This window comes from Bartonella sp. A05, from assembly GCF_026930145.1.
Taxonomy (GTDB): domain Bacteria; phylum Pseudomonadota; class Alphaproteobacteria; order Rhizobiales; family Rhizobiaceae; genus Bartonella.
In genome coordinates, this window is sequence record NZ_JANHOJ010000001.1 from 288,358 (window position 1) to 403,700 (window position 115,343).

Below are 115,343 nucleotides of genomic sequence, written 5' to 3' on the forward strand. Positions count from 1 at the left end.
GAAGCGCAATCAAGGAGAAACGTGCCGCTCTTTTATCAGAAGCACTACGACCCGCCTCCACAACACATCTATGGGCACAAATTATACGCAATGATTATGAAAACCTTTGTGCAGATTGGTCGCTGATTGAAGCCATGAATGAACGCGAAGAAGCTTTAGCAATTTCTGTTGCTTTACGCAATGCCATTAAAGAACCCCAAAAAACAGCAGCTCTTATAACCAATGACCGCAATTTAGCACGCCGTGTCGCAGCTGAATTGCAGCGTTTCGGAATTGAAGCGAATGATTCAGGTGGAATACCCCTTGCACAAACATTGCCCTCAACCCTTTTACGACTCATTTTAGAGAATGTGTTTACGACCGGCGACCCAATCGCTTTTCTTTCCCTTCTTAAACATCCCCTCACAACACTCGAACAAAATCGCCATCAATTGCGTGAGATGGCAGAAAATTTTGAATTATTTGTTCTTAGAGGCAGTACAGGTCGTATCACTCTTTGCGAATGTGATCAATTTCTTGAAACATGGATAAAAACACGTGTCTATAATAATTCTGATGACGATGCCCTTAATCTGCAAAAAAGCGAGGAAGCACGCCTGCTTTGTCGCCTTTTAGTGCAAGCAGTTGAACCATTAACATCCCTAATGAAACAGGATAGAGAATACACCATTAATGAAGTCGCCATAGCAACTGTTGAGGTTTTTGAAAATTTTGGACGGGATGACGATAATTCTCTTGCACATCTTTATCAAGATGAAGCAGGAAAAGCTTTAGCAACTTTTTTGCATGAACTGATTAGCGATCAATCAGGATTAAAATTTCGTCTTTGCGAATGGCCAGCTATGTTTTCAGCGCTCATAGCAACCCGTTCTGTGACGCCTTCCCCTGGTGGACATCCGCGTTTATTTATCTGGGGAACTTTGGAATCGCGCCTTCAAACAGTCGATACTGTCATCATCGGTGGTCTTAATGAAGGAACATGGCCGATCACAACCCGTAATGATGCTTTTTTATCGCGGCCAATGAAAATGATCTTAACACTTGACCCCCCAGAACAGCGCATAGGTCTTTCTGCACATGATTTCCAATGGGCCATGGGAATGAATAAAGTGATAATGAGCCGAGCCAAACGGGTTGATAACGCTCCTTCCATTCCTTCACGCTGGCTCCAACGTTTAGAAACAGTCGTAGGCAAACAGGTTTGGGAGCAAATCTGTGCACGAGGAGCAACATTGCTTCATTGGGCAAAAATGCTTGATCACACAGACATGACTACCTTTGCAGAACGACCCTGCCCTGTTCCACCACTTGATATGCGCCCACGCCACTTTTCAGTCACTGAAATAGAAACGCTGCGATATGACCCTTATGCCATTTATGCGAAAAAAATTTTGCGTCTCAAACCGCTTAAAGCACTCATCCATGACCCCAGCATTATTGAACGTGGTATACTCTATCACGCTATTATGGCTGCCTTTAGCACCCAAATAGAAAATCCAAATACTACAAACGCATTAGAAAAGTTACGAACCATTGGACGCACAGAATTTGATAAATTAAACTTGCCTGCTGATGTAGAAACAATCTGGTGGTCAGACTTTGAAAATCTTGCGCCCTGTATTATCACGTGGGAACAAAGTCTTGGATCGAGAAAACGGTACGCTGAAGTGATGTCTCAAAAAACGCCTATAGGCACAACAGGCATCACTCTTTCAGGGCGTGCCGATCGTATTGATATTTTACCAGATAAAATGGCTGAAATTATTGATTTTAAAACCGGTACGCCTCCTTCATCTGAAATGGTTCGCACATTATTATTTCCACAATTGGCACTGGAAACAGCTTTGTTCATGCAAGGAGCTTTTGTTGATTTTAAAGATCTTACGCCCTTAAATTTATTTTACATCCACCTAAAAGGAAGAGAAGAAATCAAACCTCAATCAGTTCTTTCAGGTAAAAATGCAAATCAGATAAGCGCCGTTTCTCTTGGTGAAGAAGCCTGGAAACGTCTTATTGCATTAATGGAATATTATCAGAACCCACAGCAAGGCTATCTTTCACATTCAGTTCCTTCACATAAAGAGTATGAAGGTGATTATGACCACCTGGCGCGATTATTAGAATGGTCCAGTGGTTTCGATAAAGAAGGTTAATCATGACTATTGTTTCTATTCCCGAAGCAGCCCTTGATGCACAAGCAAAAGCCACACACCCAACAAAAAGTGTGTGGGTTGCTGCAAATGCAGGATCCGGAAAAACCCATGTTTTAAGTGAACGCGTCATCCGCTTACTGTTAAATGGCACCCCTCCAGCACGCATTTTATGCCTGACCTATACCAAAGCAGCTGCTGCTGTCATGCAATCACGCATTTTTCGTACACTTTCAAACTGGAACGAACTTGATGATGCACAGCTCCAAACAGTTTTATCGCGCCTTGAAAAAAAACCAGCCACAGAACAAAAACTTACTTATGCGCGGCAACTCTTTGCCCGTGCTCTCGAAACACCAGGTGGCCTCAAAATCCAAACCATTCATGCATTTTGTGAATCTTTATTGCATCAATTTCCACTGGAAGCCAATATTGCAGGTCATTTTGAACTCTTAGATGATATAAACAGAAAAAAATTATTACAGCAAGCGCGTTGTCAACTTTTAACAAAGAGTGAAGCAAAACCGGCTTTAAAACAGCTCCTAAAAATTATCAGCGAAAAGACATTCAATGAATTACTGCAGGAAGCTGTCACAAAACAGCATAAACTTTCTGATTTTCTATCATCTATTCTGTCTAAAGGTGGAGAAGAACAGTTACGTACATTCTTTAATTTAGCACCGGATGAAACAGACCAACTGCTGCTGACAAAAATTAAACAGACTGCTTTGCTCTCTCCTAACATATTCGAGCATTATAAAATCTACAGTAACAAACGCGCAACAAAGACAATCGCGCAATTTTCACAGTTAGCTGTTACTTCTTCCGATGACACCAATATCATTCATCTTGCTTCAAAAATTTATCTTACAACCAGTGATAAACCACGTAACTTTTCACATTTATTTTCCAAAGAATCAAAAGAATCAAATGACATGTGGCTTCTTAAAGAGCTTGAAGACAAACAAAGCCAACTCTTGGTTCTTTTAGACAAATACCGATGCGCAAAACTTGTCAAACTCAATATGGCTGCTTTTCAGCTTTGTGCTCTGTATCTTCAAATCTACGCGGATTTAAAAAAAGCCAATGGTTTGCTAGACTTTGACGACCTCATTGAACGCACACTACACTTATTGCAATGTAAAGGCGCAGGTCAGTGGGTGCAGTATAAACTTGATCGTGGTATTGATCATATTTTACTTGATGAAGCACAAGATACCAATCCTGAACAGTGGCAGATTATTCAACTTTTAGCGCAAGAATTTTTCACAGGCAACAGTCAACGAACCAATATAAGAACTATTTTTGCTGTTGGTGATGAAAAGCAGTCTGTCTATTCCTTTCAAAACGCTGCTCCAGAAAATTTTGCTGCAAATGGCCAAATACTTCAAAAGCAGATACAACAAGTGAACCAGACATTTGAAAAAGTACAGCTGAATTATTCTTTTCGTTCTACTGCTGATGTCTTAAAAAGTGTTGATCTTGTCTTTGAAACACCAGAAAATTACAAAGGTCTTTCAGCAGAAAATGTGAAAACGGTGCACGAACCTATTCGTGTTCACAGCCCGGGTGAAGTCATTTTATGGGATGCCATTTCCAAAGAAAAAAACGAACTTCCTGATGATTGGCACTTAGCCGTTGACCATTTGGATACACCTGCAACGCGTTTGGCAGAAAAAATTGCCGACACCATTGCCAACTGGTTACAAAAAGGAGAAATGCTCCCTGCAAAAGGGCGTTTACTACGCGCCAGTGATATCATGGTTTTGGTTCGTAAGCGAGATCACTTCATACCTGCTCTTTCCCGTGCTCTGAAACTGCGCAATGTTCCCGTAGCTGGTGCCGACCGCTTACAGCTTACCAGCCATATCAGTGTCCGCGATTTGATGGCACTTGCGCATTTTGTCTTGCAGCCACAAGATGACCTTTCTCTTGCCTGTGTTTTAAAAAGTCCAATTTTTGCACTAAGCGAAGATGAACTTTACCAGATTGCAGCACAACGCACAGGATCCCTTTGGCAAAGTCTCTGCACCCACGCCTCATCGCATGCGGTTTTTAAAGATGCCTTTGAAAAATTAAGAAAATACCGCTCTTTAGTTGATAAAATGCCGGTTTTTGAGTTTTATAGCCATATTCTCAATACTGATAAAGGACGACAAAAAATCCTTTCCCGTTTAGGATCTGAAGCGAATGAGGTCCTTGATGCTTTTATGGATTACACACTTGCTATTCAAAAAACCGGTTTACCGGGATTACAAGCTTTTTTAGAAATACTAAATGAAAGAAAGCCTGAAATCAAACGTGAACTTGATCAACACCATGAAGAAGTGCGCATTATGACTGTTCATGCAGCCAAAGGCCTGGAAGCAGCCGTGGTTTTTCTGGTTGATTCAGGCAGCGCAATCTGGCACAATACACATCATACACCACAATTACTTAAATTTCCCTTGGGTGATAAACACGCTTTTATCTGGCGTCCAAACAAAAAATTCGACACAAAACTCTCTGACAAAGCAATTTCACATTTAAAAGAGCGTGCAGAAGAAGAATATAAGCGCCTTCTTTATGTGGGAATGACACGTGCTGAAGACCGATTGATTGTGTGCGGTTATAAAAATGAAAAAGAAAATCCTAATACATGGCTCCAATTAGTGAAAAAAGCCCTCACACCCCATGCTGTAACTATACAAGACCCTGCAGACGATATTGCAGTTTGGCGTTATTCGATCACACCACCTCTCTCTATTTCAACAAATGAGGAAATACCCTGTGAATCTGGCCAAGAGCTCCCACCTTTGCCTGCTTTTTTTCATCACAAAGTGCCTGTAGAACCAACGCTACCAAAACCTTTGAGGCCTTCTGTTTCTAGTCTTACCATTGATGCCGAAACAGAACTTTTCTTCAATAAAAAGCAACTGAGCATCTCACCTGTTTTAGGAGAAAAAGATCCCCACAAAACTTTTCCCATTGAATACGGGAATCTGGTTCACCGATTATTGCAATATCTCCCCAATTGTGCTCCTGAAAATCGTCGAGAGTATGCACGGCGCTATCTCAATGCTAAGGCTGCTCACTGGCATGAAACCCAAAGAGAAGATGCACTCCATCATGTTTTGGGAATCTTAGACAATCCACAGCTGAAACTATTGTTTTCTAACCTTTCACGAGCTGAAGTATCCTTAATGGGTATTGTCAAAATCCGTGGCAAAGAACAATCGATTTCTGGTCAAATTGACCGTTTAGTTATCACCCAAAACAGTATTATTTTTGCCGATTTTAAAACAGGAATCCCACCAACAAACGAAACCGATATTGCTCCACAATATTTGTTACAAATGGCTCTTTATCAAAAATTGCTACAAACTATTCACCCTGACAAAGATATCCAAGCTCTTTTGATTTATAGCAAAGACGCAAAGATCTTTACACTTGCGCCTGAAAAACTCGATGCACTTCTTAATAAAATTGCTTCATAAAGGAGAAAACTCTTTCCCAAAGAGTCCACGACCACTTATTTTTGCAACTATTTGACATCAATCACAATTAGACTAATGTAAAGAGATATACCAGTATATTAAAGTGGATATAAAGGATAAATTAATGACATGTATAAAAATTGATAAGAGCAATTTCGAAAATGAAGTTCTAGCCTCTTCTATCCCTGTCGTTGTTGATTTTTGGGCAGAATGGTGCGGACCATGCAAAATGATTGCACCGATACTTGATGAAATTTCAGTAGAAATGAAAAACCAAGTTAAAATTGCTAAAATTAACATTGATGAAAATCCTGAACTGGCCACTCAATATGGAGTTCGTTCGATTCCCACTTTATTAATGTTCAAAAATGGAAATGTTGCATCCAATATGGTTGGTGCAACCACTAAGGGGCGTCTTTCTGAATGGATTAAAGATGGTCTTATTTAAATCTGCTGTTTTCATAACAAATTCCTATAACAAAAAAGGAGCTCTTTTAAGCTCCTTTTTTTGATCTTTTTAGATGTATTTTGCCCATAACAAATATCTATTTAGTCAGAACGTATCTGGTAATCCTTAAAGGTTGCAAATTTTATTTTCGGAACCCGTTCTGCTTCATAATTTAAGAAAAAATGATTCTCTGCTAGAAAGACCGGATCACCATCTAAATCATAAGCGATAGCAGAGCGATGATTCGTGAGAAAATTTTGGAGCTCCTCTTTACTCTCTGAAGAAATCCATCGACATACGTTAAAGCGTGCTGGTTCAAAGTTCACCGGCAAAGAATATTCCACTTTAAGTCTCTCTTTTAAAACATCAATTTGCAAAGCACCAATCACACCAATAAGAGCAGGTGAGCCATCATCGGGGATAAATAATTGTACGACTCCCTCCTCGGCCATTTGCTGCAAAGCTTCTTTAAGCTTTTTTGCCTTCATGGGGTCACCCAAACAAACACGACGCAAAATTTCCGGCGCAAAATTTGGCACACCTTTAAAGAGAATATCTTCTCCTTCCGTCAAGGTATCTCCAATACGCAAAGTTCCATGATTGGGAATACCCACTATATCACCGGCATAAGCTTGATCGGCAATTTGGCGTGAACGAGCAAAGAAAAATTGTGGCGCCGAAAGTGTCATTGATTTTCCAGTTCGAACCAATTTTGTTTTCATTCCACGTTCAAGCGTTCCTGAACACACCCGCAAAAATGCAATACGGTCACGATGGTTTGGATCCATATTGGCTTGAATTTTAAACACAAACCCTGTCATTTTTTGTTCAGTAGCTATCACATTGCGTTGATCTGCCACCTGATCGCGAGGTCTTGGCCCAAAATCAACCAAGGCATTAATCAAATCACGAACACCAAAATTGCGTAAAGCTGAACCAAAATAAACCGGCGTCATATGTCCTTCACGAAAAGCCTGAAGATCAAAATTCTTGCAAACATTGCGGGCAAGTTCCACTCCTTCAATAAAAGACGTACGCTGATTTTCGGGAAGAAAATTTGCTACCTCATCAGGACCAGAAACCGTCCGTGCGGTTATCTCATCGTCTTTTTGACGAAAACGATTATGATGAAGATCAAAGGTGCCAACAAAATCTTTACCCGCACCGATAGGCCACGTAATTGGTGCAGTATCAAGGGCAAGTTTTTCTTCAATTTCATCTAAAATTTCCAATGGATCACACGCCTCACGATCCATTTTGTTAACAAAAGTGAGAATAGGAATATCCCGCATTCGGCACACTTCAAATAATTTCAGTGTTCTAGGCTCAATCCCACGCGCACCATCCAGCACCATAATAGCACTGTCAACAGCCGTAAGAGTGCGATATGTATCATCTGCAAAATCTTCATGACCTGGAGTATCTAACAAATTAAAGATATGATTTTCATACTCAAATGTCATTACCGATGTCACAACCGAAATACCGCGATCACGTTCAATATTCATCCAATCAGAACGGGTTTGAATACGATCTTTTTTTGCCTTCACCTCACCAGCAAGCTGAATAGCACCACCAAACAATAAAAGCTTTTCTGTCAGCGTTGTCTTTCCTGCATCAGGGTGAGCAATGATTGCAAATGTACGTCGCCGCTTTACTTCCTGCGTTCTATCTTCCATCATTCTCCCCCACAGGTCGAGCAAGTACTTCAGCAATCAGTGCACGCATTTCATTAATTCCATACAGTGCTATAAAAGACCCTAATCGAGGTCCTCGTTCTTGTCCTAAAAGCACTTCATAAAGCATTTGAAAAAAAGCATTTGAAACACCCGGTCCCCCCTCAGGGCTTTTTTTACTGTGATCTTGATAGCGTTCCATTAAACGTGCAACATCAAGAAGCGCGTTTTGTATCGTATTTCCGTCAGCAGTTTCCGGTAGACTGGCTAATTGTGCATCTATTTTTACCAATGTTGAGCGCTCACTGTCATCAGGATTTCGAAATCTTTTGTTTGGTTGAACAAAAACATCAAAATATTTAATGGCAAATTCCACTAACCGATCTAACATTGGGTGAGTTTGCACAGTGACTCCTTTAGCATAACGAGAAATAAATCCCCAAAGAACCTCTTTATTCTCAGCATTGGAAGCACTTACCAAATTCAGTAACATAGCAAAGGATACAGGCAAATCAATCTGTGGAGGACAACCATTATGAATATGCCATACAGGATTATTAAGCTGCTCTTTCAACTGCTGACGACCATAAGCTGAAAGGTGAGCATAATACTCATCAACGGCTTTTGGAATGACGTCAAAATAAAGCCGTTTCGCCGTTTTAGGCTTTAAAAACATATAGAGTGCTAAGCTCTCTGTCGGTGCATAGGTTAACCACTCATCAATGCTCAAACCATTTCCTTTGGATTTAGAAATTTTCTGACCCTTATCATCCAAAAAGAGTTCATAATTAAACCCTTCGGGTGGATTACCATCAAGTGTTTTACAGATTTTAGAAGAGAGGGTTACTGAATCGATCAGATCTTTTCCTGCCATTTCATAATCAACACCGAGTGCTTTCCAGCGCATTGCCCAATCTACCTTCCACTGGCACTTAACTTTTCCACCCGTAATCTCTGTTTCAATGGTTTCGCCCGTTTCAGGCTCAATATAGGTAACAGTACCTTTTTTAACATTACGAGCAATCATGGGTACCTGTAATACTTTTCCAGAAATAGGAGAAATAGGCAAAAAGAGTGAATAAGTTGCCCGCCGTTCTTCACCTAATGTTGGTAGAATAATGTCCATAACCTTGTCATAACAGGCAAGTATTTCTAAAAGCGTTTCATCAAAACAGCCAGAATTATAATAATCAGCAGCACTAGCAAATTCATAATCGAAACCAAAACGATCAAGAAAAGCACACAAACGTGCATTATTAGCAGCTCCAAAGGAAGAGTAACCATCCCCAAAAGGATCTGGCACACGATTGAGCGGTTGCCCAAGATAACACTCCATTTTTTCACGGTCAGGGACATTATCAGGAACTTTGCGTAAACCATCCATATCATCAGAAAAACAAAGAAGTTTCGTTTTTACTTTGTTCTCAGTTAAAATATGAAATGCATGGCGAACCATGGTTGTGCGTGCTACTTCCCCGAAGGTACCAATATGCGGTAAACCAGAAGGCCCATAACCGGTTTCAAATAAAACACTCTCTGGATAACCCGTTTTCTCATAACGTTTTATAATCTTGCGCGCCTCTTCAAATGGCCAAGCTTTCGATTGAACAGCTGCATCTATTAATTCGGGCGTAAGGCCGAGAGTGTCACACTGATTACGCATCATTATTTTATCCTAACATTAAACTCTTTAACGATATGCTGTATGATTCTTAAACTTATTCGTCAATAATAGCAGGCGAAAAGCTAAAAAAAATTCTTATCCCAAGCTTGTCATTATCAATACCTGACCTATTATTTTTGTTACAATCTTTCTTACTCGTATATAAACAAAGTACAAATATTATGAATCGTAATTTACTTTTTTTAATTATTGGTGTTTTAGTTGCCATTATCCTAGGCTTTTCTTATTATACTTATCAGCAAGAAAATAAATCTTCTGGAATTGAATTAAAGATAAATAAATAGCGTATCTATCTGTACAAACACATTAAAACAACATCAAATTAAGCGTTTTACATAAGGGTTATTTTCAGCATTTTCTTGCAATAGATCAGTGTACGCTTTTGCAATGTTTTTACGTTCCAGTTAAACTATAATAAATCAGTTTTGCAAACGCAGCATTAATTCATCTTTCAAATAAGATACACTACAAGCTATCAAAATTAGTTTCTTACCCAACCACTATCTCATCAATAGTGCTAAATTTTACACCCATAAAGTGATTTTCCCGTTAAACCTAACCGGCTAATACCCATGCACATATCATTTAATCGAAAAAGCAACGCAGACAAAAATGCTTTTTTCTCCATTAAGGGAAACAGCATCGTTTTTGTTTAAAGAAAATAGTGCTTCTTAAACGCTGTATAACCAAACCAAGCGTTAACAAAAACATTCTCCGACCTTCCTGAATTGGTTGCAGCTATTGCTACAAGTCGAAGACAATCTTTGCAATACAAAATACAGATACCATCTATCCAATTGCACGATCACCGAAAATCTTTCATAAGATTGCGCATATGCACATATTCAAGAACGTCAACAGTGGCAACACAAAACCCCGCACAAATGCTTTGTAAAAATTGTTCATATCGATTTTAATAACCCAGCATTTCTGTTTTACGATGACAGATTCAATGCTTCTCCTCGACTGAAGATTATAATATTAGCATCCGATTTTATTCTACAATCATATTAAGAATAATTGGTGTTTTAGCCTCTCTTAAACAAATTTCTTAACATATTTCCATTTTATTATTCTAAGCGTATATTTTTCTTTTACTTTCAAGTAGAAACCATGTAAACAGCGCGAAAAAATTCCTCATATTAAAAATTATAAAGCAAAATACAAAATATATGTAAGAGGTATAAATGATGGTAACCTCTTTTCAAATGTGAAAGATACTTATATGTCGTTTTTACCTGAATGGCCTATCATGGTACAATTTGCCTCAACAGCATTAATTGTGGCGCTTATTCCGGGACCTGATATCATGCTGTCAGTGGAGCGGACTATTGCACAAAACAAAACAGCTGGCATTGTATGCGCTTTAGGGAGTGCGACGGGTTTCGCCATCCAAGTTATTGCAGTAACTATTGGCTTATCAGCGCTCATTATGGCCTCACCAAACGCTTTTTTTCTCCTTAAGATTACTGGTGCAGTTTATCTTTTATGGCTTGCCTTTCAAACATTGCGTAAACACTCAGCATTTTCTTTAGAACAGGCATTTCAAAATCACAAAAGTCTTACACGCAACTACTTTACTGGCATTGGAATCAATATCACAAATCCTAAAAGTATCCTCTTTAATATGACTTTCTTACCGCAATTTATCAATGCTAATGATCCTATGGCTACACAAAAATTGCTTGTTTTAGGGTTCTCTTATATCCCTATCTCTCTACCTATTACAATTTTCATGGTTTTTATGGCTCACAAATTGTCCATACGCCTTAAGCAAAACCCTTTATACATGCGTATCCTTAATTGGGTTATCGCAGGCGTTTTTACCAGCTTTGCCTTACGCTTACTTATCACAAGAACTTCTTAAATTGAATTCATTCAGCCAATAATATTTTCTAATCGCAAACGTTCAGACTTGTGTAAACGCTTTGAAGCAGATTTGAGCTGTCCACATGCAGCCAAAATGTCGCGTCCACGTGGCATTCGAATGGGGGAAGCATAACCGGCTTGATTAACGACATCAGCAAAACGTTCAATCTGCTCCCAATCAGAACATTGATAACGGCTCCCCGGCCATGGATTAAAAGGAATCAAATTAATCTTGGCAGGAATACCTTTAAGCAACTGAACCAACTGCCTAGCATCATCCAAACTGTCATTCACATCTTTTAGCATAACATATTCAAAGGTAATACGTTTAGCATTAGAAAGACCAGGATATCTACGACAAGCATCCATTAACATAGCAAGTGGATATTTTTTATTGATAGGCACCAAAATGTTTCGCAATGCATCATGCACAGCATGGAGTGAAATCGCCAACATGACTCCAATTTCTTCTCCAGTTTTTATAATTTCAGGAACTACTCCACTAGTGGAAAGGGTAATGCGTCGTTTCGACAAAGAAAGTCCATTCCCATCGGAAGCAATTAATAAAGCTTTTTTGACTGCTTCAAAATTATAGAGTGGTTCACCCATACCCATCATAACAATATTGGTAATTTTGCGCCCTGTCACGGAGACACTTGCATCATTAGATGCATCTCCAACAGGAAAATCACCCAAACGATCACGCGCCAACAATAATTGCGCCAAAATTTCTTCAGCCGTCAAATTACGAACAAGCGTTTGCGTTCCCGTATGGCAAAAAGAACAGGTTAATGTACATCCTACTTGAGATGAAATGCATAAAGTACCCCGCCCCTCTTCAGGGATGTATACTGTTTCAACTTCCACAGGCTTTCCAGCCCCACGTGCAGGAAAACGCAAAAGCCATTTACGCGTACCATCTTCTGATATCTGTTCTTCAACGATTTCCGGACGCGCAATAGAAAAATGCTCTTTGAGCATTTCTCGCATTGGTTTAGCAATATTCAACATTTCATCAAAATGCGAAACGCCACGCACATAAAGCCAATGCCAAAGCTGGCGTACACGCATACGCGTTTGACGCTCTGGCACACCGACTGCTCTTAAAGCATGAATCATTTCATCATGTAACAAACCAATCAAAGACAGCTTAGGGCTATCCTGTACTATAGCACCACATTTTTTGAGTGCTTGGCATACACCCATTGATTTAACATCATATGAAACGGCCATTGTTTTCCAGTTCGATAGCTACGTAAAATTATCATTACCTTAATGGCATTTTTGCGCAGCATTCAATGCAGCAGTTACCCCTTTTAAGGAATAGGTATAGGTCGTATAGGTTTCTCGCTTTGAAATAGCCTTCACCGTCATGTGCATACCTGAACGCATAGCAGAAACAAACCGTTGTTCCAGCTTTGGAGAAGATAGCCAAGCTGATGAATCCTTTGTAAAAAATTCAAAATCTTCATCCCCAATGATCACAGTAACTTTTGACCCTTCTTTAAGTGTATAGCCAGCCAAGAATTGTGGTTCAAACAAAACAGGCGAATTAGAGTGCTTGGTAACCAAAAAGAAATTATCACCATGCTTAACGGTTGTTGGGAGTTCACTCAAAGGCATTGATAATACATAGCAAATTGTATTTCCTGATGATTTATAAGAATAAACGCCCCAAGCATCGAATTGCTGCAAACGGCTTGGTACTTGCGCTTGTACAGCTCCACAAGCAACCATAACCACCATAGATGCAACAACAAAAACCTCTTTAAACATTTTCATTCAGCTCACTTCTTTTCATAATGATTTTTTCAATGGTTTTAAAATAATTCTTCCGTTTAATTGTTGTCTTTATTAAATATTACTAAAACATGAATTTTCTATTCATCAACCAGATTTTTGATTTTATTCTGCCAATTTTGTTTTTGTACACAAAACATAACCCTACCCCACATACATGAAAAGCATATTTCTATTCATTCAAAACAAGAACATAAAAACACGATATGACTCTTCTATATTTTAATTTCAAACAAATAAAATGAGTACACATTAAATCGTCAAGAAAAAACCATATAACCATACTGCAAGCAAGAAAATTATCATGAAATACTGAAAAAATATATTCCTTGCACACAACGTAAACTTCAAAAGCCTTTCCTTTCACAAACAAAAATTCATGAATACTCAGAACACTATTAAAAAACCGCTTATGACCACATTGGGAATGAAAACGACCATCTTTTTAACTATCTACTGTCAAAAAAACATTCAAACAAAATGTTTCGCACAACCTCTTACACATAATCGTGTTAGTTGAAACGCGCATCGCAATTTCTATACACCGAACAAGTCTAGGCAAATCTCATCGAACAAAATAAAATCAGTAATCCTGGATGAAAAAATAAATACAACTAGAAACGATCAGTCGTGTATTTACTCTTTTGTTTTTGGCCCCATTGCAAACATCATTTACTACCCTTCTTAGGCTGCATTTAACGCTGAATGCTGAATTAACAAAGCATAAAGCGCATGGGCATCACGTGTATTGCGCAATTTTTGAACAACATCAGAACAACGAAAAACACGTGCAATTTGTGATAAAGCCTTCAAGTGATCTACACCGGCATGCTCAGGTGCCAAAAGTAGAAAAACAAGATCAATCGGCTCATCATCAAGAGTTTCAAAATAAACTGGATGTTCAAGGCGAGCAAAAATACCAATAATTTTGTCAATCTCAGGAAGTTTTCCGTGAGGAATCGCAATACCACTTCCCACACCCGTGGATCCTAACTTTTCACGTTGTAAAATGGTATCAAAAACCACACGCTCATCAAGGCCTGTCAGATCGGCTGCTTTTTCCGCTAGAATTTTCAAAACTTGTTTTTTCGAATTTGCTTTAAGCTCCGGAATAATGGCTTCCGGTGCAATTAAATCACTTAAATCCATGCTTTATTTTCCTTTTACTCACCCAAATGCTCATCCACGAATTAACAAAGGACTCGGCATAAATTTCTGTTGATCGTTTGCATCATAAAATACGTATTCACTTTCTAATTGATACAAGTGATGAATCAATCCATCCAATAATTACCTTAACTCAGTAGTAAATAATATTCAGCTTATAATTAGCAACATTGGAAAAAACAAAAACGATTTCATCAGTAAAGCCAAACTCTACAACAGTGTCAATAACAATCATTATCTGTAAATTCATCAATCTCTCAGTCACAAGGACTGGTATATTTTTTCCATAAACCTATCCCATTTGCAAAAATTAACCCCATAACGTGATACACATATCTGACTAAATAGCATTTTCACTTTAGATTATTATTTGCCACCTAAAGCACCTGCGTAAACGCATTTCAGACGTTAAAACTTCTGCATTAAAACCGCTCATCTTAATACGGTGTTCGCAACAGCGCGCATACGCTTTTGATTGCACAACACACTCAAAAGAATAATGGAAATCGCATTTGATAACCAAAATACAAGTACATTACGCTACTAACAAAATATTTGAGAATATCATCACTGATATATCGGCCGTTTGATACGAAGCAAAAACCTTATCGATATCTAATATGCCTCCAAACTCATCACAACCCCATTTATCACTCATCATAAAGCTAATCCCACAATGTCTTCCCCGCTCAATTAAAAGTAACCTGAACCAATAAAAAAACCATCGTGACAATGCCTTCTTTTAATCAGCATAAAACTACTACGCTTCTGTGTTGTGATTGTAAAAGAAATTTTGGCAAAAATAAGAATCTTTAACAATGAACTGATGAATATGACTATCATACATGACTGAACTAAAAACCATTATTCTTTCTCTCTTCAATCAAGAAACTCCATCACGAAAATTTTATAAATCACCACGTTTTCTGTTTCATTTAAATGCCTTAACGATGTCATCATAACACCAAACCAGTACTAATGATAATTCTAGTCGCATAATGAATCTGTATATTTGTAACACTTGATATTAGGAAGCAGAATGAAGTTTCATTGATCTTCATGAGATAAATCTGTATAGCTTGTGGAATTGATGTTACACTAACAGCAGTGGCTTTCTTTAAGCTCAAATAGCTTTCCTATAATGATCTGAGAAGTTAAAGAGAAAGTTGATTTCCCAAATAAATTCTGCGTACATCAGAGTTATTAATATTATCATAAACTCCCCTTGAACATTGAAAAACCTGTCTTTGTTTATTTATTAAGTGTCTCAACTGTAATATTTTATAACTCAATAACCCCAGAAACGCACAGGGCTTTGAAATGCTTTTTCCCTTTTAGCCAATAAAACTTTTAAGCCTTCTAATTTTAGGTTTATCATTGCTTGTTTTATTATTCTCCACTCTTCATTAAGGCATCAAAAAAGCAGGAATGAACAGGAACGAAAATGTAAATCAGCAAAAAACAAATGCCCATAATTTAATGTAGAGAAGGATAAAAAAACCTCCACTAAGTGAACTTAAAAAACTACATAATACGTATTTTTAAATTTTGTATATTGCAATCTGACTTTTCTTGGTTTTATTTTACTTTCACTGATTTATATATTGTAACGTGCATGCGTATAATGCACAATTTGAAGGACAATCTTTTTTATGAGAAAGAGAGGCTATTTTGGTTAAATCAGAACTTGTGCAAATTATTACCCGTCAAAATCCGCATCTTTTTCAGCGTGATGTTGAAAATATTGTCAATGCTATTTTTGAAGAAATTTCAACAGCTCTTGCCAATGGCAATCGTGTTGAGCTTCGCGGTTTCGGAGCTTTTTCTGTTAAAAGCCGTTCAGCTCGTAACGGACGCAATCCGCGAACAGGTGAAGCCATTGCGGTTGAAGAAAAATGGGTTCCTTTTTTCAAAACCGGAAAAGATTTACGTAATCGATTGAATCAGTGAATAAACTTATGACAACCAAGCGTATCCTCTTAGCAATATTGTTGGTTCCTCTTACCATTTTTTTGATCGCTTTTATCTTAGCAAACCGTCAATCAGTTACATTAACAATTGATCCTTTTCAAACCAGTTCTGAACATTTCACCTATCAAGCTCCTTTATTTGTTTGGCTTTTTATTTTTTTAGGCCTTGGTATTTTATTGAGCAGCATTATCCATTGGCTTGCACAATATCACTCTCGCAAAGCTCTTAAAAAGAACAAAGCTGAACTTGAAAAATTAAAAATATTAATAGCTAAAAAACTTGATATAACAGAACTTTAAGACAATTTTGTTCTTATTGTGTTCGATAGCAAATTTAAAGTCCTCTTTTCCTTTTTCTCTATACATGCTTTAATAAAGGTTAGATTTCTGCACTATACGGAAATTTAACAACCCTTTCGAATAACCCTCCTTTACAACGCGGGTATCATGACGCTGAATATGTCTACAAAATGCTTTCAATTGCACCCTAGCGGTCTATACCCGAAAGAAACACTGCCTCTTATTTTAGAAACAAAAGCCAGCACCGATTATGCCTTAATTGATTCTGGCAATGGGCGGAAATTAGAGCGTTATGGCTCTTACCGCATTATTCGACCAGAAGGTCAGGCACTATGGAAACCAGCCTTATCACAAGAGAAATGGGCTAATATTGATGCCATTTTCACAGGAAACCGAGATGAAGAAGGTGTTGGCCGCTGGTATTTTCCAAAAAAACAGCTTGAAGAAACATGGCCACTTTCTTGGAATGGTCTCCCCTTTCTCGGACGCTTCACTTCCTTTCGTCACGTGGGTGTTTTTCCTGAACAAGATGCTCATTGGCGTTCAATAGAAGAACAAATTACAAAAGCTAAACGTCCTATTAAATTGCTCAATCTTTTTGGTTATACAGGCATTGCCTCTTTGATTGCTGCACGTGCTGGGGCGGATGTTACTCATGTTGACGCTTCTAAAAAAGCTATCATCTGGGCAAAAGCCAATCAGACAAAAGCAGGATTATCAGATCGTTCCATTCGTTGGATCTGCGACGATGCAGTCAAATTTGTCAAACGCGAACTACGCCGTCAAAAAACTTATGATATGATTCTTCTTGATCCCCCAGCTTATGGACGTGGACCTCATGGCGAAATTTGGCAACTTTTCGATCACTTACCAAAAATGATCACAAATTGTCGAAGGCTTTTATCTAACAAACCACTCGCTGTCGTGCTTACGGCTTATTCTATTCGCATTTCTTTTTATGCACTTCATACTTTAATGCGCGATGAATTTATAAATCTCGGAGGTACAATTGAATCAGGAGAACTCATCTTGCGTGAAGAAACTGCTGGACGCGCTTTATCCACTTCTCTTTTTAGCCGTTGGATTGCTTAAACATGTGTACACAAAAAACCGGTAAAGTCAAAGAAATTACCTCCCTTAGCAATCCTATCATTAAAGACCTTAAAGCGCTTAATCAAAAGAAGAACCGTAATCGAGAAAGCGTCTTTATGGCAGAAGGGCTTAAATTGGTCATTGATGCTTTAAATTCTGGCTGGACAATTCAAACACTCATTTTTTCTAAAAATGGACTTGGTAATGTAGCCATTGAAAACACTGCTGCACGCACTGTGGCCAGTGGTGGTCTTGTCATTAAAACTTCACAAAAAATTATGGAATCCATAACTCGCCGTGATAACCCGCAAACGGTTGTTGGCGTTTTCAAACAACAATGGCACCCTATCGAAACAATAAAAGAACTGACTGAAAATATCTATATCGCCCTTGATCGCGTGCGCGATCCAGGAAACCTTGGCACAATTATTCGCACTGCTGATGCAGTCGGAGCCAAAGGTGTTATTTTGATCGGCGAAACAACAGATCCTTTTTCACCCGAAACAGTACGTGCAACAATGGGATCAATTTTTTCTGTACCATTGTACCGCCTTGATGAAAACGCCTTTTTAAATTGGTCTACACACTTCAAAGGCATAATTGTTGGTACGCATCTTAAAAGCTCTGTCGATTATCGCACAATAGATTTTAAAAGTAGCTCTATTATACTTTTGATGGGCAACGAACAACAGGGGTTACCAGATGTTCTTGCAAATCGCTGTGATCAACTCGTCCGTATTCCGCAAAGTGGACGCGCTGATTCACTTAATTTGGCAGTAGCTACAGCTATCATGCTGTATGAAATCCGTCGCTCCCATTTAACACTTGAACCGTGCGAGGCGAAAAAATGATACGCAAATCTCTGTCTTTTCTTCTTCTGGGTTTGTGCATTATAATAGGACTTGATCAAGCGATAAAATATTGGGTTATGCATACCATACCACTCGAAACAGAAATTTCCCTTCTGCCCTTTGTTTCTCTTTATCATGTACATAATTCCGGTATTGCATTTTCGTTTCTTTCTTCTTTCCATTATATGGGAATCATCGCACTTACATTAATCATTATCCTTTTTCTTCTATATTTATGGAAAAATACCAAACACACTAAAATTTTATCGCGCTTTGGTATTGTTCTTATCATTGGTGGAGCACTCGGGAATCTCATTGACCGTATCCGTTTCCACTATGTCATTGATTATATATTATTTTACATTGATGGCGTCTTTTCTTTTGCTATTTTTAATCTTGCTGACGCTTCTATTACGTTTGGTACCATTGCTATTATGGCCGACGAATTGTATATCTTGATTAAAGGAAGACGCCGCCTTAAAAATATCTTTTCTGAATCTGAATAAGAGCATTGTTTACTCCGTAAACATTCAAGCTCTTTTGCTGCACAAGTACAGACAAAGACTCTATCTTCCCTTTTGTTTTCATTCAAAAAATGCATACTAAAAAAATTTTTAGGACGAAAGTTTAAAAATTTTTTTCGTTTCTCCCTAAAATTTTTATACCTTTATATTTTTCTTTCTTTTAAACTGTGAATGAAACGATAATGAACCCACCATAAAAATTTCTATGATAACCTTCACCTCTCATTGTATCATACGAGTGATTAACTTATTGTCAAAATACAATATTCCCGCTTGATCAGGCAACAGAACATACACTCAAATTAATTTATCTCTTATTTTGTCATATCACGCTAAAAATACGAACTCTCATACAGAACTCTAATACATTTGACGTAATCACCAACATCTTACCTAAAGACAAAACTCATATCCTTATATTGCTCTTTAATACTCTTCTCTGCATTCAGGCACAACACTTAAGGAACACTGTTGTTGTTGACTTGACTTCAAAAAAAAACTACATTTTTCCTCTCTTTTATTTTTATTTCCAGATTATTAAAGCATAGCGCTTCTTTTTCCGTCTCTCTACATGATAAAAATGACAAAAGAAGGGAGAGCAATGAATAAAAAAAAACAGCATCAAGATTTTTTAAATGCAGACTGTGATCCTTCTTTGCTCAGTTCGCGCATTTTTGCGCCTTTGTTTTGGTGCCAATTCTTTTCTGCTTTTAATAATAATTTTATCAAAGAAACTCTAATTTTTCTTATTGTCACATGTAGTACTTTAGAATATCAATCAAGCCTTATCAGCTTAGCAAGTGGTGTTTTTTCGCTTCCTTATCTTTTATTTTCTGCAACTGGTGGTCAGCTAGCTGATCGCTATGATAAAGCAGCTGTTGCGCGCTTCATTCAATTTTCAACTCTCTTTATTGCTTTGGCAACATCGATTTCTCTCCTCTTATCGTCGATCACTTTGCTTATGATATGCTTGTTCCTTCTTGGTTCTTCTGCAGCACTTTTTGGACCCATTAAGTATGCTATATTACCCGATCACATGGCAAAATCTCACTTACCACGTGCCAATGCGTGGATAGAAGCTGCAACTTTTGTTGCTATTTTATCAGGAACATTATGGGCAAGCATTAGTTTTAATTTTCAAAACAAATTACAAATTATTCCAGCTATTGTTATAATTGTCTTAGCTGTAATTTCATGGGTTATAAGCTATTTTATGCCCAAAAATATTCCCGCACATCCCAACCTTGTTGTTGACCATAACATTATACGTGCCACAATCTCCATCCTTAAATACTGCGTTCAAAAAAAACATTTATTGGTCGTCAGTCTCATAATTTCTTGGTTTTGGTTTATAGGAGCTGCATTCTTATCAATCATCCCAATACTGACTGCTTTTCTCAATTTTTTACCCTATGGAAACATTACGTTTTTGATATTTTTTTCCTTTTTTGCTGCCATTGGTGCTGGAATAGCAGCGTGGCTTTCAGCGGGGCGAATAGTCTTAGTGCTATCGGTTATAGGAACTTTTGTTTTAGGGATTGTTTGTATTGACTTAGGCATCGTTATAAAAAATCTTAGTCCCAAATTACAAGTTAGAACATTCGTCGATTTTTTCTCTCATGCGCAATTATTGCATATTCTGGTTGATTTTGCTCTGATCGCAACTTTTGCTTCCTTGCTTGTTGTTCCTGGATTTGCTGCATTGCAGGCTTGGGCTAACCCCAAACAGCGCGCGCGTGTTATTGCTGCTAATAATATCATTAATGCTGCAATGATCGTTGTAGGAATGGGTATTGTTACTTTTATTCAATATCTTGGCGCTCCACTCTATACAGTAATTCTTATGCTTGGTGCTTCTTCCTTAATCACTGCAATTGCTATGCTAAAATATTTACCCACTTCTGCTTTACGCGATTTTATTTTTATTCTTTTTCGCATATTTTTTCGTTTAGAGATCAAGGGTATAGAAAATTTTTCCAAAGCAGGAAAAGCACCTATTTTCATTTTTAATCATGTATCATTCCTTGATGGCTTTCTGGCATTTGCTGTTTGTGATACAACAAATATGCGTAATCCAGCTTTTGCCATTTGTGCTGATATTACAAAATTTTGGTGGTTTCGTCTCTTCCAGAAATACATCAATTTTTTTCCTATAGACCCTACACACCCATTAGCAACCCGTGATTTTATACGTACCATAACACAAGGGATACCGCTTGTTATTTTTCCAGAAGGACGTATCACCATTACAGGATCCCTTATGAAAGTTTACGACGGCACTGCTATGGTTGCTGATAAAACAGGAGCAAAAATTGTTCCCATTAAAATTGATGGTCTCGAACGCACTTTTTTTTCACGTCTTTCTAACACTCACACACGTCGCAAACTTTTTCCTAAAGTGTGTATTACCATCACTGAACCCATCAAATTAAATATTCATGCAAATATCAAAAGTCGTGCTCGCCGCCAAGCTGCTGGAGATGAACTATATCGCATTATGTCTGATCTTGTTTTTTCAACTTCAAATAAAAACAGTACGCTTTTTAATGAACTTGTTAAAGCTGCCCGCAATAATGGAATGCGCACAAAAGCCATTGAAGATCCTCTCACAGGTTCCATGAGTTATGGGCTTATGCTCTCAAAGATTCGCGTTTTAGCTAAAAAATTAGCTGCCCTTACCCAAAAAGAAACAACTGTTGGAATGTTGCTACCGAATGCTAATAGCACAGCCTTAACCTTTTTTGCTTTACAATCAGCGGGAAAAGTACCAGCTATATTGGACTTTTCTGCTAATTCTTCAGTTTTGCTTTTAAAAACTAAAGCCTCTAAAGTACGCACGATTATCACGACACATACTTTTTTACGCCAAGAAAACTTAGAAGAAACAGCCGATATTTTAAAAAATTCAGGAATGCATTTCATTTATCTTGATGATCTGAAAAAAAATATTTCTAAATTTGATCAACTTATGGCTTTTTGCATGCGTTGCAAACCAATTATACAAAATAACGCGCAAGATTGGGCTGTTATTCTCTTTACTTCTAATTCAGAGAATGTGCCTAAAGGTGTCGTTCTCACCCACGCAAATATACTCTCCAATGCAGCGCAAGTAGCTGCACGTGTTGATTTTAACAAATCCGATAAAATTTTTAATGTTGTGCCTATATTTCATTCTTTTGGCCTAACGATGGGAACTATTTTACCTTTAGTTTATGGCGTTCCAATCTATTTCTATCCCTCTCCTCTGCATTATAATATTATTCCTGAAATAATTTATAATTCAAATGCAACCATTATTTTAGGTACAGATACTTTTCTGAATAACTATGCCCGCAATGCACATCCTTACGATTTACATTCTATCCGCTATTGTTTTTCCAGTATAGAACCTATCACCGTTGCAACACGCACTCTAATGATGGAAAAATTTGGCATTCGAATTTTAGAAGGTTATAGCGTCACTGAAGCCTCTTCCATTCTAGCACTCAATACACCCATGTATAATAAAAACGGAACAGTTGGAAAATTAATGCCAAGTTTAATATCACGGCTTGAATCAGTGGAAAATATAGAAAAAGGAGGATGCCTTTACATTAAAGGCCCCAACATCATGGCAGGTTATCTAACAGTTGAACAACCTGGTGTACTTTTATCATCACTAGATGGATGGCATAATACTGGAGATATTATTGATATTGATGCAGAAGGGTTTATCACTATCTTAAAATACTCCAAACATCTTACGAACATTAATTGATGAAATTCAGCTTGATAGTACATTAGGCTATAATTGTTATTGATGTCTCTCAGTAGATAAAAGCTTAGTATTTATCAGAGAAGATAAAACTCCTAACCAAGCGAATTTTTTAACATTTTCTCACAAATCAGATATCCCTGAAAGAATGATCCCCCATTCTGGATTTATCCAAATTTAAATTGCCTATCTTAGCTATGACCAAATAGACTTATCCAACCTTACAAAAAAATTACTCAAAAAACTCAATGTTTTTTAACTAAAATCGACCATTTCATTACTAATTTGTAAGATTTCTTCTTGATAAAAGTATCTTGTAATTTTTAAATAAATCCCCATAATAAGGGGGCGTATGTTGGAATTTTTACAATAACGCGTACAATTTTTGTATTCGCTAGATCGAGGCTTATACAATTCATTAAAAAGAAAGAATGAATGTTTTGTCACAAATTCTAGCGTAATATAAGCGAAGGAACTTTGTATTATGGCTAATTTAAAAGATTTACGTTCGGCGTCTGTTTCTCATGCCGATGCATCAATTGATCAGGGATTGCGCAGCTATATGCTGGGCGTTTACAATACAATGGCTATTGGTTTGCTTATTACAGCTGCTGCCGCTTATGTGATTTCATCGTTAGCCATTACAACCGATATGAATCAAGCAGCTGCTCAAATGAATGGGAGTGTTTACTTAACATCATTCGGAGTAACATTTTATACGTCACCATTCTCTTATATTGTTATGTTTGCACCACTTGTAGCTGTGTTATTTCTGAGTTTCAAAATCAATACACTCAGTACAAGTGCCGCACGTAGCCTCTTTTTTGGTTATGCTACCCTTGTGGGGCTTTCACTGTCATCAATTATTCTGCGTTATACACCAGAGAGTATTGTGCAGACATTTGTCATTACTTCCGCAGCTTTTGGCTCTCTTTCTCTTTACGGTTACACAACAAATCGTGACCTCACAGCTATGGGTTCATTCTTGTTTATGGGCTTAATTGGGTTAGTACTTTCCACAATTGTTAATATTTTTCTCGCATCGAGTGCCTTGCAATTTGCTATTTCAGTCATTGGCGTTATAATCTTTGCCGGTTTGACAGCTTATGATACGCAAACAATTAAATTGATGTATTATGAAGGTGATGCAAATGATGCCCGTGGTCGTAAAATTATTATGGGTGCGTTGAACCTTTATCTTGATTTTATCAATATGTTTGTTTTTTTGTTGCAGTTTCTTGGTTCGAACCGCGATTAATAAAAATAGTTATTTCTTTATTAAAAAGCCTTGTTTCTTTCAAGAAGCAGGGCTTTTTCATTTTTAACACAAATCTTGCCCTTTAATCCTTCAACACCATATTCAAAGGAAACAAAAATAAGCAAAACAAAATGATCAAAAAGCCTAATAAACAAAATTTCAGCTTGCCCACCGCACTTATCAAAAAAAAATTCCGCAGTCCTCTATTCAATACCATCCAGAAGTGCTCTTCTAATCATCAAGCAAACACCACCAACAGCAACAATAGCTATGACCTTGTTGTTGCTTCTTATAATGTACATAAATGTGTTGGTATTGACAAAGTTTTTAATCCTACCCGCATTGTACGTGTCATTGCGGAATTGCAAGTTGATATTCTTGCTCTTCAAGAAGCAGATAAACGTTTTGGTGACCGCATTGGCTTAATTGATCTTCAGCATTTAAAAGAAGAAACAAACCTGATTCCTGTGCCCCTTAACGCTATGTCGCCTAATGGTCATGGCTGGCATGGAAACGCCCTATTTTTGCGTCATGGTGGATGTGTACATGACATCTCGCAAATTACCTTGCCCGGTATTGAGCCACGTGGCGCCGTTATTACAGAATTAGAAATGAATGCAGGTCTTATTCGTATTATTGCTGCTCATTTTGGCTTATTGCGACATTCTCGTAATCAGCAAGTTAAAATGCTTCTTACACTTTTACAAAAACGTCCCCTTATGCCCACACTTCTCATTGGTGACCTCAATGAATGGCGCACAGGAAAAGGTTCATCTTTAAATTATTTTTCGCCCTATTTTGATATAAACTCTGAAACTGTGCCAAGCTTTCCTTCTCGTTTTCCCTTTCTAGCTCTTGATAGAATTTTTGCTTTTCCCCATCAATTGGTAACAAAAATTGAAAATCATTATTCACCACTGGCACGTATTGCCTCAGATCATTTACCAATCAAAGCTTATCTTGACCATGCCAGCGCAATTACCGTTCTTGAGAATACAATAAATGAAAAAAGTTAATGCGCTTCATCCCAGTTTTGAGCGGACATTACTTTTACTTCAAGAGGCACAGACAAAGATAATACTGGCATTGTAGCATTTTCCATAACCTTTTTAACAAGAGCTGTAGTTTCTTCACACTCAGCTTTTGGTACCTCAAAAATAAGTTCATCATGTACTTGCAGCAACATTTTTGCTGAAAGTTTTTCTTTTTCCAAAGCATCTTCCATTTTAATCATAGCACGGCGAATAATGTCTGCTGCTGACCCCTGAATTGGTGCATTGATAGCAGCCCGTTCATTAAGGGCACGAACTTGCGGATTAGACGTTTTTATTTCAGGATAATGGATACGGCGTCCAAAAATGGTTTCTACATATCCATGCTGGCGTGCAAATATTTTTGTCGTTTCCATATAATCTTTAATTCCAGGAAATCTTTTAAAATAAAGCTGAATGTAACAGCCTGCTTCTTTGCGTGAAATACCCAATTGATTTGCTAATCCAAAAGCTGAAATACCGTAAATAATCCCAAAATTAATCGCTTTTGCACGCCGGCGTATATCTGAAGACATCCCTTCTATTGCAACTCCAAACATTTGTGATGCGGTTATAGCATGAATATCCTGACCTTGTGAAAATGCTTCTTTTAACGCAGTTATATTGGCAATATGAGCAAGAATACGCAATTCAATCTGGCTATAATCAGCCGACAACAATAGATGATCTTCTGGAGCAATAAAGGCTGTTCGAATTTTACGCCCTTCAGCAGTCCGCACTGGAATATTCTGTAAATTAGGTTCAGATGATGATAAACGCCCCGTTGATGTTGTTGCTAAAGAATAACTCGTATGAACACGCCCTGTTGTGGGCAAAATGTGAGAGGGCAAAGCATCTGCATAGGTAGATTTTAGTTTTGCCAATTGACGCCAATCTATAATTTTACGTGGCAAAATATGCCCTTCAACAGCCAACTCTTCTAAAGTTTGTGCGGAAGTTGACCACTGACCACTTTTTGTCTTCACACCACCAGGCAAACCCATTCTATCAAAAAGAATATCACCTAATTGTTTTGGCGAAGCAATGTTAAATTTTTCACCAACGAGCTGATAAATTTCTTCTTCCAGAGAAAAAGCTGCCTGTTCTAATTCACCCGAAATACGTGATAGAATTTGCCGGTCAACAAGAATCCCACGTTCTTCCATTCTTGCAAGAACTTCTACGAGTGGTTTATCAAGGCGTTCATAAATTTTTGTCATTCCCTGTGCCACAAGCTGTTGTTTCAAGACTTTCCACAAACGAAATGTTATATCAGCATCCTCCGCGGCATAAAGAGTCGCCTGTTTCAAATCCACCTGTGCAAAAGAAGAAATTTTTTTTCCATTATACATTAAATCTTTATAAGAAATTGGTTTATGTCCAAGCCAGCGTTCAGATAAAGCATCCATGCCATGTGTTAAATCTCCAGCTTCTAAAGCATATGACAAAAGCATTGTATCATCAAAAGAGCGTATCACAATATCGTATTGCTTCATCACCAACCAATCATATTTCATATTCTGGCCAATTTTTAATACCGCTGGATTTTCTAATATCGGCTTTAAAAGCGCCAAAGCCTTTTGTGTCTCAATCTGTCCAACAATACGCCCATTTCCTAAAAGATCGCTCTCTCCATCAATATGCTCAAGTGGTATATAGGCTGCTTTTTCTGGCTGTAATGCCAAAGAAAAACCAACAAGCTTTGCTTGCATAGGATTAAGTGAAGTTGTTTCAGTATCAAAAGCAAAATAACCTTGTTCCTGTGCTTCAGACAACCAATCTTTCAAAAGGTCTTCATCAAGGATAGTTTTATAAGAATCTTGGATAACTTTTTGAGAGAGAGCTTGATCTCTACGTTTTTGCGCCAAAACCTGTGGGGAGTTTTCAGAAAAACTATGAGGTGATACTGAATCGGTTTTCTCAATATCGAAATCAATCCTCTCTATATTTTCTGCCCACTTGATATCTATATCAAGTGCATCAATAGCTGCTGCATCACATGAGGTTACCTCTGCCACACGGCGTGTAAGTGTCGTAAATTCCATAGCTTTCAGAAAAGCAATTAAACGGGGGCCATCTTGTGGTTCTAAAACCAAATGACTTAAATCATTATCTATTGGTACATCTGTTTTAAGTTTGACCAACTCACGAAAGATTTTTACTTCTTCACTATAAACTTGAATATTCTCACGTCTTTTTGTTTGCTTAATTTCTGCAACGTTCTGCAATAAAAGATCAAGAGAACCAAATTGATCCAATAATTGTGCTGCAGTTTTAGGGCCAATACCTGGAACCCCCGGTATATTATCGGTTGGATCTCCAGTTAAAGCTTGTAAATCAACCATTTTTTCAGGTGCTACACCCCATTTTTCGATGACCTCAGAAACACCAATATACTTATTTTTCATACCATCATATAAAGACACATGCGTATTCACCAATTGCATTAAATCTTTATCAGAAGAAATAATGGTTGTTTTTGCTCCAGCCTGCGTTGCCAATTGTGCATAGGTAGCAATTAAATCATCTGCCTCAAATCCATTTTTTTCGATACAAGGCAAATTAAAAGCTTTTGTTGCCTGTCGGATCAAAGCAAATTGAGGAACAAGATCTTCAGGTGGTGCCTCTCGATTGGCTTTATATTGAGGATAAATTTGCTTACGAAATGTATCGGATGAATGATCGAAAATAACAGCAAAGTGTGTTGGAACCACACCAGAATTGGTGTTACGGGCATCACAGAGCAATTTCCATAACATATTACAAAAACCAGCAACAGCTCCCACAGGAAGCCCGTCCTTTTTGCGCTTTAAGGGAGGAAGAGCATGGTAAGCACGAAAAACGTAGCCTGATCCATCAACCAAAAAAAGATGATCTTGTGTTTTCATGACAATTTTATATCTCCATTTAAACCCGAAGAAAATTTACTTTTAATATTTTTTCAATTTTATTCTAAAATTGATCATTTTGCCTTTAAAAAGACATTTTTTTATTTTTAAACTGCTGGCGTTGTTACGATTTATATCTCGTACCTTAAGGCTTTTCTTTGCTGTTACAGGATATAATAGCTTTCATTTTGCTCCTCCTATGATAGCTGAGGTGCGATGTAACGACAGGGTCGTTGTGGTGTTCCCCTCCCCACAGCGGCCATATTTTTTTATATGTTTGTTGTCTACTTTCGATTTTCTTTAGTAATTTTTTCAAAAAAAACAATAAAATCTTTATTGAGAAACTTTGAAGCGATTCCATAAAGCTTTTTCGCCTATCTTTTTAATCAAATCAGCATGCATGCTTTTTTCTTGTGCGCTTAATCTTGAAGGTAGTGCTTGTGGACGAATCTTGGCTTTATATAGAACATCTTTGTCATTTTTGATCCCCACAACATCAATATTCTTTCCCTCATGAAAACCAAATGTGCCCTGCTTTCCACCAATTAATTCAATATAAACATCCGCAAGAATCTCTGCATCAAGAAGAGCACCATGAAGGACACGATGACTATTATCAATTCCAAAACGCTTACATAAAACATCAAGAGAATTCGGCCCCATAGGATATTTACGCCGCGCCAGAGCCAATGTATCAAGAATATTATCAACACCGATAAGTGGCTTATTCACTCGCCCTAATTCAGCATTAAGAAAACCAACGTCAAAACTTGCATTATGAGCAATCATCGTTGCACCATCGATAAACTCTAAAAAAGAATCAGCAATCTCACTAAATTTTTTTTCATCTTTTAAGCGTTCGTTGGTTAATCCATGAATAGCGACAACTTCATCAGGAATAATAACTCCTTGTGGATTCAAATAAACGTGAAATCGGCGCTCTGTCAGGTAACGATCAATCATTTCTATACAGCCAATTTCGATTATGCGATCACTGTCTTTATCTAAACCCGTCGTTTCAATATCAAAAATAATTTCACGCATTGCTTTAATTCTTTACAGAAATATCCTTTAGCAAACTCTCTATCACATCAAAAACCTGTTGACGCGTATTCTCTAGAGATTTTCCTGTATCAATAATAAAATCAGCATATTCCCGTTTTTTTTCATCGGATATTTGCTTTGCATTGATTATTGCAAATTTTTCTTCGTTCATATTCTGACGACTCATTACACGCTTTTTTTGTATTTCCGAAGGTGCAGATACAACAACTATACTATCTACGCGATTTTCAGCTTTTGTTTCAAAAAGAAGTGGAATATCAAGAACAACTATTTTTTTTTTCTGTTGACGTGCCTTATCAATAAATTCTTTTTCTTTTTCTTGTACCAAGGGATGAATCATTTTTTCTAATGTTTGTAATTTCTCACAATTATTGACCACAATTTTAGAAAGTTTTATCCGATTAACTTGGCCATTTTCAACAACGCCAGGAAAAGTACGCGCTATAAGAGACAAAGTTGGCTCATTCCTGTAAAGTTTGTGTACAATCTCATCGGCGCTAAAAACCGGAATACCCGCTTGTTTAAAAAAACCAGCAGCTGTTGATTTTCCCATAGCTATTGATCCAGTTAGCCCTATGATTTTCATATTCTATCTTCACTCATATTTTCTAAAATTTCCGATCGCAACGCCTTTGTCACAACAGGCTTTATTCCAAACCATCGTTCAAAACCGGGAACAGCCTGATGCAAAAGCATACCAAGACCATCAACTATTTTTAAACCCTGAGCTTTTGCTTGACGTAAAAAAGGCGTCATTAATGGAGTATAAACAATATCTGTAACCACTGCTGTTGATTTGGCTTTATGAAAATCACAAAAAAAAGGTTTGTTTTCTTTATCATTAAAATTTGTCATACCTACAGAGGTTGCATTAACAATAAAATCAGCCTGACGAAGTATTATATCAGCATTATGCCAATCATGGACTTTAATAGGTTTTCCAAAATATTCAGCCAAATCATCTGCATGTTTTCTTGTACGATTAAGCAAATAAATACGCTTAAACCCACGTTTTTTTAAAACATATAGGATAGCGCGTGCACTACCACCTGCACCAAAAACAAGAGCTATCTCCCCAACCCAACCAGGAGCAAATTCATCAAGATTAGCAGCAAAACCATAGACATCACTGTTTGTGGCACAAAGCCTATCCCCTTCAAACCACAATGTATTAGCAGCACCAATAATTGTCGCTATCTCATCTTTGTATGTTGCTAAACGAAAAGCCTCTTGCTTGTATGGTAAAGTAACATTACCTCCACAAAAATTTCTTTTTTTTAGAGAGAAAAAAAAACGGCTAAATTCTTCGGGTCTTATATCTTTAGCACTATATTCACCCTGTAAATTATACTGTTTAAGCCAAAAATTATGAATTTTCGGCGATTTTGAATGGTTAATCGGATGACCAACAACAAAAACACGCGGACACGTTTCTTTTTTGTAATTTATTGTCAGATCAGCCATCAATAACACCTAAATGACGTAATTTTATTAATAAAGGCAGCAACGGCAAACCAACAATAGTAAAAAAATCCCCTTCGATTTTCTCAAAAAGATGGATTCCCTCTCCTTCAATTTGGTATACTCCCACACTCTTTAGTACATCAATTCCCACACGCGCTAAATATCGTTCGATAAACTCTGATGAAAGGGAACGTACTGTCATATAAGCACTAAAAACTTCAACCCAAATCTCCTGACCATTTTGAAATAAAGCAACCGCACTATGAAGAGAATGCATCTTCCCTGATAAAATACGTAAACGTTGATGTGCTTCTCTATTATCTGCAACTTTATGTAAAATCTGCCCTTCCAAATCAAGTACCTGATCACAACCAATTACAAATGCATTCGGAAAACGAGAAGAAACATTTTTTGCTTTAGAACTTGCTAAAAAAGAACTAAGTTCTTTAGGCGTTTTTGTTTCTGCCTTTTCTTCCTCTTTCCGTTCATCAAAAGACGCACCTTCTACGTAAAAGTTTAAACCAGCTTTCCTCAATAATTGAGCACGATAGGGACTAAGAGATGCTAATATTAATGTTTTTTCACTCATGTTTATTGTATCATTTTCCTTCACGAAATCGTGATAAAAGTTCAAACACCGCTGCAGCATTTTCTTCAATAGAGCGCCTCGTAACATCAATAATAGGCCAACCAAAACGCTCACAGATGCGTTTTGTATAAATTAATTCTTCAGCTATACTGATGCGATCGGTATAACTTTCAGTAATAAAATCGTCTCCCAAATCTCGATTTTGGCGAATATGTGAAATTCGTTCAGCCGAAGCAATTAAGCCAATAATCAAAGTATTTTTTGCTTCCAAAAGCTCTTTTGGTAAATCAATTCCTGGAATAAGAGGCACATTAGCAGTTTTTACTCCACGATTTGCTAAATAAATACTCGTTGGCGTTTTAGAAGTTCTTGAAATCCCAACAAGAATTACATCTGCATCCAATAAACTATTGGTGGATTGTCCATCATCATGTTCTATTGTGAAATCTAATGCTTCAATGCGGCGAAAATAGTCTGCATTAAGATCATGTTGAGCACTAACACGTAAATTTGTCAGCATTCCAAGGTAAGACTGAAAAACATTCAAAACAGGATCCAGTATATCAACACAGGGGATACCTATTTTTACACATGTTCTATTAAGAAGTTGTTTAATTTTTTTATCAATAATTGTGTAAAGAACAATACCCGGCTCTTGTTGAATTTCATTAAGAACTTTCTGCAACTGCATCTTATTACGAATCATCGGATAAATATGTTCTATCGCATGAAACATCGCGTATTGCGCTGCTACGGCTCTTCCAGCAGAAATTAATGTTTCTCCTGTTGCATCAGAAATCATATGTAGGTGAAAAGATTTTTTTTCTTTTGTCACAGGAATTTTAACTCCTTGTTAATAGATGTGTATATAGTCTCATCATTTTTTATAAAACTTTGTTTCAGGAAAAACTTTCTATTATTATGCACAAATTAGATAATTACGCTTAGAGAATTTACTTTACAAAAAAAGAATGAGTATAATAGCTTAAGCTACGCTTGTTATTATTCTTTTTTTTTGTTTCTTTGTGGAAAAAATTGGGGATAAATAAAGTATAAATAATAATCCACACTAAACACAGATTTTAATAAAAAGAATCCTCATTTTCTAAAAATAATTATAAAAAAAACTGGAAAAATTTTATGTATAAATAATTTTATTTAATTTATGCTTAAAATCATTAGAAAAATAAATTACATTCTCTAATGTATAACGCTATAAATAAATATTTCGTAAATTATTTCTTTTTAAGAATAGCAGTATTTCGCGAGATTACTAAAACACATACAAAAATAATATTGTAAGAGTTATGCTTGCAGTTTGAAAGAGTTAAGTGTATACTAAATCTTCTTACAGGGGTGTTCTATCCTCTACACCATTCTATGAATTAATTGATTTTTTCAGAAATAATTTCCCATTCAAATCAAAGAGCGTATTTCATGCAGAAAATGAAACTACAGGAACTCAAAAGTAAGAACCCAGTTGAACTTGTCTCTTTTGCTGAAACACTAGAAGTTGAGAATGCTTCTTTGATGCGCAAACAAGAATTGATGTTTGCTATTTTGAAAAAACTTGCTTTGCAAGATGTTGAAATTATTGGGGAAGGCGTTGTTGAAGTTTTGCAGGATGGATTTGGTTTTTTAAGATCTGCTAACGCAAATTACCTTCCTGGTCCTGATGATATTTATCTCTCTCCTGCACAAATCCAATCTTTTTCTTTGAAAACAGGAGATACCGTTGAAGGTCCTATACGTGGTCCTAAAGAAGGAGAACGTTATTTTGCTCTTCTTAAAATTAATACAATTAATTATGAAGATCCTGAAAAAATTCGTTACAAAATTCACTTTGATAATCTTACTCCACTTTACTCAAATGAACGTTTTCAAATGGAAATACAAAATCCTACAGATAGGGATATGTCATCGCGGGTGATTGATTTAATATCCCCCTTAGGAAAAGGTCAACGAGGATTAATTGTAGCTCCTCCTCGAACAGGAAAAACAGTTTTATTACAGAATATTGCTCATTCTATTACTACTAATCACCCTGAGTGTTACTTGATTGTTCTTTTAATTGATGAACGCCCAGAGGAAGTAACGGATATGCAGCGGTCAGTAAAAGGAGAGGTGGTTTCTTCTACCTTTGATGAGCCAGCAATACGTCATGTGCAAGTCGCTGAAATGGTTATTGAAAAAGCTAAACGCTTAGTTGAATATGGACGTGATGTTGTTATTCTTCTTGATTCAATTACGCGTCTTGGGCGAGCATATAATACAGTTGTTCCTTCATCAGGTAAAGTTTTAACAGGTGGGGTTGATGCAAATGCTCTTCAGCGTCCAAAACGCTTTTTTGGTGCAGCGCGTAATATTGAAGAAGGTGGATCTCTAACCATCATTGCAACAGCTTTGATTGACACGGGTAGCCGTATGGATGAGGTTATCTTTGAAGAATTTAAAGGAACGGGTAATTCAGAAATTGTTCTTGATCGTAAAGTTGCTGATAAACGTATTTTCCCAGCTATGGATATTTTAAAGTCAGGAACGCGTAAAGAAGATCTTTTAGTTGCGCGTCAAGACTTGCATAAGATTTTCGTGCTTCGTCGTATTTTGGCACCCATGAGTGTGACGGATGCAATCGAGTTTTTAATTGATAAATTAAAACAAACAAAAAATAATAGTGAATTTTTTGATTCAATGAATACGTAGCATCATTAAGTTTTTTTAAATTAGGATTAGTCCTGTGGATACAATCTTTGCTGTTTCAAGTGGGTTGTTGCCTTCAGGGGTTGCTGTTATCCGACTATCTGGCCCTCATGTTGTTGATATTGTTAAGACGCTTTGCGGTTGTTTACCAAAGGCTCGGTTTATGCACTATGGGGATCTTACTGCCCGTGATGGTAGTTTTTTGGATTCTGCTTTAACTGTTTTTTTTCCTGGTCCTTATAGCTTTACAGGTGAGGATTGCGCGGAATTTCATCTGCATGGAGGTAAAGCTGTCGTTAATCGTTTTCTTGATGAATTGGCTTTATTTACTGGATGTCGTATTGCAGAGGCAGGTGAGTTTTCACGTCGGGCATTTGCTGAGGGAAAATTAGATCTGGTTCAAGCAGAAGGTCTTGCTGATTTAATAGAAGCAGAAACAGAAAGTCAGCGACGTTTAGCAGTTATGGGTACAAGTGGTACTTTAACAAAGCTTTATCGCGATTGGCGTCATAAACTTATGACGGCGCGTGCTTTGATTGAAGCAGAATTGGATTTTTCTGATGAAGCTGATATTCCCGGTTCTGTATCTGATAAAGTTTGGCAAAATATGGAAGAACTTTGCCATTCACTTCGTAAACACATTGCTGAGGGAGAGCGTGCAAGTGTTTTACGTGATGGGATAAAAATTGTTATTGCGGGTGCTCCAAATTCTGGAAAATCAAGTATTATTAATCGTCTAGCTGGTCGTTCTGTTGCTATTGTAACAGAAGAAGCGGGAACAACACGTGATGCTTTAGAAATAAGATTAGTATTTGGTGGTTTACCTGTTTTTTTAACAGATACGGCTGGTTTTAGAGAAACAGAAAATAAAATTGAACAATTGGGTATAGAAACTGCAAAACAGTGTGTTAAGGATGCTGATTTAGTCATTTTGGTTAATGATATGAACAATCCTCAAAAGATTGATTTACCTGAAACATCAGCTGAAATATGGAATGTTGGTAATAAACTTGATCTTTATGAGGGGGATGGAGCGCATTGGTTTATACAATTTTCTGCGTTAAGTGGCTTAAATTTTGATCATTTTATAAAAGAAATAGAAACATTTTGTTTACGCCGTGTTTCTGAAATTGGAAATGTTGTTCCGGCACGAAAAAGGCAACTTCAGTTATTAAAAGAAGCTGTTAAAGAAATTGATGATTCAGTGAAATATGTTTCTCTTGATTTAAGTTTGCGTGCAGAACATCTTCGTCGTGCAAGTGATGCACTTGGACGAATTACAGGTGATATTGACGTTGAAGATTTGCTTGATGTTATTTTTTCACAATTTTGTATTGGTAAATAATGATTCACGTGAAACATTGATTATTTATCATAGACAGAGTGATAGGATTGTGTATTTTATATATCCTATTTCATACAATATTTCAGAATGGTTATGTAAAGGATGAATCAAATGCAATCATATGATGTCATCGTTATAGGAGGTGGCCATGCTGGCTGTGAAGCTGCTTCTGCTTCAGCACGTACAGGAGCACGTACAGTTCTTGTTACATATCAAATATCAGCTCTTGGAACTATGTCATGTAACCCTGCAATTGGTGGACTTGGAAAAGGGCATTTGGTTCGAGAAATAGATGCTTTAGATGGTCTTATGGGAAGAGCAGCAGATGCTGCAGGAATTCAATTCCGGCTTCTTAATAGACGTAAAGGACCAGCAGTAAGAGGACCGCGTACACAAGCTGATCGGCAATTGTATAAAAAAGAAATACAAAAGCTTCTAAAAGAACAAGATAATTTAATTTTTATCGAAGATGAAGTACTTGATCTGATTGTTAAAGATGGTCGTGTTTCAGGTGTATTGTTGAAAAAACAAGGGAGTATCTTTTCGGGAGCTGTAGTTTTAACGACAGGTACGTTTTTACGTGGTCTTATTCATATTGGTGATAAAACGTGGTCTGCTGGGCGTATGGGTGAACAAGCAAGTATACAACTTGCTGAACGCTTAAAAAGTTATGATATTAATCTTGGACGATTAAAAACGGGGACTCCCGCTCGTCTTAGTAAAAAAACAATTTGTTGGGATAAACTTCCAAAACAAAAAGCAGATGAAAATCCTGTAACTTTTTCTTTGTTAACTGAAAAAATAGAACAGCCTCAAATTGAATGTGCAATAACACGGACAAATGAAAAAACACATCAAATTATTCGTGAAAATATTTATCAATCTGCTTTATATTCTGGGGCTATTGAAGGATTAGGACCGCGTTATTGTCCTTCAATTGAAGATAAAATTATTAAATTTGGTGAACGTGATGGTCATCAGATTTTTTTAGAACCAGAAGGATTGGAGGATGATACTGTTTATCCAAATGGTATTTCTACTTCTCTTCCTGAAGATGTACAAGTTTCTTTCTTAAAAACGATTGAAGGGTTGGAAAATGTAGAGGTTTTACAACCGGGTTATGCTATTGAATACGATTTTATTAATCCACAACAATTGAGAAAAACCTTAGAATTACGATCTTTACCGGGATTATTTTTAGCAGGCCAAATTAATGGGACAACAGGATATGAAGAGGCGGCAGCACAAGGTCTTTTGGCTGGTTTAAATGCTGCACGTCAAGTAGGTGGCTTAGAAGAAATTATTTTAAGTCGTTCTTCAGCCTATATCGGTGTTATGATCGATGATTTAGTATTACGTGGGGTTTCTGAACCTTATCGGATGTTTACATCTCGAGCTGAATTTCGTTTATCTTTACGTGCTGATAATGCTGACGCTCGTTTAACACCTTTGGCACAACAATGGGGTATCGTAAGTAATGCCCGTTGGGTTTGTTATCAAAATAAACAACAACGTCTTGATCAAGCACGATCACTGTGTAAAGAGCTTTTTTTATCTCCTAATGAAGCATCGCGTTATGGATTGCAAATAAATCGTGATGGAATTCGACGTTCAGCTTATGATCTTTTGGCCTATCCGCATATGAGTGTTGAACATCTTTCTTCTTTTTGGCCACAATTGCAATCAATTGATACACGAACAGTCGAGGCTTTAGAAATCGAAGCGCAATATGCAGTTTATTTAGAAAGACAAGCGCAGGATATTGCAGCGCTTCAGCGAGATGAACGTTTAGAAATTCCTTCTTCTCTTGATATTCAAGAAATTTCTGGTCTTTCTAATGAATTAAAAGCAAAAATTCAAAAAATATCACCACGTTCAATTGCTGATGCTCAAAAAATAGATGGTATGACACCAGCAGCATTATCATTAATTATTACATATATTCAACGGCAACGACGTGAGAAGGCTAAATCAGTTTAATGGTTATTTCTATGGAACAAAAATATCAGGAACTTTTAAAAATAGTTCCTTCTGTTTCACGTGAAACTATGGAAAATTTAATACAGTTTGAATCTCTTGTCCTTCAATGGAATGCACATATTAATTTGATATCCTCTGCAACAATACCAATCTTATGGACACGCCATATTTTAGATTCTGCACAGATTTATCCTTTGCATAGTCAATTTTTACATTGGTGTGATCTTGGATCAGGAGGAGGATTTCCTGCAATTGTTATTGCTATTTTTCTGAAAGAAAAAAAAGAAGGGCATATTGATTTGGTTGAAAGTAATGGAAAAAAAACAGCTTTTTTACGAACGGTCATTGCTCAACTTAATCTTCCAGCAACCGTTCATCATTGTAGAATCGAAGATGTTTATCAAAAAATAAATGTACCAGATGTTATAACAGCACGAGGTCTTGCTCCATTGGATACTATTTTACAGCTTATATTTCCTTGGGTAACACAAAAAACAATTGCTCTTTTGCAAAAAGGTCGGGATTACGCTATAGAAATAAAAAAAGCCTCTGCTCATTGGCAATTTAATCTGTTAAAACATCAAAGTAAAATCGATAAAAACTCGGTTATTTTAGAAATTTCTCATGTTCAATCATGTAAAGGGTAAAGCAAGATGAGCGAAACAAGAATTATCGCGATTGCAAACCAAAAAGGTGGGGTGGGTAAAACAACAACAGCAATTAATCTTGCAACAGCTTTGGCTGCTATTGGTGAAAATGTTCTTATTATGGATATTGATCCACAAGGTAATGCAAGTACTGGACTGGGAATTGATCGAAATGATCGTCCTTTATCATCTTATGATGTTTTGGTTTCTAGAGTTTCTGTCGCAGAAGCTGCTTTGGAAACAGCAGTACCTAATCTACATGTTGTTCCTTCTACACTTGATCTTTTAGGTGTTGAAATGGAAATAGCTTCATCGCAAGATCGTATTAAACGGTTGCGTAAATCCCTCTGTAATGATCCAAAGATAGATAAAAAATTTAGTTACGTTCTGATAGATTGCCCTCCTTCACTTAATCTTTTGACATTAAATGCTATGGGAGCGGCAGACTCTGTTTTGGTGCCAATGCAATGTGAGTTTTTAGCACTTGAAGGTTTGAGTCAATTGCTTGAAACAGTAAAGCAAGTACGGTCTGTTCTTAATCCATCTTTAGAGATTCAAGGGATTGTTTTAACAATGTACGATAGCCGTAATAATCTTGCAAATCAAGTTGTTGAAGATGTGCGTTCTTTTATGGGAGAAAAAGTTTATCGTACTGTTATTCCACGGAATGTACGTGTGTCTGAAGCTCCTTCTTTTGGGAAGCCGGTGTTGCTTTATGATCTTAAATGTGCAGGCAGTCAAGCCTACTTACGGTTGGCATCAGAAGTTATTCAACGAGAAAAACAAGCACGAGCGGCAGCTTAGAAAGTGCAAAAAAATAATTGTTAAAAACACAGCCAAAGAGCAAAATTATGAGCGACGATCAATCTAAAAAAAGACTGGGACGTGGGTTAGCTGCATTGATTGGAGATGTAGACTTAGGTATTTCTCCTGTAGATTTATCCAATTTTGGTAAGTCTACAGCTGAACAAAATGTAGTTTCTATAGATTCTGGACAATTTGTGTCTATTGAATTTATTTCACGTAATCCCCATAATCCAAGGCGCCATTTTACTGATTTAGAACTTGATAGTTTAGCTCAATCAATTCTACAACATGGTGTTGTTCAACCTATTATTGTGAGACCTTCACGTGATCATCCTAATAGATTTGAAATAATTGCTGGTGAAAGGCGATGGCGTGCAGCGCAGCGAGCAAATCTAAAACATTTGCCAATTATTATTCGTGATGTAGATGATAAAACAGCTTTAGAATTAGCAATTGTTGAAAATGTTCAGCGTGCAGATCTTAATCCTATTGAAGAAGGAATGGGATATGAAATGTTGCTCAATGAATATGGTTATACACAAGTAGATTTAGCAAAAATTGTTGGAAAAAGTCGAAGCCATGTTACAAATACTCTTCGCTTATTAAAACTTCCACCAAATGTACAACAGTTTTTAATTGATGGTAAACTTTCAGCTGGTCATGCACGTTGTCTTATTACAGTTGATGATCCACAAAGTTTAGCAGAAAAAATTATTGAAGAAGGGCTTTCTGTACGTCAAGCTGAAAAGCTTGCTCATGAGCAGATAAATCCGAAAAATAAAAGGCAAGCCTTAACGGAAAAAAACACTGAAACAAAATCTTTAGAAAAGTTACTTTCTGATTTTATCGGAATGAAAGTGACTATTCGGCATAGTAAAAAGGGTGGTGATTTAAAAATTCGTTATTCTTCATTGGATCAGTTGGATGATATTTGTAGACGTTTGCAAAGTTAATCATCTAACAAAGCACAAATTCTATTGATATATTTTTGTCTAAATTTGAAATTGCTTTGAGATATGGCAAGTTTTCCGTAAAACAAAGTATCTTTATCTTCAAGAGGTGATACTGCTGCTAATGTTGCTTGAAGTGCTGTGACGCAAACTAATCCTTTGGTATGAGATTATGCTTTTTCAAAATGCTACTAAGCAGTGGTCGACCAGATATAGAAGTAATGAGTCCTTCAATACTATTATCGTTTCCTGTGTTAGGCGCTTCTGGTTTTGAAGGTAAGTGTTCAATATCTTTTTTAATTTTTTCCATTTTTACAAGAAAATCTTCTGTTAAAGGATAATTTGCAACGATATTTGGATTATCGAGTGAATCTAGGATTAAAATAATCATCCATATTTTTTGTTATTGATTTTTGAGTGGATATTACAAAAATAAACGCAATGAAAATTTTAATAGGGTATAAAATTATCTTTTCTTTTTCGAATTTCAGCAAAAACTTCTTCATCCGTTTTATTTTCCATAGCAAGATTTTTTCGCAAAACGCTATTATCCCAACGAAGAAAAGGATTTGTAGCTTTTTCTTGCCCTAATGTTGTCGGTAAAGTCATAGCATTTTTTGCGCGTAGCAAGAAAACTTCTTCTACTCTCTGGTGAAGTTTTTGATTGTATGGATCAATTGTCAATGCAAAAAGAGCATTGGTTTTGGTATATTCATGGCCACAGTAAAGGAGCGTTTCATCGGGAAGCTGACGAAGCTTTTTTAAAGAATTAAGCATTTGTGCCGGCGTTCCTTCAAAAAGACGTCCACAGCCGAGAGAAAAAAGTGTATCGCCAGCAAATAGGAGATTTGCATGAGAAAAGTAATAGGATAACGCTCCTAGTGTGTGACCAGGTGTTGAGAGAGCTGAAAGAATATGTGTGCCAAAGCAAACATTTTCTTCAGGTTGGAGTGTCTGGTCAAGAAGAGAAATTTTTTTTCTTTCTGCTTCTGGTCCAATAATTGTAGCTTTATAAACCTGTTTTAATTCTTCTAATGCTTCCACATGGTCATAATGATGATGCGTTACAAAAATAGTTTGCAGCGTCCAATTACGCCGCTTTAATGCATCATGGATAGCTTTACTCTCCGGTGCATCAATTGCAGCTGTATAACCGCTTTTTTCATCATGAATGAGTACACCGAAATTATCTTGTCTACAGATAAATTGTTCAATTAACACGTATTTTCTCCATGAATAATGCGTGTAATAAATTGATAAAACAGATCTATTGTGGTGAATGCATTGTATTTAAGAACTAGATTTATCCTTTTTTATCAAGGGATCGTTTGAATGTTTGATGATGATAGGCATTTGCGTTAGCATAAATAGAACTGTTATGGGCATAACACCGAATACTTTAAAACTCGTCCAGAAATTATCATCAAAATTACGCCAAATTATTTCATTTAAAGTAGCAAGAAAAACAAAGAAAAACGCCCAGCGATAAGTCAGTTTTTTCCACCCCAAATCATCAAGTTTTAAGGTTGAATCAAGAGCATAGCGCAATAGTGGTTTTTTAAACAGAAGACCTCCAAAGAGAATAAGAGCAAATAAGCCATTAATGATTGTTGGTTTCATTTTTATAAATGTATCATTATGTAGCCAAAGAGTCAAAAATCCAAAAACAAGGACGAACAGTCCTGAGATAAGCGGCATTATAGGAATTTTACGCGTAAGAATCCACGATAGGCATAACGCAATTGTGATTGCCACCATAAAAATAGCAGTTGCAGGGAAAATAGGTTTATCGAAGTTTTTAAAAACTTCAATATTGTTTATCAGCCATTGACCTTTATAATTTGCAAGAAAAAAGACGACTAATGGTCCCATTTCTAAGAAAAATTTAAGCGTTTGTGAAGGAGAATTTTTTTGATTGTTATTGGTATTTTTCAAATCGGAACTGTTATGTGAATTTGGATCAAAGAAAGATTGTTTCATGCGTGTTTTCCTGCAATAGCTTCGGCAAAATCAGAAGCAGAAAAAGGCTCGAGATCCTCAATATTCTCTCCTATGCCGATAAAATAAACGGGTAATTTGTATTTTGCCGCAATGGCAACAAGAATCCCACCCCGTGCAGTACCATCGAGCTTTGTCATAACTAAACCATTAACCTTGGCAACATTACGGAAAATATCTACTTGGTTGAGTGTATTTTGTCCAGTTGTTGCATCAAGCGTTTGAAGAACTGTATGAGGTGCTTGAGGACTGTGTTTTTTTAGAACGCGAATAATTTTTGCTAATTCGTCCATTAGTTCAGTTTTGTTTTGTAAACGCCCAGCTGTATCAATGATTAAAACATCACTATTTTCCTTTTTGGCTTTTTCATAAGCATCGAAAGCTAGGCTTGCTGCATCTGCACCAAGTTTGCTTGAAACAACAGAAGCTCCTGTGCGTTCACCCCAAATATGTAATTGCTCAATAGCAGCGGCGCGAAACGTATCGCCAGCAGCAAGTGTAATTTTTAATCTTCCCTCAGTGAGTTTAGCTGCTAGTTTTCCAATGGTTGTTGTTTTTCCAGTACCATTGACACCCACCAGCAAAATGACATGAGGTTTATGGTTTAGATCAAGTTCCAATGGAATTGCAACAGGTTCGAGAATTTTTTTGATTTCGTCAGCGACAATAGTACGGACATCATCTGAAGATAGATTCTTTCCATAACGACTGGAAGCTAAGCTATTGGTAATATATGTAGCTGTTTCTACGCCAAGATCAGCTTGAATAAGAATATCTTCTAATTCTTGCAAGGTTTCGTCATCAAGTTTTTTTTTGGCGAAGAGGGTACCTATTGAATCGCCTAATTGTTGTGAAGAAAGAGATAATCCTTTTTTAAGTCGCTCAAACCATGTTCCTTTTTTCTGTTCAACTGAATATACAGATAAAGGCTCTTCAACTTTTTTTTCACTAATCTTATCAGTGACGATTATTTTGTTGAAAGATTGTTCGGGAGGTAGGGTATTTTCATTGTCTTTTATAGATATTGTCGTTTGCGTTTTCTTTTGCTCCTGCTTTTCTTTTTCGAGATCTATAGAGGACTGATGATTTTGTATTGCATCATCTTTGTGTTGATTTTTTTCTGCTATATTGGCTTCATCAGAAGCAGAAATTTGTTTTTGTTTGGTTGTTTGTTCTTTAGACTTATTAAAAGAAAGCATTTTTTTGATAAAAGATTTTGTCATAAGAACTTTCCTACTTAGGCTGCATTCGATTCAGGGTGTTCAGCAATTAATTTATTGCCATCATGATCAATAATAAGAGCTTTAACAATTGTTCCAGCTTTAGCACCTTTAATGTGTGTAAGAGTATAATCTTCTGTTCGCCCAATCCCATCTTTTTCAACAAGGATTGTTTGTTGACTGTTTTGTAAATGAGCGAGATGTTTTTGATAAGCTTTTTCGCCTGCTTTACGTAATTTTTCTGCTCGAATTTTAACTGTTTTACGGTTGATTTGTGGCATGCGGGCAGCAGGTGTTCCTTTCCTTGGACTGAAGGGAAAGACGTGGAGATGTGTTAAACCACAGTCATCGATCAAATTTAAACTGTTCTGAAACATCTCTTCTGTTTCGGTTGGAAAACCTGCAATCAAGTCAGCACCATAAACCATTGTGGGACGTTTAGCACGTAAATCTTGACAGAACTGAATTGCATGTTCGCGTAGATGCCGTCGTTTCATTCTTTTTAAAATCATATTATCGCCTGCTTGTAAGGATAAATGTAAATGAGGCATTATTCTTTCTTCATAGGCTAAGAGATCTATTAATTCTTGGTCAGCTTCAATAGAATCGATGGATGAAAGACGTAATCGTGGCAAGTCAGGAACATGATTTAAAATGGTTGAGACTAATTTTCCTAAGGTGGCTTTTCCAGGTAGATCGGGTCCATAGCTTGTGAGATCAACACCTGTCAAAACGATTTCTTGAATACCATTGCCTATGAGCTGTTTAATTTGTTCAATGACGGCGCCCATGGGAACTGAACGTGATGGACCACGGCCGTAAGGAATAATACAGAATGTGCAGCTGTGATCACATCCATTTTGTACTTGAACGAAGGCGCGTGTGCGCCCTTCCATTGCATTAACCATATGTGGAGCAATTTTGTGCACTTCCATAATGTTATTAACACGTAACTTTTCATCATGATTAATGCCAAAATCAGGGAGTTGGCGGTAGGAATGGGCATGAAGTTTTTCTTCATTGCCTAAAACCAGATCGACTTCTGTCATAATAGCAAAATTGTTTGCTTCTGTTTGTGCAGCGCATCCCGTGACAATAATGCGTGCATAAGGATTTTCGCGTCTCGCTTTTCGGATAGCTTGTTTTGCTTGTCGCACGGCTTCGGCAGTGACAGCGCAGGTATTAAAGATGATTGCACCATCTTTGAGATCACCAAGACCAGAAGAGTTGCTTTCTTTTCGTATAATTTCCGATTCATAGCTATTGAGTCGACAACCAAAAGTTACAATTTCTACAGCCATTAAAGGTGATCCTTTTTGTAAGCCCCTGTTAACGGGTTCAAAAAACCACTAAATTCATATTCTGCTTCGCCTGTCATGACAATATGATTGTCTTCTCGATAAAGAATAGAAAGAGCTCCTCCCGGTAAATTTACCTCAATATTGCGTTTTGTTAATCCACGTCGATAGGCCGCCACAACGCTAGCGCAAGCAGCACTACCGCATGCTTTTGTTAATCCAGCTCCACGCTCCCATGTTCGTAAAGTTAAGCTTTTCTGTGATGTTACGTAAGCAAGTGAAATATTACACCGTTCTGGAAAAAGTGGATCATATTCGAGTTTTGGTCCATATTTTTCTAATGGGATATTTTGGATACTGCTATCAACAAAAAAAATAGCGTGGAGATTGCCAACAGATACAAGAGAAGCATCTTTTAGAGGACCAGCAGTAATTTCTACGTGATTAGTGTCGGATATTTCACGTGAAACAGGCATATCTTTTGCATTAAGATATGGGCATCCCATATCCACAGAGATAAGACCATTGGCTTGACGTTTACCTTCAATAATTCCAGCAGGTGTTTCTAATCGAAATTTTTCACCGAGATTGTGATTTGCAAGCCATTCAATGACGCAACGGGTCCCATTGCCACAAGCTTTTGCCATTGAACCATCAGCATTCCATATTGCAATACGGAAATGAGTTTCGTTTTGGGTTGGTGGATGAATAGCCATGATTTGATCAAAATGCATTTGAGTATCTGCCGCTAAAGAAAAGATTGCTTGCTGTGTAATATCACATGCGCTTTTGCGCATATCAGCGACAATGATTTGATTTCCAAGACCGTTCATTTTACTGAATGGCGTTTTCATAAAATTTCTCTATAGTTTAGTAATGGTTAATAGAGTATATATGACTGAAAATCTTACAAATTACCAGTATTTGATAAAGATAATTGGGGGCAAAATGCATTATGGTTTTAAATAAGAATTTCTCATTTTTTTGTTTATTAATTTATCTTTGTAAATAAAACTATACAATACTAAGAATATTTATTGATTTTTTGAGTAAGTCTATTTTAAGCTTGTTCATTATCATAAGAGAGAGTAAAGATAATGACATTTTCAAAAACTTCATTTTTTGTTGCAATATCGGTTGTGGCCGTCCTGAGTGGATGTGCGAAATTACGGTTTTGGGAGAGTGATAGCGCCGACACAAATAATAGTGTTAATGTAAGGCCTAGTTCCACCATAAAACGTAGCAGTGACGAGGCAATGGTTTATTATCCTGTTCAGCAATCGTCTGTACCTGAAATGGTGTCTGATTTTTCGGCGTCTGAAGAGGAAGATTCTAGCGGTTATGAACAAATGGGTAATCTTCCATTGCCAAGTAATGCAATTGAGTTATTGCCTGCAAGCATTGCTGGAGTGTGGAATCTTTCTATGAACGGCAGACAGTGCCGAATTGCAACGCCACAAACAAAATTTGGACGAGGATATCGTGCTGGTCCTTTAAATTGTTCAGGAATAATTTCTCGGATTAAATCGTGGAATGTTAAGGGGAAAAAATTATATTTTTATGATGATACTGGGCGTGTTGTCGTTACTCTTTTTTCTTTCCAAGTAGATCGTTTTGAAGGGTATACGTTTGATAATAAGCCTGTTATTTTAAGTCGTTAAATCACTTTAACCCTTTGATAGAAATGAAATATATATGCATGGATATGCGTATAAAATGTTACTTTTAGTGAAAATGGTTTGAAAAAGGGACGTTTGATGGTTTTTGTTTCAACCCACTATAAGGAACTTGTTTCCAAAGGAGAAATCAGTTTAGATTTATCTCAATTGGTTTTAACAGAATATTTTGATCGTTTATTGCAAGATATTTCAGCACGAAATATTTCTCGTCCTCAGTCGTTTTGGCATCTTTTTAGAAGAAAAAAACGAGTTTATTCGCCTGTTTCAAAACAAGATGCCAGTGGTGATTTTTGTCAGGGTTTGTATATTTATGGTGAAGTAGGACGAGGAAAGACTATGTTAATGGATTTGTTTTTCTCTTGTTTGCCGCAGGAGAGTAAAAAGCGCGTCCATTTTAATGATTTTATGGCCGATGTGCATGAGCGTATTAATACGCATCGTCAATCACTTAAATACACAAAAACTAAACAAAATGATCCTATTTTAATGGTTGCAGAAGATCTTGCGCGAGAAGCACAAGTACTTTGTTTTGATGAATTTAGTGTAACAGATATTGCGGATGCCATGATACTTGGTCGCCTTGTGGCCACTTTATTTAATCATGGGGTTATTTTTGTTGCTACTTCAAATGTTGCTCCTGATAATCTTTATCATAATGGTTTGAATCGAGAACTCTTTTTGCCTTTTATTCAAGTTTTAAAAGCGCATGTTCGTATTATTAACCTTGATGCAAAAACAGATTATCGTCTTGAAAAATCAAATCCTCAACGTGTGTATACAACATCATTGGGGGTGGAGGCAAAAGAAAACATGGACCATGCGTGGGCGTTGGTGCTGCAAGATCAGAAAGAAGAGTCTGATGATATCTCTGTGAGAGGACGTATTATTCATATTCCACGGTCGGGTGCGGGTTGTGTGCGCTTTGATTATCAAGACCTTTGTACAAAACCTTTGGCTGTTGCTGAATATCTAGCGTTAGGAGAGCGTTACCATACGTTTTTTATTGATAACGTTCCGGTAATGGATGATGCGCACCGTAATGAAACTAAGCGGTTTATTTTGCTCGTTGATGTTCTTTATGAGCGTCACGCAAGATTGTTTATGTCTGCGGCAGCAAATATTGAAGAGTTATACAAGGGGCATTCGCAAACAACAGAAACCTTTGAGTTTCAAAGAACACAATCGCGTCTTTTTGAAATGCAAAGCCAAGAGTATCTGAATATTTGGGAAGAACGGTTTTGTGAGAAAAAGTGATTGTTACTGTCCCTTTGTGTAAACCGCTAAAACAATAACGCTCTGATTTAAAAGTATTGCAATAATTCTATTGCACTTTTTTTAAATTCATCTTATCGATACAATGTAATGGGTTTCTAAGAACTAATTTCTATGAGGAGTTTTGCTTCGGAGAAAAGAATTTTGCAAACTTCATATCATTCTATTTTTGATGATTAAGAATAGAATTAGATTTTAAGGGAAATATCCAGCAGATTTTTGCTAAGCATTCTAGACCAAATTATAAGAAGTTAGGGAAAGATAAAATGGCACGAAAAAAAATAGCTCTTATTGGTTCAGGTATGATTGGTGGTACTTTAGCACATATTATTGGGCTGAAAGAACTGGGTGATGTTGTATTATTTGATGTCGCGGAGGGAATGCCACAGGGTAAAGCTCTTGATATTGCTGAGTCTTCTCCGGTTAACGGTTTTGATGTCAATTTTGTGGGCACGAATGCTTATGAGGTCATAGAGGGAGCTGACGTTGTTATTGTAACAGCAGGTGTTGCACGTAAGCCTGGTATGAGCCGTGATGATCTTTTGGGTATTAATTTAAAAGTTATGGAACAGGTTGGTGCGGGGATTAAAAAATATGCATCTTCAGCATTTGTTATCTGTATTACCAATCCTCTTGATGCGATGGTTTGGGCATTGCAAAAATTTTCAGGTCTTCCAACACAAAAAGTTGTTGGTATGGCCGGTGTTCTTGATTCAGCGCGTTTTCGTTATTTTTTATCTGAAGAATTGGGTGTTTCTGTTAAAGACGTGACAGCGTTTGTTTTAGGAGGGCATGGCGATACAATGGTGCCCTTGATTCGTTATTCAACGGTTGGGGGTATTTCTTTGCCCGATCTTGTAAAAATGGGCTGGACCACACAGGAAAAACTTGATCAAATCATTCAGCGTACACGTGATGGTGGTGCGGAAATTGTGAGTTTGTTAAAAACAGGTTCTGCTTTTTATGCACCAGCGGCTTCTGCGGTCTCTATGGCTGAAGCTTATTTAAAAGACACTAAGCGTATAGTTCCTGTTGCTGCTTATCTTTCAGGTGAGTATGGGGTTAATGATATGTATGTTGGTGTTCCCGTTATTATTGGTGCTGGTGGTGTTGAACGAGTGATTGAAATTGAACTAAATCAAGACGAGAAGAGCGCTTTTGAACAATCTGTAAACGCAGTGCAGAAGCTTTGTAAGGCTTGCGTCGCTATTGCACCTAATCTCAAATAAATTAAGCTGAGTTATGTGAGTTGAGAGCAGAATATCTAAAGTGTTATGAATATCTGAGAGTCAATTTTTGTTTATACAAAGAAGAAGGACAAGTAAATGAATATCCATGAATATCAGGCTAAGCGTCTGCTTCATGAATATGGTGCACCGATTGCAAATGGTGTTGCTGTTTATTCTGTAGAGCAGGCTGAAAAATGGGCAAAGAAATTGCCTGGTCCACTTTATGTGGTAAAAAGCCAGATTCACGCTGGTGGACGCGGTAAAGGAAAGTTTAAAGAGCTTGATCCTGATGCAAAGGGTGGTGTTCGTCTTGCGAAATCAGTTGAAGAAGTTGTTGCCAATGTGAAAGAAATGCTTGGTAAAACTCTGGTAACGAAGCAAACTGGTCCAGAAGGTAAACAGGTTAACCGTCTTTATATTGAAGATGGTGCTGATATTGAGCGGGAGCTTTATCTTTCGCTTTTGGTTGATCGTGCTGTTGGTCGTGTTTCTTTCGTTGTTTCAACGGAAGGTGGTATGGATATTGAAACGGTTGCTGAAGAAACACCGGAAAAAATACTAACTCTTTCGATAGATTCTACGCAGGGTGTGACTTCTGACGATTGCGTAAAGCTTTGTGATGCGTTGAAATTGCGTGATAGTGCACGGGAAGATGGTGAAAAGCTTTTTCCAATACTTTATAAAGCTTTTTGCGAAAAGGATATGAGTCTTCTTGAGATTAATCCGCTTATTGTGATGAAAAATGGCCGTTTGCGTGTTCTTGATGCAAAAGTTTCTTTTGATAACAATGCTCTGTTCCGTCATCCAGACATTTTGGAATTACGTGACATTTCAGAAGAAGATCCAAAAGAAATTGAAGCTTCAAAGCATGATCTTGCTTATGTAGCTCTTGATGGTACAATTGGCTGTATGGTGAATGGTGCTGGCCTTGCAATGGCAACGATGGATATCATCAAACTTTATGGAGCTGAACCAGCAAATTTTCTTGATGTTGGCGGTGGTGCTTCAAAAGAGAAGGTGGCTTCTGCTTTTAAGATTATTACGGCTGATCGGAATGTTAAAGGTATTTTGGTCAATATTTTTGGTGGGATTATGCGCTGTGATGTTATCGCTGAAGGTGTGATTGCTGCTGTTAAGGAAGTTGGTTTAAAGGTTCCTTTGGTTGTTCGTCTTGAAGGTACTAATGTTGAGAAAGGTAAAGAGATTATCAGTAACAGTGGTTTAAATGTTATTTCCGCTGATGATTTGGATGATGCTGCTCGGAAAATTGTTGCAGCAGTGAAGGGAGCCTAGTCTATGTCGATTCTTGTTAATAAGGATACAAAAGTTCTGGTTCAGGGGCTTACGGGGAAAACAGGAACGTTTCATACAGAACAGGCGCTTGCTTATCATGGCACGCAAATGGTTGGTGGTATTCACCCCAAAAAGGGGGGAGAAACTTGGGAAGGTTCAAAAGGTGAAACGCTTCCTATTTTTGCGAGTGTTATGGAGGGTAAAGAAAAAACAGGAGCAAATGCTTCCGTTATTTATGTTCCTCCTGCGGGGGCTGCAGAAGCCATTATAGAAGCTATTGACGCTGAAATTGGTTTAATTGTCTGTATTACGGAAGGTATACCGGTTATGGATATGGTTCGGGTTAAAACCAAGTTAGAGCGGTCGAAATCACGCTTAATTGGACCTAATTGTCCAGGTATTCTTACACCTGATGAGTGTAAAATTGGGATTATGCCGGGTTCTATTTTTAGAAAGGGTTCTGTCGGGGTTGTTTCGCGGTCGGGGACATTGACTTACGAGGCTGTTTTTCAAACGAGTTGTGAAGGTTTTGGGCAAACAACCGCTATTGGTATCGGTGGAGATCCTGTTAAGGGCACTGAATTTATTGATGTTCTGGAAATGTTTTTGGCTGATGATGAAACCAAATCTATTGTTATGATTGGTGAAATTGGTGGTTCTGCTGAAGAAGAGGCAGCACAGTTTCTTAAGGATGAAGCGAAGAAAGGACGCAAAAAACCGATGGTTGGTTTTATTGCTGGTCGTACAGCTCCTCCGGGACGTACAATGGGTCATGCTGGTGCAGTGATTTCTGGTGGTAAAGGTGGTGCAGAAGATAAAATTGCTGCAATGGAGTCTGCTGGAATTCGTGTTTCTCCTTCACCATCACAGATGGGTAAAACTTTGGTTGAGGTTTTGAAGGGTTAGAGAAAAATTTTTTAGATGGGTATGTTTGTTCATTTAGATGAAACATTGATAATGAAGAAATAAAAGCTTTTTTGTAATTTTTCAGCTCTTAATTTGGATGGGGCAGGGATGTATAAGGAGACGGAACAGATGTTCCGGAAATGTGTATGGCAAGGCAGGATGAGGTGAATAATCTTTTTGCACAAACGTCATTTCTATATGGTGGAAATGCGGATTATATAGATCAACTTTATGCCGAATATGAAAAGAATCCAGCCAATGTGGATCCGCAATGGCATGCTTTTTTTGAAACTTTTCAAGATAATAAAGAAGATGTTTTCAAAAATGCTGAAGGAGCAACGTGGCAATGTAAGCATTGGCCTTTAAAGGCAAATGGTGAACTGGTTTCTGCTTTAGATGGTGATTGGTCTGCTCTCGAAAAGCATCTTGGTGATAAATTGAAAGAAAAAGCAGCAATGAGTGCTGCACAAAAAGGCACAGCTTCTAGCCAACGGGATATTATTCAAGCAACGCGCGATTCTGTTCATGCGTTTATGATGATCCGCGCTTTTCGAACACGTGGGCATCTTCGTGCGCAACTTGATCCACTTCAATTGGCGGAAAAACTAGAAGATTATAAAGAATTATCTCCGGAAGCTTATGGTTTTAGTCCTGCTGATTATGAGCGTCCAATTTTTATTGATAATGCTTTAGGGTTGGAATATGCAACTATTCCGCAAATGCTTGAAATTCTCAACCGTACTTATTGTTCGACAATTGGTGTGGAATATATGCATATTTCTGATCCTGCTCAAAAAGCATGGCTTCAGGAACGTATTGAAGGTTCCGATAAGCAGACTGCTTTCACATTAAAAGACAAAAAAGCCATCCTTAATAAGCTTATTGAGGCAGAAGGTTTTGAGCAATTTCTTGATACAAAGTATAAAGGCACAAAGCGTTTTGGTCTTGATGGCGGTGAGGCACTTATTCCTGCTCTTGAACAGATTATTCGGCATGGTTGCGCTTTGGGTGTGCAGGAAATTGTTTTTGGAATGGCTCATCGTGGTCGTTTAAATGTTCTCTCGCAAATTCTTGAGAAACCACATCGCGCTATTTTTCATGAATTTAAAGGTGGTTCTTATAAGCCTGATGATGTGGAGGGATCTGGTGATGTAAAGTATCATTTGGGTACTTCGGCTGATCGTGATTGTGATGGTAAAAAGATTCATTTATCGCTTTTACCCAATCCATCTCATCTTGAAATCGTTGATCCGGTTGTTATTGGAAAGACACGTGCTAAGCAAGATCAGCTTGTTGGTCCCGTGCGCACTGAAGTTATACCATTAAGTGAGCGTTCAAAAGTCATGCCACTGTTAATTCACGGTGATGCAGCTTTTTCAGGTCAAGGCGTTATTCAGGAAACTTTTGGGCTTTCAGATTTGAAAGGCTATCGGGTTGCAGGATCTATTCATGTGATTATCAACAATCAGATTGGATTTACAACTGATCCACGCTTTTCACGCTCTTCACCATATCCATCGGATGTAGCAAAAATGATTGATGCGCCGATTTTTCATGTGAATGGTGATGATCCTGAAGCCGTCGTTTTTGTAGCAAAGGTGGCTGCAGAATTTCGACAAATTTTCCATAAGCCGGTGGTTATAGATATGTTCTGTTATCGCCGTTATGGGCATAATGAGGGCGATGAACCTTCTTTCACACAACCGCTTATGTATCGAGCGATCCGTAGCCATAAAACGACTCTTCAAATTTATGGTGACAAGTTGGTGGCAGAAGGAGTGGTTGAATCAAAAGATATTGAGCAACAAAAGAAAGAGTGGCGCGATAAGCTTGAAGGTGAATTTGAAGCAAGTGCTTCTTATAAGCCGAATAAAGCTGATTGGCTTGATGGGAGTTGGACAGGTCTTCAAGCTGCTAGTGATTCAGACGAGCAACCTTGTGGTGTTACAGGTGTTGGGTTGCAAACTTTACGGGAAATTGGACAAAAGCTTGTCGAAATACCGTCAGATTTTTATGTTCATAAAACGATTCAGCGTTTTTTAAGGAACCGCGCTAAAATGTTCGAAACCGGTGAAGGAATTGATTGGGCCACTGCTGAAGCTTTGGCTTTCGGTTCGCTTTGTTTAGAGGGGGCACCAATTCGCCTGTCTGGTGAAGATGTTGAGCGTGGAACGTTTTCGCAGCGTCATTCAGTTCTTTATGATCAAGAGAATGAAGCGCGTTATATTCCTTTGAATAATTTGAAAAAGGGGCAAGCTATCTATGAAGTTGTGAATTCTATGCTTTCTGAAGAAGCTGTTCTTGGTTTCGAGTACGGATATTCGCTTGCTGAACCGCGTGGTTTAACGATTTGGGAAGCACAATTTGGTGATTTCTCTAATGGTGCACAGGTTATTTTTGATCAATTTATTTCATCGGCAGAGCGTAAGTGGCTTCGCATGTCAGGTCTTGTGTGTCTGTTGCCTCATGGTTTTGAGGGGCAGGGGCCAGAGCACTCATCGGCGCGTTTAGAACGTTTTCTTCAATTATGTGCAGAAGATAATATGCAAGTTGCAAATTGCACTACACCTGCGAATTATTTTCACATTTTGCGTAGACAGATTAGGCGTGACTTCCGTAAACCGTTGATTTTAATGACGCCAAAATCACTTTTGCGTCATAAGAGGGCTGTTTCTTCTTTAAGTGAAATGGGGCCGGAAACAAATTTTCACCGTTTATTGCTTGATGATGCAGAGCGTTTCAAAGATGCTGCGATCAAATTGCAAAAAGATAATAAAATTCGTCGTGTCGTTCTTTGTACAGGTAAGGTTTATTACGACCTTTATGAAGAGCGTGAAAAAAGAGGAATTGATGACGTTTATTTATTACGTGTTGAACAGCTTTATCCTTTCCCAGCGAAAGCTTTAGTGAATATGTTGGCGCGCTTCTTGCAGGCGGAAATTGTTTGGTGCCAAGAAGAGCCTAAAAACATGGGGGCGTGGTCGTTTATTGAGCCTTATTTGGAATGGGTTTTAACGCATATTAAAGCGCAATATTCGCGTGCACGTTATGCGGGGCGTCCTGCAAGTGCATCGCCGGCTACTGGATTGATGGTAAAACATCTTGAACAACTTTCTGCGTTTCTTGAAGATGCTTTAGGTTTTTAACTCGTTATTACTTTGATTGTGTGGAAAAAATATTATGGCTACTGAAATCCGTGTTCCTACTTTGGGTGAGTCGGTTACTGAGGCGACAATTGGCAAATGGTTTAAACATCTTGGTGAAACTGTGTCTATGGATGAACCCTTAGTTGAATTAGAGACTGATAAGGTAACAGTTGAAGTTCCTTCACCTGTTGCGGGAAAACTATCTGAGATCATCGCTAAAGAAGGTGATACAGTTGAAGTGAATGCACTCTTAGGTTTGGTTGAATCCGGTGTAGCAGGGGTTGCTTCATCCTCTTCGCCTGCTGTTGCACCAACACCTGTGGTTGTATCTGGATCAAGCCTTTCTTCTTCGGACAATTCGATGCCTCCTGCGCCTTCAGCGGCAAAATTGATGGCTGAAAATAATATCGCAAAAGGCGATGTTACAGGTTCTGGAAAGCGTGAACAGATTCTCAAAGGAGATGTTCTGGATGTATTAGCACAAGGGGTAAAAGCGCCTGCAGCAGCAGTTTCTTCAGTTACACCTGTTGATGCAATGCGTGAAGAGCGTGTTCGTATGACGAAATTGCGTCAAACAATTGCTCGACGCCTTAAGGATGCACAAAATACAGCTGCGATGTTAACCACGTTTAATGAGGTTGATATGTCTGCGGTGATGGATTTGCGTAAGCGCTACAAAGATGTTTTTGAAAAGAAACATGGTGTTAAGCTCGGCTTTATGGGCTTTTTTACCAAAGCTGTTTGCCATGCATTAAAAGAACTTCCTGCGGTTAATGCGGAAATTGATGGAACAGATATTGTTTATAAAAATTATGTTAATGCTGGAATTGCTGTCGGAACAGATAAGGGGCTTGTTGTTCCGGTGGTTCGTGATGCAGACCAAATGTCGATTGCAGAGATTGAAAAAGAGATTGGTCGTTTAGGGCGTCTCGCTCGTGATGGGAAATTGGCGGTTTCTGATATGCAAGGCGGAACATTTACCATTACCAATGGTGGTGTTTATGGATCGTTAATGTCGACACCAATTTTAAATGCACCGCAGTCTGGTATTTTGGGTATGCATGCGATTAAAGAACGCGCAATGGTTGTTGGAGGTCAGGTTGTGATCCGTCCAATGATGTATTTAGCACTTTCTTATGATCACCGTATTGTAGATGGGCAAGAGGCTGTGACTTTCCTCGTGCGTGTTAAAGAAAGTTTAGAAGATCCGGAACGTCTTGTTCTTGATTTGTAAAAGCATCGTTTTCAAGATGAAAGGAAAGACATATGTCTTATGATGTTGTTGTAATCGGGGCGGGTCCAGGCGGTTATGTAGCAGCGATAAAAGCAGCGCAATTGGGTCTTAAAACTGCAATCATTGAGAAACGTGCGACGTTGGGTGGCACATGTCTCAATGTTGGTTGTATTCCTTCTAAAGCGTTATTACATGCCTCAGAAGTATTTGCTGAAACACAACATGGTTTTGAAGCGCTTGGTATTTCTATTGCTAAGCCTAAACTTAATCTTGAACAAATGATGATGCACAAGAAAGCTGTGGTAGCAGCAAATACAAGCGGCATTTCTTTTTTGATGAAAAAAAATAAAATTGACACTTTTGAAGGCATGGCAAAAATTTTAGGCGCGGGTCAAATTGAAGTTGTGTCTAAAGATAGTGGCAAACAGACGGTTGCATCGAAGAATATTATTATTGCTACTGGCTCAGATGTTGCAGGTATTCCGGGTGTGGATGTTGACATTGATGAAAAGGTTATCCTGTCTTCCACAGGAGCACTCGCGCTTGAAAAAGTACCAACGCGGATGGTTGTGATTGGTGCTGGTGTTATTGGTTCAGAGCTTGGTTCTGTGTGGAGTCGCTTGGGAGCTAAAGTTACAATTGTTGAGTTTCTTGATAAAGTGTTAGGGACAATGGATGGGGAAGTTTCCCGGCAGTTTCAGAAACTTATGGAAAAGCAAGGAATTGAATATAAGCTTGGCGCAAAGGTAACGGCTGTTACTAAGTCTGGTAAAGAGGCTCAGGTGGCTTTTGAATCGGTTAAAGGTGGTACAGCTGAAAGTTTAGAAGCTGATGTTGTTTTGATTGCTACCGGACGTTCTCCGTATACAGAGGGTTTGGGTTTGGTAGAAGCTGGTGTTCAGGTGGATGAACGCGGTTTTATTACAACAGATGCGCATTGGCAAACCAACATTCCAGGAATTTATGCGATTGGTGATGTCATCAAAGGACCCATGTTAGCGCATAAGGCTGAAGAAGAAGGTGTTGCGGTAGCTGAAATTTTGGCTGGTCAAAAAGGCCATGTTAATTTTGATGTCATTCCAAGTGTTGTTTATACGCAGCCGGAAATCGCAAGTGTGGGCAAGACAGAGGAAGAGCTTAAAGCTGCTGGAATTGATTATAATATTGGCAAGTTTCCTTTCATGGCAAATGGGCGTGCTCGTGCGATGCAAAAGAGCGATGGGTTTGTTAAAATACTCGCTGATAAAAAGACGGATCGAGTTTTAGGTGGTCATATTCTTGGATTTGGCGCTGGTGAAATGATCCATGAAATTGCGGTTTTAATGGAGTTTGGTGGTTCATCAGAAGATTTAGGCCGTTGTTGTCATGCACATCCTACCTTATCAGAAGCTGTGCGAGAAGCTGCTTTAGCGACATTTGCGAAACCGCTTCATATCTAGGAGCTTTTTAGGGGGGCTTCATTGTATCTTTTAAAAGAGGTGCAAAAGTGTTGCTGTGGGCTTATATATTAAAAAAAACCACCTTTTTTATAAGGTGGTTTTTGTACATTTTCAGAATGTAATCAATGGGTTAAAACTCTAATTTTTTATCCTCTTGTTGTTCTCTGATATAGGTTGAAAGACCCATATGGTCGAGACACTGAAGAAAAGGCAGTGGGGGTAATTCTTCTACATTGACCATTGTTTTAATATCCCATGTGCCATTAGAAATAAGAACAGCAGCAGCAGCAGCAGGGACACCAGCTGTATAAGAAATTCCTTGTGCACCAGTTTCATTAAAAGCTTGTTTGTGATCTGCTATATTATAAATAAAGACTTCTCTTGGAGAGCCATCTTTTGTACCTTGAACACGATTTCCGATACAAGTTTTTCCTGTATAGTTTGGTGCCAAAGAGGCTGGATCTGGTAAAACGGCTTTCACAACTTTTAAAGGAACAACTTCTTGCCCTTCTGCTGTTTTTATAGGCTGTTCGGATAAGAGTCCAAGATTTTTCAGAACAGTAAAAACAGTGATATACCGTTCACCAAATCCCATCCAAAAACGAATGTTTGGGACATCAAGATTTTTAGATAATGAATGGATTTCATCATGTCCTGTCATATAGGCTTTTTGTTTGCCTACAACGGGAAGATCCCATTCATGGCTGATTTCGAACATTTGGTTAGAGACCCATTCTTTATTTTGCCATGACCATACTTGCCCTGTAAATTCTCGAAAGTTAATTTCTGGATCAAAGTTTGTGGCAAACCAACGTCCATGGCTTCCAGCGTTAATATCGATAATATCAATATCGGTGATTGTATCGAAATAATTATCGCGCGCCAATGCTGCATAAGCATTAACAACACCAGGGTCAAAACCTGCCCCTAAAATAGCTGTTATACCGGCTTTTTCGCATTCTTGGCGACGGGGCCACTCATAATTTCCATACCAAGGGGGGGTTTCACAAATTTTTAACGGATCTTCATGAATAGCGGTATCAATATAAGCGCATTTTGTTTCAATACAGGCTGAAAGGACAGACATATTAAGAAAGGCGGAGCCAACATTGATGACAATTTCGCATTTTGTTTTTTGGATCAACTTTATAGTTTCTTCCACATTCATAGCGTTAAGTGCATGGCTTTTGAGAACGCCTTCTACTTTCATTGCTTTTTTGTCTTTAATGGAAGTAATGATTGCTTCACATTTTTTAAGTGTTCGTGAAGCGATATGAATTTCACCGAGAATATCGTTGTTTTGGGCGCATTTATGCGCGACGACTTGCGCAACACCTCCAGCACCAATAATGAGAACATTTTTCTTCATTGTAGGGTCATCTCCTTTTCATATTGCTGCATCATGGCATTTTTCCTATTATTTTGATTATGAAAGGCTATTTTGATAGTCGTTATAATCGAATTGGCGTTGAAGTATTAATGTTCCATCACATTCTTTGATAACAATGGAAGGCATTGTAACACCATTGAACCAATTTTTCTTGACCATTGTATAGCCTGCGGCGTCTTGAAAAGACAATCTGTCTCCTATTTTAAGCGGCTTAGGGAATTGAAATGTTCCGAAAATATCACCTGCAAGGCAGGATTTTCCACAAACCATAATTTCATATGGTCCTTGATTTGGTTCTAATTTTGCATTTTCTCGATAAATTAAAAGATCAAGCATATGTGCTTCGATTGAGCTATCAACGATAGCGAGGTTTTTTTCGTTATATAATGTGTCAAGAACGCTCACTTCTAATGTGGTGCTTTTTGTGATAGCAGCTTCTCCTGGTTCAAGAAAAACAGTTACATTATGGGTTTGAGAAAAACGTTTTAAGCGCTCAGCGAAGTGCTCTAAAGGATAATTTGCAGCAGTAAAATGAATTCCTCCGCCAAGACTAACCCAGTTGACCGCGGCGAAGAGTTCTGAAAATTTCTCTTCGATGTGGCTTAACATTCGGTCAAAAAGATAAAAATCAGCATTTTCACAATTATTGTGGATCATTAACCCATTGATTAAGGGCAAAATTTCTTTAATAGCGCTTTGATCTGTTTCGCCTAGACGGCTAAAGGGGCGGGCAGGATTAGCAAGATCAAAATTTGATGCGCTGATCCTGGGGTTTAATCTTAAGCCTCGCTCAATGGTTTTTGTAGAATGCGCAAAACGTTGAAGCTGTTGAATTGAATTAAAAATGATTTTATCTGCATAACCACACGCTTCATCAATTTCATGATCTGCCCAAGCAACAGAATAGGCATGGGTTTCTTTGCCAAATTTTTCTCTTCCTAAACGTAGTTCATAAAGGGATGAAGATGTGGTGCCATCCATGTACTCAGACATGACATCAAAAAGACTCCATGTAGCAAAGCATTTCAAAGCAAGTAAAATTTTGGCTCCCGACATTTCTCTCAAGCGAGCAATAACGTCCATATTCTTTATGAGTTTAGATTTATCTATAAGATAATAGGGAGTCCTAATCATTGTTATTTAATCTCTTTTGAAGGATCTTATTGTTCATATGAACGTTTAGTACATATAGCAACAGAATGTCTCAAGGAAAAAAGAGTTATAAAACGAAAATCTGTTTTCTTTGAGCAGTAAAAAGACGTTCTGAACATTCGTTTTGTTTTCGCTTTATTTGAGATTTATATTATGCGTACTATTCGAAATTTATGTTATGTTTTGGTTGTGCTATCCATTGGAAATATTTTCATGATAACAACCAATCTTGCTAATTCGGCGCTAAAAAATGGTGCTGAGACAATGGTGGTTCATCGGTCTTCTATTCAAGAAGACAGGGTTCCTTTGATGGTTACAGGACGTAAAGAAATTAATGGTTTTAAAGGATACCGTCATTATCGGCGTGGTTATCGCAAATATAGCGATAATTGGTGGTATCCTGAGGCGGCATTTGTTGTGTTTGAAGATTTAGATACAAAACACGATCCATTAAAGGCAACATCTACCCCAAAAGAGGCGCTTTTGATTTCTTCTTTCAAGAGAAAAGAGCCATGGATGTTCAAGGAGCATATTGATTCTTGTGTAGCTCGTTATCGCTCTTACAATAGAAATGATAATAGTTATCAGCCTTTTGATGGACCACGCAAACAATGCCTTTCTCGTGTTTTTAAAGGGTAAAGGGTGTTCAATAAAAACCATTTTACGACATTTTTGCCGTTTTTTCTCATGAAACAGTTGATTTATGAGAATTTTCGATATTTTTAAGTTTGATTAAATCTTATATAGTAACAGTGTAAAATGAAGGGTAGCGATATAATATTGCACCTATTTATTGTGATTTTTTGACAACAAAATACATAAAATTGGGTGGAGTTTATAGAATGACAATATGGGGGGCAACGTTGATATTGCTGGTTTTGCTTCCCTTTTGCGGTAGTGTTGTAATAGGTTTTTTTCGTTCAACAGCCAAAAATAATGAAGCATGGTTTGCTGGAGTAATTGCGCTTTTTAGTCTTCTTTTTACGATTGCACTTTATCCAGTGGTTCGTGGAAACCGCGTAGTACGTTTAGATATTCCTTGGCTTCCAGAATGGGGGGTTAATTTAACCTTGCATATGGATGGTTTATCGTGGCTTTTTTGTCTTTTAATTACAGGAATTGGGCTGCTTGTTGTTGTTTATGCACGCTACTATATGAATCCCGCAGATCCAGTTCCACGTTTTTTTTCCTTTTTTCTGGCCTTTATGGGATCCATGTTAGGAATAGTTTTATCAGGAAATCTGGTCTTTTTAGTCATTTTCTGGGAGTTAACTAGCGTTTTTTCCTTTTTATTGATCGGTTATTGGTACCATAATGCAAGTGCGCGTGATGGAGCGCGTATGGCTTTAACAATCACAGGTTTTGGTGGTTTCGCACTTCTTATCGGGGTTTTGCTGATTGGCTACATTGTTGGTAGTTTTGATTTAGATAAGGTATTGCAGTCTGGGGATTTAATTCGGTCGAGTCCCCTTTATGTGCTCGTGTTGATTTGTATTTTATTGGGGGGGATAACAAAGAGTGCACAATTTCCATTTCATTTTTGGTTGCCTAATGCAATGGCTGCTCCAACTCCAGTATCAGCTTATTTGCATTCGGCAACGATGGTGAAAGCAGGGTTATTTTTGCTTGTGCGATTGTGGCCTGTTTTATCAGGAACAGAAGCTTGGTTTTGGCTGGTGGGTTTTTCAGGACTCACAACACTGCTTCTTGGCGCTTTCTTTTCAATGTTTCAGCAAGATTTAAAAGGTCTTCTTGCATATTCAACTATTAGTCATCTTGGCTTAATTACAACACTTTTAAGTCTTGGAAGCCAATTTGCATGTGTTGCAGCAATCTTTCATATGGCTAATCATGCGACTTTTAAAGCGTCTTTATTTATGGCTGCGGGCATTATTGACCATGAAACGGGCACACGTGATATGCGTAAGCTGACAGGTCTTTTTCGCTATATGCCTATTACAGGGACGCTGGCTTTGGTTGCAAGTGCAGCTATGGCAGGTGTTCCTTTGCTAAATGGTTTTTTATCAAAAGAGATGTTTTTTGCTGAAGCCGTTGAAACCCATATGGAATCATGGCTGGATTGGATTGCACCTTATGTGGCAACGCTTGCTAGCCTTTTTAGTGTAACCTATTCTATACGCTTTATACATGGTGTTTTTTTTGGACAAAAGCCTACCGATTTACCCAAAATACCGCATGAACCACCACATTTTATGCGTTTTCCAATAGAATTGTTGGTTTTTGTTTGTTTGGCGGTGGGTATTTTTCCTAATTTCACAATAGGACCCATTTTGGATAATGCGGTGGTGGCTGTTTTGGGAGAAATAACGTATTCTTATAATTTGGCCGTTTGGCATGGTTTTAATACCCCATTAATTATGAGTTTTGTTGCTTTATCAGGAGGGGGAGTGCTTTATATTTTGGGGCATCGTTATTTCCTATCTTGTGAGGACGGACTGCCATTTTTTCGTCATTTAAACAGACAACGTATTTTTGAACGATTTCTCGTGATTATTTCTTGGAAATTTGCTCGTACTGCAGAATCTTGTTTGTCAACGCGCCGATTGCAAGTCCAGTTGCATTGGATGTTGTTGGTGTGCTTTGCATTTGTTGGTCTTTTACTGTGGTGCGATGGTTTGATTTCAGCTGGTTCATTGCCGCTTTTTCCACTTGATTTTCCCTTTATTGTTTTTTGGTTGATTGGGGGAGGCTGTGCATTTTTGGTCGCTTGGCAAGCAAAGTTTCATCGTCTTGCATCGTTAATGTTGTTGGGAGGCGCTGGTTTGATGACTTGTGCTACATTTTTATGGCTTTCTGCCCCTGATTTGGCGGTGACACAATTGGTTGTTGAAGTTGTGACAACTGTTCTTTTGCTTCTTGGTTTGAGATGGTTGCCTAAACGTGTACATGATTATACTCCGCAGCCTGTCGGTTTTTTTATACGCTGTCGTCGTGTTCGTGATTTTATCATAGCGCTTTTGGGTGGTGCTGGTATGGCATGGTTATCATTTGCAGTCATGACACGTCCACAAGGAAGTACTATTTCTGATTTTTTTCTGACGCATGCGTATTCTGACGCTGGTGGTCGCAATGTTGTGAATGTTTTGTTGGTCGACTTCCGTGGATTTGATACGATGGGCGAAATTGTGGTTTTGGGTGTTGTTGCGCTTACTGTTTTTGCGCTTTTACGGCGTTTTCGACCAGCTCCTGAAAGTATTGATGCACCTTCGCAACAACGTATTCAAACGGCTTTTGATATGGAACATCCCGATCGTGAAGTCGGAGATACTGTATCGGATTATTTAGCTATTCCTGCTATGATTATGCATTGGCTTTTTCCAGTTATTATCGCTTTTGCGATTTATTTATTGATACGTGGGCATGATTCTGCAGGAGGTGGATTTGCCGGTGGAATTACTTTGGCGATAGGGTTTATTTTACAATATCTTGCAACCAATATTCGCTGGGTGGAAAATCGTTTACGGGTTTTACCTCTGCTTTGGATTGGCTTCGGCTTATTGTTGTCAGTGGCAACTGGTATAGGTTCTTGGTTTTTCGGATTTCCTTTTTTAACATCATTTTTTCAATATATTGATCTTCCGTGGATTGGAAAAACTCCTGTGGCATCTGCCTTTTTATTTGATTTGGGTGTATTTTCTCTGGTTTTGGGAGCTACCGTTCTAATTTTGATTGCGATGGCGCATCAATCTATCCGCCGCTATCGAATCGGTAAAAAAAATGTTGCGCAAGAGAAGGAAAATTAATGGAAGTTGTACTTTCTTTAGGTATCGGTGTTCTTATTGGATCGGGCATTTGGCTTCTTTTGCGTCCGAGAACTTTTCAGATTATTCTCGGTTTGTCGTTGATCTCTTACGGTGTCAATCTTTTTATATTCTCAATGGGTAGGCCTCGTAGCAATGCAGTTCCTATCGTGGATCCTTCCATTGTGATTAATCCAGATCATTATGCCGATCCTCTGCCACAGGCTTTGGTTTTGACAGCGATTGTCATTGGTTTTGCAACAACAGCCTTATTCTTGGTTATTCTTTTGGTTTCACGTGGTTTGACAGGTTCAGATCATGTTGATGGACGTGAGAGGTAAAATGATGGAATCTTGGACGCATCATTTACTTATTTTGCCTATTATTTTGCCATTAGTCATTGGAGCAGCTCTTCTTTTTTATGATGAACGTCGTTCAAAACTTAAATCACTGATTAGCCTCTCTTCTACAAGCTTATTGGTTGTTATTTCTGTTCTATTGCTGCTGCGCGCTCTTGAAGTGGCTCCAGCTTCAGATGTTTATCGACTTGGTAATTGGCCTTCTCCTTTTAGCATTGTTTTAGTTCTTGATCGCTTAAGCGCTATGATGCTTTTGCTTTCAAGTTTATTGACTGCTGCTGCATTGGTTTTCTCTCAAGCTTACTGGTATAAAGCTGGACCTCATTTTCAGTCATTGATGCAGTTCTTAATGGTGGGAATAAATGGCTCTTTTTTGACAGGCGATTTGTTCAATTTGTTCGTATTTTTTGAAATTATGTTAACAGCCTCTTATGGGCTTGCTTTGCATGGTTCAGGTCCTCCACGTGTGCGTGCAGGTATGCATTATGTGGTGATTAATCTTGTTGCGTCGTCATTTTTCTTAATTGGTGCATCCCTCATTTATGGGGTGGTCGGCACACTTGATATGGCTGATTTAGCGGTCAAAATAAAATACATAGATTCTAAGGATATTGTTTTATTTAAAGTGGGTGCAGTACTTTTAGGTATCGTTTTTTTGCTCAAAGCTGGTATGTGGCCACTCAGTTTTTGGTTAATGCCCACTTATAGTGCAGCAGCAGCACCCGTTGGTGCGTCTTTTGCAATTTTGAGTAAGGTAGGCATTTACGTTATTTTACGTTTAACACTGCTATGTTGTAGCTCTGAGAGTGGGGCTTTAGCCGATTTTGGTCATATTGTTTTGTTTTATGGTGGACTTGCGACCTGGATTTTTGGTTTTATTGGAGTCTTGGCGAGCCAAGTTTTAGGACGTTTGGCGTCTTATTGTATTCTTGTCTCTTCTGGTACATTGTTAGCAGCTATTGGAATAGGCAATGCAGCGTTGATTACAGGCGTACTTTTTTACATTGTTTCTTCGACTTTAGCGCTTGGAGCTTTTTTTCTCTTGGTTGAATTGGTAGAGCGTATTCAAGATACAGCTGAAAATGTTCTGGCTGTGACCATGGAAGTGTATGGTGATGATGAAGAAGAGACAGAAGATGAAGTTGGTACTTATCTGCCAGTAACTTTAGCGATTCTTGGGGGATGTTTTGGAATTTGTGCAATTTTGATTATTGGGTTACCGCCTTCTTCCGTTTTTGTTGCGAAATTTATGATGCTTGCGGCAGTTTTGACTCCTAAAGAAAATGGTTTGTCTTCTTTTATGCCAATTTTACAGGATTGGCTTTTTGTGATTTGTGTCATCATTTCTGGTTTTTCAGCTTTGATTGCATTGACGCGTATAGGTATTCGAACTTTTTGGATATCACTTGAAGATAAGATTCCACGCGTGCAAGCAATCGAATTTGCACCTGTTTTGGCTCTTCTCTCTCTGTGTTTTATTGTGACAATTATGGCTGGTCCTGTTGGACAATATATGTCTGACACTGTTAAGACTTTATACGATCCTCACAACTATATTAATAGCGTCTTAACCGATGATTTTTTAAAAAGTACGGAGAGAAATTGATGAATCGTTTTTTTCCTTATCCTTTTTTAAGTGGTTTGATTGTTGTTATGTGGCTGCTCTTAAGCAGTTTCAGTTTGGGCCAATTGTTTTTAGGGATTATGATTGCTTTATTTTGTGGTTGGATTGTGCGGCTGCTTGAGCTGGAAAAAATCACTATTAAAAATTGGAGTGCGGTTTTTCGGTTATTCTTTCGCGTGTTTATCGATTCTATAGTTTCAAATGTTGCGGTTGCTTACTTTACTTTAACAAAAAGGCGTAAAGGGCAGCGGTCTGGCTTTATTGTTGTACCGCTTTTGCTTGAGAGTCGCACGGCTTTAGCTATTTTAGCATGCATTTTGTCGGTTACTCCAGGGACTATTTGGGTTGTATATAATAGCAAAAATAAAGAGCTTCTGATTCATGTATTAAATTTAACGGATGAAGATGATTATCAACAATTGATTAAGCAACGATATGAGAAATTGCTTTTGGAGATTTTCTAATGAGTATGGTTATCCTTTATTGGGGAATTTTTCTCTCACAGATTTTTTTAAGTTTAGCAATGATTTTAGCGTTATTTCGCTTAATTCGTGGTCCAAGGGCGCAAGATCGCGTCGTTGGTTTGGACTCTCTCTATATAACGGCTATTCTTTTGTTTCTCACATTTGATATTCGTTCAGGAACAAGCACTTATTTTGAAGCTGCGCTCATTATTAGCCTTTTGGGTTCTATCTCGAGTGTTGCTTTGGCAAAATTTTTGATGCGTGGAGAAATTATTGAATGAAAGAAGATGTTTCTCTTTGGATTGCGATTGTTATTACTGTTTTTTTAGTATTGGGATCCAGTTTGGCGCTGATTGGAACAATAGGGCTCATACGTTTTTCCAATTTTTATGAGCGTTTACATATGCCTTCATTGGGTGCAAACTGGGGCGTTGGCAGCATTCTTATTGCTTCATTTCTTTATTCAACGTTTGTGGATCATTCTTTTGCTTTTCATAATATCTTATTGATGATTTTTTTGCTTATGACAGTACCGGTAACTTCTATGTTGCTGTCACAGGCAGCGGCTTATCGAGATCATTTAGAAGATAAATCGGAAAAGCCGCTGACTCTTTTGTTGCATAATATGGAAGAAAAATCACAAGATTAAGACCTGTACAACTTAGTATATTAATCCCTTCTATTCTAAGAAAGAATAAAGCTCTCTCTTGAGAATGAGACTTCAATGCTCATTTCTCCTTCGATTGTGATATTAGCTCGTACCCAGTTCTCTGCTTAGTCTGCCAACAAAAAGCTGGCACAGATATTCATGGAAACTTAAAAGAACGGATCCACAAAATAACCCCTTGTAAACAAAAAGAAGCATTTTCCTTATTTTTAAAAGGATGAGACTATCTGTTTAAAACAATAAGGTTGTGTCTTTACTGCAGTGGATAGGGTTTTCTTCCTTGGGATCGTTAATAAGGTCATAAAGCGTAACGTCGTCTTTGTCCATCCACCAAATATATTGGGCTCCTGCGTATTTTGCTCCTGAAGCGGCAAGGACATTAGCGCCGATGACGCGTTCATTTTTCCATGTGAAATCAACCAATGAAATAGCATCGGCATTAAGATAGGTTGCTGTAACTTTTTCTTTAGTTTTTCCTGTGTCGCATAGATAGGCGATTGCTTGTGACGTTGGTTTTATCTCGTTTGGCATTTCAATGACTAAAGGGTCAGCAAAAGCACCGATTGTACTGATAGGGAGGAGGCTCAGAGCGGTGAAAAATCGTAAAATAAGTAGGTTCTTTTTCATGATATTTCCTTATGATGCAAAATAACAACTTCGATGGATATAGTGGCGTCTACGGCAGGATTCGAACCTGCGACTCCAGGATTCATACCACTTCGATTTTCATCGCCAGCCTTATCAATGTAGGCTGTTCGTGGTCTGGACTGTCTCTTCACCTTGAAGCTTAGGCTTTTTAGGCGCTGCCCGTACAGTCTCTACACCTTTCTCTCAGTTTAATTCTACATTTTCCCCGCTTTGTAAAGAGAGACTTGGCTCGGGATTGGCATATAGTTTCCCATGAAGCTTTCCCCGAATTTGAGCAGATCCACTTTGAAGATTTCTCCTCAAGCGCCCAATTTTAGGAATCCTGTGCTCTATCCTACTGAGCTACGCAGACACTATCACATCCATCCTTTTAGCGAAAGTATAAAAGTTAATCAATCATATAAGTATTCGTCAACAAATATTAATCAATGTGTTTTGACTAATTTTTGTTTCAGAAAGGTTAAAACGGTATCTGGTGCAATGTTTTTCGCTATGAATGCTTGACCGAGTCCACGCGTTAGAATGAAGGTTAAGTTATTTTGCGAAATTTTTTTATCTTGGACAATAAAGGCCATGAGTTTTTCAGCATTTGGCAGTTCGCCTGGGATGTCTTGTAACTGTGTAGGCAAGCCAACAGCTTTGAGATGTGCTTCGATGCGTTGTGTTAGTATGGGATTTGTTAAATTGAGTTGTACAGAGAATTGATGAGCTAAAACCATCCCTATAGCGACAGCTTCACCATGGATTAAACGATTTGAATCATAGGCGGTTGCTGCTTCAAGAATATGTCCAAATGTATGGCCAAGATTTAGTAATGCGCGTTCTCCAGTTTCATATTCATCGCGGGCTACAACATCAGCTTTGAATTGACATGCGCGAGTAATTGCTTCTATTCGAGTGGGGCTGTTTGAAAAAATTTCTTGCCAGTTTTTTTCAAGCCATTCAAAAAAATGAGGCTGGTTAATGAGGCCGTATTTGACCATTTCTGCATAGCCAGCGCGAAATTCACGCAAGGGTAATGTATCAAGAACACAAGTATCAGCAATAACGCATTGGGGCTGATAAAATGCACCAATAAGATTTTTACCATATCGGCTATTGATCCCAGTTTTTCCACCAATAGACGAATCAATTTGTGCGAGAAGTGTTGTGGGCATCTGAATGAAGCGCATACCTCTGCGTATCATGCTGGCGGCAAATCCTCCTAGATCGCCAATGACACCGCCACCAAAAGCAATAACGCTATCGCCTCTTTCCAAACGAGCGGAAAGAATTTTATCGATTATAGCTTGTAGTGTTGAGAAAGATTTTGATTGTTCTCCTGCTTCCACGATAATTGGGATGTTCTGTATTTTATGGTGTGTTAGTTCTGTTTGCAATGCACCTAAATGGAGAGAAGCAACATTTTTGTCCGTGATAATAGCGAGACGTTTCTGATGAAGACTCTTGTGGTTCAAATAATGCTTCATTTGTGTTGCAGCTTGTGCAATGAGACCTGAGCCAATAACAACATTATAAGAACGCTTATCGAGTTTGACAGCAACGGTTCTTGTCTGCATGCACATTATTCCTATCGTTGATTTCTGTGTACAAGTAGCGTTGTACAGACCGTACGACATCTCGCGCTACTGCATGATAGCATTTCTTTTGACTATTAATCATTAGATTTGCTTTTGCATAGATAGGGTAGCGTTGTTCCATAAGCTTTTGCATGGTTTCTTTAGGAGATTCTGTTTGAAGCAATGGTCGCGTTAAGCGTCGTGAAACGCGTTCTATGAGTACATTAATGTCTGCTTTGAGCCATATGGATATACCATTTTTCTGAATAGTTTTGCGAATGTCTTCGTTCATATAGGCGCCTCCACCTGTCGCCAGAACGATAGGGCCCTTTTTAATGAGATTTGTAATTACACGTCGTTCAACAGCACGAAATTCCGATTCACCATAAATTTCAAAAATCTCATTGATTGTCATTTGTGCCGCTTTTTCAATTTCTTGATCGGAATCATAAAAAGGTAAATGTAGGATGGTGGCGACGCGTTTTCCAATAACTGTTTTGCCTGCTCCCATAAGACCAACGAACACGAGTGTGTGTTGGTTAAGGCGCGATAATCGCTGTTTTTTTACGTGTGTCATTGGGATATTATGAGAACGATTATTTTTCATGATTTTATTTCGACATTTATTTTCCTTAAAGTCAATTCCTGTTAATCTTTGTACGGCATGATAGGAGATAAAGTGTTTTTTTTAGTAGTTTAGTGTCTTATGCCAACATTAACCCGACTTTTATTGATCATTTTTATTTTTATTGCCATTATTTTCAGTATTATGGTAGCCCTTGTTATTTGGGTTGAGCCGATAACAGCGGAAATGCATATCGATGTTCCTCTCGATTCATTGAATGCGCCTTCAAAAAAGGACTAATAAAATGATAGATCATTTTCTTGAAATGATGAGTGCTGAGCGAGGGGCATCTGTCCATACACTGGCAGCCTACAAACATGATTTGCAATGGGCACAAGATGCATTATCTTCATGCTCTATTTCGCTTTTTTCAGCACAAAAAGAGGATTTGATCAATCTTTTGGCGCTGATGCATGATGCAGGGTTCGCTCCAACTTCGCAAGCACGTCGTTTATCGACGTTGCGTCAGTTTTATCAATTTCTTTACGCTGAAGGATTGAGAACAGACGATCCTTCTGCTGATATCGATGCGCCGCGTCAAGGGCGCTCTTTGCCGAAAATCATGAGTGAAGATGCAGTGCAGAAAGTGCTTGATCGTGCTGAGTTGGAAGCAAAACAGGCAGATTATGGCTCCAAGAATCATCTCCGCGCATTGCGTCTTCAGGTGCTGATTGAAGTGCTTTATGCAACGGGGTTGCGTATTAGTGAATTGGTAGGTCTTCCGGTTCGAGCGGTACGGGGAAAGGAAAAGTTTATTTTGGTTCGTGGTAAGGGGGGAAAAGAGCGGATGGTTCTTTTATCAGAAAAAGCGCACGAAGTCCTTTCTCAGTGGTTGGTCTTGCGGGATCAAGGAAGAGATGCCGCAAGTCCTTACCTTTTTCCCGCTTGCTCATCGACAGGATATGTTGCTCGCCAATTTGTAGCGCGGGGATTAAAAGATCTCGCTACAAGAGCAGGGATAAGAAGTGACAGTTTTTCCCCCCATGTGTTGCGTCACGCTTTTGCTAGTCATCTTTTGCAAAATGGTGCTAATTTACGTGCGGTTCAACAGTTGTTAGGTCATTGTGACATTTCTACCACCCAGATTTATACACATGTGCTAGAAGCTGGACTTTACCGTTTGGTCAATGAACATCACCCGCTTGTCGATTAGCAAAAGACCAAGGAGAGAGTGTGACATTTTGAAAATATTTCTATATGTGTATAAGTTACATAAAATATGTATCAGTTATACAAAAAAAGTTGGGTTCTATGTATAATTATCTTGATTTTGAAAAACCAGTTGCAAATCTTGATGTGCAAATTCTTGAATTGAAAAAAATGGCTCAGGAAAAGGGAAGCCTTGATATGAGCGAGGAGATTGCGCGTCTTGAAATGCGTTCTCAAACAGCTTTGCGGGATATTTATAAAAAATTATCACCGTGGCAAAAAACACAAGTAGCACGCCATCCTGATCGGCCGCATTTTATGGATTATTCAGCGCAATTATTAAGTGATGTTACACCTTTGGCAGGTGATCGCAAATTTGCTGAAGATGAGGCTATACAAGCTGGTTTCGCGCGCTTTGAGGGTGAGGCGATTGCTTATATAGGCCAAGAAAAAGGCCACGATACGAAAACGCGTTTGCGTTATAATTTTGGATCTGCTCGTCCTGAAGGGTATCGCAAAGCTGTACGCATCATGGAAATGGCTGATCGTTTTGGTTTGCCATTGCTTACTTTTGTGGATACAGCAGGTGCTTATCCGGGTGTAAGCGCTGAAGAACGTGGGCAAGCAGAAGCAATCGCTCAGTCGACAGCCGCAACTTTGCGCCTACGGGTTCCTGTTATTTCAATCATTCTTGGAGAAGGAGGTTCTGGGGGGGCGATAGCAATCGCTGCGGCTAATAAAGTTTATATGTTGGAGCATTCGATCTATTCGGTTATTTCACCAGAAGGTGCGGCTTCTATTTTATGGCGCGATTCAACCCGTGCGAAAGATGCAGCAACCAATATGCGCATCACCGCTCAAGATCTTTATCAGCTAAAAATTATTGATGGCATTATTCCTGAGCCTGTGGGAGGAGCACATCGAGGAAAGGAGGCTGTGATTGAAGCAGCGGGTCATATGATCTCGGCTGCTTTAAAAGCTATGATTGATAAAGATGGTGAAACCATTAAAAAAGAACGTTGGGAAAAATATCTTCAGATTGGCCGTTCTTTGATGTGATATGGTTTGTGCGGTAGCTTTGTGGGTTGGAGTTTTTATGAAATTAAATCGTTTCTTATTGGCATTTCTTTTGTTGGCAACTGGAATGCTGGCAGCGTGTCAGGAAAGGCTACCAGCCTCTATTCGTGCTAAGGTTGAGCAACGATTGCCTAAAGAAATTGAAGATCGAATGGTTGCACATAATGTCGATCAATATGCACCAATTATGATGCGGTTTTTTAAGAAAGAAAATTATGCTGAAGTTTGGAAGCAGTCTCGTACAGGGCGATTTATCCTTATGGCACGTTATGATATTTGCAAGTGGTCAGGTAAGCTTGGGCCTAAATATAAGGAAGGAGATCTCCAAGCGCCAGAAGGCTTTTATACCATTAGTGCAAATCAAATGAATCCTTATTCGAAACATTATCTTTCTTTTAATATAGGTTTTCCTAACCTTTATGATCAAGCACATGGCCGCACAGGGAGCTATCTTATGGTGCATGGTGGCTGCTCTTCTGCAGGCTGTTATTCAATGAGTGATAGAAATATGGCACAGATTTATGCCTTTGCACGGGATGCTTTTAGAGGGGGGCAAAGAGAGTTTCAATTGCAGTCTTTTCCCTTTCGTATGACCAATGCTAACATGGCGCGCCATCGTGAGAATCCTCATTATCAATTCTGGACAATCCTTAAAGAAGGCTATGATCTCTTTGAGGTGGAGCGTATGCCTCCCAAAGTTGATGTTTATGCAAAACGCTATGTTTTCAATCGAATTAGCAATGAACCTTTAATTTCTATGGCGCCATAAATGCGATTTTTATCGTAAGAAGTGCTGCTTTGTCTTTCATAAAATACTATTGGCGTACGTTAGAGTTATGCGATAAAGGGGGAGTATATGATTAAAGGTAACGATTTATAAAATTGTAAGGGATATTAAAATTTCATTCCCGGAATGGCTAAGGGATTAGCCAAAAGAGCTGTTTTGTCTGCGGTATCTATGGCTGGTTTATTTAAAAAAATGTCGAACAGTTTTTGAACCATTTCTTTTTCAATACCGTCTGCAATGATGACAAAGCGCGTTTGTGTGATCCCGCTTGGCCATGCTGGAAGCCTTACTGGTGGGTGGAATAGTGTCTGTATGCCATGCAGAACGAGCGGACAATGTGGATTATCATGCAATGCAATGATTGCTTTTATGCGTAATAATTTTTCACCATAAAGATTTTTTAGATGATCTAGAAAAGCTTCTAAAGTGGCATAATGAATCGGTTCATCACACTCTAATGAAAAAGCACGAATAGTTTTATGATGAGAATGATCATGTGGAATAATGGTTAACCATTTTTTTAGCTGTGAATTTTCTCCTTTTTCGTTCCACAATGTTTTATTCATTAACATATTTGCACAGCATTGCTTTGAATGGGCATTGATGATTTCTGCTGTAGGATTAAGTGTTTTGAGAGTGCTGATAAGAGTATCTAAAAGAATTTTTGAGTCACTTAGGTCGGTTTTTGTGAGGATAATTTTATCAGCAAAAGCAATTTGTTTTTGTGCTTCAGAATATTTTTCCAAGATGGCAGGTGCGCTCAATGTATCAAATGTTGTAATAACAGTATCAATGGCTAAAGCCTGTTTTAAGATAGGGTGACTCAAAAGCGCTTGTAAAATAAGAGCAGGATCGGCTAACCCTGTTGTCTCAATGATAATGCGGTTTAGTTTTTTGAGATGCCCTGTTTGGATACAATCAACCAAATTTGTTATTGTATCGATTAAATCACTGCGCAAAGTACAGCATAAACAGCCATTTGCCAATTCGATGATTCCTTCTGTAGCTTTCTCAACCAGAAGGTGATCGATACTGACTTCACCGAATTCATTAATGATAACAGCACTATCCGTCAAAAAAGGATCCTGTAATAGATGGTTCAGTAAGGTTGTTTTACCAGAACCTAAAAAACCTGTAATGAGGGTGACAGGAATGCGCGTTGCGTTTCTCTTCATCATAACTGTTGTTTGCCTGTTTTATATCATAGATAAATAGGCTGGCCGTTTAAGCGGAATAGGGATTTTTCGTGGTATTTTTCCCTTCATTTGATGTGTCTGTGGTGTGGAAATGAGTCTGACGGGTAAAGGAATAATAGAAGAAGGCAAATCAGTGATTAAGGGCGAGGTAAGAATAATATTTCCTTCTTCATCGTAGTTATCCATACGCATTTTTATAGCTTCGGGACTACATATTTGTTGCCACATATCGGTTACGCGTTGCGTTTTAGTGCCATAAGGCTCTAATGTTGCTAATGTTGATTGTGGCGATCCTTTGCGCGAAAAGCTTGTATCAAGCAGTTGTGCGGCTTTTTCTTCTCTTGCTTTGACGTCTTGTGATCCTAAAATGACGGCGATAATCGTGCGTTTATTGCGGGTTGCCGAGGCAACAAGATTGAAGCCAGAGGCACAAATAAAACCAGTTTTCATACCATCTATTCCGTCAAAACGACCAATGAGATTGTTTGAATTCGGTTCGATTTTTCGGCCGTCACCAAAATCAATGGCTGGAATAGAAAAATAATGAGCATATTGGGGAAATTCTCGACGAATTTGAACCGCTAAAAGAGCCATATCGCGTGCTGTGGTGTAATTGTTTGGATCTGGTAGTCCACTTGCATTTGCAAAATGGGTTCCAAACATTCCTAATCGTTGGGCATGGGCATTCATTCGTTTTACAAAAGCTTCCTGTGAACCGGCAACAGCTTCACTTATAGCAATAGCTAAATCATTGGTAGATTTAACCAAAGTTATGCTTAAGGCTGTTTCTAGTGTCAGAATGGAACCAGCTTTATATCCCGAATTATAGGTAGGAGCGTTGGCTGCATTTTTGCTGATGATGATATGTTGTTGGGGTGAAATTTCTTCTGTGCTCATAGAGCGAAAAATGACATAAGCGGTCATTAATTTTGTTAAAGAGGCGGGATACCAGCGTTCAAACGCTTGGTTATGTTCTAAAATTCGCCCAGTTTCAGCGTCAACGGAGATAAAGGGATGAGCAAAAGCCAAGGTATTTACTATACCCAAGATGCAAGATAAAAAGAATTTATAGAACAGTTGACGCATAAAATGAATCCAATCATTTCTCAGTTTGAGTAATTTATAATGACTTTAATGTAAAACATAAAAATTTTTAGTGCGTCAAATGAAGAATTGGCAATTTAATCACGCACTGGTCCATCCCAATGGTGACCAAGCGCTTGAAGCCTTTGAACAGCTGAGGGTGGCATAGGTGGGGGCATAGGGTCTTTGGCGGCTAATAAGAGCAATTCATCACAGGCTTTTTCTGTTGTTTGGATGAGCTGGTTTTGGAAATCGTGTTTGCTTAAGTTTGCTTCTATGGGAGGAAGAATACGGACACGGATTTTACCTGGATAGCGACAAAAATTATTGCGTGGCCAATATAAACCAGCATTGTGGGCAATGGGAACAACTTGAAGTTTTAGTTCATTATAGAGAGCAAGAATACCCGGTTTATAATCTGGTTCTTGGCCAGGTTGTCTCCGTGTGCCTTCGGGGAAAATTAGGATTTGCCGTCCTTCTTTTGCTTTTTGTTTTGCATTTTGAATAATGGTTTTAAGGGCTTTAATAGGTGTTGTTCGGTTAATCGGAATAATTTGTGTTTTTGCCATATACCAACCAAAGAAGGGGATCCACATCAGCTCGCGTTTTATAACGAGAACGGGATCGTCGAAATAGGGCACAAGACTAAAAGTTTCCCATGCGGATTGATGTTTTGGAGCAAGAATACAGGCACCTTTTGGTAAATTTTCTATACCTTCAATTTCATAATCTGTACCGGCAATGTGTTTTTGTAAAAACAGTGTGACACGTGCCCAAGTTTTAGGAACAATCCATGCTTTTTTGCGTGGCATTAGAAAATAGAATGGTGCATAAAGAATCATTTGCAAAAAAGTTGTTGTATAAAAAGCGAACGTAAAGAGAAGAGAACGAAGGATAAGCACTATATTTTTCCATTTTTATCTGTAAGGAGGCTCTGTATATAATGCACTTTATATCAGAAAGCATCTTTATTTATATTTTTTCAGGTTTTTGATCTATTTTTCTTATGACAGCTAGACTGCAAGTCGGTTTAAAGATTTATCCAAAATAAAGATTGGTAACAGCTGTTGTTGTATAAACATACAGGGTGTATAGTGCTTTCAAGATGTGATATGTCTTTTTTATACAGATTAAATTGCTTATTCATATTTTAGCTCAAATCTTTGTGATCTTAGGTATAGAGATGTTTAAAGGCTCTCGTTTCATAATCATTAAGGATTATGGTGGGACAGTACCATTTTGACTGTGATTATAGCATTACTGCTAACAAGCTTTCGGTTAACGCAGCAAAAGAATGAAAACATATCAGGAGCATTTTAGCTATTTCAAGTGTTTTTCAGGTGCAGAGAGTGTGCAATACAGTTACTGTTTCAAAAAATGCTTGTTCCAACTATAATCAATAAAAGTATTCTTCTTTAAAAAGATAATTTCTTTAAGATTAATTCTATATCGTTAAAGTAAATCTGCATAAAAACTACATGGAGCGGGCGATGGGATTCGAACCCACGACCCCAACCTTGGCAAGGTTGTGCTCTACCCCTGAGCTACACCCGCTCACTAAACTGAAACACATTTCAATTCAACTTTTGTCTGTATGACGTAGGCTGACTTGAATTGCAACAAAAAAAATAATATTTCAACGAGATTTATTTTTCAATGTTTAAGAATGGAAATAAAGATTGATTTTAAGTGTACTCTTTAATAGATTATCTTCCTTGTTGTTATGATTAATGAGGGCAAAATAGCAATGTTTAGGATAGTAAGTATGTGCATTGCTGTTATGGCTATTGTAGCAATGAATAATTTCGCAAAAGCAGCAGATCAAGTTAAAGTAGCAATTACACAAATCGTTGCACATTCTGCTTTGGATACGATCCGTAAGGGAATAGAAGATGTATTGTCTGAAAATGGTTATAAAAATGGTGAAAATTTAAAATTAACCTTTTTCTCAGCACAGGGCAATATTTCTACTGCAACGCAGATTGCACGTAAATTTGCTGGTGACAAACCAGATGTAATTGTTGCAATTAGTACACCTTCGGCGCAGACAGTATTGGCAGCAACCAAAAAAATCCCCATTGTTTTTTCTGCTATTTCTGATCCTATAGGAGCAAAATTGGTATCTTCTCTTATCAAGCCGGGCGGTAATGTAACCGGGGTTTCTGATCATCCGGATATTGCAGAAAATCTTAGACTTTTGCAGGAAGTAAAACCAGATTTGAAAAGAATTGGCTATCTTTATAATGCATCTGAGGCTAATTCTGTTGTAACACTCAAGGTATTAAAGGATTTAGCAAATCAAGCTGGAATTGAAGTTATTCCTTCATCAGCGTCCAAATCTTCCGATGTTCAGGCGGCAACACGGGCTTTAATCGATAAGGTGGAGATTATTTTTGTCCCCGCTGACAATACAATTATTTCTGTTTTAGAAGGAGCAACAAAAGTTACACATGAAACAAATACTCCTGTATTTGCTGTTGATTCTAACGCTATTGGACGAGGCTCTTTTATGACGCAGGGCGTAGATTATTATAAAATGGGAATTGATACTGGAAAGTTGGTTTTGCGTATTTTAAAAGGTGAAAAGCCAGGTGATATTGATATTGTACAGGCCGATAATAAGGATATTCTGATTGATATGCAGGTGGCCAAAAAGGCTGGTGTTATGATACCACAAGCAATTTTTGAGCGTGCGATAAAAGTTATCCAATAAGATTTCTTTAACAAGGTAAAGTGCATTGAGTTTTTGTGTAGGTGGTATCTGAATGACAGTATTTGCTTTTTCTGGTGCTATAGAATTAGGCCTTATTTACGCATTCGTTGCTATTGGGGTTTATCTTTCGTTTCGTGTTTTGAATTTTCCTGATTTAACTGTCGATGGTTCGTTTCTTCTTGGGGCGTGCGTTTGTGGTGTTTTAATCCTTTTGGGTTTTAATGCGTGGGTTGCTATGCTGTGCGCTTTTAGTGCAGGAATGGCGGCGGGCTTATTAACAGCTTTGTTAAATTTGCAGTTTGGTATTTTAAATCTTTTGGCTTCAATTCTAACGATGTCGGCACTTTATACGGTCAATTTGCGTATTATGGGGATTATGGGAGGGTCAAATGTTAATTTGGCGCTTGCTGATACGGCTTTAACGCCTTTTTACGGTTTGTTTAGTTTGCCTGACATATTTGTGCGTCCTCTTTTTGTTGGTTGCATTTTATTGATTGTAACATTTTGTGTTTGGCGTTTTTTAGAAAGTGAAATAGGTCTTGCTATGCGGGCGATGGGGGCTAATTCGCGTATGGCTACTGCGCAAGGTGTTCATACATCAGCATTGATTTATTTGGGTATGGGTCTTTCAAATGCATGTGTTGCACTCGGGGGCTCTCTTTATATCCAAACAGCTATTGCGACTGATATTACAGGTGGCGCTGGTACAATTGTTTTTGGTTTGGCAGCAGTTATTATTGGTGAAACTTTATTTCGTACGCGCAATATTTTTTGGATTATTGTTAGCTGTATTTTAGGCTCTATTCTTTATCGTATTGCGTTACAATTTGCATTTGAAGCAAATGCTATCGGCATTGATACGTCGACGGATCTTCAGTTGATTACAGTGCTTTTGGTGATTTTCGCTCTTATTGTGCCACGCTATTTAGAAAGGCGTAAACATGATTGAGCTTTCTCATGTTGGGATGACTTTTAAGCCGCAAACACCTTTAGAAAAACAGGCTCTAATTGATATTAACCTCAAAATTGATCGAGGAAGTTTTGTTACGGTTATTGGTTCGAATGGTGCTGGTAAATCAACTTTGCTGAGTGTTTTAGCAGGTTCACTGTTTCCTACAAAAGGACAAGTTGTGATTAATGGGAAGAATGTCTCTCGTCAATCGATAAGTGAGCGCGCTGGTAAGGTTGCTTGTGTTTTTCAAGATTCGCTAATGGGAAGCTGTGGCCCTTTGACGATTGAAGAAAATTTAGCTCTTGCAGCTCTTCGGGGGTATCGACGTGGTTTTCGTTCGGCATTAAATCATAAGAAGCGGCAATTTTTTCGAGATAAAATTGCTCAATTGGGGCTTGGTCTTGAAAATTGTATTCATAATCGTATGGATAGTTTATCGGGTGGACAACGTCAAGTGATTTGCCTTGTAATGGCTACTTTAGCCCATGCGGATGTTTTGTTGCTTGATGAGCATACCTCGGCGTTAGATCCAGGAATGGCTGATTTTGTGATGCGTTTGACCGAAAAAATAATTAAAGAAAATGGATTAACCACTGTTATGGTAACACATTCTATGCGTCAGGCTCTGGATTATGGAGATCGTACATTGATGTTGCATGGGGGAGAAGTGATTTTAGATGTGCATCAAGAAGAGCGTAAAGATTTACATGTGAGTGATTTGATTGGTATGTTTCAAAAAGTCCGTGGTGAAGTTCTTGATGATGATAAACTTTTAATGGATTAATATTTTGGCTCAGAAAAAAGCGCATGAAGTTAATCATTTTCTAACACGCCTTTCGCGTTCTTTTCCTGTTATCTTAATTTACGGACCCGATCGCGGTCTTGTTTGTGAACGTGCACAGCGTTTTGCAAAGCTTACACAGGTCGCAATAGACGATCCTTTTTCAACGGTTCGCTTGGATGCGGCTGAGATTGATAAAGATCCCGCACGATTGGGAGATGAAGTGCACACTATATCGCTGTTCGGTGGGGATCGTTTGATATGGGTATCTAATGGTGCTAATCAAAAAGGTTTTCTTGCTGCGTTGCAGCCTTTAATTAAGGAGCCGCCAAAAACGAGTTTTATTTTAATTGAGGCAGGAGATTTGAAAAAAGGAACAGGGCTGCGCAATGTTATTGAATCAGCATCGACAGCTATGGCTTTGCCCTGTTTTACAGATGATGCTCGTTCTCTTGACTCCCTAATTGATGAGGTTTTGAACAGTTTTAAGATGACCATTTCTTTGGAGGCGCGCAAATTGTTGCACGGAAGTTTGGGGATAGATCATCTTGTTTCTCGTAGTGAATTGGAAAAGCTTTGTCTTTATGGTTTAGAAAAAAAGCATATTGCTCTTGAGGATGTGAAAGCTGTGGTCAGTGATGTGAGTGCTCTTTCTCAAGATGAAGTGATTGATGCTATTTTACTGGGGGATGTGGCAGGTTTTGAGGCTCATTTTAACCGACATGCCGTTGGACAAAGTTCACTTTTTTTTATTCTGAGCACTGCGCAAAGACATTTTCAACAATTACAGCTTTTGCGTTATCAAGTGGAGATTGAGGGTAAAACTGCTGTTACGGTGATCTCTCAGGCGCGGCCACCAATTTTTTTTCAGCGAAAACAAACAGTTGAAAAAGCTTTGAAATATTGGGGGCTGGAAAAGATTTTTTATGCTATGGAAAAGATACAGCGTGCTGTTTTGGATAGTCGGAAAAATCCGCTTTTAGGTGAAGCAATCATTCGCCAAGCTTTATTGGGATTGGCGGTTACTGCGCGACGCCAAAAAGCTTCTTAAAATATTGGATTGTTTTCTTTTCAGATCGTTTTTGTGATTTTAGCGCGTTTTATAAAATAAATTTTCTCTTTAGAGGTTGTTTTTTTGAAAGATTCAAGAGTTTTTCCTTTAAAAAGGAAAATTTCTATTGGTTGTATCTATTCCTTTTTTGTTTCGAAAAAGTGAATTTTCCCATGTTTTCTTTGATGAAAAGTTACATTCGGTTTTTTCTAGGCGTCTATAATGTACCTCTTTTTCTATGTTGATTTTTAGTATAAACTATCTCAAATAAAAGATGAGACAAACGATTAAGGGAATGCAAACAACCGCTTTGCAAAAGATTTTGTCAATCGGATGGAGGGGTATCATGCATTGTATTATTATATATCATGTTATACGCAAAAGAGATTACTGATTTGCTAGTTCGGATCAAGAATTAGCTGTTTGTGCACTATATGCAAGGTATTGATTTTTATGTTCTGCAAGCAAGATTTGTTTATGAACAGTCTTCAAAATATTTGTGCTGAGATTGATTTTAGAGGGGGATGGGCAGAGATTAGAAAGTTATTCTGTATGTTTTTAGGCATGCAGTGAAGGGCATTTGTTCTATCAGCGGAGCCAGAGAGAGTGATGCGTTGCTTTTAGTTATCCGTGTTATTGATAAACTTCTGATCTAGTACTGCTAATTTAGATATAAATTCTATTCATTTCACTCTTAAAAGACATACTTTTTTTATATAAAAAGGCTCTTATTTATAAGACTTTGGTGATTTTTGATGCAGCTGGGATAGATTAAAGTAAAATGTCGTCAGAAAGTATTAAGATTTGATCAGAGACATATTTTGGTATAGCCATCGTATTTTTACCGATGCCATAAGTCACTATTTTCGCGATAATGGGAGTGCTTTTGCAAGCCATGTAGCGCTATCGGGACTTTTAGCGTTTTTTCCTTTTTTTATTTTTGGAACATCTCTTGCCAGTTTTCTTGGGACTTTTGCATATACGCCGCAAAAGATCCAATCGCTTGTGCAGTTGTTGCCGGATGCGATTGCGGAGCCGTTGTCTCAGGAAATAGTCAATGTTTTAACCACTCAGCGGAAGGGGTTATTGACACTTTCTGTTTTGGGAGCGGCTTATTTTGCCTCCAATGGAGTGGAGGCTTTGCGTACAGCTTTGAATAAGGCTTATCGCGTTGTTGATCGACGTAGTTTTCTTTTTTGTCGTTTTCAAAGTTTGTTTTTCGTTCTTACTGGAGCTATCGGCCTTATGGTGATCAGTTTTGTATTGGTTTTAGCACCTTTGCTTATCAAAATTACGCAAATGCATTTTTCATTTATTGCTGAATATATAGGTGCCATTCGTCTATGGCGCTACATGATTGCGTTGGTTGTTTCATTTATAAGCCTTTTTATTACGCATAAATGGTTGCCGGCAGGGCGGCGAAAATTTATAGATATCTTACCGGGAATTATAATAACAATGTTGCTTTGGTTTGGTGCTTCAATTGCTTTTGCTCAATATTTAACAATGTTTAATTATATTTCCACCTATGCAGGGTTAACCTCTATTATGGTTGCAATTATTTTTCTCTACATGTTGAGTGCAATTTTTATTTTGGGGGGAGAAATGAATGCGGCGATTATGTTGTATCGCGGTCGTTTGCGACATTCAGATAAATAAAATAATTTTTTATTGGGTGAAAATAAGGGTGCAGATATAAAAACACAGCCTGCGATCACTTTGTTGGTTGATGCTGATGCTTATCTTGCAAAGACTGAAATTTATCGTGTTATGAACCGTTATCAGCTCAAAACATGCATTGTGGCAATTTCTCCCGGATGAAAATGCTTCTTGAAACGGTGATTGTTTCTGAAGGGCTTGATTGTGCAGATGATTGGATGTAGATCTCCTGCATGAGGGCAGTGTTGTTATTACAAGTGATATCATCCTGTTAGCAGCATGCGTCATACAGGCTGAGGGCATGTGTCTTTCGCCAGTGGGATGCGTTTGTAATGCAAGTTCAATCGGCCAGCATTAGCGTGCGCAATCTCATGGAAGATTTGCGGAGACAAGGCAATTAAACGAGTGGCTCCGTTCTTTTTGTTGCAAAAACCGTTTTAATTTTTTGTCAGCATTGGATTGAGCTATACAGCGTTTAAAAAAGGGCATAGTTATTCAGTTATTGTTCCTCTTTAATGACAGCTTGTATAAGCGCTTTGGCATCATCATTGGCCCATGGTGCTGCACCATTGAATGAAGCAATGAGGTTGCCATCTTTGTCGATCAGAAGTGTGATGGGCAATCCTAAAGCTAATCCCTGTTTTCTTACCTCTCTCAATATATTCATTGTTGAATCACGATAGTAAACCAAATTATCCGCTTGAACTTCGTTTAAGAATTTCTGAATTTTTTCAGGAGAAGCCGCTTTATCGACATTAATAGCCATGACATCGAAGTGTTTTTCACCCATATCACGTTTTAATTGCGCTAATTCTGGCATTTCCACACGGCAGGGTGCACACCAAATCGCCCACAGATTGATGAGCATCGGTTTTCCGTTAAATTCGGCTAATTTACGTTCTTTTCCCTGAGGATCCTGAAAAGAAAGGTGGTTCGTATTATAGGGAACATCGGCAAATCGCATATGAGCAAAAAAACCTTTGGCAGTTTGCCTTATTGCCATCATTTTGTCTGCTTGTGTTTTATCAGCGTTTGTTTCTTGTGCTTGTGCATTTGAAATAAGGTTGGAAAAGAAAGATGCTTCCATATTATTGCGGTATGTTGCTGCGTGTAAGCTCCAGATAACGATAAAGGACGCGATGAAAAAGAGCGCTTTTTTATTTTTTCGGCCGATAGAAATTTGAGGAATCATACTTTGTGTCCTTTTAATGAATGTCTTCGGTATGTGACGGATGAGAAAAGAAAAAACCAAATCTGTGGGATAGCTTATTTGCTGCAGATTCTACTGCCATGAATCACCATTATAGAAATTAACATCATCAAATGAATTTTGAGTAAAGACGTTATGAGCAGGATATTAAAGGTTTACTTTTTCACGGAGTTATTTAGCGCAACTGAAGATTATTTGACAGTCGGATTATAGAAAAGTGCTCATATTTTAAGAATGAGCTGCCTAAAAATTGAAGCAAGTATATTTATTGTTTATAAAATGCGTGGAAATATTTCTATGAATATTAGTGTATGACTGAGTGAATTAATTGGTTTTGTAACGGGGCGTGAGATACGGATGTGTTCGCGCAATGAGTAAGAGATCGTTGATTTGCATTCATGGATGTATGAGAAGATGCAACAAATGGCGCCACTGATCGCATTTGGAAGTGTGACTTTATGTTGGAATTTTTAAGTTTTGGTGTACTGTGATCTTGGTGGAAAAAGCGTTGCGGTCTTAATGTTGGTTACGGGTTCAATTTCAAACGATATATTCGAAGAGTGGGGCAACAGTTTGATATTTTTGTCATTGAGTAATCCGTTAAAAGCCGCTAGAATTGCAGGCTTTTTGTGGAATGGTGCTTTGAGACATGCTTTACTGAATTGTTGATTGAAACAAATATTTTGTAATTGCCTAAGTGATTTTATTTGAAACGTAAAAAAGAACAAATGATATCAATATGAGGAAAAAGGGTATATGAAAACCGTTTTAAAAAATTTAATAATTGTTCTTTTGGGTTGTATCGTTATAGTTGAACGTGGACGTAAAGGAGCATTAGAATTGCTCCTTTAACGATGGTAAATTCTTTGCAAGAGGCGGTGTTTGTTTCCAAAAGCAAAGCAGATAAACCTTTTGTGCTCGATCGGTTGATACAATAGAGGTTTTAATGCATTTTTTTTCTTATCAGGAGGGTGTGCTTCATGCTGAAGGTCTTTCGCTTGCTGCTCTTGCACAGAATATAGGAACACCTTTTTATTGTTATTCGGCTGGCGCATTGGTTGCGCATTTAAAAGACTATCAGAATGCATTTCGAGATATGCCCAGTCTCATTGCTTATGCGGTTAAGGCGAATTCTAATCAGGCTGTTTTACGGCTTTTAGCAGCAAATGGAGCTGGGGCTGATGTGGTTTCGGAGGGTGAGTTGCGCCGCGCACTTGCTGTTGGTATTCCTGCTCATCGTATTGTTTATTCTGGTGTTGGCAAAACAGTTGGGGAGATAGATTTTGCCTTGGCGCACGATATTTATTGTTTTAATGTCGAATCTGAGCCGGAACTGGAGCAATTATCAGCACGTGCTGTTGCACTTTCAAAAACAGCGCGCATTTCATTGCGCATTAATCCCGATGTCGATGCAAAGACGCATAAGAAAATTACAACGGGAAAGTCCGAAAATAAATTTGGTATTCCACTATCATTAGCAGGGGATGTATACAAAAAAGCAGCTCAATTACCAGGTCTTCATGTGTGTGGTGTGGATATGCATATTGGTAGCCAGATCTGTGATTTGAAGCCATTTGAAGATGCATTTCTCATCACTGCGGATTTTGTGCGTCAATTATGGAGTGATGGTTATGCGATAACCCATGTAGATATTGGGGGTGGGCTCGGTATTCAGTATGGAAATGAATCTCATGCTGTGCCGTCTCCTTTTGATTATGCTGCATTGGTGGAGAAATATATTGCACCTTTAGGAATTAATATTATCTTAGAGCCTGGGCGTAGTATTGCTGGTGCAGCCGGTGTATTGGTAACATCTGTTCTGTATATCAAAAAGGGGAAGGGGCGGAGTTTTGTTATTGTTGATGCGGCAATGAATGATTTCATTCGTTCAACACTTTATGACGCTTGGCAGAATGTGGTTCCTGTGAAGAAAATGGCGGAAGATGCTCCCCTGATCTGTGCAGATATTGTCGGTCCAGTTTGTGAAACCGGTGATTATTTAGGATTGGATTATTGTTTGCCTGTATTGGCGGCAGGGGATCTTTTAGTAGTCACAGGAGCGGGAGCTTACGGGGCAGTTATGGCAAGTACTTACAATAGCCGACTTTTGGTGCCGGAAGTTTTGGTTCAAAATACATATCATGCGGTGATTCGCCCGCGTCTTGATTATGAACAATTGATAGGATTTGATCGTATTCCAGATTGGATTGAGAGCTGTTAAATGCCTTTGATCTCATTGTCACTCAACTTTTATGAGATAATTTATTGGGTGGAAATTGTTTTATATGGATCTTATGATCCTGACACACGACTATAAAAAGGACAAATGTGTATCTATGGGAGATGGAAGCATCAAAAGTTTTTCGAAAATAAAGCTTTTGTGTGTGCGCATTGTGGCTTGGTGTGTGCTATTTTTTGAAAGGATATGGTTGCGGCTTTTGCCTTTTGTGCTGGTTCTTAGCCTGCTGTGTTCATTGAGTTGGTTTGGCATTTTTAACCTTCTGAATTATTGGTCGCATTTATTATTGCTTGCGTTAGTGTTTTTTGCTGCTGTATGGAGTTTGTTTCCGCTTTTTGGTTTCCGCTTGCCCACAATCAAGGATATTGATCGCCGTATTGAGCGCGCAAGTGGGCACAAACACCAACCTTTAAGTGTTCAAAGAGATCATTTATGCTCTGAAGATGATGAAGGTTTTCGTGCGATTGTTTGGCGTGAACATCAGCGCCGTATGTCAGAGCAATTACATCATTTGCAAGTCGGTTTTGTCTATCCCAATAGCGCTTCTTATGATCCTATGGCTATTAGGGCTTTATTTATTTTACTGTTTGTATGTGCTTTCAGTTTTTCTTTTAGTCCATCAGGAGGGCGTTTAACAGATGCTTTTGATTTGCATCCTATGGTTGATGAAGTATCTATGCGGATTGATGCTTGGATTACTCCACCTGCTTATACGGGTGTTGCTCCCATTTATTTAACACGAGGTGAAATAACACAGTTTGCGATTCCTGAAAACAGTGATGTGGTTGTGCGCGTTGTCAATGATGCAGGTGTTACGGTAAAGGCTATATCTGAAGAGGATGGGCACAAGGTTTTACTTGCCGAGAAACATGAAAAAACATCTTTAAACGATCCAGTTGTTCATTTTGAAACACGTTTAGAACGTTCAATAAATTTGTCTGTATCATCGCGTCATAAGCAATATAAATGGCATTTACAGATGATGAAGGATCAGTCACCAACGATTTGTTGGTTGGAAAAACCAGGGCGGATTTTAGCTGGATCATTAGAGCTTCAGTATGAAATGGATGATGATTATGGCGTTACGAAAGCTTTTGTTGAGATAGAACCTCTTTTTAATCAGAGCAAAGATGCTGTTCCTTTATATAAAGCACCTGAAATAGAGCTTCTTTTAGCGCACAATGGAAAAGGAAAAATGCGGATGGTACAAGATTTATCAAGCCATCCGTGGGCTGGCGCGGAAGTTAAAATCACTTTGGTTGCAGAAGATGGCGCTGGTCAGCAGGGACGCAGTAAAACTTTTGTGATGACATTGCCGCAGCGTATTTTTACGAACCCTGTCGCTCGTGCAGTGAGTGAACAGCGTCGGTTATTGGCTCTTGATGCAGGTGCACGAGAGCGTGTTCTTGATATGCTTTCTGCTTTGCTTGCGCGCCCGGAACGTGGCCTTAAAAACGCAACGCATTTCCTTGTTTTACAAAGCGCATGGACAAGGCTTTCTATGGCAGAAACAGAAGACCAAGTGCGTGATGTGGTTCATTATTTATGGCAAATTGCCTTAGGCATTGAAGGCGATCAGTTTGAATCAGCTCAAAAAAGATTAAAGCAAGCACAGGTCGCTTTGCGTGATGCGCTGCGTCATGGTGCTTCAGATACAGAAATTGAACGACTTATGGCAGATTTGCGCCAAGCTATGGATGATTATATTCGTGCTTTGGCTGAAAATGCGCCAGAAAATAGCAATTCTGGTGATACCGATCTTTCTGCGGATACATTGTACAAAAAGCTCGATTCAATTGAAGAAATGGCCAAAATAGGCTCTTCTTCTGCCGCAGAACAGCTTTTGGCTGAAATGGAGCAGACTCTTGATCATTTGCAAGTTCGGAAAAGCAATTCAGCAGAAGAGCAGAATAATAGCCAAACAGATCGGATGAAAGAAAAGATGGATCAGCTTGGTGATTTGATGCGTCGGCAGCAAGAAATTCTAAATGATACACATCGTTTAGAAACTGAACAACGACATGGAGAAATGATGCTGAAAGATTTAAGAAGTTGGAGGAAAGCTTTGAAAAATCGTCAGGCTGAATTGCAGTCTGAATTATTGGCACTAGAAAGAGAATTGTCGGAGCAAGGTATTGAACAGAGTGATGCACTGAAAGAAGCAGAAGAAAAAATGAATTCTGCAAAGAATGATCTCGATCATGGAAATCATGAAATGTCATTGCAGAACCAGTCTAGAGCTTTAGAATCTTTGCGGCAAGGTGCTCAAAGTGTTTTGAAAACAATGCGTGAGGCGCTTCAAAAAGCAGGAAATAATCCAAATATTACGCCTGGCCCTCAAGACCCATTAGGACGTCCGCTTTCTTCAGAAACTGAGCAAGACAAAGGGAAGACGCCTGTACTTCAAGACAGTGATCGAACGCGTGCACGGCAGATTTTGGAAGAAATTCGTAAACGCTTGGGCAAAGAGCATATTCCAGAGGTAGAAAAGAACTATCTTGAAAGATTGCTGCGTTTTAATTAATCGGTTGGTTTTTTATCGATATGGGAGAAGGTTTATTGGAAGCTTTTATGGGGTGAGAAATCCAAAGATATGGTAAAATATCTTTGATGGCAGTGATCACAAAAATGGTGTGATTACGGGAGTGGTATGATTGCTGGTGGGTTACTTGATTTGAAAGAGTAAGATATTAAGATTTTTACTTTTTAGGAGAAAAGACAAGAACGCATGTGGAATTGAATGTGTGCAGATCTATAACAACTTTTAATTTGTTTCTACTGGGTACGGTAAATTGGATATAGTTACACTTAGAGATTTTTATGCTTCGGCACTTGGTCGTCGGGTGCAGGAGACGCTTTGTGCTCAGTTAAATTTGTGTTGGCCGGATCTTGTTGATAAACGGGTTATGGGTCTTGGTTATGCACTCCCTTATCTTTCTGCATTGCGCAAACGAACACAATTGTGTTTTGCTTGTATGCCTGCTGCTCAGGGTGCTTCGCCTTGGCCTGACTCTGAAAAGGTGGCTACAGCACTTGTTTTTGAAGAAGATTTGCCTCTTCCTGATGTTTCAATCGACTGTATTTTGTTGGTACATGCACTTGAATATACGGAAAATGCACGCGAAACACTGAATGAAATATGGCGTGTTTTAACTCCCAATGGTCGTTTGGTTGTGATTGTTCCCAATCGCAGGAGTATTTGGGCGCGCAATGACCGAACGCCTTTTGGCTATGGCCAACCTTATAGTCGACAACAAGTTGTTCGTTTGTTTGAAGAAACAAATTTTACTCCCGGATCTGTACAGGAGATTGTGCATTATACGCCTTCTTCAGGCTACGCATCGCGGTTGTTTTTGTGTCTTTATGAGCCATTTATCCGTCATCTTTTTCCTTATTTTGGCGGACTGTTAATGTGTCAGGCGCAAAAACGTATTTATCAAGGATCGTTTTTACAGCGTCGTCAGTCACGACGTATTTTTATTCCTGCATTGTCGCCACAAGCGTGTAAGAGGTCTATTTTGTCTTGCTCTGATCTCATTGCTAATAAAGAAAAAGTGGTATCAAAGCTGTTTTTACAACAATGATTGCAGATAAAACCTAAAGATTAAGGCGGTATCCATTGTTATCTGTAATGAGAATTTGTGCATTGGAAGGATCTTTTTCGATTTTTTGTCGCAAACGATAAATATGGGTTTCTAATGTATGAGTGACAATATCTTCATTGTAGCTCCAAATATGTTTCAATAATGTTTCGCGACTTACGATTTGGTTTCTAACCTGATAGAGATATTTCAGAATCGCTGTCTCTTTTTCGGTGAGGCGAATTTCATTGTTATGTTGATCAATGAGAAGCTTTTGTCCGGGTTTGAAAGTATAGGAACCAATTTGAAAAATTTTATCTTCATTGGGTTCGTATTGACGCAATTGGGCGCGGATACGCGCTAACAGTACAGCAAAGCGAAAAGGTTTTGTCACGTAATCATTAGCGCCCGCTTCAATGTTTAAAATAGTATCACAATCTGTGTCACAGTCAGTAATCATGATAATGGGAGCACGAAATCCTTGAGTGCGTAATTTTTTAACGGCTTCACGGCCATCAAGATCAGAAAGACTGATATCAAGAATAACCAGATCAATATTTTTTTTTTGGGCTATTGTGATCCCTGCTACAGCTGTTTTTGCTTGGAGAACTTCAAATTCATTATGTATTTGCAATTGTTCTACCAGAATAGGGCGTAGATCATCGTCATCCTCAATAATGAGAAGAGTAGAATTGTTCATTTTTTCCCTCTATAAGGCATGTTTGCGTTATGATTAGTGGAAAGCAATTTCATGAAAATGAGATTTCATGCAAGTTAAATTAAAAAAGAAATCCTATAAAAAATCAACTTTTGTGACTTCTATAGAGGTTCGTCAAAAGGCAGGTATCCGTACGCAGGGTATTCTGTGTGTTGGTCAGCATCGTTTTTTATGTGCTTTAGGGCGGTCTGGGATTTCTGCTTTGAAGCGCGAGGGGGATGGTGCTACACCTTTGGCGCGGATGCGTTGTTTAGGGGGATTTCGCTATAATTTTTATCGTTCTTTTCCGCACACAGTTTTGTCTTTTCACCGCATTCGAACATACGATGGTTGGTGCAATGCCAGTGGTGATGCCAATTATAATCGTTTGGTTCGTCTTCCTTATCCGAAAAGTACTGAAAAGATGCAGCGTGAGGATGGTCTTTACACTATTGGCTTGATCTTGGATTGGAACGTCACCGAACGAAAAATGGCAAGAGGGAGCGCTATCTTTATGCATTTAGCGCGAGATAATTATGCACCAACAGAAGGATGTATTGCATTGTCTCGACGTGATATGGAGCGACTTTTGCCTTATATTCATAGGAGAACAAGCATTGCTGTTTTAGGTTAAAACATTTCTCGTTTAAGTCCACCCATCGCGCAGACCTCTTTCCATTCATCTTCTGTAACAGGTTGTACCGATAAGCGCATGGCTTTGACCAAAGTCATATTGTTCAGTTTTGGGTTCGCTTTGACCTGTTTTAATGAAACGGGGATTGGCATATCGCAAACAGCGCGAATATCTACGCATTCCCAGCGCGGATCAAGTGTTGTAGAATCAGGATGTGCTTCTGCACAGACTTCTACAATACCGACAATTTCTAATCCTTTATTAGAATGATAAAAAAAGCCTTTATCACCATATTTCATAGCACGCATGTTGTTTCGGGCCTGGTAGTTGCGCACGCCATCCCATTGTTCGCCACAAGCGCCTTTTTGTTTTTGCATATCCCACGACCATTTATGGGGTTCAGATTTAAAAAGCCAATAAGCCATTTGATTTCCTTTTCTATCAATATAATGCGTGTTTAGAATTTATGTGGTGAATAATGAGTGTTTGAATGGTCCTGCAAAAAGGTGTTTTGGATTTAAAACAGTGTTCATAATAGATGCTTTTGTTCTATTATGCTTTTGTCCCACGGCGTCCTGTTCCGATCAAAGGAGTGGCTTTTTCATCCAATGGCCAGCGTGAACGAGGCGCGATATCAAGAGAGCTTGTTTGACCCCGTATAAGCCGTTCTGCACCAGCAAAAGCAATCATGGCAGCATTGTCCGTACAGAGAGAAAGAGGAGGAGCAATAAATTCAAAGCCATATTGGTGAGAACGTGCTTGTAACGTAGCACGAATGGCTTGATTGGCTGCTACTCCGCCAGCAACAACCAAAGCAGGTGGGCGTTGTCTTGGGTGATGAGAGAAAGGATAGTGGCGGATAAAGTGTTGTAAAGCCAAATCAACGCGATCTTGTAATGTATCGGTGACGGCAGCTTGAAAGCTTGCGGCAATGTCAGCAATATCACGTTCTGTAAGAGGGGCTATAGCTGTTGCAGCTTGTCGAACAGCGGTTTTTAGACCGGAAAAAGAAAAATCTAATCGTTTTTCTCCTTTTAAAGGTCGAGGGAGAGGGATGCGATTTGGATCACCGGATAGAGCAGCTTTTTCAAGTGCGGGGCCTCCAGGATAAGGGAGGCCTAGAAGTTTTGCTGTTTTGTCGAAAGCTTCTCCTAGGGCATCATCAATTGTGGTTCCTAAACGCTGATAATTGCCTACACCATGGACAAGGATCATCTGTGTATGGCCACCTGAGACCAGCAGCAATAAATAAGGGAAGTTGACATTATGGGTTAGCACAGCTGTTAAAGCATGTCCTTCCAGATGATTAATAGCAATAAAAGGTTTTCCAGTTGCAAGCGCCAGAGCTTTTGCACTCATAAGTCCTACGAGTAGTCCTCCGACTAAGCCAGGGCCACTTGTGGCAGCAATCGCATCAATTTCTTTGAGCTTTGTATTGGCTTCTGTCAGTGCTTTGAGAATCAAACCATCGAGAATTTCCACATGGGCACGAGCAGCGATTTCAGGAACGACACCGCCATAAGGTGCGTGATTATCAATTTGGCTCCAAACAATATTGGACAGAATACGGCTCATTCCTTCATTATCACGTTCAATAATCGCAGCAGCAGTTTCATCGCAACTCGTCTCTATTCCCAACAGGCGCATTCGGGTTAAACCTTATGTTGAAAGATTCTCTAAAATGTCGGTATCATGGCAAGCCAAAAATGCCAAGAGCTACTCTTAAAATTGGCGTTGGCTATAGTTACTAAGGTGTATGATAAATCCTAGTTTCACATAATCTAGTTTTGGAAATAGAACTTATACAGGAGTTGAAGAGCTAAACATCTTTTTCATGTATTTTTTAGCATGCACTGTTGCAGCAATGCTAAAGCTTTTTTTAGCTTTTGACTGTAATATACGATGAAGAAAATATGAAGTAAGCTCTTCAAAAAATGTTTGGTTTTTAAAGTTTTCTTTAGTTTATTATAAACTAAAGTGTGTGAGACAAAGGTGACAATGATGGCAGATTCTTCAAAAACGAGAAAAAAACCGCATTATACCGGTGTAAATCGTAAAGTGCCTGTGATTGAGCATGAAGCCATAGACCATGACTCAAAGCAACAAACGCAAAAACCAGCAGATCCAATCAAGATGGAAAAACAAAGCAAGAAAAGTGAAGAGAGTGAAGAGTGTGTATACACATCTGGCGTATCTTGGATTCGCTTGTTGCTTTCAGGAGTTATGGGTGGTCTCATTACCTTAAGTTTGTGGATAGGGATTCAATGGGCAAGCTTTCTCCCTTCTTTTGTAACAAGTGATCGCGTTGCAGGAGAGCAAGCTTTGCAGATGGTGGAAAGCTATAAAAAACAATTTGAAGAAACGATAGAACGGTATGAGCGTGATCTTCAAATGTTGAGAGAAAAAGTAAGTCATGTTACTAAAGAGTTGAATACGTTGAAGACAACTTTTGATTCTTTTGCATCACAACATCTTAACCCTTTTCAAGAGGATAAGGTTTCTCAAGAAGAGAATAAGCAAGCTTTTACGGTTTTAGAAGACAAAGTCAGTGTTCTTGAAAAGCAAGTGCAAAATTTGGTTCGAATGACACAAGATATGAAGTCAGATTTTCTTGTTGGACAAAGCAATCAAAATGATCTTGTTGCATTAAAGAAACAATTAGATAATATGCGGGAAAAAATTGATACTAAGAGTGCTGAGAAAAATGAAACAAACACAGCGATGTTTATTGCGATCATTGCGTTAAAAAACGCTGTGGATCGGGGTGGGTCTTATGTCAATGAATTGGAAATCGTACAGCAGTTTTTACCGTTGGCTGAGGGGCTGGATTTGTTGCAAAAAACAGCAAGCACAGGTCTTCCAAGTTCTGCTAAACTGTCGGCTGATTTTGCAGATGTTGCGGATGCGATTGTGCGCACGCAAAGTATGGTTGCGTCAAAAGATGATTTTTCTGAACAAATATGGGCGTGGATAAAAGGTTTAGTTGTTTCACGACCGGTGGGAAATGTTGAAGGTACAACAGTTGGTGCAATTGCAGCGCGAATGGAAGTGGCCATTCAAGTGGGTGATTACGAAAAGGCTTTAGCCGAATGGCAAACATTGCCCCAAAGTGCTAAGGATGTTTCGGCCGATTTTATCCATAAACTTGAGCGATCCCTTGCTGTTCATCGTGTTCTTCAGAAATTGTTGGTTTTTGTACAACAAGAGGCTTCCAAAGTAACAAAGATGTAAATAGGGCTAAAATGATCCGTGTTTTTATTTATCTTTTTGTTGTGTGTGTACTTGGCGTCGTTTGTGGGTGGGTTGCTAATCATAATAATGTTATTGTGATAACATTTTTAAATACGCGATTTGCAGTTTCATTCGCGACATTAATAGGCGCGTTTATCTTATTTTTAGGGATATTAGCGTTTTTATGGTGGCTTTTGTGTGTTGTGTTTTCTATACCCAAAGTTTTATCCAACTATTTTCATACCCGCCACCAGAAACATGGTCGTGAAGCACTTTCACAAGGGCTTCTTGCAGCCTTTGCTGGCGATTATGTGACTGCGCAAAAAATGGAAGCACGTGTATTAAAGTATCTTATAGAAAATGATGAACCGTTGGTTAAACTTTTACAAGCTCAAATCTTCTTTTTGCAACAAAATTCCCTTCGTTCCATTGGTCTTTATGAGGAAATGCGAAAAGAACCACTAACGAGACTTGCTGGGCTTTATGGTTTATTTCGTGAAGCTGTCAATACGAAAGCTTATGAAGCAGCACAGCAATATGCAGAAGAAGCACTGGCTTTGTCACCAGCACTTTTGTGGGCTAATCAAGCTGTACTCGATCGATTGAGTGCTGAAGGGAAGTGGGACAAAGCGCTTGATATTTTTGAGAAAGCACAAAAAGCTTTACCTCGTTCTGCTCGTTTTACTGAAGAGCGTAATCATACACATGCTCTATTGTTAAGTGGAAAAGCACTTCACTTGTTTGAGACCCACCCTGTAGCAGCGCGGACGATTATTTTAAAAGCACATAAATTAGAGCCTGATTTTGTGCCGATAACGGTGATTACGACAGACATTCTTTATAAATTAAATGAATCCCGAAAAGCCGATAAAATGATTATTCAAGCTTGGAAAAAAGAGCCCCATCCTGATCTTGGATCGCTTTATCTTGAAAGAGGACAAGGAGCGGTTGGGCGTTTGAAAAGAGCAAAGGCTCTTGCTTCTCATAATCAGGACACATTTGAGTCAGCATTTCTTATTGCTAAAGCTGCTCTGGACGCCGGTGAAGTCGAATTAGCGAGAGAACAGGCACAAAAAGCACTGCACTTTCATCCACGTGAAAGCGCTTATTTATTATTGGCAGATATCGAGGAAGCACGAGGAAATGATCAAGGGTTAGTGCGTCAGTGGCTCTCAATGGCATTGCATGCAGAACGTGATCCGACATGGATTTGTGATGGCATTCTTTTCTCTTCTTGGTCTGTGGTTTCTCCAGTCAGTGGGAAATTGGGCTGTTTTGAATGGAAAGCACTACCGCGCAAATCTCCTGTAACGTTAGAAGCTGATAACAGTATGCTCAAAGAGGAAGGCAAAGAAGATATCGTAACGGAGATAGCTTTTGTTGGGGACAAGTCGTTTGCAGAATTACCACCTATAGAAGATGATTTTTTACATGAATCTTCAACAAAACAACGGGATAAAAAGACATTTAATCAGATACGTTTAAATGTTGATGATCCAGGGGTTAAAACAGAGGAAGATGCTCCCTTGTCGAAAGAGAAATTGCGATTATTTTAAAAAAAGAATTATGGTGAATATTGTTTATGGGAAGTGTTTTCTTGTGCGTTAAAAAATAAATTGAGCTGGGGGGTGAAAGTGGTTGGTTGAAAAATGTTTTTAGTAGAAACGTGTCTTGGTAAAAGGCAAAAAAATAATCCTCCAAGAATTGCTGTGGTTATTCACCGTCAATCTGTATATACCGGCCGCTTAGGGCGATTTTTGCAACATAATGGTTTTGTTCTTGATGTTTACCGTCCTCTTTTAGGGCAGAAGCTTCCACACACATTAGACCATTATGTCGGTGTTGTTATATTAGGCGGCCCGATGAGCGTGAATGATAAGGACGCATATATTTATGAGGAAATTGATTGGATTTCTTTAGCGTTAAAAAATGATAAGCCTTTTTTAGGTATTTGTCTTGGAGCACAGATGTTAGCACGAAATCTAGGTGGGCGTGTCGGTGCGAGAAGCGATGGAACTGTTGAAGTTGGTTGGTACCCACTCGCAGCAACGCCACAAGGTAAAGCGCTTATGGATTGGCCAGAGATGGTTTATCATTTTCATGATGAAGGGATTTATGATTTGCCTCAAGAAGCGGTTCTTTTAGCAACAGGTCAAGCATACCCTACACAAGCCTTTCGTTATGGAAATAATGCATGGGGTCTGCAATTCCATGCTGAATTTACGCGTTCCATGATGCAATATTTGGTTATGAATTCGGCTGATAAATTGACCGAAAAAGGTGCGCAACCCGCTATTGCGCATTTAAAAGGTCGTTTAATTTATGACAATGCTTTACGTCAATGGTTTAAAAATTTATTGCTACGGATTTTTGGTGCCCCTTGTTGCATGGCTTATGAGCGTTAAGAACAGTGCTTAATGATTCAAAAAGAGAAGTTTCCACTGTGTTTATGCTCTTGTACAGTCTACAGATCGGAAAAGTAGTGTATTAAAGCCGGATACTTTGATTTTTGTACGGTCTGTGTTCTTCGTATCCGTTTTTTTTCTTTTATAATGAAAGTATTTCGGATAACAAAATTAAAACGCACTTCCATTTAGTATGGTGCATTTCCATTCCCTATGCAGCATTCTGTTTTTGCATGCGTCAAAATCTTTAAGCATTATTTCATATTTTATGTCCTAAATACAGATGCATCATTTGCCCAAACATTGTTTATTACGCATGATTGGGCAAAACAGTTTTTTAGTTTTTCTGTTTTATCCCATTTCAAGTTTGGAAGGTAGCGTTTTTGAGCTGAGCAATCATGCTTGCTGCAAAGGTAAAGCGAGAAATATTGAGATCATTTTCAATGAGTGCACCAATTCGGTTGACGACATTATGAATTTGATTTTTTTCTGCTTGACTCCAAGCTATAAATGGATCGTTCGCATTGCCATAATTTCTGAAGATTTTTATAACGATTTGTCGCAAGTTTTCAGCAATATTTTCTTTGGCTTGGCTTAAGGCCATAACGTCATAATAATCAAGAACAGGAATTGTACGGCTTGCTTCGCTAATACGATTTATACGAATAATTTGTGCAAGAGAGAAATAGACTTTTGCAGTTTTAATAAGGTCGCTGTTGCTTTGCTTTGCAACTAAAGAAATATCGCAAATCATTGGGGCAACTTCCAAGAGTGCTAATTGTTTCGCTAAATTTTTCGGTGCTCCTTCTGCATTGTATTGTCCTGCTTTTTCTTCAATTTTTTGATGAATATCTTGATCATTGGAGTCTGTAATTTGTTTTTCAATAATGTTACGGGCGTTTTTAATTGTTTTCACAAGTTCTTCTAATGGGGCAGATAGATCCATATTGCGCAAGCCCCAATCAGTTGTTTCAAAAAGCATTGAGGTAATTGCTGCGTAGAATTTATTTTGAATAAGACCAGGGATTTGATTATCAAGGCTATCAATCTGATCTGAAAGCTCAGGAATTTCAAAACCATCGCGTATGGCGATGAAAACGCGAATAATGTTTTCAATCTTTTGTCCTGTTGTATCTTGTAGGCGATGGACAAAAGTAAATCCTCCACGATTAACAATATCATTGGCAAGAAGGGTTGCAATAATATCGCGACGCAGTTGGTGGTTAATGATTTCCTTCTCAAAAGTTTTTTGGAGTTGAATTGGAAAATAGCTTAAAAGGTGTGTGTTGAAATAACTATCATCGACAATAGGATTATGGGTAATTTCTTCTTGCAAAGTTAATTTAGCATAAGCCAAAAGAACAGCGAGTTCTGGACGTATAAGACCTTGGCCCTGGGCGACTCTTTGACGCAAAAATTGGTCATTCGGTAGAACTTCAACTCTACGATCCAGAAGTTTTTTTTGTTCTAGATCGAGCATGAAGCGCGTTTGGTAAGGCCAATCAACAACACTTTGACTTTCGGCTAAGGAAAGAACAAGAGTTTGTAAATAATTGTTGCGTAGGACTAATTGTTCTACTTGAGGCGTCATATCTTTTAATAGCTTATTGCGCACTTCACGAGTGAGCGTTTTTGCACGCATTGCTGCTGCGAGAACGATTTTGATGTTAACTTCTAGATCGGAACAATTGACGCCTGCGGAATTATCAATGGCATCGGTATTGCAGCGCCCGCCGTTTAAAACATATTCAATTCGACCACGTTGGGTTAGACCAAGATTAGCACCTTCGCCAATGATTTTAGCGCGCACTTGTTCACCAGTAATGCGCAAAGCATCATTGGTACGATCACCTACTTGCGCATTGGTTTCTGTTGTTGCGCGTATATAGGTACCAATGCCACCAAACCATAAAAGATCAACGGGTGCTTTTAGAATGGCTGTGATAATTTCAAAAGGCGTTCCTGTTTGTTTTTCGAAGCCAATAGCTTGTGCTGCTTCAGGCGAGAGCGTAATGGTTTTGGCTGTACGTGAGAAAATACCACCGCCTTTTGACAATTTCGTTTGGTCATAATCTTGCCAACTTGAGCGAGGGAGTTGAAACAGACGCATCCGCTCTGCATAGCTTTCAGCTATATTCGGCTCTGGATCGATAAAGATATCGCGATGATCAAAGGCGGCGATCAGCTTTGTTTTCTGGGAAAGTAACATTCCATTTCCAAAAACGTCACCCGACATATCGCCAACCCCGACACAGGTAAAGGGTGTTGTTTGAATATCGTGATTAAACGATTCCCGAAAATGTCTCTTGACAGCTTCCCATGCGCCTTTTGCTGTAATGCCTATGGCTTTGTGATCATAGCCTGCTGAGCCTCCAGAGGCAAAGGCATCATCAAGCCAAAAGTTTTCCGCTTGGCTGATAGCATTTGCAGTATCAGAAAATGTTGCAGTGCCTTTATCTGCAGCAACAACAAAGTAAGGATCATCACCGTCATGACGAATGATATTGTGAGGTGCAGTTATTTTGCCATTAATCAGATTATCGGTAATGGAAAGCAGTGCTGTGATATAGCTAATATACGCTTGCCGTGCAGCTTCTGCTACGATAGCACGATCGTTTGTTTGGGGAAGACAATGGGGATAAAAACCCCCCTTTGCACCAACAGGGATAATAACTGCATTTTTGACTTGTTGAGCTTTAACCAAATTTAATACTTCAGTACGGTAATCTAATGCACGATCTGACCAGCGAATGCCACCGCGGGCAACTGGGCCAAAACGTAAGTGAACCCCTTCAACTTCTGGTCCATAAACAAAAATTTCTCGGTAAGGCCGTGGTTCAGGTAAGTCATCAATTTGACGTGGATTCAGTTTGGTTGCTAAGATACGCCGTGGGCTACCATTTGGAAGAGGGGTAAAAGCATTCGTTCTCAAGCTTGCTGCAATGAGATTACGATAACGGCGTAAAATGAGATCATCATCCAAACCGGGTACCTTTTGTAATTTTTCTTCGATACGCTGTTGAATGCTTTGTTCGTTGTTGATACGTTCTGTTTCTGTATAGCTTGGATGAAATTTCAAATGAAATAACGCATAAAGATCTTGCGTAATGTCGGGATAGGTATTTAATGCTTGTGCGACGCGTTTTTGTGAATAAGGAATGCCAGCTTGTTGGAGATAGCGCCCATAATGGCGCAAAATAACAATTTCACGCCAATCGAGTTGAGCTGTTTGTGTTAGGGCATTAAAGGCATCATTATCGGCATCTTGAGCCCATACGGCTTCAAATGTTTCAGCGTGTTTTGAGCCGTTTTTATCCAGGTCGATACAAAGTTGGAAAGCACTTTCGAGCTGCATATCATGAAGGTAGACGGATTGTCCGTGTCCGTCTGGCAGTTTAAGCGTTTGTTCGGCAATGACGCGAAAGCCCATATTTTCAAGGAGTGGGACGCGTTTAGAGAGGGCAAGTGCTTTATGGCGGTGAAAAAGCCTAAGAGAAATTGTTTGTTTTTCTTTATTATGGGCATGATAAAAAGTAACGAAAAGAGGCTTTGTATCATTAAGACTTAGAATGTAACTTGCATCTTCAATCGCATTTTCTGCTGAAAACAAGTCGTGATAGCTATTAGGAAATTGGCTGGCCAAGAGCGTTTGTTGGTTTGTTGCTTGGCGAATAAGAGCTACAGCTTGAACACTATCTTCCCAACTTTGTGTTATAGAACGAACATTTTGTTCAAGTGTGGTGCGTTCAATAATAGGAACGCTATCACTTCCTTTGCGATGGATGGTATAATGAACACGTATAAGCGTGCTTTCTAAAAAGAGTGGATAGGATTCAAAAAAATCACCTTGGTATGTGCTCACAAAATACGCGCCAATCTTCTCGCGAATAGTGCTGTTATATTGGTCGCGTGGCACATAGACAAGTATGGACACAAATCGTCCAAAAGGATCAGCATGAGCGAGCACACGTAAACGTGGACGCTCGTCTAATTGTAGAATAAGTTCGGCATTTTCTGTCAAAGTATCAACGTTGGAGCGAAACATTTCATCTCTTGGATAAGTTTCTAAGACGTTAATGAGTGTTTTTCCAGAATAGTCAGCACGATTATATCCAAGACGTTGAATAATATTTTCAGCCTTTTCTTTTAAGAAAGGAATTTGAAAGATTGAATGTGTGTAAGCTGAGGAGGTAAACAATCCGACAATGCGCAATTCTCCGCATAGATGATTTTCTTTATTAAAGATTTTAATGCCAACGTAATCAAGCCAAGTCGGGCGGTGAATTTTTGAACGGCTATTAGCCTTTGTCACAATCAGGAGATTGTCGCTTTCCATAAAAGAGAGGATCTCCTGAGGAGGTTCTTCTATGCGTGCATCACCGATAATACGAATAGAGGCATTCGTGAGAATACCCAATTCAGTGTTTCCTGCTTTAAAAGCTTCTGTGGGTTTTTTTCCTTTGGTGAAGTTATAAGTGCGCATTCCAAGGAAGATAAAATTATTGTCCATAAGCCATTTAAGAAACTCAACGGTTTTTTCACCCTCTTTTTGATAGCTTGATGGGAGACTCGTTTGATAGGCATGGATATGCTTTTTGACTTCTTCAAGCATGGGTTTCCAGTCTTGCACAGCGGCATTGACCTGTTCGAGTACCAAAGCAATTTCATCTTTGAGTTTTTGGATCTTTTGTGTGCTTAATGATTCAATGTGGATTTGCATCAGACTGGTACGCTGTCCAGAGGCACAATCAATGACAGGATGTGCAATCAAATAAATGTGGTTCGTATGCTGATTGAATACATTTAAAATAGAATCAAGCAGGAAGGGTTTGTTATCATTGACAAGTGTGATAACGGTTATGGGTTTATCATTGCGGGTTAAATTGTGTTCAAAGCAGATGGTGTTTTTTCCGCTCTGATGTAGATTGAAGGATTCAGTAGCGATGATCGCAGCTTTTTGGAGTTCTTCTTCTTTATAACAAACTATATCTTCTTTATCGGTATGAGCAAAGAGAATCTGTTTAATTTTATCAGGATTGCTCTTTACATCTGATGCTTCTTGTTTTGACACAATACTCTTCCCTTTTTTGCTTTTGGTGGCCTTTTCTCTTCACAAGAATAGGCCATTATGCTAGATCTTTGTATCATGTAGCATCTTCTCTTTGAAGGGAATAGTTATTTAAGATAATATAAAATTATTTTTCCATTTTATATTTACAATGAAAATTTTAAATATTCTAAGCAAGTATTTTGCAGAGATGGAATGATATTATTTATAATAAAAGGATATTTTTATTCAATATTGTTTTATAACTTTCAAATATACTATGAAAGTCAATATATAATGACGTGTTTTCCAAAAAGACTGTTAATCGGTTATCAGTCCTTTATAAAAAATCATTTTTCTCATAAAATAGATCATTATCGGCAATTGGCGGATGAGGGGCAAAATCCCGATATTTTAGTAATTGCTTGTTGTGATTCACGTATCATACCAGAAACGATTTTTGATGCTAGGCCGGGTGAAATTTTTGTGCTGCGCAATGTAGCAAATTTGGTTCCACCTTTTTCTCCTGATAATCAATATCATGCAACATCAGCAGCCATTGAATTTGCTGTGCAATTTCTTGAGGTTAAGCATATTGTTATTTTAGGACATGCACATTGTGGGGGGATTAGTACTGTTCTTGATGGGGCATGTCAGTCTTTATCATCGGATGATTTTATTGGGCGGTGGATGAGCCTTTTAGCGCCAGCAGGGGAAGCAGTTGCCAACAATGAGTTTTTGACTGCAGCGGAGCGGCAGACAGCATTAGAGCGTATTTCTATTCGTTATTCGTTGAAGAATTTAGAGACATTTCCATGGCTGAAAACGCGCAAAGATCAAGGTATTTTAACAGTGCATGGCGCTTGGTTTGATATTTCAAGCGGTGAATTGTGGAGTATGGAACAAGAAACGGGCAATTTTCTGCGCGTTAAAGATGGGATTTCATAAAAACATTTTTTGTTATGATTCTTTTGTGCAAAAAGGTGCGGTGTGATAAATCTTGACAAAGAAAGGTTTTTATTGTTTGAAAGAATGGGCATTCAGTAACAGGAACTAACTTGGAGCCACCGACTGGGACCCCACTTGCGGGTATAAAAAGATCCCAGAGGTCAACACTCGACGACGCGGTGCGTTCTCGGGTGCTCTTTTGGTTTGTTTCTGTTTTTGTGTGTTTCTTTGTGCAGAAATGAGGTAAATTAATGTTTGAGTCTTTGCAAGAACGGCTTGGTTCCATTCTGTCCAATTTGACAGGGCGTGGGAATTTATCAGATCAGGATGTCACAACGGCATTGCGCGAAATTCGTCGCGCTTTATTGGAAGCCGATGTTGCGCTTGATGTTGTGCGTTCTTTCACGGATAGAGTTCGCGAAAAAGCTGTTGGATCTGCTATTGTTAAATCCATCAAGCCTGGCCAAATGGTTGTTAAAATTGTTCATGATGAACTTGTTAATATGCTGGGAGGTGAAGGCGTTTTAAGTGATCTAAATGCACCAGCACCCGTTGTGATCATGTTGGTTGGTTTGCAAGGTTCTGGAAAAACAACAACAACCGCAAAGCTTGCAAGGCGTTTAACCGATAAACAAAATAAAAAGGTTTTGATGGCGTCTTTAGACACACGTCGTCCTGCTGCGCAAGAACAGTTGCGTCAATTAGGGGAACAGGCGCAACTTGCAACCTTACCCATCATTGAAGGCCAATCGGCTGTTGATATTTCTGCACGTGCAGTGCAGGCAGCTAAATTAGGTGGTTATGATGTAGTGCTTCTTGATACTGCAGGACGGAACCATATTGATGAAGCTTTGATGTGTGAGTTATCCGAGATTAAGGCTTCTTCGCTTCCCCATGAAATTATGTTAGTTGCTGACAGTCTCACCGGTCAGGATGCGGTTCGTCTTGCACGTTCTTTTGATGAACGTGTAGGAATTACAGGTATTATTTTAACACGTATGGATAGTGATGGCCGCGGTGGTGCTGCTCTTTCAATGCGTGCAGTTACGGGCAAGCCAATTAAAGCGATTGGAGTTGGTGAAAAAATAGAGGCTTTGGAAGAGTTTCATCCCAGTCGTATTGCAGATCGTATTCTCGGTATGGGAGATATTGTTTCTTTGGTTGAAAAAGCTGCAGAAACGATCGACCATGAAAAGGCTGCTGCTTTGGCCAAAAAGATGAGGGCTGGTCAGTTCGATCTGAATGATCTTGCGGAACAATTACGTAAAATGAAACAGCTTGGGGGAATGGGGGGCATTATGGGAATGCTGCCGGGTTTGGGAAAGTTGAAAGATCAAATTATGGCTGCGGGTTTTGATGACCGTCTTTTTAACCGTCAATTGGCTATTATTTCGTCGATGACGCCTGAAGAGCGTGCTAACCCTGAGCTTTTGAAACATAGCCGCAAGCAGAGGATTGCGAAAGGATCCGGTACGAGTGCAGCGGATATTAATAAGCTTTTAAAAATGTACCGCCAAATGGCTGATATGGTGAAAGCCATGGGGGGTAAGGGCAAAGGCAGTTTTATGGGAAAGCTGTTCGGGGGGCTTGGTTCCAAAATGGGATTTGGTGGTATGGGTACTCCTAGTGAATTGCCTGATTTATCAGGGCTTGATCCGGCTCAATTATCAGCACTGCAAAAGCAGGTCGAAAATGGTCGTGGAGAGAAAGTATTGCCCGGTCTTCCTGGAAGCAAATTAAAGCTTCCTGGCCTCTCTAATAGTGGAGGAAAATTCCCTCAATTTCCTAAGAAAAAATAAGGCGTCAAGAGAGGAGCAGGCCTTATGCAGAAAACGATTCAAGATGAGTTGGTGCGTTTACGAGCATCCATTGATAATTTGGATGCGGCATTGGTGTGTATTTTAGCAGAGCGTTTTCGTTGTACGCAGGCGATCGGCGTTTTAAAAGCGCGTTATGATTTGCCTATGATAGATCCTATGCGCGAACAAATTCAGACTGTGCGTTTGCGACAATTAGCCATAGATAGCCATCTTGATCCCGATTTTGCAGAACAGTTTTTGAAAATCATCATTAAAGAAGTCATTCGTCGTCATGAAGCAATTGCTGACAAGCAAAAAACGCAGTGAATTAGTTTAGACGAAAACTAAAGCTGATAATAGGAGAAAAATATGGCATTGAAAATTCGTTTATCCCGTGGTGGTTCAAAAAAGCGTCCTTACTACCATATTGTTGTTGCGGATGCCCGTAGTCCGCGCGATGGTCGTTTTCTTGAGCGTGTTGGTGCATGGGATCCAATGTTGCCTAAAGATGGACCACGTGTGAAACTTAAGGAAGAACGTATCCAATATTGGCTTGGTCAGGGCGCTCAACCGACAGATCGCGTTTTGCGGTTTTTGGACGCTGCTGGTTTGAAAAAGCGTCCAGCACGCAATAATCCACGCAAAGGTGAGCCTGGCAAGAAGGCGCAAGAGCGTATGGCTGCAGCAAAACAAGCTGCCGAAGAAGCTGCATCACAAGAAGCATAATAAGTTACATGTAATATTGACATGTAACAACAAAGTGTGCATTAAGAGCTTATGCATAATCAGCGGTCATCTCCATTTTTGTGTGAAAGCTGCTGATTTCTCTTTTACGGTTGTGATGCAGACCTGTATCGGTGTTGTGCTTACCTTTTTTGGCTGCAATGTGCTTATTTTTAAAAGCGGTTTGGATTCTTAATTTTGCGTTTTTTAAAAATCAATAGCCCGGCCTTTTAGTTCCCAGTCTCCATAGCGTGCAGGGTCTTTGCCGCCGCGACCACCGTTTTCTATGGGGGGGGGGTCATTTGTTTCGCTTTTGCGTCTTTCTGCAGCTTCTTTTAGGGCGCGTTGTGCTTCTGGGGGGAGATGTTTCTGCTGTGTAGGAGCATACGCATCAATAATTGACTTTCTGATTTCTTTGCCTTTTTTATCCATTTTATACCTATATTCTCATCCATTTTACATCTATACTCCATTGAATAAGGAGAAAGAAAACCCCATCATATAGAAATAATGATATTTTATCATGGAGTTTTAGACAATGAATATCATGCGCACAGCAATACTTGTAGCTTTTTTGACCGCTCTTTTTATGGGAGTTGGTTACCTCGTTGGAGGAGGCAATGGTATGGTTATTGCGCTTTTAATGGCAGGTGGCTTAAACTTTTTTTCTTATTGGAATTCCGATAAAATTGTTTTGAGAATGTATGGTGCGCGTGAGGTTGATCAGCATTCGTCGCCCGTTTATTATAAGATTGTGAGTGAATTGGCTCAAAAAGCTTCCCTTCCACAGCCGAAAGTTTATATCATTGATAATGCTCAACCGAATGCTTTTGCGACGGGGCGCAATCCGCAGAATGCAGCTGTTGCGGCGAGTACAGGGCTATTGCAACAGTTGAGTACAGAGGAAATTTCTGGTGTAATGGCTCATGAGTTGGCGCATATTGAACATCATGATACGTTGACCATGACTCTTACTGCAACAATTGCAGGGGCAATTTCAATGCTTGGTAATTTTGCTTTGTTTATGGGAAGATCACGCAATTCTTCAGATCAGTCTCAGGGTTCTGGGATGATTGGAGGAGTTATTGCCCTGTTTGTGGCGCCTTTTGCTGCTATGCTTGTGCAAATGGCTATTAGTCGCACGCGCGAATATGCCGCAGATCGGCGGGGAGCTGAAATATGCGGCAATCCCTTATGGTTGGCTTCGGCTTTAAGTAAGATTGCAGGCGGTGGACATGCCGTGTATAATGAAGAGGCAGAGCATAATCCAGCAACAGCTCATATGTTTATTATTAATCCTTTGCGTGGTGAGGGAGCTGATAGTCTTTTTTCTACGCATCCAGCGACCGCAAATCGTATTGCAGCTCTTTATCGGCAGGCGGAAGAAATGAGCGGATCATTGGCTCAGGGCATAAAGTGGGATGCGGAGAGTAGAATTTTTGAGAAAAATGGGAGCTTAGACTATCAAGATCTGAAATTAAGTGCTAAGAACAACGCATTCAGTGATCAAGAAAAAAATATTCTTCGCCGGGTAACAAATCGCCCCGCTTGGCTTCGTCATAAAAGATCAAAAGGGTCTCAATCATAAAGGCCTAAAAGAGGCAAAATGATAAAGGCGTTATTTTGAAAAGTAAAAAATTGGGATATGTTTCTGAAGAGAGTGTTCCTGGGTTGCGTGTACGCCGAGTGTGTATTCGTCTTTTGGGTGCGGTGCTTGATAAGCGTACTTCTCTTTCTGGCTTGACAGATAATGAGCATGGACATCCACATTACTTAGAACTTTCGCATCGAGATCGTTTATTATGCCGTGCGATTTTAGGGGCAGCACTGCGCCATCGGGGGCAGATTACGGCGACTTTATCTCGGTTTTTAACACGATCTTTGCCATCGCAAGCATTTTCACTTCAGCATCTTTTACATATTAGTGCGGCACAAATTCTTTATCTTGATGTTCCCGATCATGCGGCGATTGATTTGGCCGTGCGTGCGGCAAAACTTGATCCACGTTTGTGCCGTTTTTCAGGATTGGTGAATGCTATTTTACGCAAGATAGCGCGTGAGGCGGTGTTATTGCGCGTGAAAACACCGACCATTGAAGATGTTCCAGCTTGGTTTGGTCAGCTTTTGGTGTCTACATATGGAGCAGAGAGGGCGCGTCAAATTCTCGCAATTCAAGGCACAACGCCACCGCTTGATTTGACTGTGAAATCCGATAGTGTTGGGTGGGCACAGCGGCTTGGGGGAGTTGTGTTACCCAATGGTTCTGTGCGGCTGAGTGCTTTGGGCTGTTCTGTTGTTGATTTGCCAGGATATGCAGAAGGGGAGTGGTGGATTCAAGATGTGGCAGCAGCATTGCCGGCTTGTTTACTGGGAGATATTCAGGGTAAACAGGTGGCAGATCTTTGCGCTTGCCCCGGTGGAAAAACAGCACAATTGGCTTTGCAAAAGGCGCATGTGACAGCAATTGATCTTTCTGCTAATCGGTTAAAGCGTTTAAGCGAAAATATGAATCGGCTTCATTTCTCAGTGCGTTATTGGGTTGGTGATGTGAGAGATTTTGAGCCACATCAACTTTTTGATGCGATTCTTCTTGATGCGCCTTGTTCTTCTACTGGAACAATACGCCGTCATCCCGATATTTTGTGGACAAAGTCGATGAATGATGTCGTTAAATTAGCGGCGTTGCAATATGATTTGCTTGTCGCTGCAATTGCCTTAGTCAAAAAAGATGGACGTCTTGTCTTTTCCAATTGTTCATTGGCAAGAGAAGAAGGGGAAGATCTTGTTAAGAAAATTTTGTCAACACGCAATGATATTGTTTTAGAACCTATTGTGGCAGAGGAAATGGGTGCTATGGCGCATTTGCTATCCTCTGATGGCACCTTGCGCACAACGCCTGCGGACTGTTGTGGTCAAAATTTTGATGTTGGGGAAAGAGTACCATCTGGAATGGATGGTTTTTTTGTGGCACGTTTTCGAAAAGTAGCCTAGTTAACGCTTCTTTCATTAAAATAGTCGAAGGTATGTTTGAGAAAACATGTACGGAGATATGATCGTGGCGATTGCAGTGATAGGCTCTCAGATAAAAACATCGGCTGTTGCATATACGATGCATCAATTCTTGAAGCGTTTGTGGGTAGGGCCGTTGTTTAGTTGGCGATTTTCGGGTTTTCGTCCGCAAAAGATTTTAGCGCATCCTCTTGATTTGTGTTGCGCTGATCCTACGATGGCGCGTGAATTTTATCATGGTCGTTTTGCTTTTTCTGGTCGTATTGTTCATTCTGGTTCTGCTTCGCCTTTTTCATTAACGCCTCCAACGTTGGAATGGGAAACAGCGCTTCATGATTTTCATTGGTTGCGGCATATGACAGCGGCACGTAGTGAATTGGTTGCCGCGCATGCGCGCTCTTTGTTGGAAGATTGGCTTGATCATAATGGCAAAAGAGTCAAGGGAGTTCCTTGGAGTGGAGCTGTTGTGGCTCGGCGTTTGATTTCATGGATTTGTCATTCGCAAATGTTGTTGGATGGTGCAAGTGAACGATTTGAAAAGCGCTTTCTACGCTCGATTGGTTTCCAATTTCGTTATTTGCGCATAGCGATTCGCAGTATGGAAAATAATGATCGGCGTTTATTGGCAGCGATTTCTTTAACATTCGCATCTTTAGCTTTGCCAGTTTCGGCTTCGATGAAGAAAAAGGCGCAAACATATCTCGTAGGGGAGCTTTCGCGTCAAATTCTTGTCGATGGAGGCCATATTTCGCGTAGTCCTGTTATTTTGCTCAGTTTATTATCGGATTTATTATCTTTGCGTCAGCTCTATATGCACATCAATGAAACAGCGCCACGCATTTTAATTGATTCCGTTGAGCGTATGTTGCCTGCTTTGCGGTTTTTTATGCATGAAGATAAAACATTAGCTCATTTTAATGGGGTCGGATCTATTATGCCAGCGTGTTTATCGGCTGTTTTAGATTTAGATGAAACAGTGGGGCACCCTTTTAGCCACGCACGTTATTCGGGTTTTCAGCGTTTGCATGCCAATCAAACGACAGTGCTTGCTGATACAGGAAAGTTCCCAACACGTTCTGCTGCAGAGCATGCATGTTCGGGGTGCTTATCATTTGAAATGTCTTCGCAGGGTAACCGTTTTATTATCAATGCAGGTGTTAATTCTTATGGAAGTAAGGAATATCAGCATTTTGGACGTGTTACAGCTGCGCATTCAACGGCAACAGTGAATGATTGTTCGGTGGGTATTTTTCGTAAAAAGAGGAACAGAGCTTCTTCTCTTTTACTGGAAGGACCGACAGAGGTTCAAGTGCAACGTATAGAAGGTTCAGAAAATATTGGCTTTATTGCACGTCATAATGGTTATGTGCGGCTTTTTAATCTCTTTCACGAGCGTGGTCTGGTTTTAACGACAAATGGGGATACCATTGAAGGGTTTGATCGTTTTTTTATGCCGCGTAGTGGTTCGTTGAAGAAGTATAAAATGAGTCAAAATGAAAACAACGATGTTGCTGTTCGGTTTCATATTCATCCGCAAGTTGAGGTTAGTCATAATGGCAATTCTGTACGTTTGATTGTAGGAGAACAGATGTGGCATTTTATATCGCCTGATGTTGATATTTGTCTTGAAGACTCGATTGATTTTGCTGGATTAACAGGTTCACAGCGTACGCAACAGATTGTTTTGTACTTCCGTCCTGCAGTACAGGAAAAAGTCCGTTGGCGTTTTACCCGCCATGAATTGAAGTCGTAATTCGCTTCTTTATGAGGTGGATGAAGATAGTATGCGTATCCGCGTGTTGAAGAAAAGCGTTGTATTCTTGCAATATGCTGTGACAGAAGTTTATATTATGGTTATTATAATATAGCTTTTCTTAAATGGTTGCCGTTATTTTTAGGATTTCTGTTATGGCTGTTACTGCAAAAAAAAATCCCATACCTGATCTTTGTTACGTTCGTCGTGCTCTGCTTTCTGTTTCTGATAAAACTGGTTTGGTAGAGTTTGCGCGAGCACTTCACGTTTATGGCGTTGAATTGATTTCAACGGGAGGAACATCTAAAGCGCTAATGGATGCTGGTTTGCCGGTAAAAGATGTTTCTGAAGTTACAGGGTTTCCGGAAATAATGGATGGACGTGTTAAAACACTTCATCCCTTGGTTCATGGCGCTTTATTAGGAGTGAGAAATGATCCAAGTCATGTTGCGGCAATGGAAGAAAACAGCATAAGTGGCATTGATCTTCTTGTTGTTAATCTTTACCCTTTTGAAGAAACTGTGCAGTCAGGGGCGGATTCGCAAACCATTCTTGAAAATATTGATGTTGGTGGACCAGCGATGATTCGCGCAGCGGCTAAGAATCACGCTTATACTGGTGTTGTGACAGCAGTTTGTGATTATGATTTGGTTTTGGCTGAATTAAAAAAACAGGATGGGTGTTTAAGCTTTTCATTACGGCGTCAATTAGCTGCACGGGCTTATGAGCGTACAGCCGCTTATGATGCGGCGATAGCTGCTTGGTTCACGCGAGATTTAAAAATTGAAACACCGTCTTGGCAGAGTTTTTCTGGTCATCTTGAAAGTGTGATGCGTTATGGGGAAAATCCGCATCAACAGGCTGCATTTTATCGCTCGCGTGATAAACGTTTTGGAGTTGCAACAGCAACACTTTTGCAAGGAAAAGCGCTTTCTTATAATAATATGAATGATACAGATGCGGCGTTTGAGCTTGTGGCAGAGTTTGATCCTCAGAGGACTGCTGCTGTTGCTATTATTAAACATGCTAATCCTTGCGGCGTTGCGGAAGGGAAGAGTTTAAAAGAGGCTTATTTGAAAGCCCTTATGTGTGATAATGTGTCGGCATTTGGTGGGATTATTGCTTTAAATCAACCCCTTGATGAAGAGTGTGCGAGAGAGATCGTAAAACTGTTTACGGAAGTGATTATCGCTCCTGATGCGACAATGGCTGCGCGCGAAATCATTACTCAGAAAAAAAATCTTCGTTTATTGATAACGGGTGGCCTGCCTGATCCACGTTGCGATGGATTGATTGCCAAAACGCTTTCTGGAGGGCTATTGGTTCAGTCGCGTGATAATGCTGTTATTGATGATCTTAAATTGCAAGTGGTCACAAAGCGTGCACCAAGCCAGGATGAAATGCGTGATCTTCAATTTGCTTTTCGTGTGGTTAAACATGTTAAATCAAATGCTATTGTTTATGCAAAAAACAACGCAACAGTTGGTATTGGTGCTGGTCAAACAAGCCGAATCGATTCAGCTAAAATTGCAGCGCGTAAAGCTGAAGAAGGGGCACAAAGAGCAGGGATAACAGAGCCTCTGACTAAAGGATCAGTGGTTGCATCTGATGCGTTTTTTCCTTTTGCAGATGGTTTGTTGGCAGCTGCTGAAGCCGGTGCGACAGCAGTTATCCAACCAGGAGGATCTATGCGCGATCAGGAAGTCATTGAGGCGGCTAATGCGCATGGTCTGGCAATGGTTTTCACAGGTGTACGGCATTTTCGCCATTAATTTGATGTGCCGCTTTCTTTATTGTGATCGATCATCCAAATGAGAACAATTTTAACGTGCTTCTTTGTTATGAATGCACGCCAGTTATGCAATTATAGCATATCTCATTTTGATAATTTGTTCTATATCTTACGATAAGGATTTAACAGAGGTGAGAGAAATGCATATTCTACGTTCTTATAATCGTTGGCGTCGTTATCGTCGGACGGTTGATGCATTGAAGAGTCTTTCAGCGCATGAACTCAGTGATCTTGGTATTAATCGTGGTGATATTAATTTGATTGCGTGGCATTCGGCGCGTGAATCATCTAAGACTTTGAATTGATGCTCAGATGAGTGCTTTATTGTGGAAAATCCGCTTGTTTTTCCTGTGAACAGGCGGTTTTCTATTTTTTGTTTCGATTATAACATTAGGCCAGAACGATGAGGGGTGTTTTATATTCCCTTTGAGGACTTTTATATCTGCTTGTGGGTCTATTGCGTGTCGTTTTTTTGAGAAAAAAGGTAAGACATGTGAGATTTTTAGAGCAAGAATGTCATAATGCTTTTTGGAGAGAGGCGGTTGTTGCTTAGAGTAAGAATATTTGTAAAGTCTGTCTAATAAGGAACTTGCATCTGTTATGTGTCTTTTTCGGCTTTATGGAGCAATAGAAAAAGAGAGGCAGCTAGGATGCCAGCAGCTAAGATAAACCATGTGATGGCATAGGTGAGGTGGTTGTTTGGAAATTGTACAACGGTCAGACCGGCAATGGGTAAGTTGGATTGTGGGTTCGTTGGTTTGTTAGCATCAATAAAATAAGGCGCAACCGTAGAAAGACCGAGTTTTTGTGCCATGGCGGGGAGTTGTCGTGTATACCATAGATTTTTGTCGGGATTGTTTTTGCGTGGAAAAAAGCCGTTTTTTTCACTCATGCGTAAAAGACCGACAATTGTAGTTTGCTTCATGTCTGTATCAGGCTGATGATCCAATAGGTCGGTTTGAGGTGGTGTATTTTCTTTCTGGAAGTGATGACGTGCATCCATGGGAATAAAACCACGATTTACAAAAGTGAGAGCGTTGTCGGCTGTTTGTAAAGGAGTTAAAACCCAATAGCCTGTGGTATTTTGGGCTACAGCAGTGACAAAAATATTTTTGTTTGTAAGAAGTTTTCCTGTGATGGTGATAGGTCGATATTCATCTTTATCAAAGGTAACATACGCCCACTGAGTTTGGGGTGGTGCGTCGACAGGAGAGAGATGAATACGCTGATGAGCATTGGCTATAAGGTTTGTTTTCCAGTTTAGTCGTTGCACTTGCCAAATTCCTAGGGCACTGAAGACAAGAAAAAAGAACACACATACAATACCAAATAAAATGGAAAAAAAATTAATGTGTTTGCTTGAGCGTTTTGTTGAGGAGTCATTCATTTTATTCATGATAAGAATTCTTTAAACATGTCGAGCAATAAAAAAAAGCGTTTTGTACAATTTTGTGGAAAAAGATGATAGAACGGACTGAATAAAGCAACGAGGAAGATTTATATAAAGGCTTGACTTTTTGTAGCCAACAACTTACAAAGATAAGGCTTTTTAGAAGCACCCGTTTAGGGTAAAGAAACACCCGTTTAAGGCGATATTTGTATGTGTTGTGCATACATTCTGTTTTGCTGGTGTTGAGATTTAAGGTTTCTTAGAGTTTAAGGGTGAAGTTTATGTCTCGTGCCTGCGAATTGACAGGAAAAACGGTTCAATATGGCAACAATGTTAGCCATGCCAACAATAAAACACGCCGTCGTTTTTTACCAAATCTTTGCAATGTAACATTGATGTCAGAAGTATTAGAACAAAGTTATCGTTTGCGTGTTTCAGCAAATGCTTTGCGTTCGGTTGAACACCGGGGTGGTCTTGATAGCTTTTTGCTGAAAGCTGATGATAAGACATTATCACAGCGTGCGCGTTTATTAAAACATCAGGTTATGAAAAAAAAAGCTGAGCAAGTTATCTGATTGTTTTTGTCTATTAAAATGTGTTTTTTTCTTAGTTGGTAGAGAGTTATCATATTTTATAAGATGCGTATGCAGGTTTGGATTTAAATGTAGGTTTTGAGAGAGTGTGTTGTCGTATTCTATCTCATGATTTTCTTCGTATGTGAGAGCACAACTTCATATATTTTTAATAAAGATTTTAAAGTGCAAACTTGAATCTGCAGAGTGAGGATGATCTCTCTCACATGAGCGTGATATGAGATTATGCCGATGCTGGTATGTTGTCTTATTTCAGATTTTTGCGATATCAATTGATTTTGTAAGATTGGTTTTCTCGGTAGTTGAGAAAATTTGACGTTTACAGGCTTAGGTGGGTGGTTTGCGTTTAATTGAATATTGCAGTTGTTTGGATAGCTTTTAAAGAAATACTGACGATAGGAAACTCTCGCAAGGTTTGTGTTTGTTAAATGCTCCTTCGTTAAAAAGGCCGAATCGGCAGTTTAATTGATTTGATTCATTCTGAAATTTGTTTTTTCTTTTAACTTTGAGAGTATTAAAGGTTTCTTTTTACAGTTCTACTGTATGCATAGAGCATTTTATGTAGGTAAGGTGAGCGTAAGTAGGGCGAATCATTTCGTGTATTCTTTATCGCAACTTTATCCAATTTTTCATAAAATTTTTTAATGTACGAGTCTTTGACCATACTGTTCTGCACAATGACAGACTAAGATATCCAATGTAGCCGTAATGTTTCTGGGGCGAATGGTGAATGCATTGTTGTTTTTCGTCAATATTTACAATTTAATTGTGTTTTATATGAAAATATACAATTTAAAGTTGATTTTTTGATGTTTATTTTGTAGTACTGATTTGGGGAGGGTACTTCAGCGATGTTTCTATTTGCATGGTGCAGCAAATGCTCTGTGTTGGGTTGAGCAGGGTGTCGGTTTTGATAGCTTTTTTTAAGACTTATGAGGGGGTGTTGTGGTATGCGCGTTTGTTGATATGACAGACGTTAAAAACAAAGCTGAAGAAGTGGATTAATCGCTTCGGTTTCTTCCGAAGTTCTTTTTTACTTTAATTTTGGAGAGTTTATATGGATTCTTTAGATCTTTTTAAGAGATCGTGGGGTATTTTATGTAAATGGTTTGCATCTGTTGATCATTTTTTTACAACGACTTTACCCGGTTTATTTTCGTAAAATTTCTTAATGTGCAGGTCTTTGGTAGCATCGTACTTGTGCATGAGTAGACTAAGCCATTTAATGTGGCAGGAATATTAATCTATGCAAACGGCAAACATGGTATCGTTTTGTTCAATTTTTGCTTCAATCTTTGCAATGTGACATTGACTTTAGAGATGCTTTAGAAATGTTGCCGTTTGTGTATTTTGATGAGCGTTTTGCGTTCGATTGAGTGTCACAATTATTTTGATCCATTTTTTAGAAAGTGCTTGTGATAAAAAACTATCGCAGCAGATGTATTTCCTTTCAATGTCACTTCGTTAAGGAAGATAGAGATCATTAAGGAAATCTTTGAATAAAGATTTCATGTCTTCAATTCAGAACAAAGTCAGATTACTTGCTTTTGTTTTAGAGTATGGTATGTTGTGGCCTCAGTGTTTGATCACAGTATTTTATTGATTCCACTTTCATTCTCTGGTTAGAAAAATGTTATCAACATTTAGATTTTTGCGCGCGCAGAAAAAGAAAAAATATATTATTTTTTCTAGCTTTGCGATGTGTGTTGCAGTGACTATTTCCAATATTCTGGTTCAGTATCCTGTCCATTGGTTTAATTTGAATGAGATATTGACCTATGGGGCTTTTACTTATCCGGTTGCTTTTCTTATTAATGACCTTACTAATCGTTTTTATGGTCCAGCCGCTGCGCGGTGTGTTGTTTATGCTGGTTTTTTAACGGGTTGTTTTGTATCGTGGGTATTGGCGACACCGCGGTTGGCGATTGCATCTAGTGCGGCGTTTTTATTTGGACAATTGCTTGATATTATTGTTTTCACGCCTTTACGGCGTAAAACATGGTGGAAGGCGCCTTTAGCTGCTGCGTTGGTTGGATCAGCTTTGGATACAATTTTGTTTTTTGCACTTGCCTTTTCTTACCATTTTGCTTTTATCGATCAGATGACAGGTTGTTCCGATAGTTCTATTCTGGAAAACACAATGTTTTGGGGAATGACGATACCGGTTTGGCTTTCACTCGCTTTTGGCGATTTTATGGTAAAAATTGTTATGAGTCTGATTATGCTTGTGCCTTATGGTACGATGTTGCGCAGTTTTAGTGCGTACTCTTTATCAAGACAACTGAAAAGATAATGATTTTATCTTGTATAAATGATGGCATTATCGTTGACCATTATTGCAGTTGGTGGAATTTCATAATGTGTTTGTAGAATGATAGTCTTTTAAAGGTGTGTTTTATGTAGCCATTTTAATATGGCGAATGTTTCAATGTTGAATACATGCTGATTAAGCATGTGCTCTTAGGGGATGCACTTTTTTATCACTAAAGAGTGCCGCCAATTGCTTTGTGATGGCGCAAGCTAGTTCTTCAGCATTTGCAATTGTTACGGCGCGTTGATAATAGCGTGTAACATCATGACCAATTCCAATGGCAATTAATTCTATAGGTGAATATGCTTGAATTTCTTGAATAACAGCACGCAAGTGCTTTTCAAGATAATTGCCAGAATTAACGGAAAGTGTTGAATCATCAACGGGTGCGCCATCAGAAATAACCATCAGAATGCGGCGATATTCGTGTCGTAATAAAAGACGCTGATGTGCCCAAATAAGTGCTTCACCATCAATATTTTCTTTCAGCAATCCTTCCTGCATCATCAAACCTAAATTGCGCCGCGCACGACGCCATGGTGTATCAGCGCTTTTATAGATAATATGGCGCAAATCGTTGAGACGTCCTGGATGGTCGGGCTTGTTTTGATTGATCCACTCTTTGCGCGTTTGTCCACCTTTCCAAGCTTTGGTGGTAAAGCCCAAAATTTCAACTTTAACACCACAACGTTCAAGTGTTTGTGCCAAAATATCAGCACAGCTCGCAGCAACAGTAATCGGCCGTCCTCGCATTGAACCTGAATTATCAATAAGTAATGATACAACTGTATCACGAAATTGTGTATCGCATTCCATTTTGAATGAAAGAGATTGCATCGGATCTATAATGAGACGTGAAAGCCGTGCTGTATCGAGATATCCTTCCTCAAGATCAAAATTCCAAGCGCGATTTTGTTGTGCCATGAGGCGGCGCTGCAGATGATTTGCTAAACGTCCGACAATAGTTTGAAGATGATTTAATTGTTGATCAAGACAATGACGTAAGCGATTCAATTCGCCTTCAGAACATAAATCTGTTGCTTCCACAACTTCATCAAATTGATTGGTAAAAATTGTGTAATCAG

The 115,343-nt window shown here is 38.8% G+C and carries 94 protein-coding genes, 1 tRNA gene and 1 pseudogene (2 of these 96 only partly in view); 61 read left to right on the forward strand and 35 right to left on the reverse strand.

Annotation, left to right across the window (positions count from 1 at the left end; translation table 11 throughout):
- The 3 genes from addB to trxA all read left to right on the forward strand — a co-directional run.
- On the forward strand, positions 1 to 2,153 hold the 3' portion of the coding sequence (gene addB / locus NPX98_RS01110; RefSeq protein WP_269022123.1) for a double-strand break repair protein AddB. The gene continues 967 nt to the left of window position 1, outside the view; 2,153 of the gene's 3,120 nt are visible here — the last part of the coding sequence; its start codon lies off the left edge, out of view; it ends in the stop codon at positions 2,151 to 2,153.
- A gap of 2 nt (positions 2,154 to 2,155) precedes the next feature.
- Positions 2,156 to 5,626: a double-strand break repair helicase AddA gene (gene addA, locus NPX98_RS01115; protein ID WP_269022124.1), complete on the forward strand. Its 3,471-nt coding sequence runs from the start codon at positions 2,156 to 2,158 to the stop codon at positions 5,624 to 5,626.
- Positions 5,627 to 5,750: 124 nt separating this feature from the next.
- A complete protein-coding gene (gene trxA / locus NPX98_RS01120; protein WP_269022125.1) occupies positions 5,751 to 6,074 on the forward strand; it encodes a thioredoxin in 324 nt (107 codons plus the stop codon).
- A gap of 101 nt (positions 6,075 to 6,175) precedes the next feature.
- Here the strand turns inward: trxA and NPX98_RS01125 are convergent, their stop codons facing one another.
- Positions 6,176 to 7,753 (reverse strand): peptide chain release factor 3, encoded by a 1,578-nt coding sequence (locus NPX98_RS01125; RefSeq protein ID WP_269022426.1) that lies wholly within the window; start codon positions 7,751 to 7,753, stop codon positions 6,176 to 6,178.
- Positions 7,743 to 9,416, reverse strand: coding sequence for a lysine--tRNA ligase (locus tag NPX98_RS01130; protein ID WP_269022126.1), 1,674 nt, complete (start codon positions 9,414 to 9,416; stop codon positions 7,743 to 7,745). Before NPX98_RS01130 ends, NPX98_RS01125 begins: the two co-directional genes overlap by 11 nt.
- 1,243 nt (positions 9,417 to 10,659) lie before the next feature.
- Here NPX98_RS01130 and NPX98_RS01135 point away from each other — a divergent pair.
- Positions 10,660 to 11,301 carry a LysE family translocator gene (locus NPX98_RS01135; RefSeq protein ID WP_269022127.1) on the forward strand — a complete coding sequence of 214 codons (642 nt, stop codon included), beginning with the start codon at positions 10,660 to 10,662 and terminating at the stop codon, positions 11,299 to 11,301.
- 11 nt (positions 11,302 to 11,312) lie between these two features.
- Here the strand turns inward: NPX98_RS01135 and rlmN are convergent, their stop codons facing one another.
- From rlmN to ptsN, 3 genes are all read right to left on the reverse strand, one after another.
- Positions 11,313 to 12,536 carry a 23S rRNA (adenine(2503)-C(2))-methyltransferase RlmN gene (gene rlmN, locus NPX98_RS01140; protein WP_269022129.1) on the reverse strand — a complete coding sequence of 408 codons (1,224 nt, stop codon included), beginning with the start codon at positions 12,534 to 12,536 and terminating at the stop codon, positions 11,313 to 11,315.
- A gap of 39 nt (positions 12,537 to 12,575) precedes the next feature.
- Complete coding sequence (locus tag NPX98_RS01145) at positions 12,576 to 13,085, reverse strand: invasion associated locus B family protein (protein WP_269022130.1); 510 nt, start codon at positions 13,083 to 13,085, stop codon at positions 12,576 to 12,578.
- A 702-nt stretch (positions 13,086 to 13,787) separates the two neighbouring features.
- Positions 13,788 to 14,252 (reverse strand): PTS IIA-like nitrogen regulatory protein PtsN, encoded by a 465-nt coding sequence (gene ptsN / locus NPX98_RS01150; RefSeq protein WP_269022131.1) that lies wholly within the window; start codon positions 14,250 to 14,252, stop codon positions 13,788 to 13,790.
- A gap of 1,689 nt (positions 14,253 to 15,941) precedes the next feature.
- Between ptsN and ihfB the strand changes: the two genes are divergently transcribed.
- From ihfB to NPX98_RS01190, 8 genes are all read left to right on the forward strand, one after another.
- A complete protein-coding gene (gene ihfB / locus NPX98_RS01155) occupies positions 15,942 to 16,220 on the forward strand; it encodes an integration host factor subunit beta (RefSeq protein WP_269022133.1) in 279 nt (92 codons plus the stop codon).
- An 8-nt stretch (positions 16,221 to 16,228) separates the two neighbouring features.
- Positions 16,229 to 16,540: a LapA family protein gene (locus tag NPX98_RS01160; RefSeq protein WP_269022134.1), complete on the forward strand. Its 312-nt coding sequence runs from the start codon at positions 16,229 to 16,231 to the stop codon at positions 16,538 to 16,540.
- Positions 16,541 to 16,699: 159 nt separating this feature from the next.
- Positions 16,700 to 17,632, forward strand: a complete 933-nt coding sequence (locus tag NPX98_RS01165) for a class I SAM-dependent methyltransferase (protein ID WP_269022427.1) — start codon at positions 16,700 to 16,702, stop codon at positions 17,630 to 17,632.
- A 2-nt stretch (positions 17,633 to 17,634) separates the two neighbouring features.
- Positions 17,635 to 18,483 (forward strand): TrmH family RNA methyltransferase, encoded by an 849-nt coding sequence (locus tag NPX98_RS01170; protein WP_269022135.1) that lies wholly within the window; start codon positions 17,635 to 17,637, stop codon positions 18,481 to 18,483.
- Positions 18,480 to 18,989 carry a signal peptidase II gene (gene lspA, locus NPX98_RS01175; protein ID WP_269022137.1) on the forward strand — a complete coding sequence of 170 codons (510 nt, stop codon included), beginning with the start codon at positions 18,480 to 18,482 and terminating at the stop codon, positions 18,987 to 18,989. The genes NPX98_RS01170 and lspA overlap by 4 nt, the downstream gene beginning before the upstream one ends.
- 619 nt (positions 18,990 to 19,608) lie before the next feature.
- Positions 19,609 to 22,764: an MFS transporter gene (locus NPX98_RS01180; protein WP_269022139.1), complete on the forward strand. Its 3,156-nt coding sequence runs from the start codon at positions 19,609 to 19,611 to the stop codon at positions 22,762 to 22,764.
- Positions 22,765 to 23,245: 481 nt separating this feature from the next.
- Entirely contained in the window at positions 23,246 to 24,019 is a 774-nt protein-coding gene (locus NPX98_RS01185) for a Bax inhibitor-1/YccA family protein (RefSeq protein ID WP_269022140.1), read from the forward strand.
- 131 nt (positions 24,020 to 24,150) lie between these two features.
- On the forward strand, positions 24,151 to 25,035 hold the full coding sequence (locus NPX98_RS01190) for an endonuclease/exonuclease/phosphatase family protein (RefSeq protein ID WP_269022141.1): 885 nt from the start codon (positions 24,151 to 24,153) through the stop codon (positions 25,033 to 25,035).
- Here the strand turns inward: NPX98_RS01190 and polA are convergent.
- The 6 genes from polA to NPX98_RS01220 form a co-directional block, all read right to left on the reverse strand.
- Positions 25,032 to 27,938, reverse strand: a complete 2,907-nt coding sequence (polA, locus tag NPX98_RS01195) for a DNA polymerase I (RefSeq protein ID WP_269022143.1) — start codon at positions 27,936 to 27,938, stop codon at positions 25,032 to 25,034. The genes NPX98_RS01190 and polA overlap by 4 nt on opposite strands.
- 333 nt (positions 27,939 to 28,271) lie before the next feature.
- Positions 28,272 to 28,982: a DNA polymerase III subunit epsilon gene (gene dnaQ / locus NPX98_RS01200; RefSeq protein ID WP_269022145.1), complete on the reverse strand. Its 711-nt coding sequence runs from the start codon at positions 28,980 to 28,982 to the stop codon at positions 28,272 to 28,274.
- 4 nt (positions 28,983 to 28,986) lie between these two features.
- Positions 28,987 to 29,589, reverse strand: coding sequence for a dephospho-CoA kinase (coaE, locus tag NPX98_RS01205; protein ID WP_269022146.1), 603 nt, complete (start codon positions 29,587 to 29,589; stop codon positions 28,987 to 28,989).
- Positions 29,586 to 30,467 carry a shikimate dehydrogenase gene (locus NPX98_RS01210; protein ID WP_269022147.1) on the reverse strand — a complete coding sequence of 294 codons (882 nt, stop codon included), beginning with the start codon at positions 30,465 to 30,467 and terminating at the stop codon, positions 29,586 to 29,588. The genes coaE and NPX98_RS01210 overlap by 4 nt, the downstream gene beginning before the upstream one ends.
- Positions 30,460 to 31,056, reverse strand: coding sequence for a Maf family nucleotide pyrophosphatase (locus NPX98_RS01215; protein ID WP_269022148.1), 597 nt, complete (start codon positions 31,054 to 31,056; stop codon positions 30,460 to 30,462). Before NPX98_RS01215 ends, NPX98_RS01210 begins: the two co-directional genes overlap by 8 nt.
- Before the next feature lie 10 nt (positions 31,057 to 31,066).
- The gene (locus tag NPX98_RS01220; protein ID WP_269022150.1) at positions 31,067 to 31,891 is read right to left on the reverse strand and encodes a pyruvate, water dikinase regulatory protein; all 825 of its coding nucleotides are present in this window, start codon (positions 31,889 to 31,891) and stop codon (positions 31,067 to 31,069) included.
- 602 nt (positions 31,892 to 32,493) lie between these two features.
- Between NPX98_RS01220 and rho the strand changes: the two genes are divergently transcribed.
- The 6 genes from rho to NPX98_RS01250 all read left to right on the forward strand — a co-directional run bounded on the left by rho (position 32,494) and on the right by NPX98_RS01250 (position 39,488).
- The gene (gene rho, locus NPX98_RS01225; RefSeq protein WP_269022151.1) at positions 32,494 to 33,759 is read left to right on the forward strand and encodes a transcription termination factor Rho; all 1,266 of its coding nucleotides are present in this window, start codon (positions 32,494 to 32,496) and stop codon (positions 33,757 to 33,759) included.
- Between the two features lie 34 nt (positions 33,760 to 33,793).
- On the forward strand, positions 33,794 to 35,101 hold the full coding sequence (gene mnmE / locus NPX98_RS01230; protein WP_269022152.1) for a tRNA uridine-5-carboxymethylaminomethyl(34) synthesis GTPase MnmE: 1,308 nt from the start codon (positions 33,794 to 33,796) through the stop codon (positions 35,099 to 35,101).
- Positions 35,102 to 35,212: 111 nt separating this feature from the next.
- Positions 35,213 to 37,081 (forward strand): tRNA uridine-5-carboxymethylaminomethyl(34) synthesis enzyme MnmG, encoded by a 1,869-nt coding sequence (mnmG, locus tag NPX98_RS01235; RefSeq protein WP_269022153.1) that lies wholly within the window; start codon positions 35,213 to 35,215, stop codon positions 37,079 to 37,081.
- Positions 37,081 to 37,728 carry a 16S rRNA (guanine(527)-N(7))-methyltransferase RsmG gene (gene rsmG / locus NPX98_RS01240; protein ID WP_269022155.1) on the forward strand — a complete coding sequence of 216 codons (648 nt, stop codon included), beginning with the start codon at positions 37,081 to 37,083 and terminating at the stop codon, positions 37,726 to 37,728. The genes mnmG and rsmG overlap by 1 nt, the downstream gene beginning before the upstream one ends.
- 6 nt (positions 37,729 to 37,734) lie before the next feature.
- The gene (locus NPX98_RS01245) at positions 37,735 to 38,532 is read left to right on the forward strand and encodes a ParA family protein (RefSeq protein WP_269022156.1); all 798 of its coding nucleotides are present in this window, start codon (positions 37,735 to 37,737) and stop codon (positions 38,530 to 38,532) included.
- A 47-nt stretch (positions 38,533 to 38,579) separates the two neighbouring features.
- The gene (locus NPX98_RS01250; protein WP_269022157.1) at positions 38,580 to 39,488 is read left to right on the forward strand and encodes a ParB/RepB/Spo0J family partition protein; all 909 of its coding nucleotides are present in this window, start codon (positions 38,580 to 38,582) and stop codon (positions 39,486 to 39,488) included.
- A gap of 148 nt (positions 39,489 to 39,636) precedes the next feature.
- On the opposite strand, the gene NPX98_RS01255 is transcribed toward NPX98_RS01250, so the two are convergent.
- From NPX98_RS01255 to dapF, 6 genes are all read right to left on the reverse strand, one after another.
- Positions 39,637 to 39,876 (reverse strand): hypothetical protein, encoded by a 240-nt coding sequence (locus NPX98_RS01255; protein WP_269022159.1) that lies wholly within the window; start codon positions 39,874 to 39,876, stop codon positions 39,637 to 39,639.
- Positions 39,877 to 39,935: 59 nt separating this feature from the next.
- The gene (gloB, locus tag NPX98_RS01260) at positions 39,936 to 40,706 is read right to left on the reverse strand and encodes a hydroxyacylglutathione hydrolase (RefSeq protein ID WP_269022160.1); all 771 of its coding nucleotides are present in this window, start codon (positions 40,704 to 40,706) and stop codon (positions 39,936 to 39,938) included.
- 69 nt (positions 40,707 to 40,775) lie between these two features.
- The gene (locus tag NPX98_RS01265) at positions 40,776 to 41,465 is read right to left on the reverse strand and encodes a septation protein A (protein WP_269022161.1); all 690 of its coding nucleotides are present in this window, start codon (positions 41,463 to 41,465) and stop codon (positions 40,776 to 40,778) included.
- Positions 41,462 to 42,706: a signal recognition particle-docking protein FtsY gene (gene ftsY, locus NPX98_RS01270; RefSeq protein WP_269022162.1), complete on the reverse strand. Its 1,245-nt coding sequence runs from the start codon at positions 42,704 to 42,706 to the stop codon at positions 41,462 to 41,464. The genes NPX98_RS01265 and ftsY overlap by 4 nt, the downstream gene beginning before the upstream one ends.
- A gap of 14 nt (positions 42,707 to 42,720) precedes the next feature.
- Positions 42,721 to 44,004 carry a tRNA (N(6)-L-threonylcarbamoyladenosine(37)-C(2))-methylthiotransferase MtaB gene (gene mtaB, locus NPX98_RS01275; protein WP_269022163.1) on the reverse strand — a complete coding sequence of 428 codons (1,284 nt, stop codon included), beginning with the start codon at positions 44,002 to 44,004 and terminating at the stop codon, positions 42,721 to 42,723.
- Positions 44,004 to 44,855, reverse strand: coding sequence for a diaminopimelate epimerase (gene dapF, locus NPX98_RS01280; RefSeq protein WP_269022164.1), 852 nt, complete (start codon positions 44,853 to 44,855; stop codon positions 44,004 to 44,006). The genes mtaB and dapF overlap by 1 nt, the downstream gene beginning before the upstream one ends.
- 243 nt (positions 44,856 to 45,098) lie before the next feature.
- Here dapF and NPX98_RS01285 point away from each other — a divergent pair, with 243 nt between their 5' ends.
- From NPX98_RS01285 to lpdA, 8 genes are all read left to right on the forward strand, one after another.
- On the forward strand, positions 45,099 to 45,662 hold the full coding sequence (locus tag NPX98_RS01285) for an AprI/Inh family metalloprotease inhibitor (protein ID WP_269022165.1): 564 nt from the start codon (positions 45,099 to 45,101) through the stop codon (positions 45,660 to 45,662).
- A gap of 96 nt (positions 45,663 to 45,758) precedes the next feature.
- Entirely contained in the window at positions 45,759 to 46,934 is a 1,176-nt protein-coding gene (gene zapE / locus NPX98_RS01290; protein WP_269022166.1) for a cell division protein ZapE, read from the forward strand.
- 284 nt (positions 46,935 to 47,218) lie between these two features.
- Positions 47,219 to 48,181, forward strand: a complete 963-nt coding sequence (gene mdh / locus NPX98_RS01295) for a malate dehydrogenase (protein ID WP_269022167.1) — start codon at positions 47,219 to 47,221, stop codon at positions 48,179 to 48,181.
- Between the two features lie 96 nt (positions 48,182 to 48,277).
- Entirely contained in the window at positions 48,278 to 49,474 is a 1,197-nt protein-coding gene (sucC, locus tag NPX98_RS01300) for an ADP-forming succinate--CoA ligase subunit beta (protein WP_269022168.1), read from the forward strand.
- Between the two features lie 3 nt (positions 49,475 to 49,477).
- A complete protein-coding gene (gene sucD, locus NPX98_RS01305; RefSeq protein ID WP_269022169.1) occupies positions 49,478 to 50,380 on the forward strand; it encodes a succinate--CoA ligase subunit alpha in 903 nt (300 codons plus the stop codon).
- 146 nt (positions 50,381 to 50,526) lie between these two features.
- Positions 50,527 to 53,526 (forward strand): 2-oxoglutarate dehydrogenase E1 component, encoded by a 3,000-nt coding sequence (locus NPX98_RS01310; RefSeq protein ID WP_269022170.1) that lies wholly within the window; start codon positions 50,527 to 50,529, stop codon positions 53,524 to 53,526.
- Between the two features lie 34 nt (positions 53,527 to 53,560).
- Entirely contained in the window at positions 53,561 to 54,760 is a 1,200-nt protein-coding gene (gene odhB / locus NPX98_RS01315) for a 2-oxoglutarate dehydrogenase complex dihydrolipoyllysine-residue succinyltransferase (protein ID WP_269022171.1), read from the forward strand.
- 32 nt (positions 54,761 to 54,792) lie between these two features.
- Complete coding sequence (gene lpdA, locus NPX98_RS01320; RefSeq protein ID WP_269022172.1) at positions 54,793 to 56,199, forward strand: dihydrolipoyl dehydrogenase; 1,407 nt, start codon at positions 54,793 to 54,795, stop codon at positions 56,197 to 56,199.
- A gap of 130 nt (positions 56,200 to 56,329) precedes the next feature.
- Here the strand turns inward: lpdA and NPX98_RS01325 are convergent, their stop codons facing one another.
- Positions 56,330 to 57,568, reverse strand: a complete 1,239-nt coding sequence (locus NPX98_RS01325; protein ID WP_269022173.1) for a saccharopine dehydrogenase family protein — start codon at positions 57,566 to 57,568, stop codon at positions 56,330 to 56,332.
- 57 nt (positions 57,569 to 57,625) lie between these two features.
- Positions 57,626 to 58,723: a carboxynorspermidine decarboxylase gene (locus tag NPX98_RS01330; protein WP_269022174.1), complete on the reverse strand. Its 1,098-nt coding sequence runs from the start codon at positions 58,721 to 58,723 to the stop codon at positions 57,626 to 57,628.
- Between the two features lie 171 nt (positions 58,724 to 58,894).
- Here NPX98_RS01330 and NPX98_RS01335 point away from each other — a divergent pair, with 171 nt between their 5' ends.
- The 7 genes from NPX98_RS01335 to mnhG all read left to right on the forward strand — a co-directional run bounded on the left by NPX98_RS01335 (position 58,895) and on the right by mnhG (position 65,598).
- Complete coding sequence (locus NPX98_RS01335) at positions 58,895 to 59,380, forward strand: BA14K family protein (RefSeq protein ID WP_269022175.1); 486 nt, start codon at positions 58,895 to 58,897, stop codon at positions 59,378 to 59,380.
- Positions 59,381 to 59,583: 203 nt separating this feature from the next.
- Complete coding sequence (locus NPX98_RS01340) at positions 59,584 to 62,505, forward strand: monovalent cation/H+ antiporter subunit A (protein ID WP_269022176.1); 2,922 nt, start codon at positions 59,584 to 59,586, stop codon at positions 62,503 to 62,505.
- The gene (locus NPX98_RS01345) at positions 62,505 to 62,843 is read left to right on the forward strand and encodes a Na+/H+ antiporter subunit C (protein ID WP_269022177.1); all 339 of its coding nucleotides are present in this window, start codon (positions 62,505 to 62,507) and stop codon (positions 62,841 to 62,843) included. Before NPX98_RS01340 ends, NPX98_RS01345 begins: the two co-directional genes overlap by 1 nt.
- A 4-nt stretch (positions 62,844 to 62,847) precedes the next feature.
- Positions 62,848 to 64,467 carry a monovalent cation/H+ antiporter subunit D gene (locus tag NPX98_RS01350; protein ID WP_269022428.1) on the forward strand — a complete coding sequence of 540 codons (1,620 nt, stop codon included), beginning with the start codon at positions 62,848 to 62,850 and terminating at the stop codon, positions 64,465 to 64,467.
- Positions 64,467 to 64,949, forward strand: coding sequence for a Na+/H+ antiporter subunit E (locus tag NPX98_RS01355; RefSeq protein ID WP_269022178.1), 483 nt, complete (start codon positions 64,467 to 64,469; stop codon positions 64,947 to 64,949). The genes NPX98_RS01350 and NPX98_RS01355 overlap by 1 nt, the downstream gene beginning before the upstream one ends.
- Positions 64,949 to 65,230, forward strand: coding sequence for a K+/H+ antiporter subunit F (locus NPX98_RS01360; protein ID WP_269022179.1), 282 nt, complete (start codon positions 64,949 to 64,951; stop codon positions 65,228 to 65,230). The genes NPX98_RS01355 and NPX98_RS01360 overlap by 1 nt, the downstream gene beginning before the upstream one ends.
- A complete protein-coding gene (mnhG, locus tag NPX98_RS01365) occupies positions 65,227 to 65,598 on the forward strand; it encodes a monovalent cation/H(+) antiporter subunit G (RefSeq protein WP_269022181.1) in 372 nt (123 codons plus the stop codon). The genes NPX98_RS01360 and mnhG overlap by 4 nt, the downstream gene beginning before the upstream one ends.
- 249 nt (positions 65,599 to 65,847) lie before the next feature.
- On the opposite strand, the gene NPX98_RS01370 is transcribed toward mnhG, so the two are convergent.
- The 4 genes from NPX98_RS01370 to NPX98_RS01385 all read right to left on the reverse strand — a co-directional run bounded on the left by NPX98_RS01370 (position 65,848) and on the right by NPX98_RS01385 (position 68,430).
- Positions 65,848 to 66,243, reverse strand: a complete 396-nt coding sequence (locus NPX98_RS01370; RefSeq protein ID WP_269022182.1) for an MliC family protein — start codon at positions 66,241 to 66,243, stop codon at positions 65,848 to 65,850.
- Positions 66,240 to 66,395, reverse strand: a complete 156-nt coding sequence (locus tag NPX98_RS01375) for a hypothetical protein (protein WP_269022183.1) — start codon at positions 66,393 to 66,395, stop codon at positions 66,240 to 66,242. The genes NPX98_RS01370 and NPX98_RS01375 overlap by 4 nt, the downstream gene beginning before the upstream one ends.
- A 294-nt stretch (positions 66,396 to 66,689) precedes the next feature.
- Entirely contained in the window at positions 66,690 to 67,823 is a 1,134-nt protein-coding gene (aroB, locus tag NPX98_RS01380; protein ID WP_269022184.1) for a 3-dehydroquinate synthase, read from the reverse strand.
- The gene (locus NPX98_RS01385) at positions 67,789 to 68,430 is read right to left on the reverse strand and encodes a shikimate kinase (RefSeq protein WP_269022185.1); all 642 of its coding nucleotides are present in this window, start codon (positions 68,428 to 68,430) and stop codon (positions 67,789 to 67,791) included. The genes aroB and NPX98_RS01385 overlap by 35 nt, the downstream gene beginning before the upstream one ends.
- A 99-nt stretch (positions 68,431 to 68,529) precedes the next feature.
- Here NPX98_RS01385 and NPX98_RS01390 point away from each other — a divergent pair, with 99 nt between their 5' ends.
- The 4 genes from NPX98_RS01390 (at position 68,530) to NPX98_RS01405 (ending at position 71,443) form a co-directional block, all read left to right on the forward strand.
- Entirely contained in the window at positions 68,530 to 68,688 is a 159-nt protein-coding gene (locus NPX98_RS01390) for a hypothetical protein (RefSeq protein WP_269022186.1), read from the forward strand.
- Positions 68,689 to 68,692: 4 nt separating this feature from the next.
- The gene (locus NPX98_RS01395) at positions 68,693 to 69,601 is read left to right on the forward strand and encodes a site-specific tyrosine recombinase XerD (protein WP_269022187.1); all 909 of its coding nucleotides are present in this window, start codon (positions 68,693 to 68,695) and stop codon (positions 69,599 to 69,601) included.
- 98 nt (positions 69,602 to 69,699) lie between these two features.
- Positions 69,700 to 70,656 carry an acetyl-CoA carboxylase carboxyltransferase subunit alpha gene (locus NPX98_RS01400; RefSeq protein WP_269022188.1) on the forward strand — a complete coding sequence of 319 codons (957 nt, stop codon included), beginning with the start codon at positions 69,700 to 69,702 and terminating at the stop codon, positions 70,654 to 70,656.
- A gap of 37 nt (positions 70,657 to 70,693) precedes the next feature.
- Positions 70,694 to 71,443 carry a L,D-transpeptidase family protein gene (locus NPX98_RS01405; RefSeq protein ID WP_269022189.1) on the forward strand — a complete coding sequence of 250 codons (750 nt, stop codon included), beginning with the start codon at positions 70,694 to 70,696 and terminating at the stop codon, positions 71,441 to 71,443.
- A gap of 125 nt (positions 71,444 to 71,568) precedes the next feature.
- On the opposite strand, the gene NPX98_RS01410 is transcribed toward NPX98_RS01405, so the two are convergent.
- The 4 genes from NPX98_RS01410 to NPX98_RS01425 all read right to left on the reverse strand — a co-directional run bounded on the left by NPX98_RS01410 (position 71,569) and on the right by NPX98_RS01425 (position 75,294).
- Positions 71,569 to 72,636 (reverse strand): CobW family GTP-binding protein, encoded by a 1,068-nt coding sequence (locus NPX98_RS01410; RefSeq protein ID WP_269022430.1) that lies wholly within the window; start codon positions 72,634 to 72,636, stop codon positions 71,569 to 71,571.
- 21 nt (positions 72,637 to 72,657) lie between these two features.
- Positions 72,658 to 73,743: a D-alanyl-D-alanine carboxypeptidase family protein gene (locus tag NPX98_RS01415; RefSeq protein ID WP_269022190.1), complete on the reverse strand. Its 1,086-nt coding sequence runs from the start codon at positions 73,741 to 73,743 to the stop codon at positions 72,658 to 72,660.
- 95 nt (positions 73,744 to 73,838) lie between these two features.
- Entirely contained in the window at positions 73,839 to 74,642 is an 804-nt protein-coding gene (locus NPX98_RS01420) for a lysophospholipid acyltransferase family protein (RefSeq protein ID WP_269022191.1), read from the reverse strand.
- A 577-nt stretch (positions 74,643 to 75,219) separates the two neighbouring features.
- Positions 75,220 to 75,294 (reverse strand) — tRNA-Gly (locus NPX98_RS01425).
- A 211-nt stretch (positions 75,295 to 75,505) separates the two neighbouring features.
- On the opposite strand from NPX98_RS01425, the gene NPX98_RS01430 reads away from it, so the two are divergent.
- From NPX98_RS01430 to NPX98_RS01455, 6 genes and pseudogenes are all read left to right on the forward strand, one after another.
- Complete coding sequence (locus NPX98_RS01430; RefSeq protein ID WP_442864439.1) at positions 75,506 to 76,453, forward strand: ABC transporter substrate-binding protein; 948 nt, start codon at positions 75,506 to 75,508, stop codon at positions 76,451 to 76,453.
- A gap of 52 nt (positions 76,454 to 76,505) precedes the next feature.
- A complete protein-coding gene (locus NPX98_RS01435; RefSeq protein ID WP_269022193.1) occupies positions 76,506 to 77,402 on the forward strand; it encodes an ABC transporter permease in 897 nt (298 codons plus the stop codon).
- Entirely contained in the window at positions 77,395 to 78,189 is a 795-nt protein-coding gene (locus NPX98_RS01440; RefSeq protein ID WP_269022194.1) for an ABC transporter ATP-binding protein, read from the forward strand. Before NPX98_RS01435 ends, NPX98_RS01440 begins: the two co-directional genes overlap by 8 nt.
- A 4-nt stretch (positions 78,190 to 78,193) precedes the next feature.
- Positions 78,194 to 79,237: a DNA polymerase III subunit delta gene (gene holA / locus NPX98_RS01445; protein WP_269022195.1), complete on the forward strand. Its 1,044-nt coding sequence runs from the start codon at positions 78,194 to 78,196 to the stop codon at positions 79,235 to 79,237.
- Positions 79,238 to 80,041: 804 nt separating this feature from the next.
- A complete protein-coding gene (locus tag NPX98_RS01450) occupies positions 80,042 to 80,896 on the forward strand; it encodes a YihY/virulence factor BrkB family protein (protein WP_269022197.1) in 855 nt (284 codons plus the stop codon).
- Between the two features lie 12 nt (positions 80,897 to 80,908).
- Positions 80,909 to 81,359 (forward strand): annotated as a pseudogene (locus NPX98_RS01455) (DUF188 domain-containing protein).
- A 36-nt stretch (positions 81,360 to 81,395) separates the two neighbouring features.
- On the opposite strand, the gene NPX98_RS01460 reads toward NPX98_RS01455, so the two are convergent.
- Entirely contained in the window at positions 81,396 to 82,088 is a 693-nt protein-coding gene (locus tag NPX98_RS01460) for a TlpA family protein disulfide reductase (protein WP_269022198.1), read from the reverse strand.
- Between the two features lie 964 nt (positions 82,089 to 83,052).
- Here NPX98_RS01460 and lysA point away from each other — a divergent pair.
- From lysA to NPX98_RS01480, 3 genes are all read left to right on the forward strand, one after another.
- Entirely contained in the window at positions 83,053 to 84,327 is a 1,275-nt protein-coding gene (gene lysA, locus NPX98_RS01470) for a diaminopimelate decarboxylase (protein WP_269022199.1), read from the forward strand.
- 115 nt (positions 84,328 to 84,442) lie between these two features.
- Positions 84,443 to 86,869 carry a TIGR02302 family protein gene (locus NPX98_RS01475; RefSeq protein ID WP_269022431.1) on the forward strand — a complete coding sequence of 809 codons (2,427 nt, stop codon included), beginning with the start codon at positions 84,443 to 84,445 and terminating at the stop codon, positions 86,867 to 86,869.
- Positions 86,870 to 87,137: 268 nt separating this feature from the next.
- Positions 87,138 to 87,929, forward strand: a complete 792-nt coding sequence (locus NPX98_RS01480; RefSeq protein WP_269022201.1) for a class I SAM-dependent methyltransferase — start codon at positions 87,138 to 87,140, stop codon at positions 87,927 to 87,929.
- 13 nt (positions 87,930 to 87,942) lie between these two features.
- Here NPX98_RS01480 and NPX98_RS01485 read toward each other — a convergent pair whose 3' ends face one another.
- Positions 87,943 to 88,626 (reverse strand): response regulator transcription factor, encoded by a 684-nt coding sequence (locus tag NPX98_RS01485; protein ID WP_269022202.1) that lies wholly within the window; start codon positions 88,624 to 88,626, stop codon positions 87,943 to 87,945.
- A 67-nt stretch (positions 88,627 to 88,693) separates the two neighbouring features.
- On the opposite strand from NPX98_RS01485, the gene NPX98_RS01490 reads away from it, so the two are divergent.
- Complete coding sequence (locus NPX98_RS01490) at positions 88,694 to 89,257, forward strand: L,D-transpeptidase family protein (RefSeq protein ID WP_269022203.1); 564 nt, start codon at positions 88,694 to 88,696, stop codon at positions 89,255 to 89,257.
- Here NPX98_RS01490 and NPX98_RS01495 read toward each other — a convergent pair.
- Both NPX98_RS01495 and tsaD read right to left on the reverse strand, forming a co-directional pair.
- Positions 89,254 to 89,682, reverse strand: a complete 429-nt coding sequence (locus NPX98_RS01495) for an EVE domain-containing protein (protein WP_269022204.1) — start codon at positions 89,680 to 89,682, stop codon at positions 89,254 to 89,256. The genes NPX98_RS01490 and NPX98_RS01495 overlap by 4 nt on opposite strands.
- Positions 89,683 to 89,809: 127 nt before the next feature.
- Positions 89,810 to 90,904: a tRNA (adenosine(37)-N6)-threonylcarbamoyltransferase complex transferase subunit TsaD gene (tsaD, locus tag NPX98_RS01500; RefSeq protein WP_269022205.1), complete on the reverse strand. Its 1,095-nt coding sequence runs from the start codon at positions 90,902 to 90,904 to the stop codon at positions 89,810 to 89,812.
- 354 nt (positions 90,905 to 91,258) lie between these two features.
- Between tsaD and NPX98_RS01505 the strand changes: the two genes are divergently transcribed.
- From NPX98_RS01505 to NPX98_RS01515, 3 genes are all read left to right on the forward strand, one after another.
- Positions 91,259 to 92,488 (forward strand): COG4223 family protein, encoded by a 1,230-nt coding sequence (locus tag NPX98_RS01505; protein ID WP_269022206.1) that lies wholly within the window; start codon positions 91,259 to 91,261, stop codon positions 92,486 to 92,488.
- An 11-nt stretch (positions 92,489 to 92,499) separates the two neighbouring features.
- Positions 92,500 to 94,044 (forward strand): heme biosynthesis protein HemY, encoded by a 1,545-nt coding sequence (locus NPX98_RS01510; protein ID WP_269022207.1) that lies wholly within the window; start codon positions 92,500 to 92,502, stop codon positions 94,042 to 94,044.
- Positions 94,045 to 94,137: 93 nt separating this feature from the next.
- Complete coding sequence (locus NPX98_RS01515; protein ID WP_269022208.1) at positions 94,138 to 94,893, forward strand: glutamine amidotransferase; 756 nt, start codon at positions 94,138 to 94,140, stop codon at positions 94,891 to 94,893.
- A 361-nt stretch (positions 94,894 to 95,254) separates the two neighbouring features.
- Here the strand turns inward: NPX98_RS01515 and NPX98_RS01520 are convergent, their stop codons facing one another.
- Positions 95,255 to 99,964, reverse strand: a complete 4,710-nt coding sequence (locus NPX98_RS01520; RefSeq protein ID WP_269022209.1) for an NAD-glutamate dehydrogenase — start codon at positions 99,962 to 99,964, stop codon at positions 95,255 to 95,257.
- Between the two features lie 273 nt (positions 99,965 to 100,237).
- On the opposite strand from NPX98_RS01520, the gene NPX98_RS01525 reads away from it, so the two are divergent.
- The 4 genes from NPX98_RS01525 to rpsP all read left to right on the forward strand — a co-directional run bounded on the left by NPX98_RS01525 (position 100,238) and on the right by rpsP (position 103,413).
- Positions 100,238 to 100,888 carry a carbonic anhydrase gene (locus tag NPX98_RS01525; protein WP_269022210.1) on the forward strand — a complete coding sequence of 217 codons (651 nt, stop codon included), beginning with the start codon at positions 100,238 to 100,240 and terminating at the stop codon, positions 100,886 to 100,888.
- A 251-nt stretch (positions 100,889 to 101,139) separates the two neighbouring features.
- Positions 101,140 to 102,687, forward strand: a complete 1,548-nt coding sequence (ffh, locus tag NPX98_RS01530; protein WP_269022211.1) for a signal recognition particle protein — start codon at positions 101,140 to 101,142, stop codon at positions 102,685 to 102,687.
- Between the two features lie 24 nt (positions 102,688 to 102,711).
- On the forward strand, positions 102,712 to 103,014 hold the full coding sequence (locus tag NPX98_RS01535) for a chorismate mutase (protein ID WP_269022212.1): 303 nt from the start codon (positions 102,712 to 102,714) through the stop codon (positions 103,012 to 103,014).
- 42 nt (positions 103,015 to 103,056) lie between these two features.
- Positions 103,057 to 103,413 carry a 30S ribosomal protein S16 gene (gene rpsP, locus NPX98_RS01540; protein ID WP_269022213.1) on the forward strand — a complete coding sequence of 119 codons (357 nt, stop codon included), beginning with the start codon at positions 103,057 to 103,059 and terminating at the stop codon, positions 103,411 to 103,413.
- Between the two features lie 204 nt (positions 103,414 to 103,617).
- Here the strand turns inward: rpsP and NPX98_RS01545 are convergent, their stop codons facing one another.
- Positions 103,618 to 103,842, reverse strand: coding sequence for a DUF1674 domain-containing protein (locus tag NPX98_RS01545; RefSeq protein ID WP_269022214.1), 225 nt, complete (start codon positions 103,840 to 103,842; stop codon positions 103,618 to 103,620).
- Positions 103,843 to 103,948: 106 nt separating this feature from the next.
- Here NPX98_RS01545 and htpX point away from each other — a divergent pair, with 106 nt between their 5' ends.
- From htpX to NPX98_RS01570, 5 genes are all read left to right on the forward strand, one after another.
- Entirely contained in the window at positions 103,949 to 104,998 is a 1,050-nt protein-coding gene (gene htpX / locus NPX98_RS01550) for a zinc metalloprotease HtpX (protein WP_269022215.1), read from the forward strand.
- Between the two features lie 35 nt (positions 104,999 to 105,033).
- Positions 105,034 to 106,401, forward strand: coding sequence for an RsmB/NOP family class I SAM-dependent RNA methyltransferase (locus NPX98_RS01555; RefSeq protein WP_269022216.1), 1,368 nt, complete (start codon positions 105,034 to 105,036; stop codon positions 106,399 to 106,401).
- Positions 106,402 to 106,465: 64 nt separating this feature from the next.
- Entirely contained in the window at positions 106,466 to 108,172 is a 1,707-nt protein-coding gene (locus NPX98_RS01560) for a heparinase II/III family protein (RefSeq protein ID WP_269022433.1), read from the forward strand.
- 155 nt (positions 108,173 to 108,327) lie between these two features.
- A complete protein-coding gene (purH, locus tag NPX98_RS01565) occupies positions 108,328 to 109,944 on the forward strand; it encodes a bifunctional phosphoribosylaminoimidazolecarboxamide formyltransferase/IMP cyclohydrolase (protein ID WP_269022217.1) in 1,617 nt (538 codons plus the stop codon).
- A 160-nt stretch (positions 109,945 to 110,104) separates the two neighbouring features.
- Complete coding sequence (locus tag NPX98_RS01570; protein WP_269022434.1) at positions 110,105 to 110,269, forward strand: DUF1127 domain-containing protein; 165 nt, start codon at positions 110,105 to 110,107, stop codon at positions 110,267 to 110,269.
- 293 nt (positions 110,270 to 110,562) lie between these two features.
- Here the strand turns inward: NPX98_RS01570 and NPX98_RS01575 are convergent, their stop codons facing one another.
- Positions 110,563 to 111,360 carry an SURF1 family protein gene (locus NPX98_RS01575; protein WP_269022218.1) on the reverse strand — a complete coding sequence of 266 codons (798 nt, stop codon included), beginning with the start codon at positions 111,358 to 111,360 and terminating at the stop codon, positions 110,563 to 110,565.
- 275 nt (positions 111,361 to 111,635) lie between these two features.
- Between NPX98_RS01575 and rpmB the strand changes: the two genes are divergently transcribed.
- Together rpmB and NPX98_RS01585 are read left to right on the forward strand one after the other, a co-directional pair.
- Positions 111,636 to 111,929 carry a 50S ribosomal protein L28 gene (gene rpmB, locus NPX98_RS01580; RefSeq protein WP_269022219.1) on the forward strand — a complete coding sequence of 98 codons (294 nt, stop codon included), beginning with the start codon at positions 111,636 to 111,638 and terminating at the stop codon, positions 111,927 to 111,929.
- 1,648 nt (positions 111,930 to 113,577) lie between these two features.
- Entirely contained in the window at positions 113,578 to 114,240 is a 663-nt protein-coding gene (locus NPX98_RS01585; RefSeq protein WP_269022220.1) for a VUT family protein, read from the forward strand.
- A 153-nt stretch (positions 114,241 to 114,393) separates the two neighbouring features.
- On the opposite strand, the gene cobT is transcribed toward NPX98_RS01585, so the two are convergent.
- Positions 114,394 to 115,343, reverse strand: the final stretch of a protein-coding gene (gene cobT / locus NPX98_RS01590) for a cobaltochelatase subunit CobT (RefSeq protein ID WP_269022221.1). Its footprint extends 952 nt past the window's final position; the window shows 950 of its 1,902 coding nt (coding positions 953-1,902); its start codon lies beyond the right edge, outside the window — the gene reads right to left on this strand; the stop codon is at positions 114,394 to 114,396.

Excerpts from the sequence above, each read along its gene's own strand:
- addA (WP_269022124.1), top strand. The coding sequence starts at position 2,156 with ATGACTATTGTTTCTATTCCCGAAGCAGCCCTTGATGCACAAGCAAAA.
- trxA (WP_269022125.1), top strand. The coding sequence starts at position 5,751 with ATGACATGTATAAAAATTGATAAGAGCAATTTCGAAAATGAAGTTCTA.
- NPX98_RS01125 (WP_269022426.1), bottom strand. The coding sequence starts at position 7,753 with ATGGAAGATAGAACGCAGGAAGTAAAGCGGCGACGTACATTTGCAATC.
- NPX98_RS01130 (WP_269022126.1), bottom strand. The coding sequence starts at position 9,416 with ATGATGCGTAATCAGTGTGACACTCTCGGCCTTACGCCCGAATTAATA.
- NPX98_RS01135 (WP_269022127.1), top strand. The coding sequence starts at position 10,660 with ATGTCGTTTTTACCTGAATGGCCTATCATGGTACAATTTGCCTCAACA.
- rlmN (WP_269022129.1), bottom strand. The coding sequence starts at position 12,536 with ATGGCCGTTTCATATGATGTTAAATCAATGGGTGTATGCCAAGCACTC.
- NPX98_RS01145 (WP_269022130.1), bottom strand. The coding sequence starts at position 13,085 with ATGAAAATGTTTAAAGAGGTTTTTGTTGTTGCATCTATGGTGGTTATG.
- ptsN (WP_269022131.1), bottom strand. The coding sequence starts at position 14,252 with ATGGATTTAAGTGATTTAATTGCACCGGAAGCCATTATTCCGGAGCTT.
- NPX98_RS01160 (WP_269022134.1), top strand. The coding sequence starts at position 16,229 with ATGACAACCAAGCGTATCCTCTTAGCAATATTGTTGGTTCCTCTTACC.
- NPX98_RS01165 (WP_269022427.1), top strand. The coding sequence starts at position 16,700 with ATGTCTACAAAATGCTTTCAATTGCACCCTAGCGGTCTATACCCGAAA.
- NPX98_RS01170 (WP_269022135.1), top strand. The coding sequence starts at position 17,635 with ATGTGTACACAAAAAACCGGTAAAGTCAAAGAAATTACCTCCCTTAGC.
- lspA (WP_269022137.1), top strand. The coding sequence starts at position 18,480 with ATGATACGCAAATCTCTGTCTTTTCTTCTTCTGGGTTTGTGCATTATA.
- NPX98_RS01180 (WP_269022139.1), top strand. The coding sequence starts at position 19,609 with ATGAATAAAAAAAAACAGCATCAAGATTTTTTAAATGCAGACTGTGAT.
- NPX98_RS01185 (WP_269022140.1), top strand. The coding sequence starts at position 23,246 with ATGGCTAATTTAAAAGATTTACGTTCGGCGTCTGTTTCTCATGCCGAT.
- NPX98_RS01190 (WP_269022141.1), top strand. The coding sequence starts at position 24,151 with ATGATCAAAAAGCCTAATAAACAAAATTTCAGCTTGCCCACCGCACTT.
- polA (WP_269022143.1), bottom strand. The coding sequence starts at position 27,938 with ATGAAAACACAAGATCATCTTTTTTTGGTTGATGGATCAGGCTACGTT.
- dnaQ (WP_269022145.1), bottom strand. The coding sequence starts at position 28,982 with ATGCGTGAAATTATTTTTGATATTGAAACGACGGGTTTAGATAAAGAC.
- coaE (WP_269022146.1), bottom strand. The coding sequence starts at position 29,589 with ATGAAAATCATAGGGCTAACTGGATCAATAGCTATGGGAAAATCAACA.
- NPX98_RS01210 (WP_269022147.1), bottom strand. The coding sequence starts at position 30,467 with ATGGCTGATCTGACAATAAATTACAAAAAAGAAACGTGTCCGCGTGTT.
- NPX98_RS01215 (WP_269022148.1), bottom strand. The coding sequence starts at position 31,056 with ATGAGTGAAAAAACATTAATATTAGCATCTCTTAGTCCCTATCGTGCT.
- rho (WP_269022151.1), top strand. The coding sequence starts at position 32,494 with ATGCAGAAAATGAAACTACAGGAACTCAAAAGTAAGAACCCAGTTGAA.
- mnmG (WP_269022153.1), top strand. The coding sequence starts at position 35,213 with ATGCAATCATATGATGTCATCGTTATAGGAGGTGGCCATGCTGGCTGT.
- rsmG (WP_269022155.1), top strand. The coding sequence starts at position 37,081 with ATGGTTATTTCTATGGAACAAAAATATCAGGAACTTTTAAAAATAGTT.
- NPX98_RS01245 (WP_269022156.1), top strand. The coding sequence starts at position 37,735 with ATGAGCGAAACAAGAATTATCGCGATTGCAAACCAAAAAGGTGGGGTG.
- NPX98_RS01250 (WP_269022157.1), top strand. The coding sequence starts at position 38,580 with ATGAGCGACGATCAATCTAAAAAAAGACTGGGACGTGGGTTAGCTGCA.
- NPX98_RS01255 (WP_269022159.1), bottom strand. The coding sequence starts at position 39,876 with ATGATTATTTTAATCCTAGATTCACTCGATAATCCAAATATCGTTGCA.
- NPX98_RS01265 (WP_269022161.1), bottom strand. The coding sequence starts at position 41,465 with ATGAAACAATCTTTCTTTGATCCAAATTCACATAACAGTTCCGATTTG.
- ftsY (WP_269022162.1), bottom strand. The coding sequence starts at position 42,706 with ATGACAAAATCTTTTATCAAAAAAATGCTTTCTTTTAATAAGTCTAAA.
- mtaB (WP_269022163.1), bottom strand. The coding sequence starts at position 44,004 with ATGGCTGTAGAAATTGTAACTTTTGGTTGTCGACTCAATAGCTATGAA.
- dapF (WP_269022164.1), bottom strand. The coding sequence starts at position 44,855 with ATGAAAACGCCATTCAGTAAAATGAACGGTCTTGGAAATCAAATCATT.
- NPX98_RS01285 (WP_269022165.1), top strand. The coding sequence starts at position 45,099 with ATGACATTTTCAAAAACTTCATTTTTTGTTGCAATATCGGTTGTGGCC.
- zapE (WP_269022166.1), top strand. The coding sequence starts at position 45,759 with ATGGTTTTTGTTTCAACCCACTATAAGGAACTTGTTTCCAAAGGAGAA.
- mdh (WP_269022167.1), top strand. The coding sequence starts at position 47,219 with ATGGCACGAAAAAAAATAGCTCTTATTGGTTCAGGTATGATTGGTGGT.
- sucC (WP_269022168.1), top strand. The coding sequence starts at position 48,278 with ATGAATATCCATGAATATCAGGCTAAGCGTCTGCTTCATGAATATGGT.
- sucD (WP_269022169.1), top strand. The coding sequence starts at position 49,478 with ATGTCGATTCTTGTTAATAAGGATACAAAAGTTCTGGTTCAGGGGCTT.
- NPX98_RS01310 (WP_269022170.1), top strand. The coding sequence starts at position 50,527 with ATGGCAAGGCAGGATGAGGTGAATAATCTTTTTGCACAAACGTCATTT.
- odhB (WP_269022171.1), top strand. The coding sequence starts at position 53,561 with ATGGCTACTGAAATCCGTGTTCCTACTTTGGGTGAGTCGGTTACTGAG.
- lpdA (WP_269022172.1), top strand. The coding sequence starts at position 54,793 with ATGTCTTATGATGTTGTTGTAATCGGGGCGGGTCCAGGCGGTTATGTA.
- NPX98_RS01325 (WP_269022173.1), bottom strand. The coding sequence starts at position 57,568 with ATGAAGAAAAATGTTCTCATTATTGGTGCTGGAGGTGTTGCGCAAGTC.
- NPX98_RS01330 (WP_269022174.1), bottom strand. The coding sequence starts at position 58,723 with ATGATTAGGACTCCCTATTATCTTATAGATAAATCTAAACTCATAAAG.
- NPX98_RS01335 (WP_269022175.1), top strand. The coding sequence starts at position 58,895 with ATGCGTACTATTCGAAATTTATGTTATGTTTTGGTTGTGCTATCCATT.
- NPX98_RS01340 (WP_269022176.1), top strand. The coding sequence starts at position 59,584 with ATGACAATATGGGGGGCAACGTTGATATTGCTGGTTTTGCTTCCCTTT.
- NPX98_RS01345 (WP_269022177.1), top strand. The coding sequence starts at position 62,505 with ATGGAAGTTGTACTTTCTTTAGGTATCGGTGTTCTTATTGGATCGGGC.
- NPX98_RS01350 (WP_269022428.1), top strand. The coding sequence starts at position 62,848 with ATGGAATCTTGGACGCATCATTTACTTATTTTGCCTATTATTTTGCCA.
- NPX98_RS01355 (WP_269022178.1), top strand. The coding sequence starts at position 64,467 with ATGAATCGTTTTTTTCCTTATCCTTTTTTAAGTGGTTTGATTGTTGTT.
- NPX98_RS01360 (WP_269022179.1), top strand. The coding sequence starts at position 64,949 with ATGAGTATGGTTATCCTTTATTGGGGAATTTTTCTCTCACAGATTTTT.
- mnhG (WP_269022181.1), top strand. The coding sequence starts at position 65,227 with ATGAAAGAAGATGTTTCTCTTTGGATTGCGATTGTTATTACTGTTTTT.
- NPX98_RS01370 (WP_269022182.1), bottom strand. The coding sequence starts at position 66,243 with ATGAAAAAGAACCTACTTATTTTACGATTTTTCACCGCTCTGAGCCTC.
- aroB (WP_269022184.1), bottom strand. The coding sequence starts at position 67,823 with ATGCAGACAAGAACCGTTGCTGTCAAACTCGATAAGCGTTCTTATAAT.
- NPX98_RS01385 (WP_269022185.1), bottom strand. The coding sequence starts at position 68,430 with ATGAAAAATAATCGTTCTCATAATATCCCAATGACACACGTAAAAAAA.
- NPX98_RS01390 (WP_269022186.1), top strand. The coding sequence starts at position 68,530 with ATGCCAACATTAACCCGACTTTTATTGATCATTTTTATTTTTATTGCC.
- NPX98_RS01395 (WP_269022187.1), top strand. The coding sequence starts at position 68,693 with ATGATAGATCATTTTCTTGAAATGATGAGTGCTGAGCGAGGGGCATCT.
- NPX98_RS01400 (WP_269022188.1), top strand. The coding sequence starts at position 69,700 with ATGTATAATTATCTTGATTTTGAAAAACCAGTTGCAAATCTTGATGTG.
- NPX98_RS01405 (WP_269022189.1), top strand. The coding sequence starts at position 70,694 with ATGAAATTAAATCGTTTCTTATTGGCATTTCTTTTGTTGGCAACTGGA.
- NPX98_RS01410 (WP_269022430.1), bottom strand. The coding sequence starts at position 72,636 with ATGAAGAGAAACGCAACGCGCATTCCTGTCACCCTCATTACAGGTTTT.
- NPX98_RS01415 (WP_269022190.1), bottom strand. The coding sequence starts at position 73,743 with ATGCGTCAACTGTTCTATAAATTCTTTTTATCTTGCATCTTGGGTATA.
- NPX98_RS01430 (WP_442864439.1), top strand. The coding sequence starts at position 75,506 with ATGTGCATTGCTGTTATGGCTATTGTAGCAATGAATAATTTCGCAAAA.
- NPX98_RS01435 (WP_269022193.1), top strand. The coding sequence starts at position 76,506 with ATGACAGTATTTGCTTTTTCTGGTGCTATAGAATTAGGCCTTATTTAC.
- NPX98_RS01440 (WP_269022194.1), top strand. The coding sequence starts at position 77,395 with ATGATTGAGCTTTCTCATGTTGGGATGACTTTTAAGCCGCAAACACCT.
- NPX98_RS01460 (WP_269022198.1), bottom strand. The coding sequence starts at position 82,088 with ATGATTCCTCAAATTTCTATCGGCCGAAAAAATAAAAAAGCGCTCTTT.
- lysA (WP_269022199.1), top strand. The coding sequence starts at position 83,053 with ATGCATTTTTTTTCTTATCAGGAGGGTGTGCTTCATGCTGAAGGTCTT.
- NPX98_RS01475 (WP_269022431.1), top strand. The coding sequence starts at position 84,443 with ATGGGAGATGGAAGCATCAAAAGTTTTTCGAAAATAAAGCTTTTGTGT.
- NPX98_RS01485 (WP_269022202.1), bottom strand. The coding sequence starts at position 88,626 with ATGAACAATTCTACTCTTCTCATTATTGAGGATGACGATGATCTACGC.
- NPX98_RS01490 (WP_269022203.1), top strand. The coding sequence starts at position 88,694 with ATGCAAGTTAAATTAAAAAAGAAATCCTATAAAAAATCAACTTTTGTG.
- NPX98_RS01495 (WP_269022204.1), bottom strand. The coding sequence starts at position 89,682 with ATGGCTTATTGGCTTTTTAAATCTGAACCCCATAAATGGTCGTGGGAT.
- tsaD (WP_269022205.1), bottom strand. The coding sequence starts at position 90,904 with ATGCGCCTGTTGGGAATAGAGACGAGTTGCGATGAAACTGCTGCTGCG.
- NPX98_RS01505 (WP_269022206.1), top strand. The coding sequence starts at position 91,259 with ATGGCAGATTCTTCAAAAACGAGAAAAAAACCGCATTATACCGGTGTA.
- NPX98_RS01510 (WP_269022207.1), top strand. The coding sequence starts at position 92,500 with ATGATCCGTGTTTTTATTTATCTTTTTGTTGTGTGTGTACTTGGCGTC.
- NPX98_RS01515 (WP_269022208.1), top strand. The coding sequence starts at position 94,138 with ATGTTTTTAGTAGAAACGTGTCTTGGTAAAAGGCAAAAAAATAATCCT.
- NPX98_RS01525 (WP_269022210.1), top strand. The coding sequence starts at position 100,238 with ATGACGTGTTTTCCAAAAAGACTGTTAATCGGTTATCAGTCCTTTATA.
- ffh (WP_269022211.1), top strand. The coding sequence starts at position 101,140 with ATGTTTGAGTCTTTGCAAGAACGGCTTGGTTCCATTCTGTCCAATTTG.
- NPX98_RS01535 (WP_269022212.1), top strand. The coding sequence starts at position 102,712 with ATGCAGAAAACGATTCAAGATGAGTTGGTGCGTTTACGAGCATCCATT.
- rpsP (WP_269022213.1), top strand. The coding sequence starts at position 103,057 with ATGGCATTGAAAATTCGTTTATCCCGTGGTGGTTCAAAAAAGCGTCCT.
- NPX98_RS01545 (WP_269022214.1), bottom strand. The coding sequence starts at position 103,842 with ATGGATAAAAAAGGCAAAGAAATCAGAAAGTCAATTATTGATGCGTAT.
- htpX (WP_269022215.1), top strand. The coding sequence starts at position 103,949 with ATGAATATCATGCGCACAGCAATACTTGTAGCTTTTTTGACCGCTCTT.
- purH (WP_269022217.1), top strand. The coding sequence starts at position 108,328 with ATGGCTGTTACTGCAAAAAAAAATCCCATACCTGATCTTTGTTACGTT.
- NPX98_RS01570 (WP_269022434.1), top strand. The coding sequence starts at position 110,105 with ATGCATATTCTACGTTCTTATAATCGTTGGCGTCGTTATCGTCGGACG.
- NPX98_RS01575 (WP_269022218.1), bottom strand. The coding sequence starts at position 111,360 with ATGAATAAAATGAATGACTCCTCAACAAAACGCTCAAGCAAACACATT.
- rpmB (WP_269022219.1), top strand. The coding sequence starts at position 111,636 with ATGTCTCGTGCCTGCGAATTGACAGGAAAAACGGTTCAATATGGCAAC.
- NPX98_RS01585 (WP_269022220.1), top strand. The coding sequence starts at position 113,578 with ATGTTATCAACATTTAGATTTTTGCGCGCGCAGAAAAAGAAAAAATAT.